The sequence below is a fragment of the Streptomyces sp. UG1 genome (assembly GCF_049974585.1).
Classification (GTDB): Bacteria; Actinomycetota; Actinomycetes; order Streptomycetales; family Streptomycetaceae; genus Streptomyces.
On sequence record NZ_JBNGGG010000049.1, the window covers coordinates 1 to 94709 of the forward strand.

Sequence of the window (94709 nt, forward strand, 5' to 3'; positions counted from 1 at the left end):
CAACCACCACCGCGGACACACCGCGCTGAAAGGGCAACCACCCGCCAGCCGCGTCCCCAACCTCACGGGTCAGTACAGCTAGAGCACGCGGAGGTTGGCGAGCGGGATGTTCCACTCGTTCCGCTCGATGCTTCCATGGCCGTCCCGGGCCGCGGCCGGTACCGCGACCAGCATCAGCCCGGCGACGACAGCGGCCAGAACGGCGGCGACACGACGCTTCACGGTTCCTCCTCGACGACGCCCGTACCGACCACCCTGCGCCGCCCACCCGGCCCTGGCCGCCCGGACACGCCGCCCGGCCCGCGGGTTCAGCCGCTCGGTGGCGGCGCGGCTCAGAAGAAGTGGCTCAGAGAAGTGGCTCAGGGAAGCGGCTCAGGGATGCGGCTCAGGCGAAGTCGTACGCCACCCAGTCGGCGAGTTTGCGATAGCCGAGGCGCTGGTAGAGGGCGTTGCTCGTGGGGTTGGCCCGGTCCGCGAACAGCACGACGTCCTTGGCGCCCGCGGCCAGCGCGGCCCGGCTCACCTCCGCCGTCACGGCGCCCGCGTAGCCGTGACCGCGCAGATGGGCCGGGGTGTAGACGATGTCCACCTGGATCTGGCCGCCGATCAGCGGGTTCATGCCGGCGATGGAGACGGGGGTGCCGTCCGGGGTCTCCCAGAGGGTGTAGCGCTTGTCGGCGTAGCGCGTACCGCCCCAGGAGCCGGCGTCGATGGCGACGTCTTCCCCGACTGCCTTGGCGAACTCGCCGCACCAGAACATGACTTGGTCGAGGTCCTGCTCGCCCAGGAGCCGGGCCCGGCCCGCCGGAGGCGGCTGCGGTGGGTTGAGCGTGCCGAGGCGGTAGAGGCGGACCTGGGTGTCGCGGAGTTTCGGCGTCGCGCCGGTGTGCCGCTGCCAGGCGTCGGCGAAGGCGGTGGCGGTGTCGTGGCCGGCGCTGACGGAGCGAGGGGAGTGCCCGAGGGCGGCCAGGCGGGCGGCGAGGGCGTCGGCCTGCTCGGGGGTGAGCGGAGAGAGGCCCAGACCGCGGGGCGGCAGGTGGTAGAAGCTGCCGTGGACCTCGCCGGCTCGCTCCAGCACGCCGAACACGGGAGCCTCGGCGCCGAACGCGGCCGCCCCACGCGTGCGCACCCTCTCGGCCCACGTGAGCTGCATGACGTGCGCGCCGGGTCGCGAGCGCAGGAAGTCTCCGGCGCGGGCGAGAAAGCCGTCGACGTCTTCGGTGAGGTGCCAGTCGTCCGAGGGCATGCCTCAGCCCTTCCCCGGCGGGACCGCGCGCTCACATCAACTTTCTTGACCTGAAGCGGAGTTGAGGTTTTAGCGTCTCGCCGTTGACGCGATCACCTCCGACCGACGACAGGAAGAGACGACGATGATCCTTGTGACGGGAGCGACCGGGAACATCGGCACCGCTCTGCTGCGGGAGCTGCACCGATATGGTGCCGAACCAGTGCGAGGCCTGACCCGTGCCGTGGACCGGGCCTCCTTCCCCGAAGGGATCGAAGCCGTTGAGGGCGATCTCGCGCGGGCGGACTCTCTGAAGGCCGCGCTGGAGGGAGCGCGCTCGCTGTTCCTGCTGTGGGGCATGGGCGGGGAAGCGGAAGTCCTCACGGCCGCTCGGGACGCAGGCGTGGAGCATGTGGTGCTCGTGTCGTCGATCACGGTGCAGACGCATCCGCACCTCCCCGTGGCCGGCGAGAACCTGGCTGTCGAGCGGCTGCTCAAGGACAGCGGCATGGCCTGGACCGTCCTGCGGCCGACGCAGTTCACCTCGAACGCACTGTGGTGGGCGCAGTCGATTCGTGATCACGGCGTGGTCCGAGCGCCGTACCCGGACATCGGTCTCCCGGCCATCCACCCCGCGGACATCGCGGCCGTGGCCCGCAGGGCGCTGACCGAGCCGGGTCACCGGGGGCGGACGTACGCACTGACCGGGCCGGAGTGCGTCACGGTCCGCCGGCAGGTCGCGGCCATCGCCGCAGAGCTGGGCCGGGAGGTGCCCGTCATCGAGATCAGCCGCGAGGAAGCCCACCGGCAGATGGCCGCCGTCATGGGGGACGAGACCGCGGACACGGTCCTCGATCTGATCGGCGGGGACGTCAACGACGAGTTGCTGAAGGTGCGCGACACGGTCCCCTCGATCACCGGCTCCCCGGCCAGGTCGTTCGAGCAGTGGGCGGCGGACCACGCCGCGGCGTTCCGCTGAGGCCGCACCGAAGCCGCGCCGTCATCGCTGGTCGGCGAGCCGACGCAGGTGGGCGGCGAGCCAGCGGCGGGAGCGCCGGTTCATCTCCGCATAGCCGGCGCCCCACATGGCCGTATATCCCGGATGCCCGGCCGCCGCGCTCGCGCGGATGTCCTCCAGGGCGATGTCGAGGAAGCCCAGCAGCAGCTCGACCACCCGCTCCCGCTCGCCGGACGTCAGACCGTGCACAGCGGCGAAGCGGTGAAAACGACCGAAGAGATCGCTGTCGGCCCGGGCATCGGCGATGTCCGACGGGTCCCGCAGCGGCACCCAGTGCCGGACAGCGACCGCGATGTCGAAGAGCCGGTCCGCGGGCACGGCCAAGTCGAAGTCGATGAAGGCCACCGCCCGGCCCTCCCGCACCACGACGTTCTCCAGACACAGATCGGTGTGGCAGACCAGGCGGCCCTCGGCCCCCGGCGGCAGCCGCCTCTCACGCCACACGCACCCCGCGGGCAACTCGAAGCCGGCCGCGGCGGCACGCAGCTCCCGCTGCAACCGGGCGACGCCGACCAGCAGTTCCTCGTCCGCGGCCCAGTCCGGGAAAGGCGGCACCGCGACATCGCCGGGTACGTAGTCCAAGATTTCGCGGCCGTGGCGGTCCATGCCCAGGAACCGCGGAGCCGCGCGGAAGCCCGACAGCTCCAGGTGCCGGAGAAACAGGCGGACCGCCTCGGCGTTCACGCCCCCGGGACGCCGTACCGTCTCGCCGACCCGCACGACCGCGCCGGCCTGGTCGATCCCGCCGGCCAGGGGATGCTCCATCGCGGCGGCCCTCAGCTCTTGACGGCGTCTGCGATCTGCCGGGCGGCCTCGGCGGGCGTGAGGTGCGTGGTGTCGATGACCTCGGCCTCCTTGTGCAGCCAGGTGCGGGCGGCCTCGGCGTAGGGCTCCAGGTATTTGAGGCGGAACGGGGAATTGGGGCCGAGAACGGTGTCGCCCGCGATGCGCCCGCGGAGGGTGTCCTGGTCGGCGTGCAGGACGAAGTGCCGTACCGGAATGGCATGTTGGGCGAGGCCCGCGCTGATCTCGCGCCAGTACTGCTCGACCAGGACGGTCATGGGCACCACCAGAGTGCCGCCGGTGTAGTCGAGTACGCGCCGTGCGGTCTCGACCACGAGCGGCCGCCACGGGGGCCAGTGCTGGAAGTTGTCCGTCCCGGGCAGCCCCGGCTTGATGTCCATCAGCGTCTCGCCGACCTTCTCGGCGTCGAACACCCGTGAATCCGGGATGAGCCGCTGCACCAGCGGACTGGTCGTCGTCTTGCCCGCACCGTGGGTGCCGTTGAGCCATACGATCACGGAATCCGAGGCTAGCGCTGTGCGCGCCGCGGGAACGGGCACAGCGGAAATCCGGTACGGCGTCGGCGTTTCTCAGCCGGTGTCAGCCGCCAGGACACGAGGCCCGCCGGGCTGGACGGAGCCGGTCGAGGAGGGGAGCCCAGGCGGCCCGGCCGAGCAGGGTGTCGCCGTCGGCGGTGCCGCCGTAGCGGAAGGACGTCGAGGGCGCGGCGGGGCTCTCGCCGGGGAGGCGGGGCCGGTGTCCGGCATCGTCCCGGGCCACCACCTCGACCGGGGCGCCGGCCGCGCGCCGGCGGGCGGCCAACTGCCGCGCATACCGCAGGGAGGGCCACATCGCGTCGTCGCCGCCGGCGACCAGCAGCAGGTCGGCGCGTGCCTTCTCCACCGCGATCGCGGCGGTGTCCAGGCGCGGGGCGAAGGTCCGCTCGCTCTGCTCGTACCAGCCGCGGATCGCCACGGGGCCGTCACCTCGTCCGGCGGGCCGCCAGGAGTCGTCCAGCGGGACGAACGGCAGCGGGTGCCCGCGCCAGGTCCACGACGAGCGGTACGGCCGCCGCCGACCGTCCAGTCCCGGCCCGACGTTGCACCAGACCAGCGACGTCGGCGACACGGCGACCACCACATCCACGCGCGGCTCGTGCACCGCGGTCAGCAGCGCGGCCTCGGCACCCTTGGACACCCCGAGGATGCCGATGCGCCCGGCTCCGCGAGCTCGCAGCAGGTCCACGGCCGCGACGAACGTCTCCAACGGCACCTCGCAGATCCCCTCCGGTTGCCCCGGCCCGCCGAACCAGCGGACGGCCAGCGCGAGGAGGCCCTGCTCGGCGAGGAGCCGGGCGCGCTGCCGGTCCACCCGCCCGCTCGACCCGGCGAGCACGACCACCCCCGTGCCGCCGCCCGCGACCGGCTCCAGCAGCACCGCCTCCCAAGGAACCGTCAGCTCATGCTCAATGACCTTCGTCATGACCTTCATCGCTGTCCCCCTCGGTGCCGGCGGCCCCGTGAGTGCGGAAGATCCGGTCGAGGTGATGGCCCAGAACCGCGGTGGCGTACTCCGGGCTGCGCTGGCCGACGAGGACGCTGGTGCCCAGCCCCGCGGACATGGCCAGCAGGCTGACCGCCTCCAACCGCGTGTCCAGACCGGGGTCGAGCAGACCCGCCTCCTGCGCCTGCCGGAGGAGCCCGGTCACCGCGTCCTCGGCGGCGTCGGGGTTCTTGATGAAGGGCTGGGCGGCGAGGGCCTGGTCGTTCACGGAGAGGACGGCGTAGGAGGTGTAGAGGTGATGGAAGGTGCGGCTCTCCTCGTCGGTCGGCAGGGCGGCCATCAGCAGCGCCTCCACCGTCGCGCGCGGCCCCGGGCTGTCCCCGGCGGCGCGGACGCGCGCGGAGACCCGTGCCCTGAAGCCCTCCGCCAACTGCTCAAGGCCGAAGAGCAGCAACTTCTCCTTCGTCTCGAAGTAGTACTGCACGAGCCGCAGCGACACCCCCGCCTCCGCCGCCACATCGCGCATCCCCACGGCATGCAGACCTCGCCGCCCGGCGACCCGGACGAGCGCCTCGGCGATCTGGGCGCGCCGTTCCGCGTGATCCACGCGCTTGGGCATCGTCCGTCCTCCGTTCCCCGGGTTCCCTGGAGGCTTTTGATGATACAGCCGTACCAGATTTGATGGTACGCTCGTATCACGAAACCGAGCACCCGGAGGTGGCCGTGCCCAAGACCACTGGCCCTGCCCGCACCCAGACCGACGTCGGCCGCTATGTGAGCGACACCTGGCGTGAGCGCTACTTCGCGGCCTGCGACGCGGTCTACGCGCTGGGCGCACCGGCCCTCGAAGAACAGGACGTGGAGACGTCGTTCGGCACCACGCACGTCTACCGCTACGGCCCCACCGAGCCGACGGCCCGTTCCCGCACCCCCGTCGTCCTGGTCCACGGGGCAGGGTCCTGCTCCGCCATGTGGTACCCGAACACCCCCGACCTCAGCGCCGAGCGCCCCGTCTACGCCCTCGACACCCCCGGCGACCCCGGACGCAGCGTCCAGCGCGCCCCGCTCCACCAGCCGGAGCACGCCGCCCAGTGGCTCGAGGAGACGCTCGCCGGGCTCGGCCTCGACCGCGTCCACCTCGTCGGCGTGTCCTACGGCGGCTGGCTCGCCGTGAACCAGGCGCACCGCGGGCCGGACCGCCTCGCCTCGGTCACGCTGCTCGACCCGGGCGGCCTGGAGAAGGTGGGCCTACGCTTCTTCGCCTGGCTCTTCGCCGGCCTCCTCGCGACCTTCGCCCCCGAGCCGCTGCGCCCGCGCCTCGCGGCCTGGCTGGAACAGCCGGTCCTCGTCATGCCGGAACTGCGCACCATGATCAGAACGGCCGTACGCGCCTACCGCATCCGCCGCCCGTCCCCCCGGCCCCTGTCCGAAGCCGACCTGTCCACCATCCGCACCCCCCTCTACCTGCTACTCGGCAAGCGCAGCCCCCTGCTGCACCCCCAACGGCAAGTGGAGCGCGTACCCCGCCTGATACCGGGCGCCCGCGCCGAGATCCTCTCCGGCACCGGCCACGGCCCACAGATCGACCACGCGAAGGAGACCAACCGCCGGATGCTGGACTTCATGGCCTGCGTCGACGGCGAGACGAGGGGCTGACGGAACCGTCGATCCTAGGGTGGGCATCACGGAAGTCCACCGATCGTCCCGGAGGTGCCATGCCTGCCATGCCCCTGCAGATGGAACTGGCCGCGATAACCCTCGACTGCCCTGATCCGCCGGCTCTGGCGGCCTTCTATCAGCAGGCGACCGGCTTGGAACCGCACCCGAGATCGAACGCCGACTTCGCCGGTCTCAACCGTGAGGACGGACTCCTCATCGGCTTCCAGCGGGTCGCGGACTACCGGGCTCCGAGCTGGCCCGACCAAAACATCCCCCAGCAGCTCCACATCTGCTTCAAGGTCGCGGAGAGCCTGGACGAGGCCGAGGCCCGGCTTCTGGGGCTGGGCGCGGGCAAGCCGGATCACCAGCCGCATGGAGACAGGGCGCGGGTTCTTACAGATCCCGCCGGCCATCCCTTCTGCATAGTCAGGCGCTGATCGGCGTTCTGTTGGAGTTCCCGAGGGCGTGGTCACCCACGCTGCGACGGATGGGGGTCCACAGCCGCGGCGTCGAGGGCGGCCGGGTCGAAGCCGGCGTCGGTCAGGATGTCGGCGGCCACTCCGCGGCCGACCTGGGCGAGGCCGATCAGCAGGTCGTCGCAGTCGATGCGGTCGGCGCCGTTCTCCTCGGATCGTGCCTCGGCGAGGGTGATGGCCTTGCGGGAGTAGGGCGTCCAGGCGATGCGTTCGGCCGCTTGGGAGGCGCCTGTGCTCAGCCGATTTCCGACGGACCGGTGGACCGTCTCCGGCGAGATGCCGACGGCCCGCAGGAGGCGGGTGGCGCTGTTGTCCTCGGCGGTCAGCCCCCAGAGCAGGTGCTCGGTGCCGATGTAGTTGTTGCGGTGCTGCACGGCCACCTTCTTGACGTGGACCATCGCCTGGCGGAGGCCGTCGGTCATCGCCTCGGGGCTGTAGCGCTTGTGCGGCGCGTGGAACCGCTGCTGGACCGCCTGCCGGGTCACGCCCAGGGCGGCGCCGATGTCCGTCCACGAGGAGCCGTGCATCCGGCAGTGCTCGACGTAGTCCTCGACCAGGTCGTCGGCCAGCGCCTGCAACTGGCCTGCGAGTTGGGCGGCGACAGTGAGAAGAGCGAGCCAGTCGGGCTGTTCCTGTCCGCCGGGGCGGTGTGCGGTGTCGCATCTCCGGTCGACTTCCGCGATGAGATCGTCCAGGTCTGGAAGTGCCTCGCCTTCCTCGTGATAGATCCGGCGGCCGTTGGACAGCTAATGCAGCTGTTGACTTAGAGATGACTCCAGGTTCTAGCGTCGGGCCGTTGGCCGTGAGGGCGATCGGATGGTGGGAGAACATGAGCGTTTGGTTTGTCACTGGTGCCTCGCGTGGGCTCGGCGCGGAGATCACTCGTGAGGCGCTGGGCCGCGGGCATCGCGTGATCGCCACGGCGAGGGACGCGTCGGCGGTGCTGCGTGCGTACCGGGAGAAGCCGGACGGATTGCTGGCGTTGAGCGCGGACGTGACCGAACCGCAGCAGTTGACGGCGGCCGTGGAGTCGGGCCTGACGGAGTTCGGCCGGATCGACGTCGTGGTCAACAACGCGGGTTACGGCCTGGTGGGCGCGATCGAGGAGACCTCGGACAGGGCTGCCCGAGCACTGTTCGACGTCAACGTGTTCGGCGTGCTCAACACGTTGCGGGCGACCCTGCCGACGCTGCGCGCCCAGAGATCCGGACACGTCTTGAACATCGGCTCCGTGGGTGGCTTCGCCACCGCTCCGGCGGTGGGCCTGTACGGTGCGTCGAAGTTTGCCCTGGAGGGCATCTCCGAGGCGCTGCACGGCGAACTGGCCCCGCTCGGCGTGCGCGTCACGATCGTGGAACCGGGCGGATTTCGCACCGACTTCCTCAGCGGCTCCAGCATCCGGGTCGAGCCGGCCGCCATCGAGGACTACGCCGTCGGTGCGGGACCGGTGCGCGAGGCACTGGCCTCGAACGACGGCCGCCAGCCGGGGGATCCGGTGAAGGCAGCCAAAGCCATCGTCGACGTCACCGAGGCCACCGAGGCGCCGCTGCGCCTGCAGTTGGGCGCGGACGCGGTCGAGCGCGTCGAGGCGAAGCTGGACCTGGTACGACGTGAACTCGACCAATGGCGCGACGTGGCACTCTCAACCGCCGTCTGAGAAGCCATCAAGGGCCCTCGGGGAGCGTCGGAACGACACGACTCCGGCAGACCGGAAACGCAGGTCGGGCATGGGCACGCAGCGCCGGGAGTTCTGGTCACAGGGGAGATGTCTGCCGCCGGCTCGCGACTGCCGTGTACGACTTTCCAGGGGCGTCGCGGCCGACGCGGACGAGCGCCAGGTAGACGACCGAGGTGACCACCATGCCGGGAATCCAGGACAGGTCGGCGTTGGAGAGGTGTCGCGTGATGGGCCCGACGTACCATGCGTTGCTCATGGCCGGAATGCCGGACACCACGCCGATCACGAAGGCGATGAGGACCTTGAGGCTGACCCCGTTGTGGGTCCACGTGGCCGGGTCGCTCCAGTACTTTCCGCGGCGGATGTACATGCCGGGGACGTCGTACTCCCCGGGCTGGACGAGGTAGAAGTCCACGAGGCTCACCGCACCCCAGGGAATGAGCAGCAGGAGCAGGAACGACAGGAACGCCGTCAGATTGCCGGTGAAGTCCTGTGAGGCCGTGACGGCCAGGCCCAGACCGATGGCGAGGGTCGGCAGCATCATCGCCGCACGGGTCCGGAACGAGTTCGAGATCTTGACGAAGGTCGACAGGCCCGTGATTGGGCAGCACGGGGAAGAGAGGCATAACGGGCGAATGGCGGGCTACTGCGCGAACAGCGCCAGGGGACCGCCTGCCCGGCTCAGCCCGCGCTCCTCCTGGATGGAGTTGCCGCCGTCCACCACGAACAGTTGTCCCGTGACGTAGGACGACTCCGGCGAGGCCAGGAACGCCACCAGTGCGGCCACCTCATCGGGACGCCCGGCACGACCGACCGGCGTTGCCGCCCCGAGGGCGTCGACGTGCTCGTCGAGTCCCCCGGTCGCGATCCAGCCGGGCGCGACGGCGTTGACCGTGATGCCTCGCGAGGCCGTGTCCATGGCCGTCGAGCGGGTGAGGCCGATCAGGCCGGCCTTGGCCGTGTGGTAGGCGACGTCGCCCTTGTAGGCCATCACCGGACCCGAGAGCGACGACATGTTCACCACCCGGCCGTACCCGCGGTCGAGCATCGACCGGAGCGCGGCGCGGGTCATGTGGAAGGTGGTGTCGAGGTTTCGTGAGAGGGCCGAACGCCACTGCTCGTCGGAGGCCGTCGCGAGGCAAGCCGGATCTTCGGGCTCGGCCACCGCGACCATGCCGGCGTTGTCGACGAGAACGTCGATCCGGCCGAAGGCATCCAGCGCCTCGGCCACCACCGACTCGGCGAACCGGGGATCGGTGAGATCGCCCGCGACCCCAAGGACGGGGCAGCTCCCCGCCAGCTCGGCCACCCGCTCGTGAATCCGCCCGGTGGTCGAGGTGATCAGCAGCGAGTAGTCGTCGGCCAACCGTTTGGCGCAGGCGAAACCGATGCCGGACGCACTGCCGACCCCGGTGATGATCGCGACGGGTCGACGGTCGGCGCTGGTCGGATTCATGTGGTGCTCACCCTCGAATCCCTGGACGCCTCGTGGCGTGACTGAGTTGAACGTTCGTCACAGTAAGGGAATCAAGACGGCGACGCCCGGCGGTCACCCACAGGTGAGAAGGACGACGACAGACATGAGCCGGCCCGGCGAATCCGCCCAGCGACGAGACACCCCCGTCCTGATCGAGCGCGGCGGGGTCCGCAAAGCGGCCATCCTCGAAGCAGCCCTGCGGGTCATCGGGGACAAGGGACTCGCCGGGCTCTCCATGCGTGCCATCGCGACGGAAGCGGGGCTGCCGCTCGGAGCTCTCGGCTACTACTTCAAGACCAAGGACGATCTGACCCTTGAGGCGTTCGAGTTGCACACGCGCCGGGAGGCGGACCGGGTCCTCGCCGCCTTTGCGGGTGTCGAGAACGGCGACCATGCCGACGACATCGCCGAGCACCTCACGGCGTTCATCCACCACGGGCTGACCGAGACACGCACCAGCCTGGTCGCGGAGTACGAGTTCCTGATCGAGTCAACCCGCAGGCCGGATCTCGCACGCGTCTCGCGGGCGTGGCGTCAGGCGCTGCAGCTCCAGGTCAGCCACGTCGCGAGCCGGCTCGGCTCGGACGATCCCGAGACAGATTCGGAGATCATTCTCTCGGTCATCGCGGGTCTGGAGATCGACCACCTCTACACACCGCTCGACCCGTCGGCGACGCAGGCGATCCGCACCGCACTCCGCCGCACGATCACAAAACTCGGGCTCCGCGGCAACGCCACGCGGCAGTAGGCCCCATCCCGACAGCCCGAGGCGGGCAGGGCACGCCGAATTCCTGCTCGCGCCAAGCCATCGAGCTGCTCAACGAGCGGGAGCCGGCCAAGCATTCGTACTCCCCATCACGAACAGTCGCTCTCACAAGGCGCGTCGGCCACAAGCAGGCGCCTCGGCCCGCGAGGCCGGCAAGGTCAGGACCGCGCCGCCCGGACCGCGAGGTACCGGCTCGGTCAGCCGGCCATGCCGGGCGACCTCATCGGGATCGGCGGCCACGCTGTCCGGCACCACGGCTTCGTGCACGCCGAGCCAGTGAGGCACCACCCCCAGCACACGATCGTGATCGTCGACACGCTCCACCAGTTCATCCACGACGCACGTCACCTATCGTGCTCAGGCTCATCAATACGCCAACGTGTCGTGGCGCACTTTTGCAAGCAGGTGCTTGCAATAGTTAGCGGAGATGCGGCAAGGTGGAGGCATGGCATCGCTCAACGTCGGCAATCTCGGTGACTACCTGCGCGAGCAGCGGCGCAACGCGCAGCTCTCGTTGCGGCAGCTCGCCGATGCCGCCGGGGTGTCCAATCCGTATCTGAGCCAGATCGAGCGCGGGCTGCGCAAGCCGAGCGCGGAGGTGTTGCAGCAGGTCGCCAAGGCGCTGCGGATCTCCGCCGAGACGCTGTACGTCCGGGCCGGCATCCTCGACGCCGAGCGGGACCGGGACGAGGTGGAGACGCGTGCCGTCATCCTCGCCGATCCCACGTTGAACGAGCGGCAGAAGCAGGTGCTGCTCCAGATCTACGAGTCGTTCCGCAAGGAGAACGGGTTCGCGATATCCCCCGAGGCGGAGGGGGCGGAGCAGGTGGTGGTCGAGTCGGTCAAGGCCGTCGGGCTGGACGACCTGGACTCGCCGTCCCCGCAGAGCGGCGGCGAGGCCGACGCCGAGGGCGCCGACACCGCCGTACGCCGCAGCCGTACGCCCCGCGAGGGCGGCACGGATGCCGCAGATGCCACGGCCGACGGCGGCCGTAAGTCTCCCGCGCGCCGTACCCGCACCACCGGCACCACCCGCAACACCCGAAAGACCCGCACCACCCGCACCCCCCGTACGTCCGACGGCAGCGACGCCGACCCGGAGAACCCGACCGACCCCCAGCAGTCGGACGGCTGACCATGAAGCGTCTGAGCCGCCTGAGCCGCCGTACGCGCGACGCACACCGGCGTCGGCCTCGGCGCGCGGAAGGCGGCAGTGTCAGAAGTCAGCCGTCCGGCAGGCCGCGGGGGACCCAAAACCCTCACTGAAATGCAACCCGGGAGGACCACCACCATGGCCATCGCCGACGACCTGCGTAAGACCCTCAGCGACCCCACCCCGCTCTACTTCGCCGCCGGCACCGCCGACCTCGCCTTCCAGCAGGCCAAGAAGGTGCCCGGCCTGGTGGAGCAGCTTCGCGCCGAGGCGCCGGCCCGGTTCGAGGCCGTTCGCAACACCGACCCGAAGGCGGTCCAGGAGAAGGCCACCATCCGCGCCAAGGAGGCGGGTGCCAAGGCCAAGGAGGCGCAGGAGACCTTCCAGACCAAGGTCAACGAGTTCGTCAGCAACCTGGACGCCGACGTCAAGAAGTTCGGCAGCAACCTGGACGCGGACGTCAAGAAGTTCGGCAGCACCATCGACGCGGACCTGAAGAAGCTCGGTGAGAGCGCCCAGGACTTCGCCCTGCGCACCATCGGCGTCGCCGCCGAGTACGCCGTCAAGGCCCGCGAGACCTACGAGAAGGTCGCCGAGCACGGCGAGCAGGCCGTGAAGACCTGGCGCGGCGAGGCGGCCGAGGAGATCGAGGAGCTCGCGGTCGCCGTCGAGCCGAAGGCCGAGCCGGTCGAGGTCAAGGAGGTCAAGGAGGACACGGCCGAGACCAAGCCGGCCGGGGCCAAGCCCGTCCCGGCGAAGAAGGCCACCGCCAAGAAGGCTCCGGCCCGCAAGACCACCGCCAAGAAGACGACCCCGCCGGCCAAGTGACGAACCGACGCCACGCGGAACGCGGCGGTACGGAACGGGCCGGGCACCTTTGGGGTGCCCGGCCCGTTCTACGGGTACGGTGGCCGTAACGACGACTCGACGCGGGTGGTGGGCATTGTGCTGATGGAAGGCTTCGCGGGGCTCATGTGGCTGCTCTACACCGCCATGCTGGTGCTCGCGGTGGTGGCGCTGGTGATGGCCGCGCTGGCCCGGGAGGACGCGTACCGCGCCGCCGATAAGCAGAACAAGATGTTCTGGCTGATCATTCTGGGCGTCACAGTCCTGGTGAACCTCGTCGTGCCGTTCCTCTTCCTGCAGATCGCGGGCCTGATCGCCACGATCGTCTTCCTCGTGGACGTCCGCCCGGCCCTGAGGCAGGTCTCCGGCGGAGGCCGAGGAGGCCGCAGGGGCTCCAGCAGCGACGGCCCGTACGGCCCGTGGAACGGGGGACGGTAACGCCGGTCAGACCCCCCGGCCCTCCCGGTCCCCCCGGTCCCCCCGGTCCAGCAACAGCACAGCCACGTCATCCGTCAGCTCACCGCCATTGAGGTCCCGGACCTCATTGACGGCGGCCCGCAACAAGGCCTCCCCGCGCAACCCCTCGGAGAGCTGGCGGCGGACCATCTCCACCATGCCGTCCTGCCCGAGCCGCTCCCGCCCCTCGCCGACATGCCCCTCGATCAAGCCGTCGGTGTAGAGCATCAGACTCCACTCCGCGCCCAGCTTCACCTCCATACGAGGCCACCGAGCCCCGGAGAGCAGACCGAGCGCGGGCCCGTTGTTGTCGTACGGCAGCAACTGCGCAGGGCGTCCGGGCCGGGCCAGCAGCGGCGACGGATGCCCCGCCAGGCACAGCCCCGCCCGGCGGCCGTCCGGTGCGATGTCCACCGTGCAGAGGGTCGCGAAGATCTCGTCGTCGGCCCGCTCGTGCTCGAGGACCTTCTGCAGGGTCCCCAGCAGCGCGTCACCGCACAGCCCGGCCAGGGTCAGCGCCCGCCAGGCGATCCGCAGCTCCACGCCGAGGGCGGCCTCGTCCGGCCCATGCCCGCAGACGTCGCCGATCATGGCGTGCACGGTGCCGTCCGGGGTCCGGACGACGTCGTAGAAGTCCCCGCCCAGCAGGGCACGCGAACGCCCCGGCCGATAGCGCGCGGCGAACCGCAGCGACGAGCCCTCCAGCAGCGGCGTGGGCAGTAGGCCGCGCTCCAGGCGCCGGTTCTCCTGCGCCCGCATCCGGCCCTCGGCCAGTCGCCGCTCGGCGGTGTCGGAACGTTTCCTCTCCACGGCGTACCGGATCGCCCGGCTCAGCAGCCGCCCGTCCAGCTCGTCCCGGAAGAGATAGTCCTGGGCGCCCACCCGCACGGCCTCGGTGCCGCGCTCGGCGTCACCGGAGGCGGTGAGGGCGAGGACGGCGTGCCGCGGCGCCAGCTCCAGGACGTGCCGGAGCACGGCCAGCTCGTCGTCGTCGGCGCCCCGGCCGGACGCCGACAGGGCGAGGTCCAGCAGGATGCAGTGGACGTCGTCGGTGAGCAGCCGCTCGGCCTCGGTGAGGTTGCGGGCGGTGCGCACGCGGATGGGCTTGCCGGCCGAGTCGAGCAGCTCGGGCACGAGCGCCGAGCCGGTGGGATCGTCCTCGATCAGCAGCAGGGTCAGGTTGGCAGGGGTGGTGTTCTCGACCGTTTCTTCCTTACGCGGGGCCACCTTCTCGCAGGTGCCGCCTGGGGACGCGGCCGGCGCCTGACCTGTCTCCACGGCCGGGATCGCTCTCTGCCGCGGTACGGGTACGGGCATCGTCTTGAGTTCCTTCCCTCCCCCCGAGGGCATGGTGGGAACGAGGGACCTCGATCCACCGACGGGGACCATAGCGGTTGTCGGCGCCGCAACGGAATGGTGTGGAGCACGCCGTATGGTCGCAGGCCACTGTCATATGCCGCGTTCCGTACCGCAGTTGGACAGCCCGGCGGAGCAAGGGGGATGACGAACGTCACGTCGGCGCGGGGTTTGATCGCGAAATGGCGTGGGGCGGGTCACGTGGCGGGAATCACGCGACGCCCGCCACCCCATGCGCTCTGCAGCCCCAATTAGCCCTGCCGGCCCCGATTCGCCCCGCCATCCCAATTCACCCTGGACTCTCACGCATCGGGCCGAACCACCCCGAGGATCCGCATCGACCCGGCCCCCGCCACCGTCACCGTCCGCCCCGGACGCGGCGCGTGGATGATGGCGCCGTCGCCGACGTACAGGGCGACATGGCTGGCATCGTCGTTGTAGATGATGAGGTCGCCGGGCCGCATGTCCGCGATGTCGATGCGCCGCAACTGCTTCCACTGTTCCTGCGAGGTCCGCGGAATCCCCTGCCCCGCGCTCGCCCAGGCCTGCGACGTCAGCCCCGAACAGTCGTATGTCCTGGGCCCCTCGGCGCCCCATTCGTACGCTTTGCCGAGCTGCTTGGTGGCGTATTCGACGGCCTTGCGCCCCGCCTCGGACGCCTCGCCCTTGGCGTCGTCGAGGATCCCGGAGTCCAGCCACTCGCTCTGCGCCTTGCGGGCGGCCTCCTCCTCCAGCTCGGCGAGGCGCTCCCGCTCCTCCTTCTCGAGCTGGGATTCGAGCTGTTCGGCCGCCTTGATCTGCTTCTCGATCTTCTTCTGCGCGGTGGCCTTGGCCTTGCGCCCGGCCTCCAGCTTCTGCCACTGGGCGGAGGCGTCCTTGGCGTACTGCTCCAAGTCCTGCTGGGTGCGGGTCAGTTCCCCCAGCAGCCCCTTGGTGGCCCGCTCGCCCTGAAGCACCCGCCGCGCGCCGTCGAGGAAGGTCTGCGGATCGTCGCTGAGCATCAGCTTGGCCTCGTCGGGCAGGCCCCCCGAACGGTACTGAGCGGCGGCCGCGGCCCCGGCGCGCTTCTTCAACTCGGCGAGCTTCTCCTGGCCTTTGACGATCTTCTTCGCCAGCGACACGATCTCGGCGGACTGCTTCTCGGCCGCCTCCTCGGCGGCGTTGTACTCGTCGGTGGCGACGGCCGCGTCGTGATAGAGCTTGTCGAGCTTCTCCCGGACGACCTCGAGGTCCTTGTTGGAGACGGCGGCCGGTGAAGAGGGCGTCGGGGACGGTGAGGGAGCGGCGAACGCCGCACCAGGAGCCGCCCCCAGTACGGTGACCGCGCAGACGACGGTCACGGCCGCGGCGATCAGGCCGCGCTTGCCCGTACCCATACCTGTGCCCCCAAACTGATGTCCCGTCAGTAACTTATGAGCGTCCGGGGGATCGTGCCATGACGGCGCGCAAAGTGACAGAGGTCTGCTTCCCCCCGTTCCCTCCCCGCCATGACGATCTCCCCGACTTTGTGACGAACAACTCGCCGAGATCGTTCCGCGATCCACGCCCGCCCGGTCAAACAAGGGCAAACCGCCGGCAGCGAGAACCGGCAGCAAGAACCGGCAGCGAGAACCGGCAGCAAGAGCCGCCCTAACCCCGAGGCGCCAACGCCCCCCACCGCACGGTCACTTCGCCCTGCCGCCACCGCCCCGGCCCATCCGTCACCGGCCAGTCCCCCGACAGATCCCGCACGGCCCGCATCCACCGCTGACGGGCGCCGTACGACGCGTAGGGCGCTGCAGCGGCCCAGGCGCGATCGAAGTCACGCAGAAACGCATACACGGCCTCACCCGGCACATTCCGGTGGATAAGCGCCTTCGGCAGCCGCTCCGCGAGATCCGACGGCCGCTCCAGCGACCCCAGCCGCGTGGCAAAGGTCACCGTACGAGGCCCCTCCGCCCCGAGTGCCACCCACACGTGCCGGCGCCCGATCTCGTCGCAGGTCCCCTCGACTAGCAGCCCGCCCGGCGCCAGCCGCGCACACAGCCGCTCCCAGACCTCGGCGACCTCCCCCTCCTCGTACTGCCGCAACACATTCGCCGCACGCACGAGCACCGGCCGCTGCGCGATCGGAATCTCGAACCCGCCGTGCCGAAAGACAAGCCCCTCCCGCTCATACGGCAGCGCGGCGGCAACCCGAGCCGGTTCGATCTCCAACCCCACCACCCGCACACCGGCCGCGACGGCCCGCAACCGCCCGAGCAGCTCCACGGCGGTCCAGGGGGCGGCGCCGTACCCCAGATCGACGGCGACCGGCTCCCCGGCCCGCCGCAGCGCGGCCCCATGCGTATGGGCGATCCACCGGTCCATACGCCGCAGCCGATTGGGATTGGTGGTCCCGCGCGTGACGGTGCCCACGGGACGGGCGAAGGCGCGGGCGGTCATGCATACGAGGGTATGCGCCCGCCGCAACGCACCCATCCCCCGAACAGTTGAGCGACCATCGGTAATGCCTAGGCAAAAACCACCCCGCCAGGAATGGGAACCCCACCCTCCGGCGTTGCACCGCCTTGGAGGGCGCTCAACCCTCCACCCGGCATGCCCGCAGCCAAGGAGGACCGCTACGTGAGCCAGTACGTCAGCAGGCTCGGGCGTCGCTCGCAGGCCACGGCCACGGTCACCCCCCACCGCCTCCGCCTGCACCGCCGCCCCCGCCGCGTGGCGATGCTCTCGGTCCACACGTCGCCCCTCCACCAGCCCGGCACCGGCGACGCCGGCGGCATGAACGTCTACATCGTGGAGCTGGCGCAGCGCCTCGCCGCGATCAACATCGAGGTCGAGATCTTCACCCGCAAGACCGCCGCCGACCTCCCGCCCACCGTGGAACTGGCCCCCGGCGTCCTGGTCCGCCACATCGACGCGGGCCCCTACGAGGGCCTCAACAAGGAAGACCTCCCGGCCCAGCTCTGCGCCTTCACCCACGGCGTGATGCAGGCCTGGGCCGGCCACCGCCCCGGTTACTACGACCTGGTCCACTCCCACTACTGGCTCTCCGGCCACGTCGGCTGGCTCGCGGCCCAGCGCTGGGGCGCCCCCCTGGTGCACGCCATGCACACCATGGCCAAGGTCAAGAACGCCAACCTCGCCGACGGCGACACCCCCGAACCCGCGGCCCGGGTCATCGGCGAGACGCAGATCGTCGCGGCGGCGGACCGCCTCATCGCCAACACGGCGGAGGAAGCGGACGAACTGGTACGCCACTACGCCGCCGACCCGGCAGCCGTCGCGGTCGTCCACCCCGGCGTGAACCTCACCCGCTTCTCGCCCGCGGACGGCAGGGCCGCCGCCCGGGCCCGCCTCGGCCTCCCCCAGGACGCCCTGATCCCCCTGTTCGCCGGGCGCATCCAGCCCCTCAAGGCCCCGGACGTCCTCCTGCGCGCCGTGGCCGTCCTCCTCGACGAGCACCCCGAGCTGCGCTCCCGCACCCTCGTCCCGATCGTCGGCGGCCCCAGCGGCAGCGGCCTCGCCAAGCCGGAGGGTCTGCAGAAGCTCGCCGCCCGCCTGGGCATCGCGGATGTCGTACGGTTCCGCCCGCCCGTCGGCCAGGAGCAGCTCGCGGACTGGTTCCGGGCGGCGTCGGTGCTGGTCATGCCGTCGTACAGCGAGTCCTTCGGCCTGGTGGCCATAGAGGCACAGGCGACCGGCACGCCCGTACTGGCCGCGGCGGTGGGCGGTCTGCCCGTCGCGGTCCGTAACGAGCGGACCGGCTTCCTGGTCGAGGGCCACCACCCGGCCGCGTACGCGCGCGTGCTGCACGCGTTCGCCGCCGACCCGCATCTGTCCGAGCGCATGGGCGAGGCCGCCGCCCGGCACGCCCAGTCCTTCGGCTGGGACACCGCGGCCGCCGCCACCGCGGACGTCTACGCGGCGGCCCAGGCCCATCGCCGTCGCGTACGCTCCCACCATGGCTGACGCACAGAAGGCGGCACAGGCCGTCGAGGGAGCCCTGAAGGACGCCGAGCTGGAGTGGGAGAGCCCCGAGCCCGGCAACTACGTCGTCAAGCTCCCCGGCACCCGCAAGCTGTCGACGACCGTCTCCCTCCTCATCGGCCGCCACTCCCTCTCCCTCAACGCCTTCGTCATCCGTCACCCCGACGAGAACGAAGCCGGCGTCCACCGCTGGCTCCTGGAGCGCAACCTCAAGCTGTACGGCGTGAGCTACGCCGTCGACCGGCTCGGCGACATCTACGTCACCGCCAAGCTCCCCCTCGCCGCCATCACGCCCGACGAGATCGACCGCCTCCTCGGCCAGGTCCTGGACGCGGCGGACGGCGCCTTCAACACCCTCCTGGAACTCGGCTTCGCGTCGGCGATCCGCAAGGAGTACGCGTGGCGCGTGGCACGCGGCGAGTCGACACGCAACCTGGACGCGTTCACCCACCTGACCCAGCGCGCCTCGGAGTGACGCCCGGGTCCGCTCGCCGGCCGTTCACGACGCTCAGCGCGCGCTGCTGCGATAGCGCCCCGGCGGCACGCCGACCAACTTCCTGAAGTGCCGGGTGAGATGGGACTGGTCGTAGAAGCCGGTCGCGACGGCCACCTCGGTCGGCGACCGGCCCTCGAGGAGCATCCGGCGGGCGCGGTCGACGCGGCGGGACATCAGGTACTGGTGCGGGGCGATGCCGTACGCGCCGCTGAACGACCGTACGAGATGGGCGGGATGGGCCCGCACCAGCGCGGCGGCCTCGTCGAGGGCGATGCCCGGCACGATCCGCTCGTCGAGCAGTTCGCGCAGTCGGCGGGCGAGGGCCGGGTCGCGGCGCGGAACGTCGGTGACCGTCCTCGGCCGTAGGTACGCACGCAGCCGGTCGCCGATGAGGGTCAGCCTGCTGTCGGCTTCCAGTTCGTCGCCGGGTCGGGCGAGGGCGGTGTGCAACTGTCCGACGCGCAGCCGGAGCACCGGGTCCCGCAGGTCGGGGGAGTCCACGGCCGGGCCGATGAGATCGTCGGCCAGCAGGGTGCCGTCCAGATACAGCACGCGTTTGCGGAAGCCGTGCGGGGTGGCGGCGGAGCCGTTGTGCGGGACGTGCGGCGGCAGCAGGCTCACCGTGTCGTGCGGGGTGCCGTGCTCGTGCCGGTCGAGGTCGTAGCGGACGGCGCCGTCGTCGACGATCAGCAGGGTCCAGGCCTCGTGGACGTGCATCGGATAGGCGTACTCGGTGAAGTGCGCGTGGAAGACCTCGACGACACCCGGGACACGGGGACGCCAGGCGGTCACCTCGGACTGCGCGGCCATGCAAAGAACGTACAAGACGCGGCCGTACGGCGGTCGGCAGCCTCGTTCCATGAACGACATCGAACCGATCCGCTTCGACACGAAGATCGCCGTGATCCTGCGCGAGGACCTGGAGCCCTGGCAGCGCCTGAACGTGACCGCGTTCCTGGTCAGCGGCCTGGGTACAAAGCTCCCCGAGGTGATCGGGGAGCCGTACGAGGACGCGGACGGGATGGGCTACCTGCCGATGTTCCGGCAGCCGGTGCTGGTCTTCGAGGGCTCCAAGGAGACGCTGACGACGGCACACGCGCGCGTGCTGTCCCGCGCGCTGCCCCGGGCCGTGTTCACCTCCGACCTGTTCGGCACCGGCAACGACCGCGACAACCGGGCGGCGGTGCGGGCGGTGCCGACGGGTGAGCTGGACCTGGTGGGGCTGGCGGTGTACGGGCCGAGGAACGCGGTGGACAAGGTGGTGAAGGGGGCGCGGATGCACCCGTGAGCGGCGGCGCGGCCGGTCAGGCGGGGCTGACCTCGGACTTGGCGGCGGCCGGTGTGCCGTCGGCGGTCTCCGGCTCCGCCGCGGGCAGGCGGCGCATCAGGACGCCGTATCCGATCGCCGCCACCGTCCCGACGACCGCGCACAGCCCCCACAGCCACTCGGCGCCGTAGTGGTCGATGACGAAGCCGGACATCAGGGGTGCGACCAGGGCGGCCACCGACCAGGACAGGGTGTACATGCCCTGGTAGCGCCCGCGCCCGTGGGCGGGGGAGAGACGGACGACGAGCCCGGTCTGAGTGGGCGCGTTCAGCATCTCGCCGAGGGTCCACACGCACACCGTCAGCGCGAAGACGCCGACCGACCCGGCGAACGCGGTGAGGCCGAAGCCGTACCCGGCGAGCAGCGACGACACGACGAGGATGCGGGCCGTGTCCCGGCGTTCGATGAGCCGGGTGACCGGGATCTGGAGCGCGACGATCAGGACGCCGTTGAGGGCGATGGCCAGGCCGTAGTCGGCGGGCGAGAACCCGGCGTCCCCCATGGCGATCGGCAGCCCGACGGAGCCCTGCTGGAAGATGAGGGCGACCAGGAAGGACAGCCCGACGACGCCCATGAAGCGCCCGTCGCGCAGCACGGTCCCGAGCCCGACCTCGCCCTCGGCCGCCTGGGTGCTTTGGACGGTGGGCCGCGACTCCGGCAGCTTCACGAACACCACGACCGCGCAGATGGCCGTCATGCCGGCCTCGAGCAGGAACCCGGCGCGATAGCTGACCTCGGCGATGAACCCGGCGGCCATGGAGGAGAGGGCGAACCCGAGGTTGATGGCCCAGTAGTTGAGCGAGAAGGCGCGCACCCGGTCCTCGGGCCGCACGATGTCGGCCATCATCGCCTGCACGGCGGGCCGGGAGGCGTTGGAGGCGGCGCCGACGAGGAAGGCGACGCCGGCGATGGCGACGGGGTGCTGCACGAAGCCGAGCGCGGCCACGGACACGGCGGTGGAGGACTGGGCGATCAGCAGCGTGGGCCGCCGCCCGAGCCGGTCGGTCATGACACCGCCGCCGATGGACGAGACGACCCCGCCCAGCCCGTGCAACGCGACGACGAGACCGGCGTAGGAGGCGGAGTACCCGCGGTCGAGGGTGAGGTACAGGGCCATGAAGGTGGCGACGAAGGCGCCGAGCCGGTTGACGAGCGTGCTGGTCCACAGCCACCAGAAGTCGCGGGGCAGCCCGGAGACGCTTTCGCGGGCGGCGCGTCTCAGGCTGGCGAGTGACATCGGGATCCCCCATGGATGCGAGCGGCCGGTGGCGGCAAGCGACCGGATGTAAGTGGCTCAGGTACTGCTCACAACTTACGTAGATCCACTCCGCGTCGGCCACCCAATTAACAGATCCCGTCAACCGTCCGCCCTTCGGGCGGGGCCCCACCCGGCCAAAGCCTTCGATTACGCTCGGACGCATGGCCGACGCACCGTACAAGCTGATCCTCCTCCGCCACGGCGAGAGCGAGTGGAACGCGAAGAACCTGTTCACCGGCTGGGTGGACGTCAATCTCAACGAGAAGGGCGAGAAGGAGGCGGTCCGCGGTGGCGAGCTCCTGAAGGACGCCGACCTCCTGCCCGATGTGGTCCACACGTCCCTCCAGAAGCGCGCCATCCGCACGGCGCAGCTGGCCCTGGAGGCCGCCGACCGCCACTGGATCCCCGTGCACCGCTCGTGGCGCCTGAACGAGCGCCACTACGGCGCCCTCCAGGGCAAGGACAAGGCGCAGACCCTCGCCGAGTTCGGCGAGGAGCAGTTCATGCTGTGGCGCCGCTCGTACGACACCCCGCCGCCCCCGCTGGAGGACGGCACGGAGTTCTCCCAGTCGGACGACCCCCGCTACGCGACGATCCCGCCGGAGCTGCGTCCGCGCACGGAGTGCCTCAAGGACGTCGTCGTCCGCATGCTCCCGTACTGGTACGACGGCATCGTCCCCGACCTCCTGGCCGGCCGCACGGTCCTGATCGCCGCCCACGGCAACTCGCTGCGCGCCCTGGTCAAGCACCTGGACGGCATCTCCGACGCCGACATCGCCGGCCTGAACATCCCCACGGGCATCCCCCTGTACTACGAACTCGACGCCGACTTCAAGCCGGTGACGCCGGGGGGCAAGTACCTGGACCCGGAGGCGGCTGCGGCGGCCATTGAGGCGGTCAAGAATCAGGGCAAGAAGAAGTAGGCCGAGTTGACGGGCCCCCTGCCTGCGATTTTCTCGCGGATGGGGGGCCTGATGCCGTTTCCGGGCGTGACCGCTGATGACTAGAAGAAGGCCATCAGCGAGGCGGCCCGTATCGGCGTCGAAAAGGTGCAGCTCATCAGCAGCGAGCCGACCATGTACCGCAGTTCGCGGAACTCCTGACGCCACCGGCCGCTGGACCGACCCAGGCGATGGCGCTCCTTGACAGCGGCCACCCCGTGCTAGGGAAGGACGATCCCAGAACGTTCGTCACGTGGCCGATGGCCGTGGCTGTTCGGGCGGGACCGAGGTCTCGGCCAACGCCATCCACTGGTCGAGGTCGGCTTGTGTGAACTCTGGCCAGGCTGGAATCTCAGGCAACTGGCGGAGAAGTTCGAATGCCTCCGCGATTCGTGGCCGGCGGAGCACCGGGGTGTGGCAGCCGGCGACGACCTCGGCGTCCAGCCGCTGGAAGCCGTCCACCACCGCCCGGAACTTCTGGCCGTCCAGCAACGCCACCCAGGGCGAAACCAGCCGCCCGCCGAAGAATTGCCCGTCGCGAAATTCATCCGCAGACAGGCCGGCGATTTCGGGCAGGGGAGTGGGCACGTTCGTCGCGAAGGTATCCACCGCCCACAGGACGTTGGTCTTCGTATCGAAGAGGGCGCGGGTTGTCGGGTTGTCGTACAGCGGTGGCCGTTTGGCCACCAGAGTGCGGTCGCCGACATCCACCGTATCGCCGTCGATCATGAAACGGCACCGGTTGACCGGTGTCTCCCACTCCTCGGCCATGCGCCCGATCGAAAACCAGGTCGTCAGCAGTGTCGCGTTCGGGCATTCGGCGAGGGCAGCCAGAAGATTGCCGGCGTGATCACGATCGTCGTGGGTGAGGAAGATCCATCGGACGTCCAACGGATCCACCACCGACCATGCAGCCTCCAGCCACTGGGATCGCACCGCCGGCGCCCCGGTGTCCACAAGCACCGGTTCGGCTCCCCGGATCACCATCGAATTCATCGGGAAGTGGCCGACCGGCGGAGCCTCCAAAGCCCACGGGATAACAAATGTCTCTTCGGCGATCCTGTACGGCTCCAGGAGATTGAAGGTTTCCGTAGTAGTCATCGCTGCTCTCCCTGGAATGCAGTTCGGCCGCAGCGCCTATCAATCCAGTCCAGTCCCATGCCACGCCTGCGTCAAACGCAGGGCACGGCAAAGGACCCCGGCACGTCATCCGCGCCGAGGCCCTCACCGTCGTACGAGACCTACGGCGTCGTACGCCGCCGCAGTACCTTCCGCGTCCGTCCTACACCCTCACCCGCACTGGCAAGGGGCCCCGGACTGGCACCCGCACCCGCAGCCCGAGCCGCAGCCGCAGGCGCCGAAGAGCGGGAGGCTCCTGATGTCGGCGGGCTGTTCGGTCGGGCGTTCCTGGGTGGGGTCGGGTGTCGTCGTGCCGGGCGTGCTGGGGGATTCGGCCATGGTCCCTCCTCGAGGCTGGTGCCTGTGCCCATTGCATGCCCGCCCTGCTGGGCGCATCAACGGCGCACAGAGGCTTGCGCACGCCCCCGAAGGAAACCGGCGCCCACGGCACCCCGCCCCGCAGAGACCTACGCCCCCTCCACCCCCGAGACCGGCTGGATCTCCGGCTGGATGTCGGGCTGCAGCTCGTCCGCGTGCTCACCCGTCACCAGGTAGACGACACGCTTCGCCACCGCCACCGCATGGTCGGCGTACCGCTCGTAGTAACGGCCGAGCAGCGTCACGTCGACCGCCGTCTCGATGCCGTGCTTCCAGCGCTCGTCCATCAGGTGCTGGAACAGCGTGCGGTGCAGGAGGTCCATCGCGTCGTCGTCCTGCTCGAGCTGCAGCGCGAGGTCGACGTCCTTGGTGATGATCACCTCGGCGGCCTTCGCCATCAGGCGCTGCGCGAGCTGACCCATCTCCAGGATCGTGGCGTGCAGGTCCTGCGGCACCGCGCGCGAGGGGTAGCGCAGCCGCGTGAGCTTCGCCACGTGCTGGGCCAGGTCGCCGGAGCGCTCCAGGTCCGCCGACATACGGAGCGAGGTGACGACTATCCGCAGGTCCGTCGCCACCGGCTGCTGGCGCGCCAGCAGGGCTATCGCCCGGGCCTCCAGGTCGTGCTGGAGATCGTCGACCTTCTGGTCGCCCTCGATCACGCTCTCGGCCAGCTTCAGGTCGGAATCGAGGATCGCCGTCGTGGCGCGCCCGATCGCCGACCCGACCAGCCGGGCCATCTCGACCAGACTGTCGCCGATCGAGTCCAGTTCCTCGTGGTACGCGTCCCGCATCAGGGTCCCTCTCTTACGTGTGCCTCGGGGTTCCGCCAGGCCAGGAGCAGGCCAGGAGACCGTCGCCCGACCGGAAGTCTTCCGGCAGGTCTTCCGGCAGTCTTACCGTCATCACCTCCGACAGTAAGACCGTCTCGAAAACAACAGTCGGACTGTCGGACTGTCGTGAAACCGCCCGTGCGATCTCCACGCTAAACCGCCTGTGCGAACCCCACGCGCCTACCATCCGGCCTCTACGCGTCCGTTTCCGCCACCCCAAATGAACCAATACTGGCTCCAAGGTGAACTCTGGGCGACGAGTGTTCGAGCCGGTACTCCGACGGCTGTGGGCACCGCCCGCGACATGCCTAACCTGGATGCATGGACGTGAACGCGGCGGTCGCCGCAGCGGCAGCGATCGCCGGGGTTCTCACCGGCGTGATCGCCATGCTGGCGTTCCGCTGGAGCGAACGCGACCTCGGGCGGCCCACCCGGACCTCGCTGCACACCGACCCGGTCCTGCCGCCCGGTGTGGACACGGTGCTGTCGGTGCTGCGCTCCTCCGCGGTCGTCCTCGACGAGGGGGACGCCGTCGTCAAGGCCAGCTCCGCGGCGTACGCCCTCGGCCTGGTGCGCGGCGGCAAGCTCTCCGTCGAGCCCATGCTGCAGATGGCCCGGGACACCAGGCGGGACGGTGAGATACGGCAGGTCGAGCTGGATCTGCCGCGGCGGGGGACCGGGCGCGGGGAGGCCCTGGCCGTCTCCGCGCGCGTCGCACCCCTCGGCTCCCGCCTCGTCCTCCTCCTCGTCGAGGACCTCACCGAGGCCCGGCGCATAGAGGCGGTGCGACGGGACTTCGTCGCGAACGTCAGCCATGAGCTGAAGACCCCGGTCGGCGCGCTCTCCCTGCTCTCCGAGGCCGTCATGGACGCCTCCGACGACCCCGAGGCCGTGGAGCGCTTCGCGGGCCGTATGCAGATCGAGGCGACCCGGCTCACCAGCCTGGTGCAGGAGCTCATCGACCTGTCCCGGGTGCAGAACGACGACCCGCTGGAGGACGCCGAGCCGGTCCGCGTCGACGAGCTGGTCGCCGAGGCAATCGACCGCTGCCGGCATGCCGCCGGGACGAAGCAGATCACCATGGCCACCGGAGGCACCGACGACCTCAGCATCTGGGGCAACCGCGGCCAGCTCGCCGCGGCGCTCGGCAATCTCGTCGAGAACGCCGTCAACTACTCGCCCGCCCGCACCCGCGTCGGCATCGCCGCCCGCCGGATCACGGCCCCGGGCGGAGACCTCATAGAGATCGCCGTGACCGATCAGGGCATCGGCATCTCGGACAAGGACAAGGAGCGCATCTTCGAGCGCTTCTACCGCGTCGACCCGGCCCGCTCCCGTGCCACCGGTGGCACCGGGCTCGGTCTCGCGATCGTCAAGCACGTGGCCGCCTCGCACGGCGGGGAGGTCACGGTGTGGAGCTCCGAGGGACAGGGCTCCACGTTCACCCTGCGGCTGCCGGAGGCGGGCGCGGCCCGCGACCGTGCTCAGCAGCACCCCGATCTCGACGAAGAGGCCGGGCGGCCCGCACCATCCGATCCTCCCGATTCCTCCAATTCCCCCGACTCAACCGCGTACGAAACGCTTTCCGCCCCGGAGGTCCTTCCGTGACCCGAGTGCTCGTCGTCGAGGACGAGGAGTCCTTCTCCGACGCCCTGTCGTACATGCTCCGCAAGGAGGGCTTCGAGGTCGCCGTCGCGACCACCGGGCCCGACGGACTCGACGAGTTCGAGCGCAACGGCGCCGACCTCGTCCTCCTGGACCTGATGCTGCCCGGCCTGCCGGGCACCGAGGTCTGCCGTCAACTGCGCGGCCGCTCCAACGTCCCGGTGATCATGGTCACCGCCAAGGACAGCGAGATCGACAAGGTGGTCGGCCTGGAAATAGGAGCCGATGACTATGTCACCAAGCCGTTCTCCTCGCGCGAGCTGGTCGCCCGTATCCGGGCCGTCCTGCGCCGCCGCGGCGAGCCGGAGGAGGTGACCCCGGCCGCCCTGGAGGCGGGCCCGGTCCGCATGGACGTCGACCGCCACGTGGTGACGGTCTCCGGCTCCAAGGTCGACCTCCCCCTCAAGGAGTTCGACCTGCTGGAGATGCTGCTGCGCAACGCCGGCCGCGTCCTGACCCGCATGCAGCTCATCGACCGCGTCTGGGGCGCCGACTACGTCGGTGACACCAAGACCCTCGACGTCCACGTCAAGCGCCTGCGCGCCAAGATCGAGCCGGACCCGGGCGCACCTCGGTACCTGGTGACGGTGCGTGGTCTCGGGTACAAGTTCGAGCCGTAGGCCGCGGTCGGCTGGAGCCGTCGGACGGAGTCCGGCGCAGCGCTCCGAAGCCCGCGTAGCGGTGCGAGGGGTGCGTCAAGAGTGGTGCTCGAGCCGGACCCGGGCGCACCGCGGTATCTGGTGACGGTGCGTGGTCTCGGGTACAGGTTCGAGCCGTAGGCCGACGCACAACACGGTCGCCATGTCGAAGGGCGGGACTCCCATTCCGGGGGTCCCGCCCTTCGGCTACGGCTGTGATGCTGCGGTACGACCGCTCAGTGGCCGGCCGCCGACTGCGAGGCGCTGTCGGACGGGGTCGCCTCGCCCGCGCCCGCACCCTCGCCGGTACCGGCCCCGGCGCCCGGCGTCTCGCCGCCCTCGGCCGGGCTGCCGGTGGGCGAGCCGCTCGGGGAGGCCGTGGCACCCGGCGTCGCCGGGACCTCGCTCGGGCCCCAGCTCTCGAAGTAGTGCTCGGCCGGGACGACGAAGGCGCGCAGGCTCACATCACCGGTCTTGCTGAAGGTGAAGGTGACCTTCTGGGCGTTGCCGTCCTGGACCGCCTCGCGGCTGCTGGGCAGCACGGCGGCGGCGTTGCCCTTGCCACCGATGATCAGCGAACCGCCGGCCGGGATGGTCAGGCTGCCGCCCTTGGCGGGCTTGAGCTCGGCGGCCTTGTCGACGCCCTCCACCTCGATCGCGTCCAGCGTCTGGGCGGTGCGGCCGGAGTTGAACAGGGTCGCGGAGATCGCGGCGGGGCCGGTCGACTCCAGGTCGGGCTGGGTGATGACGACGGCGTTCTGGATCTTGATGTCGCCGACGCTGGTGGCGGCGTTGTCCGGCTTGATCTCCAGTGTCTGGCTGTCGTTACCGGCGGCGCACGCGGCGAGCGAGGTGATCGAGAACGCGAGGGCGGCGGCGGCCAGGGCGCCGCGTCGAAGGCTGCTGCTCACGGCGGCGGCAACTCCTTGATTCGAACGGGGCGGGCTGCATAAAGCCGCCCTAAGTGTCTGTCAGCGGCCTTAGGTTACCGAGCCGTTCCCGCGCCGCCGCACCCGACCCTCCCCTCGGTGGGCGAAGTGCCGTCGAAGGGACCCTTCCAGCACCCGTCTCTCCACTCACAAGCGGCCCGGGAGGCGCATTGCCCGACCGCTCGTCCGTCATTCACATAAGTCCGCCGCAAGCACCCGCGCAAAATTTCCGTGAAGGAATGCGCGAACCTCCGGAATTGATCACCCGACCATGCCGCCGACCTGGTCGTGATCAATTCCGGGATTCGTCCGGTACCCGTCCCGGCACGCCGAACGGAGTAGCGGAAGTCGCACACTTGGAACCGGACATATGTGTATGTTCGGTCACTCGGAGGCGCCGTCGGATGTGTGTAACGTGCGCGTTTCCCCCCACCCGCAGAGCCGCTCTCACCTGCGAATACCTTCTTCCGGTCGGCCCGCGCAGCACGTTCCGGCTGGAGTTGTCAAGCCCCGAGATATGCCCTGACCTGCGAAAACGCCATTCAGAACCCGCAGTTTCCGTGTTACCCTGGATAGCCACGGAAGGGGTACCTGTCACATGACGTTCAAGGTTGGCGACACCGTGGTCTATCCCCATCACGGGGCCGCGCTGATCGAGGCCATCGAAACTCGCCAGATCAAAGGCGTGGACAAGACCTACTTGGTGCTGAAGGTCGCCCAGGGTGACCTGACGGTGCGTGTGCCAGCGGACAATGCGGAGTTCGTCGGCGTGCGTGATGTGGTCGGTCAGGACGGGCTGGACCGGGTCTTCGAGGTGCTGCGCGCGCCGTACGCCGAGGAGCCCACGAACTGGTCTCGTCGTTACAAGGCAAATCTGGAGAAGCTCGCCTCCGGCGATGTCATCAAGGTCGCGGAAGTCGTGCGTGACCTGTGGCGTCGTGAGCGCGAGCGTGGACTCTCCGCCGGTGAGAAGCGCATGCTCGCCAAGGCCCGCCAGATTCTGGTGAGCGAGCTCGCCCTCGCGGAGAACACCAACGAGGACAAGGCCGAGGCCCTGCTCGACGAGGTTCTCGCGTCCTGACGCGGTCCGTCCGCCTCAGTTCAGCACACCTCATTCAGCACAGAGCGCTGTGTTGTTCCCAAAGAAGTGCCGCGGTGCCCGATGACGTCATTACTGTCGCCGGGCGCTGCGGCATGTTCGCGCACAGACGCCGTACGTCCTGCCTCGGGGTGTCCCCGATACTTTGATGTGCCGGGTCCGGGCAGCTGGCTCGACCGTTGTCACGGAAGGGTTCGGTCAAAGACGTCCCACCCGGCACGCTGAGGCCATACCCACCTAGGCCGAGCACACAAACCTGACAGGAACCGATGTCTGACGATTCGCGTCCTTCGCCCACGGAAGTCCGTACCGGGACCCCCGCCGGCACCCGTACGGCCGTGGTGATCCCGGCCGCAGGAAAGGGCGTACGCCTCGGCCCGGGCGCCCCCAAGGCACTTCGCGCGCTGAACGGCACGCCCATGCTGGTCCACGCCGTCCGCGCGATGGCCGCCTCCCGCGCCGTCTCCCTGGTGGTCGTGGTGGCCCCACCCGACGGCGCCCCCGAGGTCAAGTCGCTGCTCGACGCCCACGCGCTGCCCGATCGCACCGACTTCCTGGTGGTCCCCGGCGGCGAGTCCCGCCAGGAGTCCGTCAAGCTCGGCCTGGACGCGCTGCCCCCGGACCACGACATCGTCCTGGTGCACGACGCGGCCCGCCCGCTGGTGCCGGTCGACACCGTGGACGCGGTGATCGAGGCCGTACGGGAGGGAGCGCACGCCGTGGTGCCCGCGCTGCCCCTCGCCGACACGGTCAAGGAGGTCGAGCCCGCGCAGACCCCCGGGGACCCGGAGCCGGTGGTGGCCACCCCGCAGCGCGCCCGCCTGCGCGCCGTACAGACCCCGCAGGGCTTCGACCGCGCCACGCTGGTCCACGCGCACGAGACGGTGACGCACGACGTCACCGACGACGCGAGCATGGTCGAGCAGCTCGGCCTGACCGTGGTGGTGGTCCCCGGCCACGAGGAGGCCTTCAAGGTCACCCGCCCACTGGACCTGGTCCTCGCGGAGGCGGTCCTGGCCCGACGGAGGCTGAACGATGGCTTCTGAGACGGAACCGCTCCTTCCCCAGGTCGGCATCGGCACCGACATCCACGCCTTCGAGGAGGGCCGCGAGTTGTGGTGCGCGGGCCTGAAGTGGGAGGGCGAGGGCCCGGGTCTGGCCGGCCACTCCGACGCGGACGTGGTCGCCCACGCCGCCTGCAACGCCCTCTTCTCCGCAGCGGGCCTCGGCGACCTGGGGCAGCACTTCGGCACGGGGCGCCCGGAGTGGTCCGGCGCGTCCGGGGTCGTACTGCTCACCGAGGCGGCGCGCATCGTCCGCGAGGCGGGCTTTCGCATCGGCAACATCGCCGTACAGGTCGTGGGCCCGCGCCCGAAGATCGGCAAGCGACGGGACGAGGCCCAGAAGCTCCTGTCGGAGGCGGCGGGAGCCCCGGTGTCGGTGTCGGGAGCGACGACGGACGGGTTGGGGTTCCCGGGCAGGGGCGAGGGCTTGATGGCGGTGGCGACGGCGTTGGTCGTGCGAGAAGGGTGAGCGGCCCAACCTCAAGGGGCGCGGGGCTGTATCGATGTGCGGCTCCGCCGCGTGGGCGCGACCAGCCCCCACCGACCCGCAGCCGACAACGGCCAAACCGCCGGAAGGCACCGGCACCCACCGCGGCCGACTACCCTGGTGCCGTGACTATTCGCCTGTACGACACCAGCGCCCGGCAGATCCGTGACTTCACCCCGCTCCAGCCGGGCTGTGTCTCGATCTACCTCTGCGGCGCCACCGTGCAGGCGGCCCCGCACATCGGGCACATCCGCTCGGGCCTGAACTTCGACATCATGCGCCGCTGGTTCACCCACCGCGGCTATGACGTGACGTTCATCAGGAACGTCACGGACATCGACGACAAGATCATCGCCAAGTCCGCCGACCAGAACCGCCCCTGGTGGTCCATCGGCTACGACAACGAGCGCGCCTTCACCGACGGCTACACCGCCCTCGGCTGCCTGGCGCCCACGTACGAGCCCCGCGCCACCGGCCATGTCACCGAGATGGTCGAGATGATGCGCGGCCTCATCGAGCGCGGACACGCCTACGAGGCGGACGGCAGCGTCTACTTCGACGTCCGCTCCTGGCCCTCCTACCTGGAGCTGTCGAGGCAGGACCTCGACGAGATGCGGCAGCCCGCCGAGGAGGGCATCACCGGCAAGCGGGACCCGCGCGACTTCGCGATGTGGAAGGCCGCCAAGCCCGGCGAGCCCGACTGGGAGACGCCGTGGGGACGCGGGCGCCCCGGCTGGCACCTGGAGTGCTCGGCGATGGCGCACAAGTACCTGGGCTCCGCGTTCGACATCCACGGCGGCGGCCTGGACCTGATCTTCCCGCACCACGAGAACGAGATCGCCCAGGCCAAGGCGTACGGCGACGACTTCGCCCAGTACTGGGTGCACAACGCCTGGGTCACCATGAGCGGCGAGAAGATGTCGAAGTCGCTCGGCAACAGCGTGCTCGTCTCCGAGATGGTCAAGCAGTGGCGCCCGATCGTGCTGCGCTACTACCTGGGCACCCCGCACTACCGCTCGACCATCGAGTACAGCGAGGAGGCCCTGCGCGAGGCCGAGTCCGCCTTCGCGCGGATCGAGGGCTTCGTGCAGCGCGTGGTGGAGAAGGCGGGCGTCGTCGAGCCGTCCCCCGAGGTGCCGATCGCCTTCGCCGAGGCGATGGACGACGACCTGGGCGTCCCGCAGGCGCTGGCCGTGGTGCACACCACGGTCCGCCAGGGCAACTCCGCCCTCGCCGCAGACGACAAGGAAGCCGCGGTGGCCCGCCTCGCCGAGGTGCGCGCCATGCTCGGCGTCCTCGGTCTCGACCCCCTCGATGCGCACTGGGCCGGTGAGACCGACCGCGGCGAAGACCTCCACGGTGTGGTCGACACCCTGGTCCGCATGGTCCTCGACCAGCGCGAGGCGGCCCGCTCCCGCAAGGACTGGGCGACCGCGGACGCCATCCGCGACCAGCTCAACCAGTCCGGGCTCGTCATCGAGGACAGCCCACAGGGCCCACGCTGGAGCCTCGGCCCGCGCTGACGAGTCCGGGTCCCGGAAGATCGATTGTGCCGCCCGGCCCCCCGGGCGGCACACTGCATAGACGTACGTACGAAACTCTCACGACAGACAGGTAGGTCATGGCCGCGAACAACCGCCGCATGTCCGGCAAGAAGGGCGCGCAGGTCGGCAGCGGCGGCCAGCGGCGCCGGGGCCTGGAAGGCAAGGGGCCGACGCCTCCGGCCGAGATGCGCAAGGGCCACGCCAAGCAGCGCGCGGCACAGGCGAAGGCGCGGCGCGCGCAGGGCGGCCGTCCGCAGGCCAGGCGCGGCGGCAAGAGCACGTCCGAGCTGGTCGTCGGCCGCAACCCGGTGGTCGAGGCGCTGCGCGAGGGCGTCCCCGCCTCCACCCTCTACGTCCAGCAGTTCATCGACAACGACGAGCGCGTCCGCGAGGCACTCCAGCTCGCCGCCGACCGCGGCGGCATCAACCTCATGGAGGCCCCGCGCCCCGAGCTGGACCGCATGACCAACGGCCTCAACCACCAGGGCCTGGTCCTGCAGGTCCCGCCGTACGAGTACGCCCACCCCGAGGACCTGGCCGACGCCGCCGCCGACGCGGGCGAGGACCCGCTCATCGTCGCCCTCGACGGAGTGACGGACCCGCGCAACCTCGGTGCCGTCGTCCGCTCGGTCTCGGCGTTCGGCGGCCACGGGGTCGTCGTACCCGAGCGCCGCGCGGCGGGCATGACGGCCGGCGCCTGGAAGACGTCGGCGGGCACGGCGGCCCGCACCCCGGTCGCCCGCGCCACGAACCTGACCCGCGCCCTGGAGTCGTACAAGAAGGCGGGCGTCGTGGTCGTGGGCCTCGCCGCCGACGGTGAGGTGGAACTCGGCGACCTGGAGGCCCTTGAGGGTCCGGTGGTCATCGTGGTCGGCAGCGAGGGCAAGGGCCTGTCCCGACTGGTCGGCGAGACATGCGACTTCCGGGTACGCATCCCGATGCCCGGCGGCGCGGAGTCCCTGAACGCCGGTGTGGCGGCGGGCATCGTCCTCTATGAGGCGGCCCGTCGGCGCGTCTGAACAGACATCCGTGGCCTCACCCGTGCGGGTTAATTCTGGTGACAGTGGTGCGACCTGCGCATCCTTGACGGGGTCCGGACAGATCGGACCGGTCAAAGCAGTGTCCTAACCACACGTCACTCGGTTAGTTGAGTGTGGACACCAGAACACCCCGCACACCCACGGGGGACCGCTCGTCGGGATACGACGACGCTCCCGCGCTGAGCATGGTGAAGGTGCCGAGCGATCCGGCGCAGATCATCGTCAATCACGCGAGCTTCCGCGTGCTGCTGGGCGCGTCGACCAGGCGCACCAAATCCCCGCAGGTCGCACGGCACTTGAGCGCCACCGACGACACCGCCGGCATCCCCGCCATGGGCGCGCCCCCCGCCGCCCGCCGCCGGGTCTCCGTGTGGAACGGCACGTCCGCGCCCGACGACACCGGCGCCCACCGGCTGCTGCAGGCCGTGCGCGACGGCAGCGTCCGCCACGGCGACGAACCGGGCCCCGCGGCAGGGGGCACCCAGGTCATCCCACGCGTCGACGTCGGCTACGGCGGCGGCTACGAGGACGACATGGCCCAGACGGTCGAGACCCCCATCGTCGGCGCGCAACGCACCCACGAGTCCGTGGAGACCCGACTGCTGCCCAACATGCGCAGGGTCGAGAGCGCGTACGACGAGGAATTCGCGTACGCGTCGGAGCACTTCGAGGCCGACGCCCCGGACGAGACCGACACGCCCCCCAGGCGCCCGGGCGGCGGCGACGACCCCGCCCGCCACGCGTACTACCCCGGCCGCCGTATGAACCTCGGCGTGGTCCTGCTCCCCCTCCGCGTCTTCCTCGGCTTCATCTCGATCTACGCGGGCATGGGCAAGCTCTGCGACCCCGTCTACTTCGACGGCGGCAAGCGCGGCTCCATGGTGAAGTGGCTCAACACCCTGCACCCCTGGGAAGTGGCCGAGCCCCTGCGCCAGTTCGCCCTGGAACACCCCGTCGGATCCGGCCTGGTCATCGCCTTCTTCCAGGTGATCGTGGGCGTCCTCACGGTCCTCGGCTGCTGGCAACGAGTGGCCGCCGTCGTCGGGGCGCTGCTGTCCGCCGCGCTCCTGCTCACCGTGAGCTGGAAGAGCGTCCCGGTCTACGACGCCCCCGACATCATCTATCTCGCCGCCTGGTCCCCGCTGATCATCGCCGGCGCCCCCGTCTACTCCATCGACGGCCGCCTCGCCGGCATGGCCTGGCGCCGTCTCGGCCCGCGCTCCGACATCTGGGAGCTCCGCAACTACGTCCTGCGCCGCGGCGCCCTCATCACGGCGATCGTCGCCGGCCTCACCCTCCTGATCGGCTCCCTCCTCGGCGGCGCCGTCCGCGACGCCGACCGCGTCGTGGTCCCGGGCCCGGGCGAGGCACCGCGCAACGAACTCCCCGGCTCCCCCCTGCCAGAGGAGTCGGACCGCCGGCACGACAAGACCCCCTCGGCCTCCAACTCGCCCACCCAGGGCGCCACATCGGGAACGGCGACTCCATCCGGCGCCGCGACGACGCCGGGCGCCACCAGCGACACGGGCACGACGGGCGCGGGCACGCCGAGCCAGACCCAGGGCACGGAAGGCCAGGCCCCGCCCCAGCAGTCCACCCCCGCCGACGAGGCCCCCAGCACCAGCGCGGGCCCCACCGGGGGCCCCACATCGAGCGGCGGCTCCACGGGCGGCGGTTCCGCCCCCGAGGAACCGGGCCTGGTGGGCGGCCTGCTGGGCTGACCCGCACGAACACGACGATGGGCCCCGGACTTCAACTCGTCCGGGGCCCATCGTCGTGGGCGGCGTGGGGCTGGGCCGGGGGGCACGGCCCGGCGCGACGGGGTGCCGCCTGCGCCCACCCGTGCCGCCCCAGGCGGCACGCATGCCCGCAGCTGAAGCGGAGCGGACCCCCCGCCACGGCCCCGACCCACCCACCAACCGTTGGCGCTACGCGCACCCCCACCGAACCCGCACAGGCGCCGCAGGCATCCGCGCTCAGCGCCCCAGAGCCGCCAGCTCCTTCGCGGCCTCGGTCAGGTCCTTCGCCGTGTCGATGGCCCGCCAGTACGCCCCCTGCGGGATCGGAAAGCCGGCCAGTCGGCGCTCACGGGCCAGGTGGGGGAAGGTCGTACGTTCGTGGTCGCCGCGCTCGGGGAGGAGATCGGCGAAGGCGGACGAGAAGACGTACACACCCGCGTTGATCTCGAACGTCGACGGCGGCGCCTCTATGAAGTCCGTGATGTGTCCGAAGCCGTCCGTCTTCACCGCGCCCCACGGAAGACGCGGCCGAGCCAGCGCCAACGTGGCGACAGCGTCCCGCTCGGTGTGGAAGTCCGCCATGTCCCGCAGCGAGAACCGCGTCCAGATGTCCCCGTTGGTCGCGTACCAAGGCCGGTCCGGATGCGGCAGATGCGCCGCCGCGTACTTCAGACCGCCACCCCGCCCCAGCGGCTCGGTCTCGACGACAGTCGTCACCCGCACCGGAAGCTCGGCCGACTTCAGCCAGTCCTGCAACACCTCGGCGAGATGCCCGCAGCTCACCACGACATCCGTCACACCCTCCTCAGCCAGCCAGACAAGCTGATGGCCGATGATCGGCGTCCCCGTACCGGGGATCTCGACCATCGGCTTGGGCCGGTCGTCGGTGTACGGACGCAGCCGGGACCCCTGGCCCCCGGCCAGGACGACGGCTTGAACGGGGCGGGACGCGGCGTTCGGATCAGTCATGCCCGAACTGTACGCGGCGCCCCGCTCACGGTATTCACCGGAAACCGTTCGTTAATCAGTATTCGTCATTCAGTAAAGAGGCCGGGCTCCCGGCGCTAACCGTGCGCTGCGGCCACACCGGAGGCGAACGCCGTGTCGCACACGGGCCGCGAGTACGACTGCGCCCGCGTCGGCCCGTACACCCGCACCGCCGCACGCCCGAGCGCACGGGCGATCGACGCACAGTGCTGGGCAAGCGACGGCCGGTCGTCGACGGCCTGCTGGAGGTGGGTGAGCGCGGCGCCCGGGTTCTTCTCCTGCAACTCGGTCATCAACTGGTCGCGCAGCACGTCCTGCGGGGCGCGCGGCGCGGCGTTCTTCGCGTTACCCGCGTTCGATACGTCGGTCGCGGCGAGCACCGAGTCCGAGGGGTTCCCCGACCAGTTGACCCGGGTGACCGCGAGGGTCCCGGAGAGCACCAGGACGACGGGCAGGACGAGGGCGAGAGTGCGGCCGAGCTGGCGGGCGGGGCCCCGGTGGCCGCGTCGTGTCTGTTGGGTGGTGGAGTGCTTCACGCGAGTGAGGGTAGCGTTCGGTGCTGATATGGCGACATTTAGTCACCGGTTCGGGGGATGAAGAGGGCCCTGGATTCGGGTACGACGTTGACGTACAGCGCTCGAAATGGCCGGTATGCCGGGGTATTTGTCGACAACGAAGAGGGCCCCGCAGCGCTCTGCGGGGCCCTCTTCGTCAACCTGGGTGAATTACCCGGGGTTGTACCGCCTCAAGCGGCTGGACTGTCTCAGTCGGACAGCCGCTCACCCGTGGAGGTGGAGAAGACGTGCGTCTCGCCGGAGCGCGGGACGACGTGCACCGTGCTGCCCTTCTCGGGGACGTCACGGCCGCTGACGCGGACGACGAGGTCCTTGGAGTCGTCGCCGCCGACCTTGGCGGTGCCGTAGACGTACGCGTCGGCGCCCAGCTCCTCGACGACGTTCACGCTGACCGCGAGACCCTGGTCCGAATCGGCGCCGGCCACGTCGAAGTGCTCGGGACGGACACCCACGGTGACGGTCTTGTCGGTGGTGGCGGACAGCGCGTCACGGTCCACCGGCACGACCGAGTTGCCGAACTTCACACCGCCGTCGGTGATCGGGACCTCGACCAGGTTCATGGCCGGGGAGCCGATGAAGCCGGCCACGAAGAGGTTCGCGGGGCGGTCGTACATGTTGCGCGGGGTGTCGACCTGCTGGAGCAGACCGTCCTTGAGCACGGCGACCCGGTCGCCCATCGTCATGGCCTCGACCTGGTCGTGGGTGACGTAGACGGTGGTGATGCCGAGACGGCGCTGCAGCGACGCGATCTGCGTACGGGTCGACACACGGAGCTTGGCGTCCAGGTTGGACAGCGGCTCGTCCATGAGGAAGACCTGCGGCTCACGCACGATGGCGCGGCCCATCGCGACACGCTGGCGCTGACCACCGGAGAGGGCCTTCGGCTTGCGGTCCAGGTACTCGGTCAGGTCGAGGATCTTCGCGGCCTCCTCGACCTTCTTGCGGATCTCCGCCTTGTTGACGCCGGCGATCTTGAGCGCGAAGCCCATGTTGTCGGCGACGGTCATGTGCGGGTACAGCGCGTAGTTCTGGAACACCATGGCGATGTCCCGGTCCTTCGGCGGCAGGTGCGTGACGTCGCGGTCACCGATGCGGATGGCGCCGGCGTTGACGTCCTCGAGCCCCGCCAGCATGCGGAGCGAGGTGGACTTGCCGCAGCCGGACGGGCCGACCAGAACGAGGAACTCGCCGTCCTCGATGTGGATGTCGAGCGCGTCCACGGCGGGCTTCTCGGTGCCCGGGTAGATCCGGGTCGCCTTGTCGAACGAAACAGTGGCCATGGTGAATGGGCCCCCTTCTACCGGCAGGAACGTGCCGGACGATCCGTTGTAGGAAGGTGGTTGGTTTAGTCCACATGTACGGACTGGGTCTGGACGGTACCCGGCGTTCGCCTGTTCTGTCAGTACCTGGAGGCATGTGAACTTCGCGGAAATTTTCGACAGGGCTCCCTTGGAACCTGGGTACACTGCACGGGCGCGTGCGTGACAGTGCGTGCAGGCCTCCTTAGCTCAGCTGGTCCAGAGCGGCTGTCTTGTAAACAGCAGGTCGTCGGTTCGAATCCGACAGGGGGCTCTCTTCACGATGGGGCGGTTGTCGATTCGACAACCGCCCCACACGTTTTTCCCGTTCGGCGTGGAATAGGATCGCTACTGCTAGTGTTCGTCCCGTCACAGTGGGCAATCAGCCTCAATGTACATGTAATGAAATCCGAGGGTTCCATGCGCAAGCTTCACCAGGTCATGATCGCCGCGGCGGCTGCGGGCGGCCTGTCCGCCATCGGTGCCGGCACGGGCGTCGCCTACGACGTCGCGCCGTCCACGTCCGACCTCTACCGGCCGTACCAGGAGTGCAGCCCGCAGACGGTTGCCGCGACCGACGTCCCGGTCGCCGTGCTCGGTCTCTCCGAGACCTTCGACACCACCTGCGGTCAGTTCAACAACGCGTTCACCGGCTGAGGCCGGCGGCACAGTCGTGCGCGACGCCTTCCGCGGGCCCCTTCGGGGTCACTCCCGAGGGGGCCCGTCCATGTGTGGGCGTCCCCGAACTCCGGTGCGGTGATGAGCGGTTGGTCCACACGGACCGGTCGCCCGCAGGTCAGTCCTTCAGTTCGTAAGCGAAGCGGGCCCCGGCGTCCCGGACGTGAGCCGGGCACAGGGGTCCGTCTCTCCGACACCCCCAGGGCCCGGCGCGCGGCCGTTCGCGGTGTATTGCGTCCGGGCACACCCCCACAGAGGAGACGCAACTCATGTTCAACGGGAAGAAGTTCATGGCTGTCTCGGGGCTTCTCGGCGGCCTTGCCATGACCTGTTTCGGCGCCACCCAGGCCCACGCGGCGGGCCCGGGCAACTGCGCCCTCGACGCCCAGGGCAACATCATCTGCACCCAGCAGCTCCAGGGTCAGACGGAGGAGGGCGACGGCTTCATCCTGCGCCGGACGGTGAACTGCCAGCCGACGGAGCCGCTGACCCTGCCCACTCCCGGCCTGCTGTCCAACGGTCAGACGCGGATCGGGCCGCACATCACCTGTGCCGACCAGAGCACCCCCATGCCGGCCGCGCCCAGCACCGGCCAGAACAACTCCGCGGACGACGCCGCGCCCCCGTTGCTCGCCCGCCTGTTGGGCTGAGCGTCTTCGAGCGGCGGATGGCCGGACCGGGGCGACCTGGTCCGGCCACCCGCCGCTTTCGCGCGTCCACGGGGGAGTTGTCGGCAAACGAGTGACCGGCCGGCACCGCCCGTGACCCGACCGCGGGGAAGCGTCGTTTTCCTGGCAGGGAAATCGGTGTGCGCACCGGTGCCTTGTCATGGGCCGACACGACACAAGGAAGGAGGAATGTCCCAAATTGCTACGGATCGTCTGTATATGCTCACATTAAGTAGTCAGCCAGGGCTTCACGCCCGGGAAGAAAGGGTCTAACTATGCGCAGGTTTCAGCGCGTTGCAGTCGTAGCCGCGGCGGTCGCGGGGATGTCCGCCTTCGGCATGGGCGCCGGCAGCGCCTTCGCCCACGACAACGACTGGGACGGTCAGGCTGTCACCGCGGTCGCCACCTCGCAGGCCAACGCCGTGGCCACGTGGGGTGCTCCGTACGGCAAGGCCGCCCCGCACACCGCTCCGCAGGCCGCGCCGTACGCCGCTCCGCAGGCTGCCCCCGCCGCGCCGGAGGCCGCTCCCAAGGCCGCCGCGCCGGAGTACGGCTACGGCGAGTACTCCGCTCCGTACGCCGCTCAGCAGTAAGAAGCAGTCGCCGGCGTCGATGCGCGCATCTCAGGGCACAGGCGCATCGACATCGATCGGAACACCGTATGCACGGCGCACGATCTGAACATCTCAGCTCCTGGATCAGGTCGGGCTGTTCGACGGTGTGCTGGACAACACCCTTAGCAAACACAGCCCGGACGCGCGGCAGACCCATCAGGGAGCGCGGCCGGGCTGTGGCATTTCGACCTTCTCCAAGGCAAAAGGAACGCAGCACATGATCGGTCGACAGAAGATCGCAACCGTCTCGGGGCTCCTCGGAGCTCTCGCCGTGATCTACAGCGGCGCGGCGCCGGCGTACGCCGACGACCCCAAGGGCAACTGCACGATCACCGCCCAGGGAGACATTGTCTGCATCAAGAAGAGCGAGGTCGTCCACAAGGACAAGCGCCACGGGTACGTCGTCCAGCAGAGGCAGGACTGCACCACGGTCGAGCGGCCGCGCTTCATCGGGCCCAAGGAGGGCGCGGCGAGCGGCGGGTCCGTGCAGAGCGGGCCGGTCGTGGAGTGCAACAACCGGGCGGAGCTGCCCAAGGGCGTCAAGCTCCCCAAATTCCGTTTCTGACGGACCGCACGAAGAATGCCGGACCGGGATCACTCCCGGTCCGGCATTCTTCTTGAAATCCGGCCTACGTCACTTGTCGAAGGCGCTGTTGTTGCAGCCCATGCTCGAGCCCATCGAGGTGTCCTGGGCGCCCGGGTTGCCCTCGCCATTGAGCAGGTTGCCGCCCAGGCCGTTGGCGATGCCGACCTGGCCGAGGATGTTGACGTTGGCGTCGTGCGACCGGCAGTTCGTGCTCTGCATGATGTTGAGGCTGTTGCCCTTGCGGCCCTTGTGGCCCCAGTCGCCTCCGTCGGCGTGCGCGACGCCGGAGCTCAGGAGCCCGACGCTCCCGAGGGCGGCGACCAGGACGGCGGCCTTGCGGAGCTTGTGCATGTTCATCTCCGGTGGAGTGGAGTGGGGTCGATCTCCGGGAGATCGACTTCGTACAATTACGGAGGCTAATAGGAAGTATTCCAACGCAATCGGCGGCACGCCGAATTCGGAAAAGTCTCACCGCCTTGGCCGATGGCCACGAAATTGCCCGCTGTTGTACACGAATCCAGCACAAAAGAGTCCCGGTACCGGGCTCGAGGCTCGGTACCGGGACCTGTTTCCCGCTCGGGTCGGCCGGGCGACCCTTCAGTGCCTTAGAAGGCGCTGTTGTTGCAGCCCATCGACGAGCCGATGTGGGTGTCCTGGGCGCCCGGGTCGCCCTCGCCGTTGAGCGCGCTGCCCAGCAGGCCGTTGAGGATTCCGACCTGGCCGAGGACGTCGACGTTCAGGTCGTGCGACTTGCAGTTGGAGCTCTGCAGGACGCTGAACTTGTCCCCGCCCTTCTTGCCGCCGTGACCGCCGTGGCCGTCGGCGGTGGCGGTGCCGGCGCCCAGCAGTCCGACAGTGCCGATGGCGGCGACAACGACGGCAGCCTTGCGAAGCTTGTGCATGTCATCTCCGGTGGAGTGAGGTGGGTGCGATCTGTGGGAGATCGACTTCGTACAGTTACCGGAGATTAATAGGAAATATGTGGACATGTATGAACGACGCGCCGGGGTTTGTGATCTCGCACAGGGATACACCCGGAAGCCGCATCGCCGACATGGAAGAAGACGAAGAGGACATGGAAGAACGCTGGTCGCGGTCCTCGGCGAGGACCGCGACCAGCGTGGGTCGCCGCAGCCGCGAGAGGTGATCCTCAGTGCGTGTAGCGGGCGTGGGAGAGGGAGTTCGCCTGGCTGTTGGCCTGGTCGCAGTCGACGCCCTCGGTCTCGGCGGCGGCGAGTACGGCGACCGGGACGGCCGCGTTGAGCAGGGACTGCGGGCTGCACTCCTGGTACGGGCGGAAGAGGTTGGCCTGCTCGATCGGCCCGGACGGCGCCACGGACGGCTGCGGGTTGACCTCGGGGCTGATCTTCGGGCTCAACTGCGGGTTGACCTGCGGAGCGACCTCGGCGCCCCGCTGGGGCGGCGCCTGCCGCCGGTGGTGCGGCGCGTTGGAGGACTGCGCGCTCGCCTGCCCGTGGCCCCACGCGGTGGCCTGCATGTCCTGCTGTGGAGCGGGCGGCGGGACGGAGCCGTAGCCCACGGGAGCGTCGGCGACGCTGGGGCCGACGCCGATCGCGGACAGACCACTGGCTGCTGCTACGACGAGCGCGACGTGATGAAGCTTGCGCATGGAACCTCGGCCCTTCATTGACCTGTGCATGGAACGTACGGAAATGCGGCTGCGATGGAATCTCCCTGTGCGGAACGAGGCATCCGCGATTCCGGTCACGTGACTCTGGGGCGGGTCACTCAATTGCCCGCGAGTGTGTAAATCCGATGGATGGCAATGGAGTGACGGAATTCCGGATCCCGTGACCTGGTCCGGGAAATGTCGTTGCCAGCAAAGAGAGGGCAGCGGCAGCTCAGGCATTACCCCTGTAAGGGAGCAGTACGAATATCACACTGAGCACACGCAAGACTGCACTGAAATACAACGGATTTCCCTGCACAGGTAATGAAGGGCCGAGGGTTCCATGCGCAAGCTTCACAAGGCCGCGCTCGTCGTAGCAGCGGCCGGCGGTCTGACCGCCATCGGCGCCGGCGTCAGCGAGGCGGCCGACTACTACCCCGCCGGATACGCCGGTGCCGCTCCCGAGTACCCGGCACCTCAGTACGCTCCGGCGCCTCAGTACGGCCCGGCTCCCCACTACGGTCCGGCTCCCCAGTACGGCCCACCACCGCAGTACGGCCCGGCTCCTGCTCCCCAGTACGGTCCCGCGCCCCAGTACGCCCCGGCGCCCGCTCCCCATTACGCGCCGCCCCAGCACCGTGCTCCCCAGGTCGCGGCGTCGTCCCGCTCGGCGGGTGCCGCGCATGCCAGCCGTCCCTACTACCGGCCGCAGCCCCAGCCGGCACCGCACTACGCGCCCCCGCCGCCCGCCCCGCGCGAGCAGACCGGTTACGCCACCGCGTCGGCCTCGTCGGGCGGTTCCGCTCAGGCCTCCAACGCGCCGCACCCGGCTCCGCGGCGCCCGGCCCCGCAGCCGTCGGTTCCGCAGGTCGTGCCGCAGGTGACCCCGCAGACGGCCCCGCAGGTCATGCCGCAGGTCGCTCCGCAGGTCTCCGCACCGCAGGTCTTCGACCCGGAGCCCGCGCCGCGGGTCGCGCCGCAGGTGAACCCGCAGGTCAACCCTGAGGTGAACCCGCTGATCAACCCGCTGGTCTCGCCGGCCAGCGCGCCGCAGGTGCCCGGCCTCGGCCTCGGACAGGTCGCGGCGCCGCCCGTGGGCCAGCTCGGGCTGCCCCGGCTCGGCTGACGGCCGTCACGCAACTGCCCACCGTTTCGACCCCATCCCCCGCACAGCACAACCGCTCGACCAACGGAGAAGAAATGCGCAAGCTTCACAAGGCCGCCCTCGTGGGTGCCGTCCTCGGCAGTGTCGGCTCGTTCGGCGCGGGCACGGCCTCCGCCCACGGTGAGGCGATGGCCCACGACTTCGACATCACGCAGGGCATCGAGTGTCGTTCGCACGACATGAACATCGACATCCTGGGCAATGTCGGCGCCCTCAACAGCCTGCTGGCCAACGCCCTCAACGGTGAGGGCTCGCCGGGCGCGCAGCCCAGCCACCTCGGCTCGGACATGGGCTGCAACAGCGCGGTCAAGTAAGCGCACGAAGTGTCCGGTTCAACGCCCGCTCCGTCACGGGGCGGGCGTTGAACTGCTCGCCCCGAAGATCCGGAGGGACCGGTGAGACTGTCCTGTGCCGACGAAATGCTGCTGCTCAACGGGTGTCCGGGAGTCATCGGCCTGGCGGCGGTCCTCTCCGGCGAGCGGCCCGACGTGGATCAGGTGCGGGCGCGCGTCGTCGAGCGGTGGGCGGGCCTGGAGCGGATGAGCTGTGTGCTCGACGGGGCGGACGGGCGGCGTGGCTGTGCGCGGTGGGCCGTACCGGGGCCGTTCGATCCCGTCGCCCATGTCGCCGTGGCGGCGGACAAGTTGGACGACCTGTGGGCGCGGAGCGTGGACCGGCCGCTGGCCGGCGGGGTGCCGCCCTGGCGGCTGTACGTCGTCCCGGACGCGGCGCACGGCGGTGACTTCGCGCTGGCGCTGGTGGCCCAGCACGCGCTGCTGGACGGGCGGTCGCTGGCGACGCTGATGCGCTCGCTGATGGACGACCCCGGGCCGGCCGGGGTGCCGGGCCGGCCGGTGCCGTTGCCGCGCGGCGGGCTGCGCGCGGCCCGCCGGGAGCTCAGGGCGATGTCGGCTCCGGGGCAGGCCCTTCCGACGCGGGCGCCGGAGACGTACCCCTCGGTCGCGGTGGCCGAACTGCCCGCGCAGACCGTCCGGGCCGCGCGCCGGCAGCCCGCCGACGGCCGCGGCGCGACGCTGAACGAGCTGCTGGTGGGCGCGGTGGCCGGGGCGCTGCGGGCCGAGTACGGGCCGGTGCGGCGGTGGCGGGAGCGGGACGTGCCCGTGTACACGGCCGTACCGTGCGATCTGCGGGGCAGGGGGAATCCGGGCGAGCTCGGCAACACGCTCACCGTCGTCCGGGTCCCGCTGCCCGTCGACATCGACGATCCCGCGGCGCGGCTGCGGGCGTGTCAGGCGGCGCTGGCCGGCGTCCCCGAGCGGGCCGCCGTACACGCCACCGTGCTGTTCCCCGCGGCGGAAGCCGCACGGCGCACCGGACCCTGGGTGACCCGGCTGCTGAACCGCCGCGGCCGGCACTCCTGCTTCGCGGCGACCGCGACCACGGCCATGAAGTGGCCCGGCGCGGCGAGCACCTTCCAGGGCCGTCGGCTGGTGCGCACGGTCGGGCTGCCGCCGCTGCAGCACCCGGGCACCGTCAGCTTCGCCCTGGCACAGGCCGGGGACGCGTTCACGCTCACCGCGGTGGGCAACGTCGGCCCGGGCGACGCGGGCCGGCTCGCCGGCGCGGTCGTCACTCAGTTCGAGACATGGGCTCGGACGGCGACGCCGTCAGTGCTCTGACGGCACCAGGAGATGGAGGCAGTTGCATGGAAGCCGCACGCCGTGAAAGTGACGTATGGGAAGCGCTGCGCCCGCTGTGCGCGCGGGTGATGTCGGTGCCTCAGGAGGCGGTCGTGCCGCAGGCCCGGCTGGTCGCCGACCTGGGAGCCGACAGTCTGGACATCACCGAACTGGAGGTGGCCTCCGAGGAGTTGTTCGGGGTGTCCCTGCGCGGGCGGGACAAGACCGGGGTGTCCACCGTGGGTGATGTCGCCGACCTCATCGCGCGACTGCGCGCCGGCGCCCCCGACGCCCACCGCCCCCTCGCCCGATGACCGGCCGGCACGCCGTCGCCGTCACGGGGCTCGGCGTCCGCTGCGGGGCCGGGGCGACTCCGGCGGCGCTGTGGGAGAGCCTGGTGGGCTGCCGCTCGGCGGTCTCGCTGCACGCGTTCGACGACGAGGGCACCGTCGTGTACCCCGCGTGTCCGATCACCGACTTCGACCCCGCCGGGTATCTGACGCCCAAGGAGCTGCGGCGGGCGGACCGTTCGGTGCAGTTGGCCGTGTGCGCGGCCGCGGACGCCGTGGCGGACGCCGGAGGGCTGCACGTCGCCCCCGGTCGGCGGGCCGTGGTCACCGGCACCGGATACGGCGGGGTGATCGGCCAGGAGAACGGCATCGGACGTCCCGATGTGCTCTACGCGCCCCGGCTGATGCACAACGCCGGGGCGTACTGGATCAGCGCCCGGCACCGTGTCACCGGGCCCAGCCTGACCATCTCCACCGCCTGTGCCTCCGGAACGCACGCGGTGGGTGAGGCGATGCAGATGATCCGGGCCGGCGCTGCGGACACGGTGGTGGTCGGCGGGCACGACAGCCCGCTGACGCCCACCACCGCGCTGGCCTTCGGGCGGGCCGGGGCGATGGTCACCGAGTGCGCGGATCCGGCGTCCGCGTCACGGCCGTTCGACGTCGGGCGGCGGGGATTCGTCCTCGCCGAAGGGGCCGCCTTCCTGGTGCTGGAGCGGCTGGACCTCGCCCGCGCGCGCGGCGCCCGGGTCCACGCCACGCTCACCGGGTACGGGCGCACCTCCGACGCCCACCACCTCACCGCACCGCATCCCGACGGTGCCGGGGCCCGGGCCTGCATGGAGCTGGCGCTCGCCGACGCCGGGGCGAGCGCCGAGGCCGTCACCCACGTCAACGCGCACGGCACCGGCACCGAGCTGAACGACCTCGCCGAAGCGCACGCCATCAGCGCCCTGTTCGGCCCGCGCGCGGTGCCCGTGACCGCCCCCAAGGCGGTGACCGGGCACGGGCTGGGCCTTGCGGGGGCGCTGGAGGCCGTGATCACTGTCCTGTCGGTGCGCGAAGGGCTCGCGCCGCCGACCGCGCATCTGACGCGGCTGGACCCCCGGTGCGAGCTGGACATGGTCACCGGCGAGCCGCGCAAGATCCCGGACGGGCCGGTGATCAGCAACAGCTTCGCCTTCGGAGGCCACAACGCCTGTGTCGTCTTCGACTCGCCGCACGTCTGAGCGGTGACCTGGGATCGGGAGGCTGTGGAGGATGAGGCTGACGGCCATCGAGGAAGGGCATCTGCGCAACGGGCTGCCGGGGACGGTCGGCATCGCCGCGCTGTTTCCCGGAGAACCGTTTGAGCCGGCCTGGGTACGGGCCCGGGTCGCCGAGCGCTGGGGCGGTCTCGACCGGATGAGCCTGGTGCCGGTGCCCCCCGCCGGGCCGTCGGCGCTGTCCGGCCACCGGTGGTCGGCCGCCCCGCCGTTCGATCCCGCCGCGCACATCGCCGCCACCGACCTGGACGTGGACTCCCTGCTGGCCGGCGGCGTCACCCGGGCGCTGCCGCCCGGGCGGCCCCTGTGGAAGCTGCTGGTGACCCGGCGCCCCACCCCGGCCGGCGAACACGCCGTGGTGCTGCTCGCCCATCATGCGCTGCTGGACGGCAGGTCCCTGGAGACCCTCTTCCGGATGCTGATGGACGACGCCGCGCCGCCTCCTTCGCCGGCCGCGGCGGTGGCGCGGCGGCGGCCGGCGGTCCGTCTCGCCGCCGTGGGCCGGGAGTTGCGGCGGATCGGGGTACAAGGGCAGCCCGTACCGCCGTCGTCCGGCGGCGAGACGCGGCCCTCGGTGGCGGTGGCCGGGATCGACCCGCACGTGATGCGTGCCGCCCGCCGCCAGCCGGCCGACGGGCGCGGGGCGACGCTCAACGAACTGCTGCTGAGTACGTACGCCGGTGCCCTGCGCGCCTGCCACGGGCCCCTGCGGTCGTGGCCGAGAGGGCCGGTCCCGCTGTACGCCACGGTGCCGGTCGACCTGCGCGGCCGTGGCGACGCGCGGCAGCTCGGCAACGGCGTCACCGCGCTGCGGGTGCCGCTGCCCGTCGACCTCGACGCTCCGGTGGCCCGGCTGCGGGCCTGCCAGGACCAGGTCGCCGCGTTCGACCGGCGCTGCGAGGCGCACCGCGCGATCCTTCCCGCGCTCCAGGGCGCCGCGCGCACCGTGCCGTGGCTGGCCGGGGTGATGGCCAGGAGGCTGGCGCGTCCCGAGCTGACGACCAGTCTGTGCACCGCCTTCAAATGGCGGGACAACCCCAGCCACCTGCACGGCCGGCCCCTGTCGCGGGTCGTCCCCCTCCCGCAGCTCTCCCCGCCGGGCACCGCGAACCTCTGCCTGGTGCACACCGCCGACGCCTACACCCTCACCGTCGTCAGCCATCTGGGCGCGGGCGACGCCGAGTTGATCGGTGCCGCCGTGGTGCGGGAGCTGGAGGCGCTCGCGGCGGCCGGGGCGCCTGCCGCGCGGGCCGCTCGAGGACTTCGTACGCCTTAGGGCTTTCGCGCGTCGTGGCTCAGGGCGCGGGCCAGTTCCGGGTGGGTCAGCGCCTCCGCGCTGTCGACGAACTGGTCCACCGCGCCGACGGGCGGCAGGTCCTTCAGGACCGGGTCGCCGATGCGGGCCAGCAGGGCGGCGGTGAAGCGGTCGGCGCGCAGGACGCGGAACGGGCGCGAGTGGTACGGGCGCGTGGTGGGGGCGACGCGGTCGGTCAGACGCAGGTCGTTGTGCTGGTGGGCGACGATCTCGTAGGCGTGCGCGAGATGGCGTTCGCGGGTGTGCCAGTCCCCGGCGGCGAGGGCCGCCGTGAGGACGGGGGTCAGGCGTGGGGCGGAGGCGGTGCGGGCGAAGGCGCTGCCGAGCCATTTGCCGTACGGCGGGTAGCGGCGGTCCATCAGCAGGCACAGCCGCATCAGATCGCGGGCCAGGCGGGCGGTGACGACGGCGGAGCCCAGCTCGTCGCCGACCTCGCCCGCGCGGCCCACGAAGGCCTCCTCGTGCGCGATGCGCTGCCACTGGCACGCCAGGACGTACAGCCAGACGTCATGGGGGTACCAGCCCAGCGCCTGGCGTAACGGGGTGAGGGTGTGCAGCCCGTCGTGGAAGACGGCGCCGGCGGTGACCTCGGCCAGGAGCTGGGAGGGGGTGGCCAGCCAGTCGGCCGACGTGATGCCCTGGCCCGGGTCGAAGCCGAGGGCGTCGGTGAACCAGGCGGAGGTGCCGGTCACTTCGACGCGGTGCTCTTCGTGCGGGCCGAAGCGCGTGGGGTGGCCGAGGAAGGCCTTCGGGAGGTGCTCGGCGAATATGTGTCTGATGCGGGCCGCGTGCCGGGGCACGTCATGGCGGTGCAGGAACACCTGCAGGCGCGGGCCCCACTCGTGGTCGGCCGAGCGCGGGGTGTCGTAGCCGAGGACCTCGGAGCCGCTGCCGATGCGGGCGGCGGAGTGGGGGACACCGGGGGCGGCCTCCTCCAGCAACGGGCGTACGGCGTCGGTGTAGAAGCGGCGGGAGAGTTCCAGGCCGGGGATGAAGTCGGGGTCGGACGCGGGGGTGTGGGGGAGGTGCATATGCGTGGGGCTCATGCTGGGAAGCCGTGCCCATTCGGTGAGGGCTCATGCGAAGTGCGTTCACACTGTTGCGGGTTGCGGACATTCGGGCCGCGGCCGGCCGGGGTGGTTCCTCAGGCGGCTCGCGATCTCCAGGTGAGCGGCGAGCGGGGCGTGGTCCTCCTCGAGCTGCCACAGGGAGTTCTGCAGGACGCGGCCCAGCGTCCAGGCGCGCGCCCGGTGCCGGTCGAGGCCGAGGACGTCCGTCATGGCGTCGAAGCGCCACCGCACCTCGTCCGGCTCGAAGCGGTTCCACAGCGCCGGGAAGAGGTCGAAGCCGGGGTCGCCCGCGAGCGGCTTGGGGTCGATGGCGAGCCAGGGCGCGCGGTCGGCGGCCAGGACGTTCTCGAAGTGCAGGTCCCAGTGCAGCAGTCGGTCGCCGGGCTCGGCGGCGACCTCGCGCACCGCCGCCGCGCAGTCGGCGACAAGGCGGCGAGTCGCCGGGTCCGGGAGGAGTTCCAGGGCCGCGGGGGTCCGCTCCAGCATGGCTTCGGCGATGTCGCCGAGGCGGCGCAGCCCGGCCGGGGCCGGGGTGGCGGTGAGGCGGGCCAGCAGCCGGGCGACGACCAGGGTGGCCTCGCGGGAGTCCGGCAGCTCGGCCAGGAGCCGGTCCGCGTCGAGCCGTTCCAGCAGCAGCGTGCCGGTCTCGTCGTCGCACTTCAGCAGCCGGACGGCGCCCTCGCCCCGCCACGCCCGCAGCGCGACCGGCTCGCCCACGGTCTCCTCGTCGACGTCCTGGAGCTTGAGCACGGCCCGGGTCCCGTCGGCGTCCAGCACGGGCAGGACCAGTGCGCAGCGGCCGTACATCGTCGGACCGTCCAGTCGCAGTCGCCAGTGCTCCAGGAAGCGCGCGGCGCGCTCCGCGAGCGAGGCGACGTAGGCCCGGCCCGCCTCTCCGTCGTACCGCACGTGCTGGGCGATGAGTTCGTCCGGGATGTCGATCATCTTGGCGAGCCTAGCGGGCGGCGAAGCTTTGCTTAGTGATTGCCATTTTCACCTCCCCCTCCAACTTCCCTTTGCACAAAGCTGCTTCACAGCAAGTGTCATGTGCACCAGGTGCACCACGCGTTTCTCAGGGGAGGCACTTCATGTCAGTCAGCGGTCGGCGAGCGAGACGCGCATGGGCCGTGCTCGCCACCTTCGCCGCACTGGGCCTGACGGTCACTCAGGCCCAGGCGGCGGCACCGGACGACACCGACCCGTTCGGGGTCCGGATTCTCAGCGAGGGACCGGGGGAGGAGGAACCCGGGGACGGCGGCGAGGAGAACGAGCACATCGCCGCGCGCGCCGAGGAGTACGCCCAGGCCCGCACCGCGCCGGGCGGCATCGTGGCGCCGGGCGCCTTCGGGGCGGCGTTCGGCGAGATGCTCGACCTGCCCAGCACCAAGGGCGGTTGGCGCAACGACACCCGGCTGCCGTACGACGCCGACGACCCCCGCTACCGGGACATCAACTCCAACTCCAGCGGCGGCGCGGGCAAGGTGACCGGCCGGGTGACGGGCATGGCGGCCGACGACCGCGGCACCGTGTACGCGGGCTCGGCCAACGGCGGCGTCTTCCGGTCGCGCACCGGCGGCGGCCACTGGACGAACATCTCCGACGAGCTGCCCGCCCTGTCCACCGGCGACCTCCAGCTCGACCCGCGCGGCCGCCTCTGGTACGCCACCGGCGAGGCCAACACCAGCGCGACCGCCTTCCTCGGCACCGGCGTCTACGTCCTGAAGGACCCGCGATACGGCAAGTTCAGCCGGCGCGACCGGGTCGGCGGCGACGAGCTGGAGTCGACGTCCATCAACGCGCTGCGCTTCGCCGGCGACAAGGTGTGGGCGGCGACCACGCGGGGCGTGTGGAGCCACAGCACCAAGACGCTCAAGGGCGCCTGGAAGCTGGAGTTCGCGCCCAACCCGGACTATCTGCCGGGCGGCCCCAAGGACAACGACGAGAACGCCGCGTACAAGAACATCGCGAGCGACATCGCCATCGACCCCAAGGACCCGGACAAGGTCGTCCTCGCCATCGGCTGGCGCAGCGGGGACACCTACAACGGCTTCTACGCCAAGGCCAAGGACGGCAGCTGGAAGCGGCTGACCGACCTCGGCGAGCTGCCGACCAACGCCGAGGACGTCGGCAACGTCAGTTTCGCGCGCAGCGCGGACGGGTCGCGGTACTACGCCATCGACCAGTCGCCGCGGCAGATGGCCGGCAACCCGGACAGCGGCCTGGCGGGCATTTTCGTCTCCAGGTCGGGCTCGCCGACCGGCAAGTGGACGAAGATCGCCGACTACAAGCAGCTGCGCGACTCCGGCTCGGCGCTCACCGGCGAGGGATACCAGCCCGGCATCCAGGCCTGGTACAACCAGTTCCTCACCGTCGACCCGAAGAACCCCGACCATGTGTACGCCGGCCTGGAGGAGGTCTTCGAGACCAAGGACGGCGGCAGGAGCTGGTCCGTCCCCGGCCCGTACTGGAACTTCGGCTTCGACTGCTGGTCCATCGACCCGGCCAAGCAGTCCGGTGACTGCCCGCAGACCACCCACCCCGACCAGCACGCGGTGGCGATCGGCAGCTACTACGGCAAGCCCTACGTCCTCGTCGGCAACGACGGCGGCGTCTACCGGCGCCCGGTCGACGGCAGCGCGAACGCCGACGGTCACGCGACCGACTGGACGTCCCTGAACGACGGCACCATGGACGCCCTGCAGTACTACTCGGTGGGCGTCGGCACGGATCCGGCGGGGCGCGGTATCGCGGTCACCGGCGGGCTCCAGGACAACGGCCAGTCGATGCTGCGGCCCGGCGACCGGGTGATGGGCTCCAACTTCGGCGGTGACGGCGGCGACACGATCACCGACCCGGACAACGGGTGCAACATCGCCGAGGAGTACGTCTACCTCTCGGTGTCCGTGACGCAGAACTGCGCGGTGAACGACGGCAGTTGGACCGAGGACGAGTCCAAGGCCACGTCGTACTCGGTCGCGCCGCCCGACAACCAGACGTCCGAGGCGCGCTTCATCGCGCCGCTGAGCGCCGACATCAAGGACAAGAACACCTGGGTCGCGGGCGGCCGGCACGTGTGGATCAACACCAAGGGCTACGGGATCCGCAGCGGCAGCGAGTGGTTCAAGGCCTTCGACCTCGGTCAGGGCCGTACCGCCACGGCGGTCGCCTCCTCCGGCGGCAAGGTGTACGCGGCCTGGTGCGGCCCCTGCAACAACCAGGGCTTCGCCCGGGGCGTCGCGGTCGGCAACGCCGACGGCACCGGCTGGCACGAGCTGAACCTGCCGGTCGACAGCACGGTCCCCAACCGCTACCTGTCCGGCCTCGCCGTCGACCCGGCGGACTCCGACCATGTCCTGCTCGCCGTCAACGGCTTCTCCCGGAAGTGGACGGAGGGCCCCGGCGCGGGCGTCGGCCACCTCTTCGAGACCAAGGACGGCGGCGCGACCTGGAAGGACATCTCCGGCAACCTGCCGGACGTGCCCGCCAACTCGGTGGTCCTGCTGAAGAACGGCACGATCGCCCTGGGCACGGACCTCGGGGTGCTGGTCCGCACGCCGAAGTCGGCCGGGTGGAAGGTGGCCGGGTGGAACCTGCCGACCACCGCCGTCCTCCAGCTCAAGACCGGCCCGGACGGGCGGCTGTACGCGGCGACGCACGGGCGCGGGATCTGGTCCATCGACGTACGACGGCTGCGGTGACGTGAGCCGGAGGGGAGGGGTCCGCGGTCCGGGGGCCCCTCCCTTCGCGCTGCTCAGGCCACCTTCTCCGGGACCGGCGTCTCCTCACCGGCGCCGTGCTTCGGGGGCTTCGTCGTCACCATCAGGGCCGCGACCAGGCCGGCCGCGAGCATGATGGCGGCGGCCCACCAGATGGCCACCGTGTAGCCGTGCACCACGCCCTCCCTGACGATCAGGTTCCGCCGGGCCGGGTCGGTGAGGTGGGCGGTGATGTAGGCGGCGCTGCTGGTGGTGGCGACGGTGTTCAGCAGGGCCGTGCCGATGGAGCCGCCGACCTGCTGCGAGGTGTTGATCGTCGCCGAGGTCACCCCGGAGTCCCGCGGGGCCACGCCCGCCGTCGCCGTGGCGAACACCGGCATGAAGATCAGGCCCATGCCGAGGCCCATGAGGATCAGGGCGGGCAGGATGTCGGCGGCGTACGAGGAGTGCACCGTCAGCCGGGTCAGCAGCATCATGCCGATCGCCGCCAGCAGGGCGCCGGGGCCCATCAGCAGGCGGGGTGCGACACGGTCCAGGAGCCGGGCGGCGATCTGGGTGGAGCCCGTGATGATCGCGGCGGTGAGGGGGAGGAAGGCCAGCCCGGTCATCACCGGCGAGTAGTCGAGGATGACCTGGAGGTAGTAGGTCATGAACAGGAAGAGACCGAACATTCCGATCACGGCCAGCGCCATGGTCAGGAAGCAGCCCGCGCGGCTGCGGTCCTTGACGATGTGCAGGGGGAGGAGGGGCATCGGGGCCCGGTTCTGCCACCACACGAAGGAGCGAGCAGGACGACCCCCACCGCGAACAGGGTGAGGACCGTCGGGTCGGTCCAGCCGCGCGGCTCCGCCTCGGCGAATCCGTAGACGATGGCGACCAGGCCGCCGCAGCCCAGCAGCACACCGGGCACGTCCAGGCGGGCGCCGGTGTGGCCGGGGCTGCCGTGCAGCAGGGCCAGGGCGCCGATGACCGCGATCGCCGCGATCGGCACGTTGACGTACAGGCACCAGCGCCAGTCCAGGTACTCCGTGAGCAGGCCGCCGACGATGAACCCGATCGCGCTGCCGCTGCCGGCCAGGGCGCCGTAGATACCGAAGGCCTTGCCGCGCTCCTTGGGGTCGGTGAAGGTCGTCGTCAGCAACGACAGGGCCGACGGGGCCAGTACGGCGGCGAAGACGCCCTGCAGGGCGCGGGCGCCGAAGAGCATGCCGGAGGTCGTGGCGGCGCCGCCCAGCGCGGAGGCGGCGGCGAAGCCGACGAGGCCGATCACGAAGGTGCGCTTACGGCCCACCAGGTCGGCGATCCGGCCGCCCAGCAGGAGCAGTCCGCCGAACGCCAGGGTGTAGGCGGTGATCACCCACTGGCGGTTGCCGTCGCTCATGCCGAGGTCTCGCTGGGCGGACGGCAGCGCGATGTTCACGATGGTCGCGTCGAGGACGACCATGAGCTGCGCGAGCGCGATGATCACCAGGCCCCACCAGCGGCGGGGGTCGGCGTCTCGGGTGACTTCACCCGTTGGTATTCGATCGCGGAACTGGTGCGGTATGCGGTCGGGCGAAGGGTCCTGGCCGGTCATGGCTCCAGTACCACCTTTCCGGCGGTCGCGCGCGTCTGAAGGGCACGGTGGGCGGCCGCCGCCTCCGCCAGCGGGAAGCGCTGCACGGCAGGGGTGAGGCGGCCCGCGGCGGCCTCGGCGAGGGCGCGCAGTTCGAGGGTCTGTACGGGGTTGGGGCCGCCGGCCTTCCGCATCATCGCGGGGCCGAGGACGTTCTCGGAGACGCCGTCGACGAGGTAGGGCTCGCCGTCGTGCAGGCCCTGGCCGGACCAGCCGAAGACGAGGTGCCTGCCGCCGGGCGCGAGCAGGGCGACGCACTCGCGGGCGACGTCGCGGCCCACGCCGTCGAGGACGACGGTGGCGGGCCGGCCGCCGAGGAACGCGCGTACCTTCCCGGGCCACGCCGGGTCCGAGTAGTCCACGGCGAGATCGGCGCCGTTCTCCCGCACGCGCGCGGCCTTCTCCGGGCCCCCGGCCAGACCGACGACGACGGCGCCGGCGTTCTTGGCGTACTGCACCAGCAGGGTGCCGATGCCGCCCGCGGCCGCCGGGATCAGGGCCACCGCGTCCGGGCCGAGGTCGGCGAACTGCACGATCCCCATCGCCGTACGGCCCGTGCCGATCATGGCGACGGCCTCGGCGAAGTCGAGGTTCGCCGGGATCTCGTGGGCGCGGTCGACATCGGTGACGGCGAGTTCGGCGTAGCCGCCCGGCGCGAAGCCGAGGTGGGCCACGACGCGCTTGCCGAGCCAGAGCGCCGCGACACCCTCGCCGAGGGACTCCACGACCCCGGCGACCTCGCGGCCGGGGATCGTGGGCAGCGTCGGCAGCTCGGGCGCCGGGCCCTGGATGCCCTCGCGCAGGGCCGTGTCGAGGAGGTGGACGCCGGCCGCCCGTACGGCGATGCGGACCTGGCCGGGGCCTGGTACGGGGTCGTCGGTGCGCTCGTGGACGAGGTTCTCGGCCGGGCCGAAGGTGTGCAGGCGGATGGCGTGCATGGGGTCCCCCATTGGTCGAGTTGTTCGAGCTCGGGTCTGTCAGGACGCCTACTCCGTCGCCGGAGGCGACTGTCAGATGCTGCAACCTGAAGCTTGCTTGAGGTCAAGGGTGTGCCGGCCGAGGGCCAGGGACACCGCCGTGAGCGCGCTGTTGAAGGAGACCTCGGACAGCACGCCGGGAGCGGCCACCTGATCGCCCGCCAGATAGACCCCGTCGCCGCGGTCGACGGCCGGGCGGTCCCGCCAGCTCGTGCCGGGCAGGTCGACGGCGCCGGTACGGCCGTTCGCGACGGCCTCGCTCCGCCAGGTGACGCGCTCGCGCCAGCCGGGGAAGCCGAGGTCGAGCAGCCGCTCGGCGCGGGCGATGCCGTCGGCCCGGGACTCGTGCGGGGCGATGGGGACCTGCCCCTGGATGAGCTGCTCACCGGCCGGGGCCAGCGACCGGTCCTGGGCGGTGAACCGCTCGATCCACCCGGTCTCGTCGAGGTCGGAGACGACGAAGGCGTCCCCGCGCCGGGTGCGCACCGCGAGATCGATCAGCGCGGTACGTCCGCTCGTCCAGGTCAGGGAGTCGTCCCTGAGCAGACGGCGGGCGGAGTCGAGGGAGGTGGCGACGATGACGGGCGTGTCGGTGGGGAGTTCGTCGACGCGGGACAGGGTCTCCATCCGGACCCCCAGGTTCCAGGCCCGGGCCGCCATCCGGTCGATCATGGTCGCCCAGCCGCCCCGCGGGTAGTGCGCCTCCGGCGGCAGCTTGGTGGCCCGCCGCAGCCGCTCCCGCACGAACGCGGCGGACAGCGCGCCGGGGTCGTGGTGGAACAGGGCGACGGCGGAGTAGTGCGCGGCGGCACGGGCGCCCTCCTCGCCGGCGATGCCGGTCGCCCACGTCATGAAGTCCACGTCGACGGGCGCCTGCGGCAGGGCGGGCCGCAGCAGCTTGAGCATGGCGAACGGCGGGGTGCGGCGCAGTACGCCACGGTGCCGCAGCCGCAGCCGGGCGGCCTCCAGGGGCGGGATCGGCGCGAGCGGCCCGATGAGGTCGCGCTGCTTGAGCCAGGCCCAGTGCGGGCCGCCGCTGTACAGGGCGTGCGGTCCCTCGTTGGCCCGGTACGGCCCCTCGGTGGTCCGCGCCCGCCCGCCCAGGGTGTGGTGGGCTTCGTACACGGTGACCTTGGCGCCCGCCTCGGCGGCGGTGATGGCCGCGGTGAGTCCGGCGAAACCGCCGCCGACGACGGTGATGCGGTGCATGGCTGGGGGTCTCCCTCGTGCTCGGGGTCGCCTTTCTTGCGTTCCTCTGTGAGTACGACGGTCCGGGGTACCCCGAATGTGACATCGGCAGTGATCCGGGCGGGTCGTCGCAGGTCAGGGGGATTGTCAGTGGTGGGGTGCAGCATGGGGGCATGGCGAGGAGAGCGATGGGCGAGCGCGGCGGTGCGGGCCGGGGCGGAGTGAAGGGGGCGCGACGGCCCGAGGTGCGGCTGCCGGCGCTGGAGCCTTTCCGGGACGGGGAGTTGGAGCCGGACGGGGACTACGACGGCCTGGAGTTCCGCGAGGAGGACCTGAGCGGGCACGACGGCGGGGGCGCCCGCTTCATGGACTGCGCGCTGAAGGGCTGCGTCCTGGACGAGACGCGGCTTCATCACGCCCGGATCCTCGACTCGGTCCTCACGGCGCCCCGGGGTGTCGGCACCGACCTCGCCGAGGCGACGCTGCGCGATGTGGAGCTGGCCGACGCGCGGCTTGGCGGGGTGCAACTGCACGGGTCCGTGCTGGAGCGGGTGGTGATCCGGGGCGGCAAGATCGACTACCTGAACATGCGCAAGGCCAAGCTCAGAGACGTCGTCTTCGAGGGCTGCGTGCTGGTCGAGCCGGACTTCGGGGGTGCCCGCCTGGAGCGGGTGGAGTTCGTGGACTGCGCGGTGAAGGGGGTGGATCTCACCGGGGCGAGCCTGGCGGACGTGGATCTGCGCGGGGCGGCGGAGCTGGAGATCGCGCGGGGCGTGGACCGGCTGGCCGGGGCGGTGCTCAGCACGGCTCAACTCCTGGATCTGGCACCGGTGCTGGCGGCACAGCTGGGGATCCGGATGGAGGAGGGATGACGGCCGGCCGGCGTTTCGGCGCGCCGCTCAGCCCACCCGTGGAAACCGTGCCTGGAGCGTCCAGACCGCCGGGTTCTCGCCCAGGTCCTCGTGCAGGTCGATCAGGTCGGCGAGCAGATCGTGCAGGAAGTCGCGGGCCTCACGGCGCAGTTCGGCGTGCGAGAAGGTCAGCGGGGCCTCCTGCGCCGGCATCCAGTCCGCCTCGATGTCCACCCAGCCGAAGCGGCGTTCGAAGAGCATGCGGTCGGTGGACTCGGTGAAGTCCAGTTCCGCCCGCTGGGGGCGGGAGGCGCGGGAGCCGGCCGGGTCCCGGTCCAGCCGCTCGACGATGTCGCACAGGGCCCAGGCGAAGTCGAGCACCGGCACCCATCCCCAGGCTGTGGACAGCTCCCGGTCCGCCTTGGTGTCGGCGAGGTAGACGTCCCCGCAGAACAGGTCGTGGCGCAGCGTGTGGACGTCCGCGCGGCGGTAGTCCGTCTGCGGGGGATCCGGGAAGCGGGTGGAGAGGGCGTAGCCGATGTCGAGCACGTAGGGGATGGTGTCACGCCCGACCTCGTAGGATCACCGGCGTGTCCCGTTTCGCGCCCGTTGCCCTGACCCTCACCTTCGCCCTGCTCGTCCTGACCGCGTGCAGCAGCGGAGTCCAGGGCACCCCCGGCGGCTCCGGCGTGCGCGACCCGTACTTCACCAAGGCGGGCAACGGCGGCTACGACGTCACCCACTACACCCTCGACCTCGACTACGACCCCGACGAGGAGCACCTCACCGGTACCGCCGAGATCACCGCACGCGCCGGCAAGGACCTCTCCGCCTTCGACCTCGATCTGAAGGGAATGGACGTCGAGGAGGTCTCGGTCGAGGGCAGGCGCGCCCGTTGGAGCCGCAACGGCCAGGAGCTGGTGATCCGCCCCCACGACGACCTCGACGAGGGCGAGACCTTCCGCACCACCGTCCGCTACTCCGGCACCCCGCAGACCCTCACCGACCCCGACGGCTCCGAGGAGGGCTGGCTCCCGAACGCCGCCGGCGCGCTCGCCCTCGGGGAGCCGACCGGGTCCATGGCGTGGTTCCCCGGCAACCACCACCCCTCGGACAAGGCGTCGTACGACGTCTCGGTGACCGTGCCCAAGGGGCTGGAGGCCGTCTCCAACGGCGAGTTGGCGGACCGGAGCACCAGCGACGGCCGTACGACGTTCCACTGGCGCACGGCGGAGCCCATGGCGAGCTACGTGGCCACGCTGGCGATCGGCGACTACGACATCACCCGCTCCACGGTCACCGGCGCGAACGGCGCCGAACTGCCCGTCTACACCGCCGTGACCCCCGCCCAGGCCGCCCCCGCCCGCAAGGCGCTCGCCCGGCTCCCCGAGATCATGGAGTGGGCGGAGTACAACTTCGGCCCGTACCCCTTCTCCTCCACCGGCGCGATCGTCTCCGACGCGGACGACTCCGACTACGCCCTGGAGACCCAGAACCGCCCGGTCTTCCCCGGCGCCCCCGGCACCGAACTCCTCGTCCACGAACTCGCGCACCAGTGGTTCGGCAACTCCGTGACGCCGAAGAGCTGGCGGGACATGTGGCTGAACGAGGCCTTCGCGACGTACGCGGAGTGGCTGTGGCAGGAGGACAACGACGGCGACACCGCCCAGGAGACCTTCGACGCCTTCTACGACCACGGCGGCGAGGACCGCAAGAACATCTGGTCCTTCCCACCCGCCAGGCCCACCAGCGCCGCGCACATCTCCGACCCGCCCGTCTACGAGCGTGGCGCGATGGTCCTCCACAAGATCCGCCAGACCGTCGGCGACGACACCTTCTACGACATCGTCCAGGGCTGGGCCGCCGCCCACCGCCATGGCAACGCGGACACCGACGACTTCACGCGGTACGTGGAGAAGAAGGCCCCGGACGAGGACTTCACGGCCATCTGGGAGGACTGGCTGTACGGCGACGGAAAGCCCGACACCCCCTAGGCCAGCTCCTTGCGCAGCACCGTGCAGGGGCGGTCGAGCTGGCGGTCCCTGCCGTAGCCGATGGTCTCGTAGCCAAGGGCGGTCCAGAAGTCGAGGGCACCCGGGTTGTTGTCGAGGACGGCGAGGCGTACCGCATCCCGCCCGGCCGCGCGGAAGCGGTCCTCCACAGCAGCCGCGAGCCGCCTGCCGTAACCCTTGCGATGTGCCGCCGCGTCCACCATCAAAAGCCCGATCCAGGGATCCGGATCGACCGGGTCCGGATGACTGGCCAAAGTGATCACGATCCCCACCAGCCGCCCCTCACTGCGGGCGAGCAGCACCTCCGCGCCCGGAACCAGCAACTCGTCGGCCAGCGCGGCGGCCACCTGCTCGGGGCGGATGTCGTCCGGGTCCGGGAAGTCGCCGCTGAGCGCGTGGAAGTCGCGGTTGGAGGCGTAGAGAGCGGTGAGTTCGGTGAGGACCGGGGCCGGGATGTCGTGGTCGGGGGTGAGCGGAAGAGGGTCGAGGATCATTCGGGCAACCTATCGAAGGGCCTGACGACCTTGGCCCCCGGCCGAAGCCGGGGGCCAAGGTGAGACATGGCGTCGTCGACGATCAGACGTTCACGCCGAAGTCCTGGGCGATGCCCACCAGGCCCGAGGCGTAGCCCTGGCCGACCGCGCGGAACTTCCACTCGGCGCCGTTGCGGTACAGCTCGCCGAAGACCATGGCCGTCTCCGTGGCCGCGTCCTCCGACAGGTCGTAGCGGGCGATCTCGGAGCCGCCGGCCTGGTTCACGATGCGGATGTAGGCGTTGCGGACCTGGCCGAAGTTCTGCGAGCGGTTCTCCGCGTCGTAGATCGAGACCGGGAAGACGATCTTGTCGACGTCGGCCGGGAGACCGGCGAGGTTGACGTTGATCGCCTCGTCGTCGCCCGCGCCCTCACCGGTGCGGTTGTCACCGGTGTGGACGATGGTGCTGTCCGGCGTCTGCTTGTTGTTGAAGAACACGAAGTGGGCGTCCGAGTAGACCTTGCCCTGGGTGTTGACCGCGATCGCGGAGGCGTCGAGGTCGAAGTCCGTGCCGGTGGTGGTGCGGACGTCCCAGCCGAGGCCCACGGTGACGGCGGTCAGGCCCGGAGCCTCCTTGGTGAGCGAGACGTTGCCACCCTTGGACAGGCTTACAGCCATTGTTTGGGAGTCCCTTCCCTCGTTGCGGTACGGCTAGAAAGCTACAGCTACCCCTATGAACGCGAAGAGGGGTGCCCCAAGTTCCATGTGTCTTTACTTTCTTTGCCAAAGAGCACCCATAGGGGGATACGCGGGAGATATTCGCGTGACGTGGACCGGACAGAGGCGGGAACATGGAGAACATGTCCGGTCCCTACGTCATCCGTGGCTCCGTCTCGCTCCCCGAGGCCGAGCTCATGTGGCGTTTCTCCCGCTCGAGCGGCCCCGGCGGCCAGCACGTCAACACCAGTGACTCCAGGGTGGAGCTGAGCTTCGACCTCGCGAAGACCGAGGCGCTGCCCGACGTATGGAAGCGCCGCGCCCTCCAGCGCCTGGCCGGCAAGCTGACCGACGGCGTCCTCACCGTCCGAGCCTCCGAGCACCGCTCCCAGTGGCGCAACCGCGAAACCGCCGCCGTACGCCTGGCGGCCCTCCTGGCCGAGGCAACGGCCCCACCCCCCAAGCCCCGCAAGCCGACCCGCATCCCCCGCGGCATCAACGAACGCCGCCTGAGGGAGAAGAAGCAGCGCGCGGAGACAAAGCGGGGCAGGTCGGGTCGCGACTGGTCGTAAGGACCGGTGGCCCATGCCACCCGTACTGGCGCAACGGCGAGCAGGGGACGTGCCGGGGGGTGTCCGCCCGCAGCGGCGGGCGTCAGCAAAGGCCGGCCTCCCTGTCCAAGGGCAACCGTCCGACCGAGGACGGACACCCCCCGGCGCGGCCCCGACCCCCGACGGCGAGTAGTGCGCAACGCAAGCCCTCACCGAACCGCAACGGGCCGCCGCAGGCATCCCCCCGTCACACCCGCGCCTCCCGATCCGTCATCCCACTGACGACGGACAACGACGAGAGGCCGCACCCCATGACCGCCGACGACACCCACCTCCTCGCCCTGCGCTTCGAGGCACACCGAGGCCACCTCCATGCCGTGGCGCACCGCATGCTCGGCTCGACCGCCGAGGCGGAGGACGCGGTGCAGGAGGCCTGGTTCCGGGTGAGCCGTACCGACACCCGCGCCGTCGACAACCTCGGCGGCTGGCTGACGACGGTCGTCGGCCGGGTCTGCCTGGACATGCTGCGCTCGCGCAGGTCCCGCGCCGAGGAGCCCTTGGAGACCACCGCGCCCGTCCACACCGCCGCTCCGGCCACCGCCCCGGCCGCTGACCCCGAGCAGGACGCCCTCCTCGCCGACTCGGTCGGCGCCGCCCTGCTCGTCGTACTGGACACCCTCACGCCCGCCGAGCGGCTGGCGTTCGTGCTGCACGACCTGTTCGCGGTGCCGTACGAGGAGGTCGCGGCCATCGTGGACCGTACGCCGACGGCCACACGGCAACTCGCCAGCCGCGCCCGGCGCCGGGTACAGGGCGCCGACGCGCCCGAGGCCGACCTCGCCCGGCAGCGGGAGGTCGTCGACGCCTTCCTCGCCGCCGCGCGGGGCGGCGACTTCGAGGGGCTGCTCGAGGTCCTGGACCCGGATGTCGTCGTGCGTACCGAGGCCGGGGTGACCACGGGCGCGGCGGCGGTGGCACGGGGCGCGACGGCCTTCGCCAACCGCGCGGGTGCCGGCGCAGGCGCCGGCCGGCCCGCACTGGTCGACGGTGCGCCCGGCGCCGTACTGCTCGCCGAGGGGCGGCGTGTGGAACGGGCCCTGAAGTTTGCGTTCGTACGGGATCGCATCGCCGTGATCGACATCGTCACGGACCCCGGGCGGCTGTCCCGGCTGGACGTCCAGCCGAATTAGGACACCGAATCAGGACGGACCCTGGCCCGACCGGTCCAGCTTCAGCACGCCCACCGTCTCGCCCTCGCTGGACTCCCCGTTGGGGCGGAAGCCGAGGCCGAGATAGAAGCCCTCGGGGCCGTTCGGGCCGGGGTGCCAGGTGACGTACAGCTCCTTGCCGTCCCGGCGGCGGATCTCATCGGCCACGGACTCGACCGCGAAACGGCCGTATCCGCGGCCCTGTTCCGCGGCCGAGATGTTCAGGCGCCACAGGCCGGAGCGGTGGGCGCTGCCGTCGCCGTACCAGTCGATGTCGAAGAAGGCCATCAGGAACCCGACCGGGCGGTCGTCGTCCACGATCAGGCGTGGCCAGGCGACGCCGGGATGGACGTATGCCTCGGCGAGCGACTTCACGACCGGATCGACCGCGTGTTCCTGATCCGGGCGGACCTGGATGCCGAGGGCGGCTTCGAGATTGCGGGAGGAAACCTTTTCGAGGCGCAGCCCGGCTGTCGCTGTCGTCGTCATGTGCGCACCCTAGGCGGGGAGTTCACCGACGGCGAATGAATTCCGCAAGCGGCGAACTCACCCCAAGTGCCGGTAACGGCCCCGGAAATACGTCAGCGGTCCTCCGTCCGCACTCGGCAGCGAGGCCGACAGAACGCGTCCGATCACCAGTGTGTGGTCGCCGGCCGGCACCCGCTGCTCGGTGCGGCACTCCAGCGTGGCCAGGGCGCCGCCCACCAGCGGGGCGCCGCTCTCCTTGCCGCGGACGTACGGGATGTCGGCGAACAGCAGCCGGTCGCTGACCCGGCCCTTCATGGCGAAGCGGCCCGCGATGTGGCGCTGGCTCTCGGCGAGGACCGAGACCGCCCACAGCGGCTGCTCGGCGAGCAGGTCGTCCATCCGGGAGCCCTCACGCAGGCTGACCAGCACCAATGGCGGATCCAGGGACACCGACAGGAACGCCGTGGCCGTCATGCCGACGTCCTCGCCGGCCGGGGCGTGCGGGTCGTCCGGGTCCAGGGGCGGCTCCAGCGCGGTCACCAGGACCACGCCCGCGGCGAGCCGGGACATGGCGGCTCGGAACTCGTCGTTGCTCACCCCCTCAGCATGCCGGGCGCCGCTGCGGGAGGCGGGGAGGAGGGCGGCCGCGGGCTGCGCGGCAGGGGAAGTGTTCGGCACGCCGAAAACGCTAATGTCGCTTCCGCACACCCACATCGGGCCTGCGCCCGAGAACGGACCTAGGACGGACCTAGGACTCCCGGCGGACTCCCGAGAGACCCCGTTCAGAAAACGCACAGGAGAAACGCAGAAACGCCGCCCAATTGTTCACGTTTACCTGTGACTTGAGTCACAAGAGCCAATAATTGTTGACCCTGTGTACCGAGTGGGCAGCGCGCTGTGATTCAGTGGCGGGGAACTAGCAAGGGACGTTACGCCGAAGTAGAACCCTTGATTCACTGCGAGGTCTCGGGGGGAGGGCGAGCATGGAGACCGAGTCGGAGCCGTATGTCCGTCTTGCGACCCTGCGGCAACTTCACCAGGTCATGGCTGACATGAACACGGCTCGAAGCCTGGCGGACACACTGCAGACCGTCGCCGACGGCGTCGTCAACGGCCTCGGCTACGAGCTCGCGTGCGTCAACCTCGTACGCCCCGACGGCGACCTCGTGGTCGCCGCCTTCTCCGGCAACCCCGCCGCCGAGGCCCTGATCACCGGCCGTGTCGGCTCCCGCGAGGCCTGGGAGCGCCGGCTGGGCATGGGCCAGCACTGGGGCGACCTGGTCTTCATACCGCACACCGAGGGCTGGGTCCTCGACGACGACGATGTCCCGCAGTGGTACACCGACGGCCCCGCACCCCGCTTCGAGGACGAGTGGCATCCCTCGGACCGCCTCTTCGCGCCGATGTACACGCCCGGCGTGCCGGGCGGCGCGTGCGGCGAACTGATCGGGGTGCTGTCCGTGGACCGGCCGCGCAACGGCCGGCTGCCGGGCGCGTGGGGGCGCGAGGCGCTCCAGATGTACGCGTTCCAGGCCGCGATCGCCATCAGCAACGCACGTCTACGCGCGAATATGCAGCGGGCACTGGTCAGGCTGGAGCGCGACCAGCAGGCCCTGCGCGCCAGTGAGGAAAGCTTCAGGCAGGCCTTCGAGTACGCCCCCTCCGGCATGGCCATCGCCGAGATGGGCGGCGACCAGCACGGCCGGATCCTGCGGACCAACGACGCGCTGTGCCGTCTCCTCGGCCGCCCCGCCTCCGCGATGCGCCGCTACTCCTTCTCCGACCTGGTCCACCCCGAGGACATCGGCACCCTGCTGCGTACGTCGGCGGAGGGCGGCCGCGCGGAACTCCGGCTGGGGCGGCGGGACGGCAGCTACGTCTGGGTCTCACTCCGCAACAGCGTCGTCGCCGACGCCGCCGACGGCCCCCGTTTCCTCCTCACCCACGTCGAGGACATAGAGGAGCGCAAGCGCCGCGAGCTCCAGCTCGCCCACCGCGCCTCCCACGACTCCCTCACCGGCCTGCCCAACTCCGCCGAGCTGCGCTCCCGCCTCTCCGCCCGGCTGTGCAGGCGCCCCGCGCACGCCGGCGCGCTGGAGTCCATGGACGCGGCCTACGGCCACCCGGCGGTCTTCGACGCCAATGGCCACGGCTTCGACTTCCCGGGCGGGGCGGCGCTCGATGCCTACGACCACCACGTCCACACCGTCTCCCCGGACGAGGGCGAGCGCGACGACGGCACCAAGGGGCTCGCGGTCCTCTTCTGCGACCTCGACGGCTTCAAGTCGATCAACGACCGGTTCGGGCACAACGCGGGTGACGCGGTCCTCATCGAGGTGGCCCGCCGCCTGTCCCGTGCGGTCCGCGACGGCGACACGGTGGCCCGCCTCGGCGGCGACGAGTTCGTGATCCTCGCCGACGGGCTCGGCCGGGCCGACGCGCAGGACCTCGCCGTACGCCTGCGCAACGAGATCATCCAGCCGATCCGGGCGGAGGGACGTGCCGTCCGCGTGGGCGCCAGCTTCGGCATCGGGTGGGCACACTGCGGCATGACCGCGGACGAAGTGTTGAAGTCCGCTGACGAGCGGATGTACGTAGAGAAACGATCTCGTCCCAAACAACACAGACGCGCGGGATGAATCCCAGGTCAGCGAGCTGATGCGGTCTGGGTCACCCGTTTGGGCCAGCGGGAGCGGGTAGGCTCGCCATTCTGACTGACCTATCGCAACGCCCGCACCTGGTGAGGAGTACCACAGGGATGACGTCCGGAAACAACGGCGCGAACACGCCGCCCGAGGACGACGACCCGTTCGGCTACCTCTACGCCGACGGCCAGGCCAACGGAGCCCAGCCACCGTCCGGTGGCTACGGCTACCCCAACGCCGTGAACCGGGTGCGCGCGGTCGGCCAGCGCCAGTACGGCCAGCAGCCGCCGGCCGCGCCCCAGATCCCCCAGCAGCAGGGCGCCTACGGCCAGCCGAACGCGCACTACGCGGCACCGGAGACGCTGCCCGGCGGCGCACCGACGACCCAGCAGCCGTCCTACAGCGGCGGCAGCGGACCCGGCGCCGGCCGCGGCGGCGGCCCCAACACCAAGGGGCTGCTGATCGGGGCCATCGCGGTCGTCGCGGCGGTCGTCATCGGCATCAGCGTGGCCATGCTGGGCGGCGACGACGATCCGGGCGACAAGGGCAACGAGGCGGGGGCGACGCCGTCGCAGTCCCAGAGCGCGGAGTCGAGTCCTTCGGCGAGCAGCAGCGCGGGGGCGAGCGAGGAGGACCTGCCGGCGATCGATGCGAAGGCATTGCGCCTGGAGGGCGGCACCAACACGGCCTCCGAGTTCAAGGGCGCCAAGGCGGACGGCGGGATCTACGTCACCAACTTCAACAACGTCGGCGCCAAGGTTGTCTGGTCCGTCAACGGCATCGAGAAGGGCGGAACCTACCGGCTGTACGTGCGCTACGGCGTCCCGGGGAAGGACGCCGACGCGACGCTGGTGGTCAACGGCACGGCCAACTCGCAGCCGCTGAACATGGAGAACTTCGGCAACACGCCCGAGGGTGACTGGGAAAAGGGCTGGAAGACCACGTGGGCCAACGTGAACCTGACCAAGGGCACCAACACGATCGAGCTCGCCTGCAACGAGGGCAACCAGTGTGACGCGGTTCTCGATCAGATGTACATCACCGTGGACAAGGACAGCTGAGCAGCACGACGGCGGCCGTCCCCTGCAGTGCGCAGGGGACGGCCGCCGCGTCGTACAAAGCGGCAAAGGCCGTGGCACTACCCCCCGTAGACTCCAATCCCCGTAACGGTGGACCGGGTGTTGTCCGAGTAGGTGCGCGGCTTCAGGGTGAACAGCTTGGTGCCGACGTTGCAGCCGGTGCCAGGGGTGATGTGCCAGAACTCGATGCGATAGGGCGTCTGGTTCGAGACGGATCGGGCAGCTTTGAAGGGATAGCAGCCGGGCGTTACAGAGTAGACGGTCCTGGTACCGGTCCTGTTCTTCCCCGACCATCCGCAGACCTTCCCACTCGGGCAGGTATTGGGATCAGCCGCCGCAGCCGGTGTGGCGAAGGCGCCGGCCAGCAACACGCCAGCCACAGCCACCGTCGTCAGGCCTTTCTTGAGCATGCTCATACGAGGTTCCCCCTTGCAGCTTACGGTGCTGGTCATGCACCGAACAAGTGATCATCTGATCATCCGGCTGGTGTGAGGGGAAGAGTGATTTTGGTCAAGCTGCTGGTCTGGCGGGCCCGCGAGGGTCGCCAGGCTCTCACGCTGCCGTCACCGACACTTGCGCCAGGAGTTTCTCGTAGGCTTCGCGGTCGAAGTCGCCAGCGGTCGCGGATCGTACGGTGGCTGCCGACAGAGCGACCGCGCGGGTGAGGCGGTCCGGCCAGGGGAGGTCTTCCACCAGGCCCGATAGCAGGCCCGCGACAGCCGAGTCGCCCGCGCCGGTCGGGTTGCCGTGGACATGGCCCGGTGGGGTGGCGCGCCAGCGGCCTTCGGGGGTCGCCGCGTGCAGGCCCTCCCTGCCCAGTGACGCGATCACCGCGCGTGCCCCGCGCCGACGGGCGTCCTCCGTCGCGCGCAGCGGCTCGTGGGAGCCCGTCAGTTCGGCCAGTTCGTCGGCGTTGGGCTTGATGATGTCCGGGCGGGCGGCGACGCCGCGGCGCAGGGCCTCGCCGGCGGTGTCCAACAGCACCGGCACCCCGGCCGCACGCGCGGTCCGCACCAGCCCGGCGTAGGCACCCACCGGTACGCCCGGCGGCAGGCTGCCGCACAGGGCCACCGCGGAGGCCGACGTCAGCAAGTCCTCGTACGCCGTCTGGAAGCCGGACCACTCGGCGGACGTGATCGTCGGGCCGGGCTCGTTGAGCTGGGTCGTGTCGCCGGTCTGTTCGTCGACCACGGCGATGGTGCGCCGGGTCGGGCCCGTCACCGGGAGCAAGGCGTCCATCACGCCGGGGGTCGCCGTGAGCTGATCCTGTACGACCCGGCCCGTCGCGCCGCCCGTGAAGCCCGTGACCGTCACCTCGTGGCCGAGGGCCGCCAGCACCCGGGCCACGTTCAGGCCCTTGCCGCCGGGGCGCTCGGTCACCTCGGAGACCCGGTGGGTGGAGTGCGGCCTGAGGGCCCGTACCCGATAGGTGATGTCGAGAGCGGTGTTCAGCGTGACCGTGAGGATCACCTGGGCCGACCTCCCCCGGAGAGTTCAGTTCGCGTTTGCCGTCCGGAGATGCTGATCATGCCAAATGGGCGGCGGTCGTCCCAGTCTCGCAGGACAACCGCCGCCCTCAACAGCAGGACAGATCAGCCCAGTTGCGGCTCAACCACCCATTCGCCGCGGCGCATCACGCCCTTGAGGTCGAAGTCGGAGTCCAGAATCACCAGGTCGGCGTCCTTTCCGGGCTCCAGTGAGCCGATGCGGTCGTAGCGGCCGAGGAGGCGGGCCGGGTTGGCCGACAGGGCCGCCACCGCGTGCTCCAGCGGCAGCCGGTCGATCGTCACCGCCCGCTTGAAGGCGCGGTCCAGGGTGAGGGTCGAGCCCGCGATCGAACCGCCGTCCACCAGGCGAGCCACGCCGTCGGCCACCTCGACCTCCAGCGGGCCGAGCATGTAGCGGCCGTCGCCGAAGCCGGCCGCGTCCATGGCGTCCGTGATGAACGCGACCCGGTTCGCGCCCGCGTGACGGAACGCCAGCTCCAGGGCCGCCGGGTGGAGATGTGTGCCGTCGTTGATCAGTTCGACCGTCACCCGCTCGTCCTCCAGCAGGGCCGCGATCGGGCCCGGCTCGCGGTGGCCGAGCGGCGGCATCGCGTTGAAGAGGTGGGTGGCGACCGTCGCGCCCGCCTCGATCGCCTCCACCGTCTGCTCGTACGTCGCGTCCGTGTGCCCGATCGCCGCGATGACGCCGTGCTCGGCGAGGAGGCGTACGGAGTCGATGCCACCGGGTAGCTCCGTGGCGAGGGTGACCATCGTGGCCCTGCCGCGCGCCGCGTCGATCAGTTTGCGGACCTCCGCCGGGGCCGGGTCGCGCAGCAGTTCCTCGGAGTGCGCGCCCTTGCGGCACGGGGAGATGAACGGGCCCTCGAAGTGGATGCCGGCGATGTCGCCCTGCTCGGCCAGCTCCGAGAGGAGGCCGGCTCGCCGGGTCAGGAAGTCCATGTCGCCGGTCACCGTGGAGGCGACGAGGGTGGTGGTGCCGTGCAGGTGGTGGGTCCGGATGCCCTTCAGTACCTCTTCGGGGGTGCCTGAGGTGAACGAGGCTCCGCCGCCGCCGTGGTTGTGGATGTCGACGAAGCCGGGGGCCACGTAGTGGCCGGTTACGTCGATGACCTGGGCGTTCTCCGGGGCTGTGCCGGTGATGCGGGGGCCGTCGACGATCACCTGGCCGTCTTTGACGGGTCCTGTGGGGAGGACGACCGTTGCGCCGGAGAGCACCAGGGGGGTGCCTACCGTCGCGGGCTGCGGGTGTGCTGTGGCTGGTCGCGCAGTTCCCCGCGCCCCTAGGGCGTTCGCCATCAGCGAGTTACCTCCGTACGGTCGGTGTGGTCCAGGAGATCCCAGGCCAGTAGCCCGGCACCGAGGCATCCCGCCGTGTCTCCCAGCGCCGCGGGGACGATGGACGGCAGCTTCTGGAAAGTGACCCGCCGCCGGACCGCGTCCCGCAGCGGTGTGAACAAGGTTTCCCCCGCCTCGGCCAGGCCGCCACCGATGATCAGGATGCGCGGGTCCAGCAGGGTGAGGGCGGTGACCAGGCCGTCGGCGAGGGCGTCGACGGCGTTCCGCCAGATTCGTACGGCGTTCGGGTCGCCGGACGCGACGGCCTTGGCGCAGTCCGCCGCGTCCGCCTCCGGGTCCCCGACCGCGGCCGCCCACGCCTCGCTCACCGCCGCCGCCGACGCGAACCGCTCCAGGCAGCCGCGCTGTCCGCACGGGCAGGGGGTACCGCCGGGCCGTACGACGATGTGGCCGATCTCTCCCGCGAAGCCGTGCGCGCCCGCCTCGACCCGGCCGTCGATGCCGATGGCGCCGGCTATCCCGGTGCCGAGCGGGACGAAGAGGAAGCGGTCGGCGCCCTGACCCGCGCCGATCCGGCCCTCGGCGAGGCCGCCCGTGCGCACGTCGTGGCCGAGGGCGACGGGGGTGCCGCCGAGCCGTTCGGACAGCAGGCGGCGCAAAGGTACGTCACGCCAGCCCAGGTTGGCCGCGTAGGAGGCGATGCCCCGCTGCTCGTCGACGATGCCGGGGACGGCGACGCCGACGGCGGCCGCGGGCTCGCCGAAGCGCTTCTCGCCGTACGCGCGCAGCTCGGCGGCGAAGTCGAGGATGCCGTCGATGATCGCCTCTGGGCCGCGCTCGCGGCCGGTCGGGCGGCGGGCCTGATGGAGCAGTTCGCCGCTCGCCCCTGCCAGGGCCGCCTTCATCCCGGTGCCGCCCACATCGAGGGCGATGACATGTCTCACGGGGACAGTGTGGCTTGCGCACCCGCGAGAGGTCTAGTCCACTTACGTGGTGTAGACCTTATGGGGGCAATATGTATGACGTTTCGAAAGTTTCGAACAGAACTGTGGGGCGGGTTTGCGTGCAGCGGCGTAGTCGTAGTCGTAGTCGTGGGCGTACGGGAGCGGTCGCGGCGGTGTCCGCGCTGGGGCTGGCGGCGGCCCTCGGCGGCTGCGGGCTGACCGGCGGCTCGGACGAGGTGACGCTGAAGCTGGTCGCGGCGGACTACGGCAACAGCGAGTCGAACAGCTCCCGGAAGTACTGGGACAAGCTCGTCAAGGCGTACGAGGCCGAGCACCCGGGGGTGCGCATCGACGTCACGGTGTACTCCTGGAGCGACGTCGACGCCAAGGTCAAGGAGATGGTCGACGCCGGGAAGGCGCCCGACATGGCGCAGATCGGGGCGTACGCCGACTACGCCGCCGAGGGTCTGCTGTACGAGGCCGATGAACTGCTCTCCATCCCCGTCCAGGCCGACTTCGTCTCGCAGTTCGCGGACGCGGGGCAGGTGAAGTCGGTGCAGTACGGCATACCCTTCGCCTCCTCCACGCGCCTGCTCTTCTACAACAAGGCGCTCTTCGAGAAGGCCGGCATCACCCCGCCGAAGACCTGGAAGGAGCTGGCGGCCGACGCCGAGACGCTGAAGGCGGAGGGCGTGAAGTACCCGTACGCCCTGCCGCTCGGTCCCGAGGAGGCGCAGGCGGAGACGATGCAGTGGCTGCTCAGCGGTGGCGGCGGCTACACCGACAGCACCATCGGCTCGTACAGCATCGACTCCGCGGAGAACGTCGCCACCTTCAACTGGCTCAAGAACGACCTGGTCGGCAAGGGGCTCACCGGCCCGGTGGCGCCCGGCGAGCTGAACCGGGCCGACGCCTTCTCCGCGTTCGCGGACGGTGACGTCGGCATGCTCAACGGCCACCCCTCGCTGATGCAGATGGCCGCGAAGAAGGGCGTGAAGTTCGGCATGGTGCCGATGCCCGGGGCTCAGGGGCCGAGCAAGGTCTCCATGGGCGTGGCGGACTGGATGATGGCCTTCAAGGAGAACGGCCACGCCGACCAGGTGGGCGAGTTCCTCGACTTCGTCTACGACAAGCAGAACGTGCTGGACTTCTCCCGCGAGTACGACCTGCTTCCGGTCACGAACTCCGCGTCCACGGAGATGGCCGCGGCCAAGGAGGACGCCGACCTCAAGCCGTTCCTGGAGCAACTGCCGCTGTCCGAGCTCTACCCGGTCGGCCAGACCTCCTGGGCGGCGGTCAGCGCGGACATCAAGAAGCGCATCGGCGGCACGGTCGCGGCCGGTGGCAGCCCCTCGGCGATCCTGGGGCAGCTGCAGACGGAGGCCACGCGGGCGGAGAACGCCGAGTAGCCCCGAGCCCCGGTTGTCAGTGGCGGGCGTTACGGTGCGTCCATGGACCAGCACCAGGACCGGGACCGGGACCGGGACCCGACCGAGGCCGCCCTCGCCGACCGCGAGCGGTCCATCCTCGCGCTGGAACGCCGGGGCTTCACGGGCCCCGGCGCCAAGGAGCGGGCGATACGCGAGGAACTGGGCCTGGCCCCCGTCCGCTACTACCAGCTCCTGAACGCCCTGCTGGACGACCCGAGGGCGCTGGAGCACGACCCGGTGACGGTGAACCGGCTGCGGCGGGTACGGGAGGCGCGGCGGGCGGAGAGATGAGATGACGGGACAGGGGTGCATCCGGTCGTCCCTGGATAGGGTCCAGGTATGGCCAGTCACAAGGATCTGACCGACCCCGCGGACTCCCTGCCGACCCCCCTCACCCAACCCGGCCGCGACGGACTCGCCGCGCTCCTCGACCGCCCCGCGCGGGCGCTCGTCGCGCTGGACTTCGACGGCACGCTCGCCCCGATCGTGCCGGACCCGGAGAAGGCGCGGGCCCACCCCGACGCCCTGCCGGCGCTGGTCGCGCTCGCGCCGAAGGTGGCCGGCGTCGCCGTGGTCACCGGGCGTCCGGCCGACGTCGCCGTGCGGTACGGCGGTTTCGCCGGGGCCACGGGCCTTGAGCACCTCGTCGTGCTCGGACACTACGGCGCCGAGCGCTGGGACGCCGTCAGCGGAAAGGTCACCGCACCCGACCCCCACCCCGGCGTCGCGGCCGTCCGTGCCGAACTGCCGGGTCTGCTCGCGCGCAGCACGCAGGGCACCTGGATCGAGGACAAGGGACATGCCGTCGCCGTGCACACGCGCCGCGCGGCCGACCCGCAGGGCACCTTCGACGCCCTGCGCGGACCCCTCACCGACCTGGCCACCCGCAACGGCCTGGTCGTCGAACCCGGCCGCATGGTCCTGGAACTGCGCCCGCCCGGCATGGACAAGGGCGTGGCGCTCAGCGAGTACGTCAGGGAACTCGGCGCCGAGTCCGTCCTCTACGCCGGCGACGACCTCGGCGACCTCCCCGCCTACGCCGCCGTCGACGCCCTCCGCTCCGACGGCACCCCCGGCCTCCTCGTCTGCAGTGGCAGCGAGGAGGTCACCGAGCTGGCGGAGCGCGCCGACGTGGTGGTCGACGGCCCGGCCGGCGTCGTACGGCTGTTGCGGCAGATCGCCGCTCAGGCGGGCTGATCGAGGGCGGGATCCAGCGCGTGGAGCTGGTCCAGGAACCACTGGGCCGGCGGCAGTGCCGTCGCGGCCGCCGCCAGCCGCTTCGAGCGCTCCGCCCGCTCCTCCGGGCGCATCGTCAGCGCCTCGTGCAGCGCCCGGGCCGTGTCGATCACGTCGTACGGGTTGACGGCGAACGCGTCCTCGCCCAACTCCTCGAACGCCCCGGCCTCCCGCGACAGCACCAGCGCGCACCCCTCGTCGGAGAGGACCGGCACCTCCTTGGCGACCAGGTTCATGCCGTCCCGGATGGGGTTGACCAGCGCCACGTCCGCCAGGCGGTAGGCCGCCAGCGAGCGGGCGAAGTCGTCCTTGACGTGCAGTACGACCGGGGTCCAGCCCGGCGTCCCGTAGCGGGCGTTGATCTCCGTCGCCACGCGCTGCACCTCGGCCGTGTAGTCGCGGTACACCGCCAGGTCCTGCCGCGAGGGGTAGGCGAACGCCACGTGCACCACCCGTTCGCGCCACTCGGGGTGGTCGTCGAGAAGCTGCCGGTACGCCAGCATGCCGCGCACGATGTTCTTGGACAGCTCGGTGCGGTCGACCCGGACGATCGCCTTGCGGCCTTCGCCGATCTCGTCGCGCAGCACCGCCATCCGCTCGGCCACGTCGGCCTGATGCGCCCGCGCCCGCAGGAAGTCCGCGTCCGCCCCCAGCCCGTGCACCCCGACCCGGGTGCCGCCGAGCCCGCCCGCGAACCGCTCACCGCACGCCTCGAACGCGTCCGCCCACCGCCGGGTGAGGAACCCCAGCCGGTCCGCGCCGAGCATCCCCCACAGAAGCTGTGAACGGATGTCGTCCGGCAGCATCGCGAAGTACTCCGGCGGTGCCCAGGGCGTGTGCGAGAAGTGGCCGATCCGGACGTCCGGGCGCAGCTCGCGCAGCATGCCCGGGACCAGGCACAGGTGGTAGTCCTGCACCAGCACCGCCGCCCCCGGCGCCGCCTGCCCGGCCAGCGCCCGGGCGAAGGCGCGGTTGTACGTCTCGTACGACGCCCACTGCCGCCGGAACTCCGCGTCGAAGACCGGCTCCAGCGGCGTCTGGTACAGCATGTGGTGGACGAACCACAGCACCGAGTTCGCGATGCCGTTGTACGCGTCCGCGTGCACGTCGGCCGGGATGTCCAACATCAGCACGCCGTCCTCGCCGACCCCGCGCCGCACCGCCTCCCGGTCCCCGTCGGACAGCGCCGAGCACACCCACAGCGCGCCCGCCTCCGGTCCGATCGCCGACAGCCCGGAGACGACCCCGCCGCCGCCCCGCTTGGAGTGCAGCGAGCCGTCCTCGCGCACCTCGTACGAGACCGGGCCGCGGTTCGACGCGACCAGCACCCTGGCAGCGCCCTGCGCATCCTGAGCATCCTGCGTGGCAGCCATACGCCTCAACCTAGCCCGGCCCGGAACCGCTCAAACGTACGGCTCCGCTCAGTGGCGGGCTCTTCCATGCGCGGCCCACGCCCTGTCCACACCCTGTATACGGCCGGTTTCCGGCGTTCAGGCGACCTTCCGCGTCGCGTACTCGGCGATCTCCACCATCGGCGGCCGCTCCTCCATGTCCATGGAGTAGGTGCGCGGCTCGAAGCCGTCCTCGCCCCGCTCGAACTGGGTGAGGGAGGGCCGGATCAGATGCCCGCGGGCCAGCCTGAGCTGTGCCGTGCGGTAGATCGCCGCCGACATCCGGCCGAGCGCCTGCCCGTCCTGGTGCCGGTGCTTGCGCACCCCCACGTCGACCTGGGCCAGCGCGTCCAGGCCCACCAGATGCAGGGCGTCGATCAGCATGCCCAGCTCGACGCCGTATCCGACGGGGAACGGGAGCTGTTCGAGCAGCGACCTGCGTGCCGCGTACTCGCCGCCCAGCGGCTGCACGAAGCCGGCCAGCTGCGGCCAGTGCATGTTCAGCAGCGGGCGCGCCATCAGCTCGGTGACCCGGCCGCCCTGGCCGGCGGCCCCGCCGAGCGGGCGGTCGTACATGCCCTTGACCAGATCGACCTCGGGGTTGGTGAGCAGCGGGCCCACGATGCCGGAGACGAAGTCGGAGGAGAACTCCTTCAGGTCGGCGTCGATGAAGCAGACGATGTCCCCACTCGTCACCAGCAGGGAGCGCCACAGCACCTCGCCCTTGCCGGGCACGGCCGGGATGCGCGGAAGGATCTCGTCCCGGTGCACCACGCTCGCGCCCGCCGCGGCGGCCACCTCGGAGGTGCGGTCGGTGGAACCCGAGTCGACGACGACAATCTCGTCCACCAGGGGGACCTGCTGCATGAGGTCATGACGGATGATCGCGACGATGTCGCCGACCGTCTCCTCCTCGTTGAGCGCGGGCAGCACCACGGAGACCGACTGGCCCGTACGCTGCTTCGCTGCCAGGATCTGGTGGAGCGGGCGGTCGACGGCGGACCAGGAGCGGGTGCGCAGCCAGCGCTCGGCTTCTTCCAGCACGTTCGGTGGCTCCTCACTGTTGTCTCGCGTTACGGACGGCTCTCTCAACTGTCCTGGCGTTCGGTTACAGTCTTGAACAACGCGGGTGACCATCGCATGTCCGGGGTCGTCCGCCGATTACAACCGCATACAGCTCATCCAGAGGGGCAGAGGGAAACGGCCCGATGAAGCCCCGGCAACCCTCCAGTCGGTTCTCGTAGATCAGCGTCGATCGTCACCGTTGATCGTCTTCGCGAGGCTCCCGGCTAGGGAAGGTGCCAAATCCGTCTCACGGCGAGATGCGTCGTGAGGAAGATGAGGAGAAAGGGCCTCGCCTCACATGGCTGTGCAGACTGCTGCAAGCACCACCGACTCCGTCAAGACCGTCGACCTCGGTCCCGCCGCGGCACTGTCCTGCCGCGAGTGCGGTCACCGGGTACCCCTCGGACCGGTCTTCGCCTGCGAGGAGTGTTTCGGCCCGCTGGAGATCGCGTACGACTTCTCGGCCTACGACACCGAGGAGCTGCGTAAGCGGATCGAGGCGGGTCCCGCGAACATCTGGCGCTACGCGCCGCTGCTGCCCGTCCCGGCCGACGTCGCCGACAAGCCGAACCTCAACCCCGGCTGGACCAAGCTCGTCAAGGCCGACAACCTCGCCCGTGAGCTGGGCGTGACCGGCGGCCTGTACGTCAAGGACGACTCCGGCAACCCGACGCACTCCTTCAAGGACCGGGTGGTCGCCCAGGCCCTGGAGGCCGCCCGCGCCTTCGGCTTCACCACGCTCTCCTGCTCCTCCACCGGCAACCTGGCCGGTGCGGTGGGCGCCGCCGCGGCCCGTGCGGGCTTCCGGTCCTGTGTGTTCATCCCGCACGACCTGGAGCAGGGCAAGGTCGTCATGGCCGCGATCTACGGCGGCGAGCTCGTCGGCATCGAGGGCAACTACGACGATGTGAACCGCTTCTGCTCCGAGCTGATCGGCGACCCGGCCGGTGAGGGCTGGGGCTTCGTCAACGTCAATCTGCGGCCGTACTACGCCGAGGGCTCCAAGACCCTGGCGTACGAGATCTGCGAGCAGCTCGGCTGGCGGCTCCCGGACCAGCTCGTCGTCCCGATCGCGTCCGGCTCGCAGCTCACGAAGATCGACAAGGGTCTGCAGGAGCTGATCAAGCTCGGGCTCGTCGAGGACAAGCCGTACAAGATCTTCGGTGCGCAGGCCGAGGGCTGCTCGCCGGTGTCGACGGCGTTCAAGGCCGGCCACGACGTGGTCCGCCCGCAGAAGCCGAACACCATCGCCAAGTCCCTCGCGATCGGCAACCCCGCCGACGGCCCGTACGTCCTCGACATCGCGCGCCGCACCGGCGGGTTCGTGGAGGACGTGACGGACGAGCAGGTCGTCGACGCGATCAAGCTGCTGTCGCGGACCGAGGGCGTCTTCGCCGAGACGGCGGGCGGCGTGACGGTGGGCGTGACGAAGAAGCTCATCGAGAACGGCGTCCTCGACCCCGCCAAGACCACCGTCGTCCTCAACACGGGCGACGGTCTCAAGACGCTGGACGCGGTGGCCGGTACAGGGCTCACCGCGACCATCCGTCCCAACCTTGAGTCGTTCCGAGAGGCTGGCCTCGCTTGACCTCCTCCTCGGAGTCCCGAGGAGTCCAGTGGTCACCCACTGGGCTTCCTGCTTCACTGCCGACTGCCCCCGGGACGAACCCAAGCCGAGGTCTTGCACCAGCTCCACAGGCCGAAACCGCCAGCCCGGCGGCCGAAACGCAAAGTAGTCTTATCGTCACCGGAGGTCAAATCGCATGAGCGTGACCGTTCGCATCCCCACCATCCTGCGCACCTACACGGGCGGCCGGGCCGAGGTCGCCGCCGAGGGTGCCACTCTCGCCGACGTCATCGCCGACCTGGAGAAGAACCACACCGGGATCGCCGCCCGGGTCCTCGACGACCAGGGCAAGCTGCGGCGGTTCGTGAATGTGTACGTCAACGACGACGACGTGCGGTTCGAGCAGGGGCTGGAGACGGCCACGCCGGACGGTGCGGGTGTCTCCATCATTCCGGCCGTCGCCGGCGGCTGACCGCGGCTGACCGAATGACCGATCATTACCGCCGGTAACTTCGGTCACCGAGAGTTCACAGAATTGCCTCCTCCGTGAGAGAAGCGGAGGGGGCAATTCTGTGTGGTTGAGCGAGGTACAGTTGGGGAACGCACCGCCGATCTCCGGGTCGGTGGCCCTTGATTTCTGCCGCACGTCCGACAAGAAGTAGCCAAAGTGTGCGGGTTTTTTGCGGCTTTCGTTCCTTTTGTCAGGTCCGACTTGACCTGAAGTCAGGGGAATTGTCCCCACATTCCCGACCGGTCGTGCCCGGATTTCTCGTCCGATTGACCTGTTGCAGACGGCAGTTGGGCAGATACATTCAGCCGCGGTCGACGCGTTCCGGCGCACGCCCCCGACCGATGGGGGGTGAGGTCTGACCCGGATCCGCGAAGTGTGGATCTGTGCAAGGGCCAGTAATAGGGGAGTTAGGCATGGCTCAGGGCACCGTCAAGTGGTTCAACGCGGAGAAGGGGTACGGCTTCATCGCGGTCGACGGTGGTGCGGATGTTTTCGTCCACTACAGCGCGATCCAGATGGACGGTTACCGCACCCTGGAGGAAGGTCAGCGGGTCGAGTTCGAGATCTCGCAGGGCCAGAAGGGGCCGCAGGCGGACATGGTCCGCGTGGCCGGCTGAAGCACGCGCCGACTGACTGCAGCGACGTTCTTCTTCGAAGGGCTCGTACCTCCCGGGGTGCGAGCCCTTCGCCATGCCCGGCGCCCGCCCGGCGCCCGCCCGATCCCCGAGAGCCGCTTGCACTCGCAGGGGGCGAGTGCTAATCATTGCGTTAGCACTCTGAAGGTGAGAGTGACAATGAAGGACCGGGTCGGTGAGGCCCGCAGGCCGGGTGGGGCAAGGAACCACAAGGCGTGCGAGCCGTCCGTCGCGGGCGCGGGCGCGGTCCGAAGGAATCACCCCCAGTCCTGGAGGGACCACTTCACATGGCCAAGATCATCGCGTTCGACGAGGAGGCGCGGCGCGGCCTCGAGCGCGGCATGAACCAGCTCGCGGACGCCGTGAAGGTGACGCTCGGCCCCAAGGGTCGCAACGTCGTCCTCGAGAAGAAGTGGGGCGCCCCCACGATCACCAACGATGGTGTCTCCATCGCCAAGGAGATCGAGCTCGAGGACCCGTACGAGAAGATCGGCGCCGAGCTGGTCAAGGAAGTCGCCAAGAAGACGGACGACGTCGCCGGTGACGGTACGACCACCGCGACCGTCCTCGCCCAGGCCCTGGTCAAGGAAGGCCTGCGCAACGTAGCCGCCGGCGCCAACCCGATGGCCCTCAAGCGCGGTATCGAGAAGGCCGTCGAGGCCGTCTCCGCCGCCCTGCTCGAGCAGGCGAAGGACGTCGAGACCAAGGAGCAGATCGCCTCCACGGCCTCCATCTCCGCCGCCGACACCCAGATCGGCGAGCTGATCGCCGAGGCGATGGACAAGGTCGGCAAGGAAGGCGTCATCACCGTCGAGGAGTCCCAGACCTTCGGTCTGGAGCTGGAGCTCACCGAGGGTATGCGCTTCGACAAGGGCTACATCTCGGCGTACTTCGCCACCGACATGGAGCGTATGGAGGCGTCCCTCGACGACCCGTACATCCTGATCGCCAACTCCAAGATCTCCGCGGTCAAGGACCTGCTCCCGCTCCTGGAGAAGGTCATGCAGTCGGGCAAGCCGCTGCTGATCATCGCCGAGGACGTCGAGGGCGAGGCCCTGTCGACCCTGGTCGTCAACAAGATCCGCGGCACCTTCAAGTCCGTCGCCGTCAAGGCCCCGGGCTTCGGTGACCGCCGCAAGGCCATGCTCGGCGACATCGCCATCCTCACGGGCGGCGAGGTCATCTCCGAGGAGGTCGGCCTCAAGCTGGAGAACGCGACCCTGGACCTCCTGGGCCGCGCCCGCAAGGTCGTCATCACCAAGGACGAGACCACCATCGTCGACGGCGCCGGCTCCACCGACCAGGTGCAGGGCCGCGTGAACCAGATCCGCGCCGAGATCGAGAACAGCGACTCGGACTACGACCGCGAGAAGCTCCAGGAGCGCCTGGCCAAGCTCGCGGGCGGCGTCGCGGTCATCAAGGCCGGTGCCGCCACCGAGGTGGAGCTCAAGGAGCGCAAGCACCGCATCGAGGACGCCGTGCGCAACGCCAAGGCGGCCGTCGAGGAGGGCATCGTCGCCGGTGGTGGCGTGGCCCTGCTGCAGGCCTCCGGCGTCTTCGAGAAGCTGGAGCTGGAGGGTGACGAGGCGACCGGCGCCGCGGCCGTCAAGCTCGCCCTCGAGGCCCCGCTGAAGCAGATCGCCGTCAACGCCGGCCTCGAGGGCGGCGTCGTGGTGGAGAAGGTCCGCAACCTCACCCCGGGTCACGGCCTGAACGCCGCGTCCGGCGAGTACGTCGACCTGGTCGCCGAGGGCATCATCGACCCGGCGAAGGTGACCCGTTCCGCGCTGCAGAACGCCGCCTCCATCGCCGCGCTGTTCCTCACCACCGAGGCCGTCATCGCCGACAAGCCGGAGAAGGCCGCCGCGGCCGCTCCGGGCGGCATGCCGGGCGGTGACATGGACTTCTGAGCCTCCTCGTAGAGATACGCAGAGATACAGGAGGCTCGGACGCGGTCCGTCCAGTGCCGAGGGCGGCACTCCCTGGAGACAGGGGTGCCGCCCTCGGGCGTGTCCGGGGTCACAGGCGGGTGCCCGCTCGGATGTGGAATGCGTGACACCACCCGCACAGTTGCTTAAGAAGTTGCAACAATGCGCACGCACATACCACCCGGTCAGTCGACCCCGTTCCCAAGGAGCCCTCCACGTGACCGTCACCGAGCCCGCCGCCTCCCGCGCGGCCCACGTCCTGTCCCGGCCGACCCCGATCAACGGCCTCACCGTGCCCAACCGCATCGTGATGGCGCCGATGACGCGCATGTTCTCGCCGGGCGGCGTCCCCGGTGCGGACGTGGTGTCGTACTACGCGCGCCGGGCCGCCGCCGGCGTGGGGCTGATCGTGACCGAGGGGACGTACGTCGGGCACGAGTCGGCCGGGCAGAGTGACCGGGTGCCCCGGTTCCACGGCGAGGAGCAGCTCGCCGGGTGGGCGAAGGTCGCCGAGAGCGTGCATGCGGCGGGCGGGACCATCGTGCCGCAGCTCTGGCACATCGGCATGGTGCGCAAGCAGGGTCAGCCGCCGTTCGCCGAGGCCCCGGCCGTCGGCCCCTCCGGCCTGCGCATCGGCGAGAACGAGCCCACCGGCAGGGCCATGACCCAGCGCGACCTGGACGACGTCATCGGCGCCTTCGCCGAGGCCGCTGCGGACGCCGAGCGGATCGGGTTCGACGGCGTGGAGATCCACGGCGCCCACGGCTACCTCGTCGACCAGTTCCTGTGGGCGGGCACGAACCGCCGCACGGACGCCTACGGCGGTGACCCGGTCGCCCGTACGAAGTTCGCGGCGGAGATCGTGGCTGCCGTACGCGAGAAGGTCTCGCCGTCCTTCCCGGTCATCTTCCGCTACTCGCAGTGGAAGCAGGAGGCTTACGACGCCCGCCTCGCCGAGACCCCCGAGGAGCTGGAGGCCGTCCTCGCCCCGCTCGCCGCGGCCGGCGTCGACGCCTTCCACGCCTCCACCCGCCGCTACTGGGTCCCGGAGTTCGACGGCTCCGACCTCAACCTCGCCGGCTGGACGAAGAAGCTGACCGGCAGGCCCACCATCACCGTCGGCTCGGTCGGCCTGGACGGCGAGTTCCTGGGCGCGTTCGCCGGCCAGGGCTCCGAGGTCAAGGGCATCGACGACCTGCTGGACCGCCTGGAGGCCGAGGAGTTCGACTTCGTCGCCGTCGGCCGGGCGCTGCTCCAGGACCCCGAGTGGGCGGCGAAGGTGCTGCAGGGCCGCTTCGGCGAGCTGGCGGCGTATGACGCGGGCTCGCTGAAGACCCTGAGCTGACGTCTGCTTGGTCGCCCCCGTTGCGGGGGCGTCTTTCATTCCGGGACGGCGGGCGACCGCGGCCGGGGAGCCGGTGACGGAGGAGGCGGCGGAACCGGCGGGGGCCACGGCCAAGTAAAGGTCGGCTACAGGTTGCCCATTGGCTCGATGTCGACCTTCACCGGCGTTCCCCACACTCGCAGCACCTCGTAGTCGGTGAACTCGTGCACGAGCCGGTAGGCCATGGCGGGACGCGGACCGCGACGCTGGGCGGCGAGATACAGCTCGGCCTCCCGGCGGTCGCGGCGCGGTGTGCCGCAGAGCTGCCACTCCTGCCCGTTCCACAGCTCGGGCAGCCAGCGCTGCTGGGGCTGGGGGCGGTCGCCCCGGACGCCGTAGCGGGAGGGGGTGGTCTCGGTGGTGCGCGGGGGTACGGGACCGCCGTTGTACTCGGCGCGACGGGCTGCCCGGCGACGGGTTTCGCAGAGCAGGCAGAGGTCGTGGGCGTTCTCGTCGACCGGGCCGTTCGGGTGCTCCGGGCAGCGGGTGGTGGGGGCGGCGGTGGTGACGCTCTCGTCGAGGAGGTCGAGGGCGCGCCGGAGGTCGGCCTTGACCTCGTGGAGTTTGGCGTCGGGGGTGTCGGCGGTGAGGGACTCGCCGTGCTCGCCGAGGAGGCGGAGGGCTCGGCCGAGGGCGGTTAGGTGGGCGTGGTTCATGGGGGTGGCTCCGGGGCTTTGTGAGGGCCTGGTCAGGTGTTACGGCCGACCTTCAGCATGCACATGGAGATCCTCTGCCTCCCATCGCGCCATGAACTCGTCGTGGGACAGCGCCGGACCTGAAGGAGCAGCTTGACGAGTGCGCGCTTCGGCGATGTCGGCTTCGTCGAGCAGGTGCTGCGGCTTTTCCAGTGGGTTCATCTGGCTACTCCGTCAGGTCGGTGGGTCATTGCGCGTAGTCCTTGAGCTTCTCGGTGTCGAGGGTGATGTTCACGGGGGAGGGGAGCTCGACGGGCGCGCCCCAGGGGTAGGAGGGGGACTGCTGGTAGCGGCCTTCCTTGGGCTCGCTGTAGACCGTGATCGTGTTGCTGTCGCGGTCGATGAGGAGGTAGACGGGGATGTCGGCGCCCGCGTAACCGATGGGCTTGTCGACGCGGTCGCGTTGGTCGGTGTCGCGGTCGTGAGAAGTGATCTCTACGGCCATGAGGACTCCGTCCGTCTTGGACCACTCGCCGTCTCCCCTGAAGTGGTCAACCGGTACGAGAGTCCCGTCCGTGCGAGCGCGGCCCTTGCGGTAGGCCTCGGCCTTGACTCCGGACTCGGGCACAAGATCCAGGTCAGGGCGATGCTGCATGCACTGACGCAACAGCCACATGAAGATCGAGCGGTGGTTGCCGTCCGGCATGGCCTTGACTACTACCTTTCCGTTGATGAACTCAAGCCGCACGGTTTCCGGAGCGGCGGCGGCCAGCTCCTCGAATTCGTCGACGTCAAGTGGGCCGTGCCGGATGCAAAGCCTCCCGCCGAGGAACTCCAACCTGTTGCGCAGCTCCCGCGGAGCCCTGCGGACGAGTTCCTCGAAGTCTTCGACGGACATCTGCGGGCGTTCAGCGGTGTCAGGGGTCATGGCGTCGCCTCCTTCCTCCCATCGTGCACCGGAGTGGTGTCGGCGGACCGTAGGAGCAGTCATGCGGGTGTCCTTTCTTGTCGTCGTTGGGACATTGCGGCACGGATCTGTGCCGCATGTGTATGGATTGCGGAGGCTTGGAGGGGCGCGGGGTAGCGGTCGGGAGCGCGTTCGCCACGGCACGCGCCGCAGAGGCCTCCTGGTAGGGCCTCCGGGCGGCCGGGTACTCGGCACTTCGCGCACTCCAGGATGCGGAGTGGTGGACGGGCCGGGGCGGGTTCCGGGGGGAGCTTGGTGGTGAGGCGGCGGTGGATCAGGGCCGCCGGGTGGTGGACCGGGGTGGGCAGGCCGGTGGTCAGGGCGCGGAGTACGTCAGTGTCGGTGGCGCCCCGGTCGTACCAGGCGACGACCAGGGGCGCGAGGGCCGCACAGTCGGCGGCCGACAGCGACAGCGCGGGGGTCTCGCGGCCGAGGGCGGCCAGGAGTACGTAGGCCCTCGAGCGGGTCGGGCGCGGGCGGTCCGGTGGTTCCGTCGGCTCCTGCGGTGCGTCGCCCCTCGTGAACGCCGCCCACCAGGCGTCGTCACGTGCGGTACGGGAGAACCACGATCGGGTGATCCAGCGAGCGCCGCCCGAGTCGGAGGTCAGGTGCTCGCGTCCTCGTCGCAAGTGGCCTGCCCGCTGGAGGTTGTTGAGGGCCGTGCGCAGGGCGCACTGTCCGTACGGGAGGTGCTTGGCCAGCGTCTTTACGGAGATGTCGGCGCCGTCGGGGAGGCGGTCGATGTACGCGGCGATGGCGGCTTCGCGGGGTGGGAGGTGGGCGAAGTCGTGGTTCGTGCGGGGGAGTTGGTCGGGCGCGGACCGTTTCCCGTAACCCGGATTGGCCATGGGGTGCGGGGAGGCGTGCGCGGGCAGGGAGGCAGCACTAAGATTGGCGTCAGCCATGGGATCGAACTTCCTCTTCGATCTCGTCGGTTAAGCCCCCGCAGGTGTTGCTAGCACCTGGCGGGGGCTGTTCGTTATGCGGGCACGCTAGACGACCATCACTGTGCGTGGCAAGCCGAACGCGTCAAGTCAACTCGCCGGGTGGGAGGGTGGGTTGGGACCCTCCACCCGTTCCTTGAAAAGAGGGCTCGGGGCTGGCCGCTTGAGCTTCGGGGCGTCAGATCGCCCAGTAGTCGCGGTCCGGCAGTTCGATCCAGTGGTCCGGCGGGCCGACCACCGCGCGGGCGTCGGTCGGGCGCAGACCGGCGTACGCGAGCGAATAGGCCACCGCCTGGTGGCAGTAGACGTACGAGAACAGGACCTCCTCCGGACTGTCCTCCAGGTCCGGGCCGCCGCCCGGGTGCAGGTCCCAGCCCTCGCAGACGCCGTCGCGGTGGATGCTGCCCTGGTTGCCGCTCTTGGGGTTGGCGTACAGGCCGTAGGAGACGGTCCCTGCGGACAGACGGGTGTGTATGCCGGGCATCGAAGGGCCGTATCCCCACGGCTGGGTGACCACGCAGCCGCCCGGCACCGTCGTCACGCCGACGAGCCGCAGGGTCTCGTCCGAGTCGTAGTCGTACGGGTCCGCCAGCACCCCGGCCATCAACTCGTCGTCGGCCGGTGTCGCCTCCAGGCGGCGTATCGCCTCCTCGGCGTCGATCCCGGCCACGCACGCCAGTCCTGTGCCGTCGTAGTAGAGGTCGCCGAGAGCTGCGATGAGCCGGCGGCCCTCCTCCGCAACCGCGCGCTCCGCCTCCGTCAGACCCGGCAGACCCTCGGCCGGCGCGAACAGGCCGGGCTCCGGCCCGGCGAGGCTCAGCCGGCCCGGCGTCCAGCCGCCGGGACCGATCCACGCCGGGTCGGCCCCGGTGGCGGCCAGCGCCCGCGCGTTCCCGGAACGGCCCGCCACCACCGCGTCCCACAGTGCCGTGGTCCCGTCCTCCAGCGCGTCCACGTCCGCCACACGTCGGGCCAGTTCCGCGACGACCTCGGGCGAGCCGAACACCGCGGCCCGGTGCAGGGGCCGCGAGCCTCCGACGCCCCATCTCTCCGGATCGGCGCCCGCGTCGAGGCGCCGTGCCACGTCCTCGTGGTCCTGCCAGCCCCGATAGTCCATGCCCGCCCAGCCGCCGGCGTCCCTGCCCGTCATCCCGCGCCCCCTCCAGCCCGCCGATCTCCGTGCTCACACCATCGCAGACGGCACTGACAACGGGCGGTGCACGCCTCTGCTCAGCCCATGCTCTTCGCGCCGTCCAAGGACTCGCGGATGATGTCAGCGTGGCCGGCGTGCTGGGCCGTCTCGGCGATGATGTGCAGCAGCGTCCTGCGGGCCGACCATCGAGCTCCGGGCTCGTTCCACGGAGCCTTGGGCAGCGGATGGGACGCGTTGAGGTCGGACAGGGCGGTGACCAGCTCGTCGGTTCGGCGGGCCACTTCCTCGAACTCCGCCAGCACACCGGCCAGGGTCTCGCCGGGCAGCATTCGGAACTCGTCGGCCCGCTTGGCGAAGTCGGCCTCGGTCATGGAGGTGAAGTCGGGCATCGCCGACGGGCCGTCCAGGATGAAGTCCGCCCAGTGCTTCTCCACCGACGTCACGTGTTTGATCAGGCCGCCCAGGCACAGTTCGCTGGCGGTGGTGCGCTGACCGGCCTGCTCGTCGGTGAGGTCCCGGGTCGTGAAGCGCAGGAAGTGGCGGTGCTGGGCCAGTGCTTCCAGCAGGTCGGCGCGCTCGTCGGTGACGGTGACGGTGTTGTGCGTGGTCTCAGTCATGACGGCCACGCTAGGAGCCGAGTAGGTCAGATCCTGACCGCTTCGACGAAGGCCGACCAAGCCGATGCTCGGAAGATGAGCTTCGGGCCATCGGGGTGCTTGGAGTCGCGGACGGGGACGAGGGTGGGGTGGCCTACGGCTACTTCGAGGCAGTCGCCGCCGCTGCCGCCGCTGTAGCTGGATTTGTGCCAGGTGGTCGCGCTCAGGTCGTAGTCAGGGATGTTCCTCATGGGCGTAATCCTGCGCCAACGACTCGACCAGGGCTAGGGACTTCTTCGGCGAGAGTGCGGAGGCTGCGAGGAGCTCGAAGGTGAATCTCAACCGGGCGACGGTGGCCGGGTCGTCCTCCAGGCGTCCGGTTCCGACCCCCTCGAAGTAAACCAGCGGAGGGGCGTCCTCGAAGTCCATCAGCTTCAGTGAGCCCTCCATCGCCTTGTGTGCCCCTGCGTTGAAGGGCAGCACCTGCACGATGACCCGGCCTCGGTGGGCCAGACCCGCGACGTGGCGCAGGGCCTCCGCCATCACCGCTCGGCTACCCGTCACGCGGCGCAGCGCCGCCTCGTCAAGCACTGCCCACAACAACGGCTTTGTTGGGTCGTCGAGTAGACGGGTCCGTGCCATCCGGCCTTCCACCCGCTCATCAATGGTCTCCTCCGGTGCCGTTGGCTCGTACGCGCGGATCACGGCCCGTGCGTACGCGGGCGTCTGTAGCAGTCCCGGGATCAGCATCGGCGCGTACTGGCGGATCGCCATAGCCTCCGCCTCGGCCTCCGCCGCCTCCGCGAAGTGCTCCGGATAACGGGACCTGGCCGATGCCTTGCAGTTCCGCTGGAAGAAGTCGCCTGTCCCCAGCGCCTCATCCAACACCCGGGCGTGTTCAGGCTGTATCCGCCGCGTGCCCGCCTCCAACTGCCCCACGAACGAACCGCTCGCGAACAGCAGTTGGCCCAGCTTCTCCTGGCTCAGCCCGGCCTTTTCGCGGGCGTGACGCAGCTCCGCGCCCAACAGTGCGCGCGGTGATGTCGACGGGTCAAGGTCCTTCGGTCCCGGCATGGCAACTCCCGGTCGGACAGCAGAGGTTGTTGGGGCGCCTCGTATTGCCAGGTTAGAGGGGCGATCGACACGCTGTGTTGTGAATCGCAAACTCGGTGTAGAGAGATGGGGCAAGCGTGCGGTCGACCCAAGAAGTCGTGGCGTCCCTGCGAGAGGCTCTGGGGGCCGTGGGCGTCGTGCTGCCGTCGCTGGGTGTGGATCCGGTGACCGGTGCCAGTAAGGAACCGTTCGCGCTCGTCCAGCTCGGGCGCTGCAATGTGCGGACGGCCGAGCGGCTGGTGGCGGTGTTGCGCGGGGAGGAGGACCCGGCGCAGACGGAGCTGCTGGAACGGGTCCGCAAGGTCAACAGGGAGAGCAGACTGCCGCGTTAGCCGGTCAGGCGGTCGTACTGCGCCTGCGTGAGACGTACGGCGTCCGCGCCCAGGTTCTCCTCCAGGTGCGCGACGCTCCCCGTCCCCGGGATCGGGAGGATCACCGGGGAGTGGGCGAGGAGCCAGGCGAGGGCGACCTGGGTCGGTGTGGCGTCGAGTTCCTTGGCGATCTCGGCGACCTCCGAGGAGCGCCCGCCCGACTGCCCCGCCGCCACCGGCCGCCACGGCAGGAACGCGATGCCCGCCTCCTCGCACGCGGCGAGGACGGGCTCGTGCTCGCGGTCGAGGAGGTTGTAGCGGTTCTGGACGCTCGCGATGTCCACGACGGCGCGGGCGTCGGCGAGTTCGGCGGCGGTCACCTCGGAGAGGCCGATGTGGCCGATCTTGCCCTCGTCGCGCAGGTCGCGCAGGGCGCCGAGCTGGTCGGGGAGGGGGACATCCGGGTCGAGGCGGTGGAGCTGGAGGAGGTCGATGCGGTCGAGGCGGAGGCGGAGCATGGCCTCGTCGACCTGGTCGCGCAGGTCGGCCGGTTCGCCCGCGTGCCGCCAGCCCTCGCCGGAGGTGGTGTGGCGGATGCCGACCTTGGTGGCGATCACGAGGTCTTCGGGGTAGGGGTGGAGTGCTTCGGCGAGGAGGTCCTCGTTGGCGCCCCAGCCGTACATGTGCGCGGTGTCGATGAGTGTGACGCCGAGTTCGACAGCCCGGCGGGCGACCGCGAGGCACCTGGTTCGGTCCTGGGCGGTCTCCGGTCGTAGATGCATCGCCCCGAAGCCGAGCCGCCGTACTTCCAGTTCGCCGCCGATGCGGAACGTCGTCGGTGCCGTCATGCGGCCACGCTAACAGGGGAGTTGACGTCAGCTCTCCGCCGATTTCAGCGCGGCCCGGAGGTGGCCGTCGGCCGCGGTCAGGAGTCCGTTCGCCGTGGCCGCGTCCACGTCCGCAAGCAGGATCAGGATCGCCGTCTTCACCTCGCCGTCCGCCTCGGTCAGGGCGCGTTCGATGTCGGTGTCGGTCGCGCCGGTGGCGAGGGCGACGATGCGGTGGGAGCGGGCCCGGAGCTTGTCGTTGGAGGCGCGGACGTCGACCATGAGGTTTCCGTAGGTCTTGCCGAGCCGGATCATCGTGATCGTCGACAGCATGTTGAGGACCAGCTTCTGGGCGGTGCCGGCCTTGAGGCGGGTGGAGCCGGTGAGGAGTTCGGGGCCGACGACGATCTCGATGCCGTGCTCGGCGGCGGAGGCGAGGGTGCTGCCCGGGTTGCAGGACAGGCCGATCGTCAGCGCGCCCTGCTGACGGGCGTGTTCGACCGCGGCGATGGCGTACGGGGTGCGTCCGGAGGCCGAGATGCCCACGACCGTGTCGGCCGGGGTGAGCGCGAGGGCGTCGAGGTCGGCGCGGGCCAGCTCCACGGAGTCCTCGGCGCCCTCGACCGAGGTGACCATCGCCTCCGGGCCGCCCGCGATGAGGCCGACGACCTGGGTGGGGTCGGTGTTGAAGGTGGGCGGGCACTCGGAGGCGTCGAGGATGCCGAGGCGGCCGGCGGTGCCGGCGCCCGCGTAGAGGAGTCGGCCGCCACGTGCCATCCGTTCCGCGATGGCGTCGATCGCGGCGGCGATCTCGGGGAGGCGGGAGGCGACGGCGGCGGGTACGGAGGCGTCCTCGCCGTTCATGAGGCGGGCGATGTCGAGGGTGGGGAGCCGATCGATCTCGGCGAGTTCGGGACGGAACGCCTCGGTGGTCAGGGTCTCCAACTCGGCGCGCAGTTCACGGGGGTTGGATGTCGAGGTCATGAGAGACGGCTCTTTCCGATGTGCTGTGTCCGGTCCGACCTTCTATCGGCGATGCCTATGGGCCAGTGCCTCATATGACGCGGCCAGCGCCGGCGCCGCCGTCTCGTAGGTCCGCTGGGCGACCCCGACGAACAGGCAGTCCACCACCAGCAACTGACTGGTCCGCGACGACATCGCCGCCGGCCGCAACTCGCTCTCCCGCGCGGTGGACGTCGTCAGGATGTGGTCGGCGTACTGGGTGACCGCCCCGTCCGGCCGTCCGGTGATGGCGACCGTCGTGGCGCCGTGCTCGAACGCGACCCGCAGCGGCTCGATGACGTCCCCGGTCGTCCCGGAGTGCGTGATCGCGATGGCCACGTCACCGGCCCGCAACTGCACCGCGTTCGTCACCGCGAGATGCGGATCGCTGTGGGCGTGGGCTATCAGCCCTATGCGCAGCAGCTTCTGGGTCAGGTCCTGGGCGACCAGCCCGCTCGCCCCCACGCCGTACACATCGATACGGCGGGCCCCGGCGGCGGCCGACACCGCGGCGCCGAGCTGCGCCGTGTCCAGTCCCGCCGCCGTGTCCGCGAGGGTCTGCTGCTCGTCGTACGCGAGTTTCGCCACGACGTCCGCGATCGGGTCGTCCACCGCGATGTCGGTCGTGATGGCCGGGGCGCGGCCCGACTGCTGCTGGGCGGCGAGGCCGGCGAGGGCGAGGCGCAGGTCGCGGTAGCCGGGGTAGCCCAGGATGCGGGCGGTGCGCACGACCGTGGCCTCGCTGGTGCCGGTGAGTTCGGCGAGGCCGGTGACCGTGAGGGCCGCGCAGCCCGCCGGGTCGTTCGCGACCGCTTCGGCGACGCGCTGCATGGAGCGGGTCATCGACGGCGCGAGCGTGCGCACCTTGGCCGCGAGGGCGGCGGGTGCGGGGGCGAAAGTTTCCTTCACCTCTTGGGTCACTCTTGAAAGGTATTTTCAACCCGGGTCGTGGTCAAGAGCGCGCACAATAGGACCATGGAACCTGTCAGTCCGCTCAGTCCGCTGGAGCAGGCGCTGCACACCGCCCGCGCCCTCGTGCTCGCCGACCTGGTCGCGGGCGAGGTCGCCGAGGCGGACGTGGTGTCGTTGGTCGAGGAGTCGGTCGTACAGCGACGCTGGTGGGTGGAGCAGTGGCCGGACGGCGTCGAGTACGTGGCCGGGCTGGTCGCCCAGGACGTTCAGGACGCGCTGCTGGACAAGTACGGCCGCTGGCCGCTGTGCCCGGTGTGCGGAGCCGGCGACCCGCACGCGCTGGAGGTCGAGCCGGAGCTCGGGCCCGATCCGCACTGGGTGTGCCACAAGGCGGGCGTGAAGGTCGCCGCGGTGGGCTCGCTGGGGCCCGTGACCTCGTGACGATCTACATAGACCCGCCCACCTGGCCGGGTCACGGCCGGATGTGGTCCCACCTGGTGAGCGATGTGTCGTACGACGAACTGCACGCGTTCGCCGAGGCGTTGGGCGTGCCGCGGCGGGCCTTCGAGCGGGATCACTACGACATCCCCGCGCACCACTACGCCGACGCGGTGCGCGCCGGCGCGGTGGAGGTGAGCAGCCGTGAGGTGGTGCGGTTGCTGCAGGGGGCGGGGCTGCGCAGGGCGAAGGGGCGGGGATGGGGCTGACGCCGAGGCGTCCGCCCCCGCGCGAGTCGGCTGTCGGTTACGCGAACTGGCCGGGCTGGTAGGAGCCGGCCGGGTTCTGGACCAGGACGTTCAGCCGGTTGAAGGTGTTGATCAGCGCGATCAGGGACACCAGCGCGCCGAGCTGCTCCTCGTCGTAGTGCTTGGCGGCGTTCTCCCAGACCTCGTCCGGTACGCCGCCGGCCGCGTCGGCGATGCGGGTGCCCGCCTCCGTCAGCTCCAGCGCGGCGCGCTCGGCCTCGGTGAAGAGGGTGGCCTCGCGCCAGGCCGCGACGAGATTGAGGCGGACGGTGTCCTCGCCCGCGGCTACGGCGTCCTTGAAGTGCATGTCGGTGCAGAAGCCGCAGCCGTTGATCTGGCTGGCGCGCAGCGTCACCAGGTTCTGCGTCGAGACGGGCAGCGGCGAGTCGTGGATGACCTTGCCCGCCGAGACGATGTGCTTCACGAACTCGCCGACGGTCGGGATCTCAAGGGCGTTCAAACGGGCGGCGCTCATGGCGAACTCCTCAGTCATTGGCCGTGGTCGGTGGGTACACAGCTATGACGGAGCGGCGCGGCGGGATGTGACGAGGGGAGATGTGACGTGGGTCACCTGTTATCCGGCAGGGTTCGCTGCCTGCGTACGTACAGCTGGAGCGCGGGGTCCATGTCGTGCTCCTCGCGGGCCGTCCGCTCCTCCTCGACGGTCGCCCGGAGGTATCCGGTGCGCTGGGCGACGCCCTGGGAGGGGGAGTTGTCGCCTTCGATCGTCGCGTAGAGCAGATCCACGTCGTCCCTGGACAGTGCCCACTCGGACAGGGCGTTCAGGGCCTCGGTCGCGTAGCCGTGGCCGCGAGCGGAGGGAGCGAGGTCGTAGCCGACCTCGGCTCGGCGCTCGTCGTCCGGTACGCCGTGGAAGCCCATGCCGCCGACCGCGCGGCCGTCCTCCCGCCGTACGAGGACGAACAGTCCCCATTCGGGCCGGTGTACGCCCTCGTCGTACCCCTTCATCAGCCACTTGGCGGCCTCCCGCGTGCCGTCGAACGGCCCGTCCTCGACCCACCGGAATCCGCCGTCACCGCCGTCGCACAGATCGGCGGCGGCCGCGGGGGTGACGCCCTGGAGGGTGAGGCGGTCGGTGGGGAGGACGAGGTTGTTGTTCCAGCGCCACTCGGTGACGGGCGGGCGGGCGGGGAGATCGGCGCGGCCGGTGGCCCACAGCAGGGTGCGCCAGTGGGCGCTGCCGACGGCGGATCCGGTTTCGGATCCGGTTTCGGGGCGGACGTGCGGGAAGATCGTCGTGAGGACGAACTCGGGTAGTTCGGCGGGGGGTTGGTACGTCAGGCCAAGGCCCTCGGCGATGTCGTGCGTGTGCAGCAGCACCTCGGCGACCCCCATCGCCGCGAAGCCCTCGCGGTTGGCGCTGCGGAACGGGTACGGGTGGAAGGCGCGCACGTCGAGGGGTGTGGTGCGGAGGGTGGCGGTGAACAGGGCGCCGGTCGTCTCGATGACCTGGAGCAGCCCTTCGTTGTCGGTGCCCTCGTCCAGGGTGATCTCGAAGGGGACGTAAGCGTCCTGTGCACGGCCCGCCAACTGGCCGCCGTAGGCGATCAGGTCCTCGGCGATGTGGAACGCCGTCCTGCGGCAACTCCACTCCAGCCGACCGGCCTTCACACCTTCCCAGTCCTGGTCCACCGCGGTGCGCAGCAGTGCCACGCAGCTCGCCACGGCCTCGGTCACGCGTTCCCCGCCCATGTGTCGCATGCCGGGCAGGCTACGGGTGCCGGGCGCTCACGGCGACAGCATTTCCAGCTCGCCGGCGAGGTTGTAGCGGGCCGTCGCCTCCCACTCCTTCCGGCCGTGCGGGGTCCGGAACAGGCTGGGCAGGTCCAGGAGCTGGCGCAGGATCGCGGCACGGCCCTCGCGGAAGGCGTCGTTCGGCACGAAGTGGTACTCCTCGCGGACGGCGGCCGTGTAGGCGGCGTACGCGGAGGGCGGGGCGGCGAGAACGGCGAGGTCGGCGTCGCACAGGACCTGGCCGTCGCGGTCGTCCGGCGCCGGGTCGTGGCTGACGGTGAGACGCACGAGACGGGCGACCTCGGCGGTGCGCTCCGCGGGGACACCGGCCTCGGGGAGGGCGCGTTCGGCGAGACGGGCGGATCGCTCCTCGTTCTCCGAGCGGTCCGGGAGGTAGACGGCGTCGTGGAACCAGGCGGCGAGGCGTACGACGTCCGGGTCGTCGGCGTGGCCGGCCAGCTCGTCGATGCGGTCCAGGACGGCGGTGAGGTGGGTGAGGGTGTGGTAGCGGCGCTGGGGTTCCTGCCAGCGGGTGAGGAGGTTGTCGGCGTAGGGGGTCGGGTCGGGGGTGGTGACCGGGGAGCGGGTGGCGTTGAGGGCTTGGGCGAAGCGGGTGCGTAGGGCTTCGAGGGCGGCGGAGTCGGGAGTGTTGGGGGTGCTCGGGGTGTGGGGATCGGTCATGGCGTCATTCTGGTGGGTGGATGGGTGGATGGGTGGATGGGTGGATGGGTGGTCGGGGTGAGGGCCGGGTGCGTGGGTGTTCTCCCCGGGTGTGGGTCCGGCGCCCTAGCGTGGGGCCATGACTTCTGCTGACGTGCACGATGTACGGGATCCCGAACTGCCGGGGCGGCTGCTGGTCGGCGAGCGGGACGCGCTGGTTCCGCTGCTGCGGGCGCGGTCGGACGCGGACTTCGCGCTGCCGACCGCCGCGTGTCCGGGGTGGTCGGTGCGGGATGTGCTGGCGCACTGTTCGTCCGCCCTGATGCGGGTGGTGGAGAGCCGGTTCGAGGAGGGCGTGTTCTCGCCCGAGTCCAACGACCGGGACATCGCCGAGCGCGCCGACTGGACCAACGCGCAGGTCGTCGACGAGCTGGAGCGCGGGATGACCGAGGCGGGGCCGGTGATCGCCAAGGCGGGCGGGGCGCTGGACGGCGTCGCGCTCGGGGAGTGGGTGCACGCCGGTGACGTACGGGACGTGCTCGGGGAGCCGGGTGCGTATGCCGGGGCCGGGCTGCCGGACGCGCTCCGGCTGCTCGCATGGCTGACGCGTGAGCGGCGGCACGTCCCGCTGCATGCCGACCTGGACGACGTGGACGAGCCGCTGCGGCTGGGGGAGGCGGCGGCGCCGAGGCCTCCGGCGCGGTATATCGGGGACGGGGCGACGCTGGTGCGGATCTACGCCGGGCGGCCGTTGGACGGGGCGGACTATGAGCTGGTGGGGGCGGAGGTGGGGGAGCTGAACATCTTCGGGTGACGGTGACGTGGGTGAGCTGGTCTTCGGTGGGTGGGCGTAGGCTGGACCGGAATTGGACTAGACCTGTGCGGGTCGGGTCTGTAGGTCTGTAGCCGCCGTCGAGTGCCGAGGAATGGGGTCCCATGAGCAAGCGTGCAGTCCTGGAGGTGATCGCCCTCGGGGTCGAGGACGCGGTCGCCGCCCAGGCCGGAGGTGCGGATCGGCTCGAACTGGTCACCGACATGGCGGCCGACGGGCTCACCCCGCCGGTCGAGACCTTCGCCGGGATCCGGGCCGCCGTGGACATCGACCTGCGCGTGATGGTGCGGCTGGCGGACGGGTTCGCGGCGGGGGACGTGGGGGAGTTGGTGCGGACGGTGCGTGAGATGCGGGGGGCCGGGGCCGAGGAGTTCGTGCTCGGGTTCCTGGACGGTGAGGGTGGGGTGGATCTCGGGGTCGTCGAGCGGGTGGTGGGGGAGCTGGACGGGTGCCGGTGGACGTTCCATCGGGCGATCGACCGGGCTGCTGACCGGGATGCGCTGCGGAAGCAGTTGGACGGGGTGCCGGGGCTGGACACGTATCTGACGGCCGGGTCGGCGGTGGGGGTGGATGAGGGGCTGCCGGTGTTGCTCGCCGAGGCGGCGCGGAGTGGGGAGCCTGGGTATGAGCAGCGGATTCTGGTGGGGGGTGGGTTGCGGCTCGATCATGTGCCGGGGTTGGTGGCGGCCGGGATCGACGCGTTCCATATCGGCGGGGCGGCGCGGCCGTGGGGGTGGGGCGGGCCGGTGGCTGTGGAGGCCGTGGCGGAGTGGCGGGCTGTGCTGGACGGGGTTTCGTAGGCGCGCGGGGTGGGCGGCCGGCGGTTGGTGACCGGGGGTGGTCGCGTGGCCCGGCGTGAGGGCTGGCCGGGGATGGCCGCGTGGCCCGGCGTGGGGGCTGGCCGGGGGTGGGTCGCGCAGCCCGGCGCTGACGGGGTGCCGCCCGCGCCCACCCGTGCCGCCCTAGGCGGCACGCATGCCCGCGGCTTGGCTGGGTGGGCCGGGTGCTTGGGGCTTGGCTGGGTGGGCCGGGTGTCTGGGGCTTGGCTGAGTGGGCCGGGTGTCTGGGGCTTGGCTGAGTGGGCCGGGTGTCTGGGGCTTGGCTGGGTGGGCCGGGTGCCCGCGGCTTGGCTGAGGGAGCCGGATGCCCGCGGCTAGGTT

At 70.7% G+C, this 94709-nt stretch carries 103 protein-coding genes, 1 tRNA gene, 3 pseudogenes and 1 riboswitch; of the genes and pseudogenes, 52 read left to right on the forward strand and 55 right to left on the reverse strand.

The features are described 5' to 3' along the window. Positions 1–78 precede the first annotated feature (78 nt). Complete coding sequence (locus ACP4J3_RS41260; protein WP_426541744.1) at positions 79–222, reverse strand: hypothetical protein; 144 nt, start codon at positions 220–222, stop codon at positions 79–81. 163 nt (positions 223–385) lie between these two features. Further along, positions 386–1246 (reverse strand): GNAT family N-acetyltransferase, encoded by an 861-nt coding sequence (locus ACP4J3_RS41265; protein WP_426541746.1) that lies wholly within the window; start codon positions 1244–1246, stop codon positions 386–388. 124 nt (positions 1247–1370) lie between these two features. Between ACP4J3_RS41265 and ACP4J3_RS41270 the strand changes: the two genes are divergently transcribed. Then, positions 1371–2204: an SDR family oxidoreductase gene (locus tag ACP4J3_RS41270; protein WP_426541748.1), complete on the forward strand. Its 834-nt coding sequence runs from the start codon at positions 1371–1373 to the stop codon at positions 2202–2204. A gap of 21 nt (positions 2205–2225) precedes the next feature. On the opposite strand, the gene ACP4J3_RS41275 is transcribed toward ACP4J3_RS41270, so the two are convergent. The 4 genes from ACP4J3_RS41275 to ACP4J3_RS41290 form a co-directional block, all read right to left on the reverse strand. Beyond that, positions 2226–3008, reverse strand: coding sequence for a phosphotransferase (locus ACP4J3_RS41275; RefSeq protein ID WP_426541750.1), 783 nt, complete (start codon positions 3006–3008; stop codon positions 2226–2228). An 11-nt stretch (positions 3009–3019) separates the two neighbouring features. Then, on the reverse strand, positions 3020–3544 hold the full coding sequence (locus tag ACP4J3_RS41280) for an ATP-binding protein (RefSeq protein ID WP_426541751.1): 525 nt from the start codon (positions 3542–3544) through the stop codon (positions 3020–3022). 82 nt (positions 3545–3626) lie between these two features. Next, entirely contained in the window at positions 3627–4508 is an 882-nt protein-coding gene (locus ACP4J3_RS41285; RefSeq protein WP_426541753.1) for an acyl-CoA thioester hydrolase/BAAT C-terminal domain-containing protein, read from the reverse strand. Then, on the reverse strand, positions 4492–5148 hold the full coding sequence (locus tag ACP4J3_RS41290) for a TetR/AcrR family transcriptional regulator (RefSeq protein ID WP_426541755.1): 657 nt from the start codon (positions 5146–5148) through the stop codon (positions 4492–4494). The genes ACP4J3_RS41285 and ACP4J3_RS41290 overlap by 17 nt, the downstream gene beginning before the upstream one ends. Before the next feature lie 98 nt (positions 5149–5246). Between ACP4J3_RS41290 and ACP4J3_RS41295 the strand changes: the two genes are divergently transcribed. Then, positions 5247–6185, forward strand: coding sequence for an alpha/beta fold hydrolase (locus ACP4J3_RS41295; RefSeq protein WP_426541757.1), 939 nt, complete (start codon positions 5247–5249; stop codon positions 6183–6185). A 68-nt stretch (positions 6186–6253) separates the two neighbouring features. After that, positions 6254–6625, forward strand: a complete 372-nt coding sequence (locus ACP4J3_RS41300) for a VOC family protein (protein WP_426541759.1) — start codon at positions 6254–6256, stop codon at positions 6623–6625. Positions 6626–6657: 32 nt separating this feature from the next. On the opposite strand, the gene ACP4J3_RS41305 is transcribed toward ACP4J3_RS41300, so the two are convergent. After that, complete coding sequence (locus tag ACP4J3_RS41305; RefSeq protein ID WP_426541761.1) at positions 6658–7242, reverse strand: Clp protease N-terminal domain-containing protein; 585 nt, start codon at positions 7240–7242, stop codon at positions 6658–6660. 251 nt (positions 7243–7493) lie between these two features. Here ACP4J3_RS41305 and ACP4J3_RS41310 point away from each other — a divergent pair, with 251 nt between their 5' ends. After that, entirely contained in the window at positions 7494–8321 is an 828-nt protein-coding gene (locus ACP4J3_RS41310; RefSeq protein WP_426541763.1) for an oxidoreductase, read from the forward strand. A gap of 97 nt (positions 8322–8418) precedes the next feature. On the opposite strand, the gene ACP4J3_RS41315 is transcribed toward ACP4J3_RS41310, so the two are convergent. Continuing rightward, on the reverse strand, positions 8419–8886 hold the full coding sequence (locus tag ACP4J3_RS41315) for a cytosine permease (RefSeq protein ID WP_426541765.1): 468 nt from the start codon (positions 8884–8886) through the stop codon (positions 8419–8421). A gap of 99 nt (positions 8887–8985) precedes the next feature. Continuing rightward, a complete protein-coding gene (locus tag ACP4J3_RS41320; protein ID WP_426541767.1) occupies positions 8986–9798 on the reverse strand; it encodes an SDR family NAD(P)-dependent oxidoreductase in 813 nt (270 codons plus the stop codon). A gap of 124 nt (positions 9799–9922) precedes the next feature. Here ACP4J3_RS41320 and ACP4J3_RS41325 point away from each other — a divergent pair, with 124 nt between their 5' ends. Next, positions 9923–10567 (forward strand): TetR/AcrR family transcriptional regulator, encoded by a 645-nt coding sequence (locus ACP4J3_RS41325; RefSeq protein ID WP_426541769.1) that lies wholly within the window; start codon positions 9923–9925, stop codon positions 10565–10567. A gap of 123 nt (positions 10568–10690) precedes the next feature. Here the strand turns inward: ACP4J3_RS41325 and ACP4J3_RS41330 are convergent, their stop codons facing one another. Continuing rightward, a complete protein-coding gene (locus ACP4J3_RS41330) occupies positions 10691–10921 on the reverse strand; it encodes a hypothetical protein (protein WP_426541771.1) in 231 nt (76 codons plus the stop codon). Between the two features lie 109 nt (positions 10922–11030). Between ACP4J3_RS41330 and ACP4J3_RS41335 the strand changes: the two genes are divergently transcribed. The 3 genes from ACP4J3_RS41335 to ACP4J3_RS41345 all read left to right on the forward strand — a co-directional run bounded on the left by ACP4J3_RS41335 (position 11031) and on the right by ACP4J3_RS41345 (position 13022). Continuing rightward, a complete protein-coding gene (locus ACP4J3_RS41335) occupies positions 11031–11720 on the forward strand; it encodes a helix-turn-helix domain-containing protein (RefSeq protein WP_426541773.1) in 690 nt (229 codons plus the stop codon). A gap of 156 nt (positions 11721–11876) precedes the next feature. Continuing rightward, positions 11877–12566, forward strand: a complete 690-nt coding sequence (locus ACP4J3_RS41340) for a hypothetical protein (RefSeq protein ID WP_426541934.1) — start codon at positions 11877–11879, stop codon at positions 12564–12566. 117 nt (positions 12567–12683) lie between these two features. Further along, entirely contained in the window at positions 12684–13022 is a 339-nt protein-coding gene (locus tag ACP4J3_RS41345) for a DUF2516 family protein (RefSeq protein ID WP_426541936.1), read from the forward strand. 6 nt (positions 13023–13028) lie between these two features. Here the strand turns inward: ACP4J3_RS41345 and ACP4J3_RS41350 are convergent, their stop codons facing one another. The 3 genes from ACP4J3_RS41350 to ACP4J3_RS41360 all read right to left on the reverse strand — a co-directional run bounded on the left by ACP4J3_RS41350 (position 13029) and on the right by ACP4J3_RS41360 (position 16820). Further along, the gene (locus ACP4J3_RS41350; RefSeq protein ID WP_426541775.1) at positions 13029–14357 is read right to left on the reverse strand and encodes a PP2C family protein-serine/threonine phosphatase; all 1329 of its coding nucleotides are present in this window, start codon (positions 14355–14357) and stop codon (positions 13029–13031) included. A gap of 341 nt (positions 14358–14698) precedes the next feature. Beyond that, the gene (locus tag ACP4J3_RS41355; RefSeq protein WP_426541777.1) at positions 14699–15772 is read right to left on the reverse strand and encodes a C40 family peptidase; all 1074 of its coding nucleotides are present in this window, start codon (positions 15770–15772) and stop codon (positions 14699–14701) included. Positions 15773–16025: 253 nt separating this feature from the next. Further along, complete coding sequence (locus ACP4J3_RS41360; RefSeq protein ID WP_426541779.1) at positions 16026–16820, reverse strand: class I SAM-dependent methyltransferase; 795 nt, start codon at positions 16818–16820, stop codon at positions 16026–16028. Positions 16821–17000: 180 nt separating this feature from the next. On the opposite strand from ACP4J3_RS41360, the gene mshA reads away from it, so the two are divergent. Both mshA and ACP4J3_RS41370 read left to right on the forward strand, forming a co-directional pair. Next, the gene (gene mshA, locus ACP4J3_RS41365; protein ID WP_426541938.1) at positions 17001–18347 is read left to right on the forward strand and encodes a D-inositol-3-phosphate glycosyltransferase; all 1347 of its coding nucleotides are present in this window, start codon (positions 17001–17003) and stop codon (positions 18345–18347) included. Next, positions 18340–18840, forward strand: a complete 501-nt coding sequence (locus ACP4J3_RS41370) for a YbjN domain-containing protein (protein ID WP_426541781.1) — start codon at positions 18340–18342, stop codon at positions 18838–18840. The genes mshA and ACP4J3_RS41370 overlap by 8 nt, the downstream gene beginning before the upstream one ends. 33 nt (positions 18841–18873) lie before the next feature. Here the strand turns inward: ACP4J3_RS41370 and ACP4J3_RS41375 are convergent, their stop codons facing one another. Beyond that, entirely contained in the window at positions 18874–19671 is a 798-nt protein-coding gene (locus ACP4J3_RS41375; protein WP_426541783.1) for an AraC family transcriptional regulator, read from the reverse strand. 49 nt (positions 19672–19720) lie between these two features. Between ACP4J3_RS41375 and ACP4J3_RS41380 the strand changes: the two genes are divergently transcribed. Beyond that, positions 19721–20149: a DUF2000 family protein gene (locus ACP4J3_RS41380; RefSeq protein WP_426541785.1), complete on the forward strand. Its 429-nt coding sequence runs from the start codon at positions 19721–19723 to the stop codon at positions 20147–20149. A gap of 16 nt (positions 20150–20165) precedes the next feature. Here ACP4J3_RS41380 and ACP4J3_RS41385 read toward each other — a convergent pair whose 3' ends face one another. Continuing rightward, positions 20166–21425 (reverse strand): MDR family MFS transporter, encoded by a 1260-nt coding sequence (locus tag ACP4J3_RS41385; RefSeq protein ID WP_426541787.1) that lies wholly within the window; start codon positions 21423–21425, stop codon positions 20166–20168. Positions 21426–21607: 182 nt separating this feature from the next. Between ACP4J3_RS41385 and ACP4J3_RS41390 the strand changes: the two genes are divergently transcribed. Beyond that, complete coding sequence (locus tag ACP4J3_RS41390; protein WP_426541789.1) at positions 21608–22369, forward strand: phosphoglyceromutase; 762 nt, start codon at positions 21608–21610, stop codon at positions 22367–22369. 80 nt (positions 22370–22449) lie between these two features. On the opposite strand, the gene ACP4J3_RS41395 is transcribed toward ACP4J3_RS41390, so the two are convergent. From ACP4J3_RS41395 to phoU, 3 genes are all read right to left on the reverse strand, one after another. Continuing rightward, positions 22450–22602 (reverse strand): hypothetical protein, encoded by a 153-nt coding sequence (locus ACP4J3_RS41395; protein WP_426541791.1) that lies wholly within the window; start codon positions 22600–22602, stop codon positions 22450–22452. A 34-nt stretch (positions 22603–22636) separates the two neighbouring features. Then, positions 22637–23488, reverse strand: a complete 852-nt coding sequence (locus ACP4J3_RS41400; protein WP_426541793.1) for an MBL fold metallo-hydrolase — start codon at positions 23486–23488, stop codon at positions 22637–22639. Positions 23489–23973: 485 nt separating this feature from the next. Next, complete coding sequence (gene phoU, locus ACP4J3_RS41405) at positions 23974–24675, reverse strand: phosphate signaling complex protein PhoU (RefSeq protein ID WP_426541795.1); 702 nt, start codon at positions 24673–24675, stop codon at positions 23974–23976. Between the two features lie 360 nt (positions 24676–25035). Between phoU and ACP4J3_RS41410 the strand changes: the two genes are divergently transcribed. The 3 genes and pseudogenes from ACP4J3_RS41410 to ACP4J3_RS41420 all read left to right on the forward strand — a co-directional run. Next, the gene (locus ACP4J3_RS41410) at positions 25036–26322 is read left to right on the forward strand and encodes a sensor histidine kinase (RefSeq protein WP_426541797.1); all 1287 of its coding nucleotides are present in this window, start codon (positions 25036–25038) and stop codon (positions 26320–26322) included. Further along, positions 26319–26999 (forward strand): response regulator transcription factor, encoded by a 681-nt coding sequence (locus ACP4J3_RS41415; protein ID WP_015659563.1) that lies wholly within the window; start codon positions 26319–26321, stop codon positions 26997–26999. Before ACP4J3_RS41410 ends, ACP4J3_RS41415 begins: the two co-directional genes overlap by 4 nt. A 78-nt stretch (positions 27000–27077) precedes the next feature. Next, positions 27078–27158: pseudogene (locus ACP4J3_RS41420) on the forward strand (DNA-binding response regulator); the annotation flags it as partial. A gap of 95 nt (positions 27159–27253) precedes the next feature. Here ACP4J3_RS41420 and ACP4J3_RS41425 read toward each other — a convergent pair. Further along, positions 27254–27928: a DUF461 domain-containing protein gene (locus tag ACP4J3_RS41425; protein ID WP_426541799.1), complete on the reverse strand. Its 675-nt coding sequence runs from the start codon at positions 27926–27928 to the stop codon at positions 27254–27256. A gap of 616 nt (positions 27929–28544) precedes the next feature. Here ACP4J3_RS41425 and ACP4J3_RS41430 point away from each other — a divergent pair. From ACP4J3_RS41430 to ACP4J3_RS41455, 6 genes are all read left to right on the forward strand, one after another. Then, positions 28545–29027, forward strand: a complete 483-nt coding sequence (locus tag ACP4J3_RS41430) for a CarD family transcriptional regulator (protein ID WP_003953493.1) — start codon at positions 28545–28547, stop codon at positions 29025–29027. A gap of 287 nt (positions 29028–29314) precedes the next feature. After that, complete coding sequence (gene ispD / locus ACP4J3_RS41435; RefSeq protein WP_426541801.1) at positions 29315–30091, forward strand: 2-C-methyl-D-erythritol 4-phosphate cytidylyltransferase; 777 nt, start codon at positions 29315–29317, stop codon at positions 30089–30091. Further along, a complete protein-coding gene (gene ispF / locus ACP4J3_RS41440; protein ID WP_426541803.1) occupies positions 30081–30578 on the forward strand; it encodes a 2-C-methyl-D-erythritol 2,4-cyclodiphosphate synthase in 498 nt (165 codons plus the stop codon). Before ispD ends, ispF begins: the two co-directional genes overlap by 11 nt. A 143-nt stretch (positions 30579–30721) precedes the next feature. Next, positions 30722–32119: a cysteine--tRNA ligase gene (gene cysS, locus ACP4J3_RS41445; protein WP_426541805.1), complete on the forward strand. Its 1398-nt coding sequence runs from the start codon at positions 30722–30724 to the stop codon at positions 32117–32119. 98 nt (positions 32120–32217) lie between these two features. Then, positions 32218–33159, forward strand: coding sequence for a 23S rRNA (guanosine(2251)-2'-O)-methyltransferase RlmB (rlmB, locus tag ACP4J3_RS41450; RefSeq protein WP_426541807.1), 942 nt, complete (start codon positions 32218–32220; stop codon positions 33157–33159). Between the two features lie 134 nt (positions 33160–33293). Then, on the forward strand, positions 33294–34901 hold the full coding sequence (locus tag ACP4J3_RS41455) for a DoxX family membrane protein (RefSeq protein ID WP_426541940.1): 1608 nt from the start codon (positions 33294–33296) through the stop codon (positions 34899–34901). A 255-nt stretch (positions 34902–35156) separates the two neighbouring features. Here ACP4J3_RS41455 and ACP4J3_RS41460 read toward each other — a convergent pair whose 3' ends face one another. The 3 genes from ACP4J3_RS41460 to ACP4J3_RS41470 all read right to left on the reverse strand — a co-directional run bounded on the left by ACP4J3_RS41460 (position 35157) and on the right by ACP4J3_RS41470 (position 37761). Continuing rightward, positions 35157–35888 (reverse strand): nucleotidyltransferase family protein, encoded by a 732-nt coding sequence (locus ACP4J3_RS41460; RefSeq protein ID WP_426541809.1) that lies wholly within the window; start codon positions 35886–35888, stop codon positions 35157–35159. 95 nt (positions 35889–35983) lie between these two features. After that, a complete protein-coding gene (locus ACP4J3_RS41465; protein ID WP_426541811.1) occupies positions 35984–36442 on the reverse strand; it encodes a hypothetical protein in 459 nt (152 codons plus the stop codon). Positions 36443–36669: 227 nt separating this feature from the next. Then, a complete protein-coding gene (locus tag ACP4J3_RS41470; RefSeq protein WP_426541813.1) occupies positions 36670–37761 on the reverse strand; it encodes an ABC transporter ATP-binding protein in 1092 nt (363 codons plus the stop codon). Positions 37762–37978: 217 nt separating this feature from the next. On the opposite strand from ACP4J3_RS41470, the gene ACP4J3_RS41475 reads away from it, so the two are divergent. From ACP4J3_RS41475 to ACP4J3_RS41495, 5 genes are all read left to right on the forward strand, one after another. Further along, a tRNA-Thr gene (locus ACP4J3_RS41475) sits at positions 37979–38053 on the forward strand. Positions 38054–38199: 146 nt separating this feature from the next. Further along, entirely contained in the window at positions 38200–38436 is a 237-nt protein-coding gene (locus ACP4J3_RS41480) for a hypothetical protein (RefSeq protein ID WP_426541815.1), read from the forward strand. A gap of 290 nt (positions 38437–38726) precedes the next feature. Further along, positions 38727–39107 (forward strand): hypothetical protein, encoded by a 381-nt coding sequence (locus tag ACP4J3_RS41485; protein WP_426541817.1) that lies wholly within the window; start codon positions 38727–38729, stop codon positions 39105–39107. Positions 39108–39400: 293 nt separating this feature from the next. Continuing rightward, positions 39401–39718 carry a hypothetical protein gene (locus tag ACP4J3_RS41490; RefSeq protein WP_426541818.1) on the forward strand — a complete coding sequence of 106 codons (318 nt, stop codon included), beginning with the start codon at positions 39401–39403 and terminating at the stop codon, positions 39716–39718. 238 nt (positions 39719–39956) lie between these two features. Next, positions 39957–40304 carry a hypothetical protein gene (locus ACP4J3_RS41495; protein WP_426541820.1) on the forward strand — a complete coding sequence of 116 codons (348 nt, stop codon included), beginning with the start codon at positions 39957–39959 and terminating at the stop codon, positions 40302–40304. Between the two features lie 69 nt (positions 40305–40373). Here ACP4J3_RS41495 and ACP4J3_RS41500 read toward each other — a convergent pair whose 3' ends face one another. The 3 genes from ACP4J3_RS41500 to ACP4J3_RS41510 form a co-directional block, all read right to left on the reverse strand. Then, on the reverse strand, positions 40374–40676 hold the full coding sequence (locus ACP4J3_RS41500; protein WP_426541822.1) for a hypothetical protein: 303 nt from the start codon (positions 40674–40676) through the stop codon (positions 40374–40376). Between the two features lie 254 nt (positions 40677–40930). Beyond that, positions 40931–41227 (reverse strand): hypothetical protein, encoded by a 297-nt coding sequence (locus ACP4J3_RS41505; RefSeq protein ID WP_426541824.1) that lies wholly within the window; start codon positions 41225–41227, stop codon positions 40931–40933. Between the two features lie 248 nt (positions 41228–41475). Continuing rightward, positions 41476–41955, reverse strand: a complete 480-nt coding sequence (locus ACP4J3_RS41510) for a hypothetical protein (protein ID WP_426541826.1) — start codon at positions 41953–41955, stop codon at positions 41476–41478. Between the two features lie 343 nt (positions 41956–42298). On the opposite strand from ACP4J3_RS41510, the gene ACP4J3_RS41515 reads away from it, so the two are divergent. The 6 genes from ACP4J3_RS41515 (at position 42299) to ACP4J3_RS41540 (ending at position 47591) form a co-directional block, all read left to right on the forward strand. Next, positions 42299–43081 carry a hypothetical protein gene (locus ACP4J3_RS41515; protein ID WP_426541828.1) on the forward strand — a complete coding sequence of 261 codons (783 nt, stop codon included), beginning with the start codon at positions 42299–42301 and terminating at the stop codon, positions 43079–43081. A 74-nt stretch (positions 43082–43155) separates the two neighbouring features. Next, positions 43156–43434, forward strand: coding sequence for a hypothetical protein (locus tag ACP4J3_RS41520; RefSeq protein ID WP_426541830.1), 279 nt, complete (start codon positions 43156–43158; stop codon positions 43432–43434). Between the two features lie 81 nt (positions 43435–43515). Beyond that, on the forward strand, positions 43516–44760 hold the full coding sequence (locus ACP4J3_RS41525; protein ID WP_426541832.1) for a wax ester/triacylglycerol synthase domain-containing protein: 1245 nt from the start codon (positions 43516–43518) through the stop codon (positions 44758–44760). A 26-nt stretch (positions 44761–44786) separates the two neighbouring features. Further along, the gene (locus ACP4J3_RS41530; RefSeq protein ID WP_426541834.1) at positions 44787–45074 is read left to right on the forward strand and encodes an acyl carrier protein; all 288 of its coding nucleotides are present in this window, start codon (positions 44787–44789) and stop codon (positions 45072–45074) included. Beyond that, positions 45071–46279: a beta-ketoacyl-[acyl-carrier-protein] synthase family protein gene (locus ACP4J3_RS41535; protein WP_426541836.1), complete on the forward strand. Its 1209-nt coding sequence runs from the start codon at positions 45071–45073 to the stop codon at positions 46277–46279. Before ACP4J3_RS41530 ends, ACP4J3_RS41535 begins: the two co-directional genes overlap by 4 nt. Positions 46280–46310: 31 nt before the next feature. Further along, positions 46311–47591, forward strand: a complete 1281-nt coding sequence (locus ACP4J3_RS41540; protein ID WP_426541838.1) for a wax ester/triacylglycerol synthase domain-containing protein — start codon at positions 46311–46313, stop codon at positions 47589–47591. On the opposite strand, the gene ACP4J3_RS41545 is transcribed toward ACP4J3_RS41540, so the two are convergent. Continuing rightward, complete coding sequence (locus ACP4J3_RS41545; RefSeq protein ID WP_426541840.1) at positions 47588–48676, reverse strand: DUF4037 domain-containing protein; 1089 nt, start codon at positions 48674–48676, stop codon at positions 47588–47590. The two genes, ACP4J3_RS41540 and ACP4J3_RS41545, sit on opposite strands and share 4 nt — an antisense overlap. Positions 48677–48721: 45 nt before the next feature. After that, positions 48722–49645 carry an aminoglycoside phosphotransferase family protein gene (locus tag ACP4J3_RS41550; protein ID WP_426541842.1) on the reverse strand — a complete coding sequence of 308 codons (924 nt, stop codon included), beginning with the start codon at positions 49643–49645 and terminating at the stop codon, positions 48722–48724. A 143-nt stretch (positions 49646–49788) separates the two neighbouring features. On the opposite strand from ACP4J3_RS41550, the gene ACP4J3_RS41555 reads away from it, so the two are divergent. Continuing rightward, positions 49789–52398: a glycosyl hydrolase gene (locus ACP4J3_RS41555; RefSeq protein ID WP_426541844.1), complete on the forward strand. Its 2610-nt coding sequence runs from the start codon at positions 49789–49791 to the stop codon at positions 52396–52398. A gap of 53 nt (positions 52399–52451) precedes the next feature. Here the strand turns inward: ACP4J3_RS41555 and ACP4J3_RS41560 are convergent. The 3 genes and pseudogenes from ACP4J3_RS41560 to ACP4J3_RS41570 all read right to left on the reverse strand — a co-directional run bounded on the left by ACP4J3_RS41560 (position 52452) and on the right by ACP4J3_RS41570 (position 56217). Next, positions 52452–53884, reverse strand: a pseudogene (locus tag ACP4J3_RS41560) (MFS transporter). Between the two features lie 104 nt (positions 53885–53988). After that, positions 53989–54969, reverse strand: a complete 981-nt coding sequence (locus ACP4J3_RS41565) for a zinc-binding dehydrogenase (protein WP_426541846.1) — start codon at positions 54967–54969, stop codon at positions 53989–53991. A 72-nt stretch (positions 54970–55041) separates the two neighbouring features. Further along, positions 55042–56217: an NAD(P)-binding protein gene (locus ACP4J3_RS41570; RefSeq protein ID WP_426541848.1), complete on the reverse strand. Its 1176-nt coding sequence runs from the start codon at positions 56215–56217 to the stop codon at positions 55042–55044. 152 nt (positions 56218–56369) lie between these two features. Between ACP4J3_RS41570 and ACP4J3_RS41575 the strand changes: the two genes are divergently transcribed. Further along, positions 56370–57068 (forward strand): pentapeptide repeat-containing protein, encoded by a 699-nt coding sequence (locus tag ACP4J3_RS41575; RefSeq protein WP_426541850.1) that lies wholly within the window; start codon positions 56370–56372, stop codon positions 57066–57068. Between the two features lie 27 nt (positions 57069–57095). Here ACP4J3_RS41575 and ACP4J3_RS41580 read toward each other — a convergent pair whose 3' ends face one another. Continuing rightward, on the reverse strand, positions 57096–57596 hold the full coding sequence (locus tag ACP4J3_RS41580; protein WP_426541852.1) for a hypothetical protein: 501 nt from the start codon (positions 57594–57596) through the stop codon (positions 57096–57098). 41 nt (positions 57597–57637) lie between these two features. Here ACP4J3_RS41580 and ACP4J3_RS41585 point away from each other — a divergent pair, with 41 nt between their 5' ends. Next, positions 57638–59041, forward strand: a complete 1404-nt coding sequence (locus ACP4J3_RS41585; RefSeq protein ID WP_426541854.1) for a M1 family metallopeptidase — start codon at positions 57638–57640, stop codon at positions 59039–59041. Here the strand turns inward: ACP4J3_RS41585 and ACP4J3_RS41590 are convergent. Together ACP4J3_RS41590 and ACP4J3_RS41595 are read right to left on the reverse strand one after the other, a co-directional pair. Continuing rightward, a complete protein-coding gene (locus ACP4J3_RS41590) occupies positions 59038–59553 on the reverse strand; it encodes an N-acetyltransferase family protein (protein WP_426541856.1) in 516 nt (171 codons plus the stop codon). The two genes, ACP4J3_RS41585 and ACP4J3_RS41590, sit on opposite strands and share 4 nt — an antisense overlap. A gap of 82 nt (positions 59554–59635) precedes the next feature. Further along, on the reverse strand, positions 59636–60211 hold the full coding sequence (locus tag ACP4J3_RS41595; RefSeq protein WP_426541858.1) for a TerD family protein: 576 nt from the start codon (positions 60209–60211) through the stop codon (positions 59636–59638). 173 nt (positions 60212–60384) lie between these two features. On the opposite strand from ACP4J3_RS41595, the gene arfB reads away from it, so the two are divergent. Further along, complete coding sequence (arfB, locus tag ACP4J3_RS41600; RefSeq protein ID WP_426541860.1) at positions 60385–60822, forward strand: alternative ribosome rescue aminoacyl-tRNA hydrolase ArfB; 438 nt, start codon at positions 60385–60387, stop codon at positions 60820–60822. 290 nt (positions 60823–61112) lie between these two features. Further along, on the forward strand, positions 61113–61991 hold the full coding sequence (locus ACP4J3_RS41605) for a sigma-70 family RNA polymerase sigma factor (RefSeq protein ID WP_426541862.1): 879 nt from the start codon (positions 61113–61115) through the stop codon (positions 61989–61991). 9 nt (positions 61992–62000) lie between these two features. Here ACP4J3_RS41605 and ACP4J3_RS41610 read toward each other — a convergent pair whose 3' ends face one another. Continuing rightward, complete coding sequence (locus ACP4J3_RS41610) at positions 62001–62498, reverse strand: GNAT family N-acetyltransferase (protein WP_426541864.1); 498 nt, start codon at positions 62496–62498, stop codon at positions 62001–62003. Between the two features lie 57 nt (positions 62499–62555). Next, positions 62556–63155: a flavin reductase family protein gene (locus ACP4J3_RS41615; RefSeq protein WP_426541866.1), complete on the reverse strand. Its 600-nt coding sequence runs from the start codon at positions 63153–63155 to the stop codon at positions 62556–62558. A gap of 305 nt (positions 63156–63460) precedes the next feature. Between ACP4J3_RS41615 and cdgB the strand changes: the two genes are divergently transcribed. Together cdgB and ACP4J3_RS41625 are read left to right on the forward strand one after the other, a co-directional pair. Next, complete coding sequence (cdgB, locus tag ACP4J3_RS41620; RefSeq protein WP_426541868.1) at positions 63461–65116, forward strand: diguanylate cyclase CdgB; 1656 nt, start codon at positions 63461–63463, stop codon at positions 65114–65116. A 119-nt stretch (positions 65117–65235) separates the two neighbouring features. Then, positions 65236–66183 (forward strand): CBM35 domain-containing protein, encoded by a 948-nt coding sequence (locus tag ACP4J3_RS41625; protein ID WP_426541870.1) that lies wholly within the window; start codon positions 65236–65238, stop codon positions 66181–66183. Between the two features lie 77 nt (positions 66184–66260). Here the strand turns inward: ACP4J3_RS41625 and ACP4J3_RS41630 are convergent, their stop codons facing one another. The 4 genes from ACP4J3_RS41630 to ACP4J3_RS41645 form a co-directional block, all read right to left on the reverse strand. Then, on the reverse strand, positions 66261–66617 hold the full coding sequence (locus tag ACP4J3_RS41630) for a peptidase inhibitor family I36 protein (protein ID WP_426541872.1): 357 nt from the start codon (positions 66615–66617) through the stop codon (positions 66261–66263). Between the two features lie 136 nt (positions 66618–66753). Next, on the reverse strand, positions 66754–67671 hold the full coding sequence (locus ACP4J3_RS41635) for a 1-phosphofructokinase family hexose kinase (protein ID WP_426541874.1): 918 nt from the start codon (positions 67669–67671) through the stop codon (positions 66754–66756). Positions 67672–67793: 122 nt separating this feature from the next. Continuing rightward, entirely contained in the window at positions 67794–69005 is a 1212-nt protein-coding gene (nagA, locus tag ACP4J3_RS41640; protein ID WP_426541876.1) for an N-acetylglucosamine-6-phosphate deacetylase, read from the reverse strand. After that, positions 69005–69949 carry an ROK family protein gene (locus ACP4J3_RS41645; protein ID WP_426541878.1) on the reverse strand — a complete coding sequence of 315 codons (945 nt, stop codon included), beginning with the start codon at positions 69947–69949 and terminating at the stop codon, positions 69005–69007. Before ACP4J3_RS41645 ends, nagA begins: the two co-directional genes overlap by 1 nt. Positions 69950–70122: 173 nt before the next feature. Here ACP4J3_RS41645 and ACP4J3_RS41650 point away from each other — a divergent pair, with 173 nt between their 5' ends. Genes ACP4J3_RS41650 through otsB form a run of 3 tightly spaced genes read left to right on the forward strand, consistent with a single transcriptional unit; the run spans position 70123 to position 72576 of the window. Beyond that, the gene (locus ACP4J3_RS41650) at positions 70123–71358 is read left to right on the forward strand and encodes an extracellular solute-binding protein (RefSeq protein ID WP_426541880.1); all 1236 of its coding nucleotides are present in this window, start codon (positions 70123–70125) and stop codon (positions 71356–71358) included. A gap of 42 nt (positions 71359–71400) precedes the next feature. Further along, positions 71401–71670, forward strand: a complete 270-nt coding sequence (locus tag ACP4J3_RS41655) for a DUF3263 domain-containing protein (protein ID WP_426541882.1) — start codon at positions 71401–71403, stop codon at positions 71668–71670. Positions 71671–71718: 48 nt separating this feature from the next. After that, complete coding sequence (gene otsB, locus ACP4J3_RS41660; protein WP_426541884.1) at positions 71719–72576, forward strand: trehalose-phosphatase; 858 nt, start codon at positions 71719–71721, stop codon at positions 72574–72576. On the opposite strand, the gene ACP4J3_RS41665 is transcribed toward otsB, so the two are convergent. Together ACP4J3_RS41665 and ACP4J3_RS41670 are read right to left on the reverse strand one after the other, a co-directional pair. Beyond that, entirely contained in the window at positions 72564–73988 is a 1425-nt protein-coding gene (locus ACP4J3_RS41665; RefSeq protein ID WP_426541886.1) for an alpha,alpha-trehalose-phosphate synthase (UDP-forming), read from the reverse strand. The two genes, otsB and ACP4J3_RS41665, sit on opposite strands and share 13 nt — an antisense overlap. A 117-nt stretch (positions 73989–74105) precedes the next feature. Next, positions 74106–75050 (reverse strand): glucosyl-3-phosphoglycerate synthase, encoded by a 945-nt coding sequence (locus tag ACP4J3_RS41670; RefSeq protein ID WP_426541888.1) that lies wholly within the window; start codon positions 75048–75050, stop codon positions 74106–74108. Between the two features lie 131 nt (positions 75051–75181). Next, a riboswitch (SAM riboswitch) is annotated at positions 75182–75351 on the forward strand. An 18-nt stretch (positions 75352–75369) separates the two neighbouring features. Between ACP4J3_RS41670 and thrC the strand changes: the two genes are divergently transcribed. From thrC to ACP4J3_RS41695, 5 genes are all read left to right on the forward strand, one after another. Continuing rightward, entirely contained in the window at positions 75370–76659 is a 1290-nt protein-coding gene (thrC, locus tag ACP4J3_RS41675; protein ID WP_426541890.1) for a threonine synthase, read from the forward strand. Positions 76660–76834: 175 nt separating this feature from the next. After that, entirely contained in the window at positions 76835–77110 is a 276-nt protein-coding gene (locus ACP4J3_RS41680; protein WP_109496855.1) for a ubiquitin-like small modifier protein 1, read from the forward strand. 452 nt (positions 77111–77562) lie between these two features. Beyond that, complete coding sequence (locus ACP4J3_RS41685) at positions 77563–77766, forward strand: cold-shock protein (protein WP_003986833.1); 204 nt, start codon at positions 77563–77565, stop codon at positions 77764–77766. 305 nt (positions 77767–78071) lie between these two features. After that, a complete protein-coding gene (gene groL, locus ACP4J3_RS41690; RefSeq protein ID WP_426541894.1) occupies positions 78072–79694 on the forward strand; it encodes a chaperonin GroEL in 1623 nt (540 codons plus the stop codon). Positions 79695–79929: 235 nt separating this feature from the next. Continuing rightward, complete coding sequence (locus tag ACP4J3_RS41695) at positions 79930–81057, forward strand: NADH:flavin oxidoreductase (protein ID WP_426541896.1); 1128 nt, start codon at positions 79930–79932, stop codon at positions 81055–81057. 125 nt (positions 81058–81182) lie between these two features. Here the strand turns inward: ACP4J3_RS41695 and ACP4J3_RS41700 are convergent, their stop codons facing one another. The 8 genes from ACP4J3_RS41700 to ACP4J3_RS41735 all read right to left on the reverse strand — a co-directional run bounded on the left by ACP4J3_RS41700 (position 81183) and on the right by ACP4J3_RS41735 (position 86465). Next, positions 81183–81752, reverse strand: a complete 570-nt coding sequence (locus ACP4J3_RS41700; RefSeq protein WP_426541898.1) for a hypothetical protein — start codon at positions 81750–81752, stop codon at positions 81183–81185. A gap of 39 nt (positions 81753–81791) precedes the next feature. Next, entirely contained in the window at positions 81792–81953 is a 162-nt protein-coding gene (locus ACP4J3_RS41705; protein WP_426541900.1) for a hypothetical protein, read from the reverse strand. 25 nt (positions 81954–81978) lie between these two features. After that, positions 81979–82659, reverse strand: a complete 681-nt coding sequence (locus ACP4J3_RS41710; RefSeq protein ID WP_426541902.1) for a Uma2 family endonuclease — start codon at positions 82657–82659, stop codon at positions 81979–81981. Positions 82660–82718: 59 nt separating this feature from the next. Next, the gene (locus tag ACP4J3_RS41715) at positions 82719–83603 is read right to left on the reverse strand and encodes a hypothetical protein (protein ID WP_426541904.1); all 885 of its coding nucleotides are present in this window, start codon (positions 83601–83603) and stop codon (positions 82719–82721) included. A 217-nt stretch (positions 83604–83820) separates the two neighbouring features. After that, on the reverse strand, positions 83821–84792 hold the full coding sequence (locus ACP4J3_RS41720; RefSeq protein WP_426541906.1) for an ankyrin repeat domain-containing protein: 972 nt from the start codon (positions 84790–84792) through the stop codon (positions 83821–83823). Between the two features lie 80 nt (positions 84793–84872). Next, a complete protein-coding gene (locus ACP4J3_RS41725; RefSeq protein ID WP_426541908.1) occupies positions 84873–85412 on the reverse strand; it encodes a DinB family protein in 540 nt (179 codons plus the stop codon). Positions 85413–85438: 26 nt separating this feature from the next. Next, positions 85439–85642 carry a DUF397 domain-containing protein gene (locus ACP4J3_RS41730; protein ID WP_426541910.1) on the reverse strand — a complete coding sequence of 68 codons (204 nt, stop codon included), beginning with the start codon at positions 85640–85642 and terminating at the stop codon, positions 85439–85441. After that, positions 85626–86465 carry a helix-turn-helix domain-containing protein gene (locus tag ACP4J3_RS41735; protein WP_426541912.1) on the reverse strand — a complete coding sequence of 280 codons (840 nt, stop codon included), beginning with the start codon at positions 86463–86465 and terminating at the stop codon, positions 85626–85628. The genes ACP4J3_RS41730 and ACP4J3_RS41735 overlap by 17 nt, the downstream gene beginning before the upstream one ends. A gap of 116 nt (positions 86466–86581) precedes the next feature. On the opposite strand from ACP4J3_RS41735, the pseudogene ACP4J3_RS41740 reads away from it, so the two are divergent. Then, positions 86582–86773: pseudogene (locus ACP4J3_RS41740) on the forward strand (hypothetical protein); the annotation flags it as partial. A 59-nt stretch (positions 86774–86832) separates the two neighbouring features. Here ACP4J3_RS41740 and ACP4J3_RS41745 read toward each other — a convergent pair. From ACP4J3_RS41745 to ACP4J3_RS41755, 3 genes are read right to left on the reverse strand one after another with little or no spacing between them, the layout of a single operon-like run. Beyond that, complete coding sequence (locus ACP4J3_RS41745; RefSeq protein ID WP_426541914.1) at positions 86833–87663, reverse strand: aldo/keto reductase; 831 nt, start codon at positions 87661–87663, stop codon at positions 86833–86835. Positions 87664–87690: 27 nt separating this feature from the next. Then, on the reverse strand, positions 87691–88626 hold the full coding sequence (gene murQ, locus ACP4J3_RS41750; protein WP_426541916.1) for an N-acetylmuramic acid 6-phosphate etherase: 936 nt from the start codon (positions 88624–88626) through the stop codon (positions 87691–87693). Positions 88627–88668: 42 nt separating this feature from the next. Beyond that, positions 88669–89565, reverse strand: a complete 897-nt coding sequence (locus ACP4J3_RS41755) for a MurR/RpiR family transcriptional regulator (protein ID WP_426541918.1) — start codon at positions 89563–89565, stop codon at positions 88669–88671. Positions 89566–89619: 54 nt separating this feature from the next. Here ACP4J3_RS41755 and ACP4J3_RS41760 point away from each other — a divergent pair, with 54 nt between their 5' ends. Further along, on the forward strand, positions 89620–89997 hold the full coding sequence (locus tag ACP4J3_RS41760; protein WP_426541920.1) for a hypothetical protein: 378 nt from the start codon (positions 89620–89622) through the stop codon (positions 89995–89997). After that, complete coding sequence (locus ACP4J3_RS41765; protein ID WP_426541922.1) at positions 89994–90263, forward strand: DUF4031 domain-containing protein; 270 nt, start codon at positions 89994–89996, stop codon at positions 90261–90263. The genes ACP4J3_RS41760 and ACP4J3_RS41765 overlap by 4 nt, the downstream gene beginning before the upstream one ends. A 37-nt stretch (positions 90264–90300) precedes the next feature. Here ACP4J3_RS41765 and ACP4J3_RS41770 read toward each other — a convergent pair whose 3' ends face one another. The 3 genes from ACP4J3_RS41770 to ACP4J3_RS41780 form a co-directional block, all read right to left on the reverse strand. Then, positions 90301–90777 carry a carboxymuconolactone decarboxylase family protein gene (locus tag ACP4J3_RS41770; protein WP_426541924.1) on the reverse strand — a complete coding sequence of 159 codons (477 nt, stop codon included), beginning with the start codon at positions 90775–90777 and terminating at the stop codon, positions 90301–90303. A 92-nt stretch (positions 90778–90869) separates the two neighbouring features. After that, on the reverse strand, positions 90870–92024 hold the full coding sequence (locus tag ACP4J3_RS41775) for a GNAT family N-acetyltransferase (RefSeq protein WP_426541926.1): 1155 nt from the start codon (positions 92022–92024) through the stop codon (positions 90870–90872). Positions 92025–92051: 27 nt separating this feature from the next. After that, the gene (locus tag ACP4J3_RS41780; protein WP_426541928.1) at positions 92052–92738 is read right to left on the reverse strand and encodes an HD domain-containing protein; all 687 of its coding nucleotides are present in this window, start codon (positions 92736–92738) and stop codon (positions 92052–92054) included. A gap of 118 nt (positions 92739–92856) precedes the next feature. Between ACP4J3_RS41780 and ACP4J3_RS41785 the strand changes: the two genes are divergently transcribed. Further along, complete coding sequence (locus tag ACP4J3_RS41785; RefSeq protein WP_426541930.1) at positions 92857–93531, forward strand: maleylpyruvate isomerase family mycothiol-dependent enzyme; 675 nt, start codon at positions 92857–92859, stop codon at positions 93529–93531. A gap of 122 nt (positions 93532–93653) precedes the next feature. Beyond that, positions 93654–94349 carry a copper homeostasis protein CutC gene (locus ACP4J3_RS41790; protein ID WP_426541932.1) on the forward strand — a complete coding sequence of 232 codons (696 nt, stop codon included), beginning with the start codon at positions 93654–93656 and terminating at the stop codon, positions 94347–94349. The last annotated feature ends 360 nt before the right edge of the window (positions 94350–94709 follow it).

Coding starts and splice junctions, on each gene's coding strand:
- ACP4J3_RS41265 (WP_426541746.1), bottom strand. CDS start 1,246: ATGCCCTCGGACGACTGGCACCTCACCGAAGACGTCGACGGCTTTCTC.
- ACP4J3_RS41270 (WP_426541748.1), top strand. CDS start 1,371: ATGATCCTTGTGACGGGAGCGACCGGGAACATCGGCACCGCTCTGCTG.
- ACP4J3_RS41275 (WP_426541750.1), bottom strand. CDS start 3,008: ATGGAGCATCCCCTGGCCGGCGGGATCGACCAGGCCGGCGCGGTCGTG.
- ACP4J3_RS41285 (WP_426541753.1), bottom strand. CDS start 4,508: ATGACGAAGGTCATTGAGCATGAGCTGACGGTTCCTTGGGAGGCGGTG.
- ACP4J3_RS41290 (WP_426541755.1), bottom strand. CDS start 5,148: ATGCCCAAGCGCGTGGATCACGCGGAACGGCGCGCCCAGATCGCCGAG.
- ACP4J3_RS41300 (WP_426541759.1), top strand. CDS start 6,254: ATGCCCCTGCAGATGGAACTGGCCGCGATAACCCTCGACTGCCCTGAT.
- ACP4J3_RS41310 (WP_426541763.1), top strand. CDS start 7,494: ATGAGCGTTTGGTTTGTCACTGGTGCCTCGCGTGGGCTCGGCGCGGAG.
- ACP4J3_RS41315 (WP_426541765.1), bottom strand. CDS start 8,886: ATGATGCTGCCGACCCTCGCCATCGGTCTGGGCCTGGCCGTCACGGCC.
- ACP4J3_RS41320 (WP_426541767.1), bottom strand. CDS start 9,798: ATGAATCCGACCAGCGCCGACCGTCGACCCGTCGCGATCATCACCGGG.
- ACP4J3_RS41325 (WP_426541769.1), top strand. CDS start 9,923: ATGAGCCGGCCCGGCGAATCCGCCCAGCGACGAGACACCCCCGTCCTG.
- ACP4J3_RS41335 (WP_426541773.1), top strand. CDS start 11,031: ATGGCATCGCTCAACGTCGGCAATCTCGGTGACTACCTGCGCGAGCAG.
- ACP4J3_RS41340 (WP_426541934.1), top strand. CDS start 11,877: ATGGCCATCGCCGACGACCTGCGTAAGACCCTCAGCGACCCCACCCCG.
- ACP4J3_RS41350 (WP_426541775.1), bottom strand. CDS start 14,357: ATGCCCGTACCCGTACCGCGGCAGAGAGCGATCCCGGCCGTGGAGACA.
- ACP4J3_RS41355 (WP_426541777.1), bottom strand. CDS start 15,772: ATGGGTACGGGCAAGCGCGGCCTGATCGCCGCGGCCGTGACCGTCGTC.
- ACP4J3_RS41360 (WP_426541779.1), bottom strand. CDS start 16,820: ATGACCGCCCGCGCCTTCGCCCGTCCCGTGGGCACCGTCACGCGCGGG.
- ACP4J3_RS41370 (WP_426541781.1), top strand. CDS start 18,340: ATGGCTGACGCACAGAAGGCGGCACAGGCCGTCGAGGGAGCCCTGAAG.
- ACP4J3_RS41375 (WP_426541783.1), bottom strand. CDS start 19,671: ATGGCCGCGCAGTCCGAGGTGACCGCCTGGCGTCCCCGTGTCCCGGGT.
- ACP4J3_RS41380 (WP_426541785.1), top strand. CDS start 19,721: ATGAACGACATCGAACCGATCCGCTTCGACACGAAGATCGCCGTGATC.
- ACP4J3_RS41385 (WP_426541787.1), bottom strand. CDS start 21,425: ATGTCACTCGCCAGCCTGAGACGCGCCGCCCGCGAAAGCGTCTCCGGG.
- ACP4J3_RS41390 (WP_426541789.1), top strand. CDS start 21,608: ATGGCCGACGCACCGTACAAGCTGATCCTCCTCCGCCACGGCGAGAGC.
- ACP4J3_RS41400 (WP_426541793.1), bottom strand. CDS start 23,488: ATGACTACTACGGAAACCTTCAATCTCCTGGAGCCGTACAGGATCGCC.
- phoU (WP_426541795.1), bottom strand. CDS start 24,675: ATGCGGGACGCGTACCACGAGGAACTGGACTCGATCGGCGACAGTCTG.
- ACP4J3_RS41410 (WP_426541797.1), top strand. CDS start 25,036: ATGGACGTGAACGCGGCGGTCGCCGCAGCGGCAGCGATCGCCGGGGTT.
- ACP4J3_RS41430 (WP_003953493.1), top strand. CDS start 28,545: ATGACGTTCAAGGTTGGCGACACCGTGGTCTATCCCCATCACGGGGCC.
- ispD (WP_426541801.1), top strand. CDS start 29,315: ATGTCTGACGATTCGCGTCCTTCGCCCACGGAAGTCCGTACCGGGACC.
- ispF (WP_426541803.1), top strand. CDS start 30,081: ATGGCTTCTGAGACGGAACCGCTCCTTCCCCAGGTCGGCATCGGCACC.
- rlmB (WP_426541807.1), top strand. CDS start 32,218: ATGGCCGCGAACAACCGCCGCATGTCCGGCAAGAAGGGCGCGCAGGTC.
- ACP4J3_RS41460 (WP_426541809.1), bottom strand. CDS start 35,888: ATGACTGATCCGAACGCCGCGTCCCGCCCCGTTCAAGCCGTCGTCCTG.
- ACP4J3_RS41470 (WP_426541813.1), bottom strand. CDS start 37,761: ATGGCCACTGTTTCGTTCGACAAGGCGACCCGGATCTACCCGGGCACC.
- ACP4J3_RS41480 (WP_426541815.1), top strand. CDS start 38,200: ATGCGCAAGCTTCACCAGGTCATGATCGCCGCGGCGGCTGCGGGCGGC.
- ACP4J3_RS41485 (WP_426541817.1), top strand. CDS start 38,727: ATGTTCAACGGGAAGAAGTTCATGGCTGTCTCGGGGCTTCTCGGCGGC.
- ACP4J3_RS41490 (WP_426541818.1), top strand. CDS start 39,401: ATGCGCAGGTTTCAGCGCGTTGCAGTCGTAGCCGCGGCGGTCGCGGGG.
- ACP4J3_RS41495 (WP_426541820.1), top strand. CDS start 39,957: ATGATCGGTCGACAGAAGATCGCAACCGTCTCGGGGCTCCTCGGAGCT.
- ACP4J3_RS41500 (WP_426541822.1), bottom strand. CDS start 40,676: ATGCACAAGCTCCGCAAGGCCGCCGTCCTGGTCGCCGCCCTCGGGAGC.
- ACP4J3_RS41505 (WP_426541824.1), bottom strand. CDS start 41,227: ATGCACAAGCTTCGCAAGGCTGCCGTCGTTGTCGCCGCCATCGGCACT.
- ACP4J3_RS41510 (WP_426541826.1), bottom strand. CDS start 41,955: ATGCGCAAGCTTCATCACGTCGCGCTCGTCGTAGCAGCAGCCAGTGGT.
- ACP4J3_RS41515 (WP_426541828.1), top strand. CDS start 42,299: ATGCGCAAGCTTCACAAGGCCGCGCTCGTCGTAGCAGCGGCCGGCGGT.
- ACP4J3_RS41520 (WP_426541830.1), top strand. CDS start 43,156: ATGCGCAAGCTTCACAAGGCCGCCCTCGTGGGTGCCGTCCTCGGCAGT.
- ACP4J3_RS41530 (WP_426541834.1), top strand. CDS start 44,787: ATGGAAGCCGCACGCCGTGAAAGTGACGTATGGGAAGCGCTGCGCCCG.
- ACP4J3_RS41535 (WP_426541836.1), top strand. CDS start 45,071: ATGACCGGCCGGCACGCCGTCGCCGTCACGGGGCTCGGCGTCCGCTGC.
- ACP4J3_RS41540 (WP_426541838.1), top strand. CDS start 46,311: ATGAGGCTGACGGCCATCGAGGAAGGGCATCTGCGCAACGGGCTGCCG.
- ACP4J3_RS41545 (WP_426541840.1), bottom strand. CDS start 48,676: ATGAGCCCCACGCATATGCACCTCCCCCACACCCCCGCGTCCGACCCC.
- ACP4J3_RS41550 (WP_426541842.1), bottom strand. CDS start 49,645: ATGATCGACATCCCGGACGAACTCATCGCCCAGCACGTGCGGTACGAC.
- ACP4J3_RS41555 (WP_426541844.1), top strand. CDS start 49,789: ATGTCAGTCAGCGGTCGGCGAGCGAGACGCGCATGGGCCGTGCTCGCC.
- ACP4J3_RS41565 (WP_426541846.1), bottom strand. CDS start 54,969: ATGCACGCCATCCGCCTGCACACCTTCGGCCCGGCCGAGAACCTCGTC.
- ACP4J3_RS41570 (WP_426541848.1), bottom strand. CDS start 56,217: ATGCACCGCATCACCGTCGTCGGCGGCGGTTTCGCCGGACTCACCGCG.
- ACP4J3_RS41575 (WP_426541850.1), top strand. CDS start 56,370: ATGGCGAGGAGAGCGATGGGCGAGCGCGGCGGTGCGGGCCGGGGCGGA.
- ACP4J3_RS41590 (WP_426541856.1), bottom strand. CDS start 59,553: ATGATCCTCGACCCTCTTCCGCTCACCCCCGACCACGACATCCCGGCC.
- ACP4J3_RS41595 (WP_426541858.1), bottom strand. CDS start 60,211: ATGGCTGTAAGCCTGTCCAAGGGTGGCAACGTCTCGCTCACCAAGGAG.
- arfB (WP_426541860.1), top strand. CDS start 60,385: ATGGAGAACATGTCCGGTCCCTACGTCATCCGTGGCTCCGTCTCGCTC.
- ACP4J3_RS41605 (WP_426541862.1), top strand. CDS start 61,113: ATGACCGCCGACGACACCCACCTCCTCGCCCTGCGCTTCGAGGCACAC.
- ACP4J3_RS41610 (WP_426541864.1), bottom strand. CDS start 62,498: ATGACGACGACAGCGACAGCCGGGCTGCGCCTCGAAAAGGTTTCCTCC.
- cdgB (WP_426541868.1), top strand. CDS start 63,461: ATGGAGACCGAGTCGGAGCCGTATGTCCGTCTTGCGACCCTGCGGCAA.
- ACP4J3_RS41625 (WP_426541870.1), top strand. CDS start 65,236: ATGACGTCCGGAAACAACGGCGCGAACACGCCGCCCGAGGACGACGAC.
- ACP4J3_RS41630 (WP_426541872.1), bottom strand. CDS start 66,617: ATGAGCATGCTCAAGAAAGGCCTGACGACGGTGGCTGTGGCTGGCGTG.
- nagA (WP_426541876.1), bottom strand. CDS start 69,005: ATGGCGAACGCCCTAGGGGCGCGGGGAACTGCGCGACCAGCCACAGCA.
- ACP4J3_RS41655 (WP_426541882.1), top strand. CDS start 71,401: ATGGACCAGCACCAGGACCGGGACCGGGACCGGGACCCGACCGAGGCC.
- otsB (WP_426541884.1), top strand. CDS start 71,719: ATGGCCAGTCACAAGGATCTGACCGACCCCGCGGACTCCCTGCCGACC.
- ACP4J3_RS41665 (WP_426541886.1), bottom strand. CDS start 73,988: ATGGCTGCCACGCAGGATGCTCAGGATGCGCAGGGCGCTGCCAGGGTG.
- thrC (WP_426541890.1), top strand. CDS start 75,370: ATGGCTGTGCAGACTGCTGCAAGCACCACCGACTCCGTCAAGACCGTC.
- ACP4J3_RS41680 (WP_109496855.1), top strand. CDS start 76,835: ATGAGCGTGACCGTTCGCATCCCCACCATCCTGCGCACCTACACGGGC.
- ACP4J3_RS41685 (WP_003986833.1), top strand. CDS start 77,563: ATGGCTCAGGGCACCGTCAAGTGGTTCAACGCGGAGAAGGGGTACGGC.
- groL (WP_426541894.1), top strand. CDS start 78,072: ATGGCCAAGATCATCGCGTTCGACGAGGAGGCGCGGCGCGGCCTCGAG.
- ACP4J3_RS41700 (WP_426541898.1), bottom strand. CDS start 81,752: ATGAACCACGCCCACCTAACCGCCCTCGGCCGAGCCCTCCGCCTCCTC.
- ACP4J3_RS41705 (WP_426541900.1), bottom strand. CDS start 81,953: ATGAACCCACTGGAAAAGCCGCAGCACCTGCTCGACGAAGCCGACATC.
- ACP4J3_RS41710 (WP_426541902.1), bottom strand. CDS start 82,659: ATGACCCCTGACACCGCTGAACGCCCGCAGATGTCCGTCGAAGACTTC.
- ACP4J3_RS41715 (WP_426541904.1), bottom strand. CDS start 83,603: ATGGCTGACGCCAATCTTAGTGCTGCCTCCCTGCCCGCGCACGCCTCC.
- ACP4J3_RS41720 (WP_426541906.1), bottom strand. CDS start 84,792: ATGACGGGCAGGGACGCCGGCGGCTGGGCGGGCATGGACTATCGGGGC.
- ACP4J3_RS41725 (WP_426541908.1), bottom strand. CDS start 85,412: ATGACTGAGACCACGCACAACACCGTCACCGTCACCGACGAGCGCGCC.
- ACP4J3_RS41730 (WP_426541910.1), bottom strand. CDS start 85,642: ATGAGGAACATCCCTGACTACGACCTGAGCGCGACCACCTGGCACAAA.
- ACP4J3_RS41735 (WP_426541912.1), bottom strand. CDS start 86,465: ATGCCGGGACCGAAGGACCTTGACCCGTCGACATCACCGCGCGCACTG.
- ACP4J3_RS41745 (WP_426541914.1), bottom strand. CDS start 87,663: ATGACGGCACCGACGACGTTCCGCATCGGCGGCGAACTGGAAGTACGG.
- murQ (WP_426541916.1), bottom strand. CDS start 88,626: ATGACCTCGACATCCAACCCCCGTGAACTGCGCGCCGAGTTGGAGACC.
- ACP4J3_RS41760 (WP_426541920.1), top strand. CDS start 89,620: ATGGAACCTGTCAGTCCGCTCAGTCCGCTGGAGCAGGCGCTGCACACC.
- ACP4J3_RS41770 (WP_426541924.1), bottom strand. CDS start 90,777: ATGAGCGCCGCCCGTTTGAACGCCCTTGAGATCCCGACCGTCGGCGAG.
- ACP4J3_RS41775 (WP_426541926.1), bottom strand. CDS start 92,024: ATGCGACACATGGGCGGGGAACGCGTGACCGAGGCCGTGGCGAGCTGC.
- ACP4J3_RS41780 (WP_426541928.1), bottom strand. CDS start 92,738: ATGACCGATCCCCACACCCCGAGCACCCCCAACACTCCCGACTCCGCC.
- ACP4J3_RS41785 (WP_426541930.1), top strand. CDS start 92,857: ATGACTTCTGCTGACGTGCACGATGTACGGGATCCCGAACTGCCGGGG.
- ACP4J3_RS41790 (WP_426541932.1), top strand. CDS start 93,654: ATGAGCAAGCGTGCAGTCCTGGAGGTGATCGCCCTCGGGGTCGAGGAC.